94 protein-coding genes (2 of these 94 cut by a window edge) are annotated in these 115,343 nt (G+C 66.2%); 51 read left to right on the top strand and 43 right to left on the bottom strand.

Annotated features, from left to right (window positions below; translation table 11 throughout):
- Nucleotides 1–10: the 5' portion of a zinc-binding alcohol dehydrogenase family protein gene (locus K2O50_RS13245; protein ID WP_050705554.1), read on the bottom strand. It extends 998 nt beyond the left edge of the window; only the first 10 of its 1,008 coding nucleotides appear in the window; the start codon lies at nt 8–10; its stop codon lies beyond the left edge, outside the window.
- 106 nt (nt 11–116) lie between these two features.
- Between K2O50_RS13245 and K2O50_RS13240 the strand changes: the two genes are divergently transcribed.
- Nucleotides 117–1,007, top strand: a complete 891-nt coding sequence (locus K2O50_RS13240; RefSeq protein ID WP_050705553.1) for a LysR family transcriptional regulator — start codon at nt 117–119, stop codon at nt 1,005–1,007.
- Here the strand turns inward: K2O50_RS13240 and K2O50_RS13235 are convergent, their stop codons facing one another.
- From K2O50_RS13235 to K2O50_RS13220, 4 genes are all read right to left on the bottom strand, one after another.
- Nucleotides 1,008–1,625 carry a dTMP kinase gene (locus tag K2O50_RS13235; RefSeq protein WP_050705552.1) on the bottom strand — a complete coding sequence of 206 codons (618 nt, stop codon included), beginning with the start codon at nt 1,623–1,625 and terminating at the stop codon, nt 1,008–1,010.
- A gap of 42 nt (nt 1,626–1,667) precedes the next feature.
- Nucleotides 1,668–2,096, bottom strand: coding sequence for a hypothetical protein (locus K2O50_RS13230; RefSeq protein ID WP_050705551.1), 429 nt, complete (start codon nt 2,094–2,096; stop codon nt 1,668–1,670).
- Nucleotides 2,097–2,286: 190 nt separating this feature from the next.
- Nucleotides 2,287–3,186 (bottom strand): proline iminopeptidase-family hydrolase, encoded by a 900-nt coding sequence (locus tag K2O50_RS13225; RefSeq protein ID WP_050705550.1) that lies wholly within the window; start codon nt 3,184–3,186, stop codon nt 2,287–2,289.
- Between the two features lie 98 nt (nt 3,187–3,284).
- A complete protein-coding gene (locus K2O50_RS13220) occupies nt 3,285–4,046 on the bottom strand; it encodes a LuxR family transcriptional regulator (protein ID WP_050705549.1) in 762 nt (253 codons plus the stop codon).
- A 172-nt stretch (nt 4,047–4,218) separates the two neighbouring features.
- Here K2O50_RS13220 and K2O50_RS13215 point away from each other — a divergent pair, with 172 nt between their 5' ends.
- The 6 genes from K2O50_RS13215 to K2O50_RS13190 are packed head-to-tail and all read left to right on the top strand — an operon-like array spanning nt 4,219 to nt 10,435.
- Complete coding sequence (locus K2O50_RS13215) at nt 4,219–5,109, top strand: proline iminopeptidase-family hydrolase (RefSeq protein WP_050705548.1); 891 nt, start codon at nt 4,219–4,221, stop codon at nt 5,107–5,109.
- Nucleotides 5,110–5,112: 3 nt separating this feature from the next.
- Entirely contained in the window at nt 5,113–6,060 is a 948-nt protein-coding gene (locus tag K2O50_RS13210; protein ID WP_050705547.1) for an ABC transporter permease, read from the top strand.
- Complete coding sequence (locus K2O50_RS13205) at nt 6,057–6,905, top strand: ABC transporter permease (protein WP_050705546.1); 849 nt, start codon at nt 6,057–6,059, stop codon at nt 6,903–6,905. The genes K2O50_RS13210 and K2O50_RS13205 overlap by 4 nt, the downstream gene beginning before the upstream one ends.
- On the top strand, nt 6,902–7,888 hold the full coding sequence (locus K2O50_RS13200) for an ABC transporter ATP-binding protein (RefSeq protein WP_050705545.1): 987 nt from the start codon (nt 6,902–6,904) through the stop codon (nt 7,886–7,888). Before K2O50_RS13205 ends, K2O50_RS13200 begins: the two co-directional genes overlap by 4 nt.
- The gene (locus K2O50_RS13195; protein ID WP_050705544.1) at nt 7,885–8,859 is read left to right on the top strand and encodes an ABC transporter ATP-binding protein; all 975 of its coding nucleotides are present in this window, start codon (nt 7,885–7,887) and stop codon (nt 8,857–8,859) included. Before K2O50_RS13200 ends, K2O50_RS13195 begins: the two co-directional genes overlap by 4 nt.
- A gap of 34 nt (nt 8,860–8,893) precedes the next feature.
- Nucleotides 8,894–10,435 (top strand): ABC transporter substrate-binding protein, encoded by a 1,542-nt coding sequence (locus K2O50_RS13190; protein ID WP_050705543.1) that lies wholly within the window; start codon nt 8,894–8,896, stop codon nt 10,433–10,435.
- Between the two features lie 43 nt (nt 10,436–10,478).
- Here the strand turns inward: K2O50_RS13190 and K2O50_RS13185 are convergent, their stop codons facing one another.
- Nucleotides 10,479–12,626, bottom strand: a complete 2,148-nt coding sequence (locus K2O50_RS13185) for a hypothetical protein (RefSeq protein WP_050705542.1) — start codon at nt 12,624–12,626, stop codon at nt 10,479–10,481.
- Nucleotides 12,613–13,815, bottom strand: coding sequence for a DUF3142 domain-containing protein (locus K2O50_RS13180; RefSeq protein ID WP_050705541.1), 1,203 nt, complete (start codon nt 13,813–13,815; stop codon nt 12,613–12,615). Before K2O50_RS13180 ends, K2O50_RS13185 begins: the two co-directional genes overlap by 14 nt.
- 302 nt (nt 13,816–14,117) lie before the next feature.
- Between K2O50_RS13180 and K2O50_RS13175 the strand changes: the two genes are divergently transcribed.
- Genes K2O50_RS13175 through K2O50_RS13165 form a run of 3 tightly spaced genes read left to right on the top strand, consistent with a single transcriptional unit; the run spans nt 14,118 to nt 16,332 of the window.
- Nucleotides 14,118–14,636, top strand: coding sequence for a GNAT family N-acetyltransferase (locus K2O50_RS13175; protein WP_050705540.1), 519 nt, complete (start codon nt 14,118–14,120; stop codon nt 14,634–14,636).
- Nucleotides 14,637–14,639: 3 nt separating this feature from the next.
- A complete protein-coding gene (locus tag K2O50_RS13170) occupies nt 14,640–15,674 on the top strand; it encodes a GSCFA domain-containing protein (protein WP_050705539.1) in 1,035 nt (344 codons plus the stop codon).
- Nucleotides 15,643–16,332 (top strand): hypothetical protein, encoded by a 690-nt coding sequence (locus tag K2O50_RS13165; protein WP_050705538.1) that lies wholly within the window; start codon nt 15,643–15,645, stop codon nt 16,330–16,332. Before K2O50_RS13170 ends, K2O50_RS13165 begins: the two co-directional genes overlap by 32 nt.
- Here the strand turns inward: K2O50_RS13165 and K2O50_RS13160 are convergent.
- The 7 genes from K2O50_RS13160 to K2O50_RS13130 all read right to left on the bottom strand — a co-directional run bounded on the left by K2O50_RS13160 (nt 16,329) and on the right by K2O50_RS13130 (nt 42,509).
- Nucleotides 16,329–17,198: a TauD/TfdA family dioxygenase gene (locus tag K2O50_RS13160; RefSeq protein WP_050705537.1), complete on the bottom strand. Its 870-nt coding sequence runs from the start codon at nt 17,196–17,198 to the stop codon at nt 16,329–16,331. The genes K2O50_RS13165 and K2O50_RS13160 overlap by 4 nt on opposite strands.
- Nucleotides 17,180–17,863, bottom strand: coding sequence for a hypothetical protein (locus K2O50_RS13155; RefSeq protein ID WP_050705536.1), 684 nt, complete (start codon nt 17,861–17,863; stop codon nt 17,180–17,182). The genes K2O50_RS13160 and K2O50_RS13155 overlap by 19 nt, the downstream gene beginning before the upstream one ends.
- Nucleotides 17,853–26,873: a non-ribosomal peptide synthetase gene (locus K2O50_RS13150; RefSeq protein WP_050705535.1), complete on the bottom strand. Its 9,021-nt coding sequence runs from the start codon at nt 26,871–26,873 to the stop codon at nt 17,853–17,855. Before K2O50_RS13150 ends, K2O50_RS13155 begins: the two co-directional genes overlap by 11 nt.
- A complete protein-coding gene (locus K2O50_RS13145) occupies nt 26,870–30,985 on the bottom strand; it encodes a non-ribosomal peptide synthetase (RefSeq protein ID WP_050705534.1) in 4,116 nt (1,371 codons plus the stop codon). The genes K2O50_RS13150 and K2O50_RS13145 overlap by 4 nt, the downstream gene beginning before the upstream one ends.
- Nucleotides 30,982–39,963, bottom strand: coding sequence for a non-ribosomal peptide synthetase (locus K2O50_RS13140; RefSeq protein WP_050705533.1), 8,982 nt, complete (start codon nt 39,961–39,963; stop codon nt 30,982–30,984). The genes K2O50_RS13145 and K2O50_RS13140 overlap by 4 nt, the downstream gene beginning before the upstream one ends.
- A gap of 474 nt (nt 39,964–40,437) precedes the next feature.
- Nucleotides 40,438–41,304, bottom strand: a complete 867-nt coding sequence (locus K2O50_RS13135; protein ID WP_050705532.1) for a hypothetical protein — start codon at nt 41,302–41,304, stop codon at nt 40,438–40,440.
- A gap of 305 nt (nt 41,305–41,609) precedes the next feature.
- Nucleotides 41,610–42,509 (bottom strand): LysR family transcriptional regulator, encoded by a 900-nt coding sequence (locus K2O50_RS13130; protein WP_050705531.1) that lies wholly within the window; start codon nt 42,507–42,509, stop codon nt 41,610–41,612.
- 84 nt (nt 42,510–42,593) lie between these two features.
- On the opposite strand from K2O50_RS13130, the gene K2O50_RS13125 reads away from it, so the two are divergent.
- The 7 genes from K2O50_RS13125 to K2O50_RS13095 all read left to right on the top strand — a co-directional run bounded on the left by K2O50_RS13125 (nt 42,594) and on the right by K2O50_RS13095 (nt 48,681).
- Nucleotides 42,594–43,379, top strand: coding sequence for an NAD(P)H-dependent oxidoreductase (locus K2O50_RS13125; RefSeq protein WP_050705530.1), 786 nt, complete (start codon nt 42,594–42,596; stop codon nt 43,377–43,379).
- 210 nt (nt 43,380–43,589) lie between these two features.
- The gene (locus K2O50_RS13120) at nt 43,590–44,366 is read left to right on the top strand and encodes an ABC transporter substrate-binding protein (protein WP_050705528.1); all 777 of its coding nucleotides are present in this window, start codon (nt 43,590–43,592) and stop codon (nt 44,364–44,366) included.
- 24 nt (nt 44,367–44,390) lie between these two features.
- Nucleotides 44,391–45,080, top strand: coding sequence for an ABC transporter permease (locus tag K2O50_RS13115; protein WP_050705527.1), 690 nt, complete (start codon nt 44,391–44,393; stop codon nt 45,078–45,080).
- A 12-nt stretch (nt 45,081–45,092) separates the two neighbouring features.
- Entirely contained in the window at nt 45,093–45,791 is a 699-nt protein-coding gene (locus K2O50_RS13110) for an ABC transporter permease (protein WP_050705526.1), read from the top strand.
- 9 nt (nt 45,792–45,800) lie between these two features.
- Nucleotides 45,801–46,913 (top strand): succinylglutamate desuccinylase/aspartoacylase family protein, encoded by a 1,113-nt coding sequence (locus tag K2O50_RS13105; protein WP_050705525.1) that lies wholly within the window; start codon nt 45,801–45,803, stop codon nt 46,911–46,913.
- A gap of 19 nt (nt 46,914–46,932) precedes the next feature.
- A complete protein-coding gene (locus tag K2O50_RS13100; RefSeq protein WP_050705524.1) occupies nt 46,933–47,697 on the top strand; it encodes an ABC transporter ATP-binding protein in 765 nt (254 codons plus the stop codon).
- Nucleotides 47,698–47,775: 78 nt separating this feature from the next.
- Entirely contained in the window at nt 47,776–48,681 is a 906-nt protein-coding gene (locus K2O50_RS13095) for a MurR/RpiR family transcriptional regulator (protein WP_050705523.1), read from the top strand.
- Between the two features lie 33 nt (nt 48,682–48,714).
- On the opposite strand, the gene K2O50_RS13090 is transcribed toward K2O50_RS13095, so the two are convergent.
- The 4 genes from K2O50_RS13090 to K2O50_RS13075 form a co-directional block, all read right to left on the bottom strand.
- Nucleotides 48,715–49,581 carry a LysR family transcriptional regulator gene (locus tag K2O50_RS13090; RefSeq protein WP_050705522.1) on the bottom strand — a complete coding sequence of 289 codons (867 nt, stop codon included), beginning with the start codon at nt 49,579–49,581 and terminating at the stop codon, nt 48,715–48,717.
- 107 nt (nt 49,582–49,688) lie between these two features.
- Nucleotides 49,689–51,230, bottom strand: a complete 1,542-nt coding sequence (gene katB / locus K2O50_RS13085; RefSeq protein ID WP_050705521.1) for a catalase KatB — start codon at nt 51,228–51,230, stop codon at nt 49,689–49,691.
- A 168-nt stretch (nt 51,231–51,398) separates the two neighbouring features.
- Complete coding sequence (gene arfB / locus K2O50_RS13080; protein WP_050705520.1) at nt 51,399–51,812, bottom strand: alternative ribosome rescue aminoacyl-tRNA hydrolase ArfB; 414 nt, start codon at nt 51,810–51,812, stop codon at nt 51,399–51,401.
- A 56-nt stretch (nt 51,813–51,868) separates the two neighbouring features.
- A complete protein-coding gene (locus tag K2O50_RS13075; protein ID WP_050705519.1) occupies nt 51,869–53,095 on the bottom strand; it encodes an NADH:flavin oxidoreductase/NADH oxidase family protein in 1,227 nt (408 codons plus the stop codon).
- A gap of 207 nt (nt 53,096–53,302) precedes the next feature.
- Here K2O50_RS13075 and K2O50_RS13070 point away from each other — a divergent pair, with 207 nt between their 5' ends.
- Nucleotides 53,303–54,256, top strand: coding sequence for an acetoacetate decarboxylase (ADC) (locus tag K2O50_RS13070; protein WP_082337729.1), 954 nt, complete (start codon nt 53,303–53,305; stop codon nt 54,254–54,256).
- 118 nt (nt 54,257–54,374) lie between these two features.
- On the opposite strand, the gene K2O50_RS13065 is transcribed toward K2O50_RS13070, so the two are convergent.
- Complete coding sequence (locus K2O50_RS13065) at nt 54,375–54,815, bottom strand: MerR family transcriptional regulator (RefSeq protein WP_050705517.1); 441 nt, start codon at nt 54,813–54,815, stop codon at nt 54,375–54,377.
- A 117-nt stretch (nt 54,816–54,932) separates the two neighbouring features.
- Here K2O50_RS13065 and K2O50_RS13060 point away from each other — a divergent pair, with 117 nt between their 5' ends.
- The 8 genes from K2O50_RS13060 to K2O50_RS13025 all read left to right on the top strand — a co-directional run bounded on the left by K2O50_RS13060 (nt 54,933) and on the right by K2O50_RS13025 (nt 65,383).
- Nucleotides 54,933–55,763 carry an alpha/beta fold hydrolase gene (locus K2O50_RS13060; RefSeq protein ID WP_050705516.1) on the top strand — a complete coding sequence of 277 codons (831 nt, stop codon included), beginning with the start codon at nt 54,933–54,935 and terminating at the stop codon, nt 55,761–55,763.
- 108 nt (nt 55,764–55,871) lie between these two features.
- Entirely contained in the window at nt 55,872–56,885 is a 1,014-nt protein-coding gene (locus K2O50_RS13055) for a ligase-associated DNA damage response exonuclease (protein WP_050705515.1), read from the top strand.
- Nucleotides 56,882–58,528, top strand: coding sequence for an ATP-dependent DNA ligase (locus K2O50_RS13050; protein ID WP_050705514.1), 1,647 nt, complete (start codon nt 56,882–56,884; stop codon nt 58,526–58,528). Before K2O50_RS13055 ends, K2O50_RS13050 begins: the two co-directional genes overlap by 4 nt.
- A 2-nt stretch (nt 58,529–58,530) precedes the next feature.
- Nucleotides 58,531–61,125: a ligase-associated DNA damage response DEXH box helicase gene (locus K2O50_RS13045; RefSeq protein ID WP_050705573.1), complete on the top strand. Its 2,595-nt coding sequence runs from the start codon at nt 58,531–58,533 to the stop codon at nt 61,123–61,125.
- Nucleotides 61,122–61,799: a ligase-associated DNA damage response endonuclease PdeM gene (pdeM, locus tag K2O50_RS13040; RefSeq protein WP_050705513.1), complete on the top strand. Its 678-nt coding sequence runs from the start codon at nt 61,122–61,124 to the stop codon at nt 61,797–61,799. Before K2O50_RS13045 ends, pdeM begins: the two co-directional genes overlap by 4 nt.
- 350 nt (nt 61,800–62,149) lie before the next feature.
- On the top strand, nt 62,150–63,307 hold the full coding sequence (gene cprA, locus K2O50_RS13035; RefSeq protein WP_050705512.1) for a cationic peptide resistance protein CprA: 1,158 nt from the start codon (nt 62,150–62,152) through the stop codon (nt 63,305–63,307).
- A gap of 381 nt (nt 63,308–63,688) precedes the next feature.
- Nucleotides 63,689–64,987 carry an FAD-binding oxidoreductase gene (locus K2O50_RS13030; protein WP_050705572.1) on the top strand — a complete coding sequence of 433 codons (1,299 nt, stop codon included), beginning with the start codon at nt 63,689–63,691 and terminating at the stop codon, nt 64,985–64,987.
- Nucleotides 64,988–65,017: 30 nt separating this feature from the next.
- On the top strand, nt 65,018–65,383 hold the full coding sequence (locus tag K2O50_RS13025) for a cupin domain-containing protein (protein WP_050705511.1): 366 nt from the start codon (nt 65,018–65,020) through the stop codon (nt 65,381–65,383).
- A 138-nt stretch (nt 65,384–65,521) separates the two neighbouring features.
- Here K2O50_RS13025 and feaR read toward each other — a convergent pair whose 3' ends face one another.
- The 8 genes from feaR to K2O50_RS12985 form a co-directional block, all read right to left on the bottom strand.
- Nucleotides 65,522–66,487, bottom strand: coding sequence for a transcriptional regulator FeaR (feaR, locus tag K2O50_RS13020; protein WP_082337727.1), 966 nt, complete (start codon nt 66,485–66,487; stop codon nt 65,522–65,524).
- 134 nt (nt 66,488–66,621) lie between these two features.
- Nucleotides 66,622–68,106 carry an efflux transporter outer membrane subunit gene (locus tag K2O50_RS13015; RefSeq protein ID WP_050705932.1) on the bottom strand — a complete coding sequence of 495 codons (1,485 nt, stop codon included), beginning with the start codon at nt 68,104–68,106 and terminating at the stop codon, nt 66,622–66,624.
- Nucleotides 68,103–71,213: a multidrug efflux RND transporter permease subunit gene (locus K2O50_RS13010; protein ID WP_050705933.1), complete on the bottom strand. Its 3,111-nt coding sequence runs from the start codon at nt 71,211–71,213 to the stop codon at nt 68,103–68,105. The genes K2O50_RS13015 and K2O50_RS13010 overlap by 4 nt, the downstream gene beginning before the upstream one ends.
- Nucleotides 71,210–74,308 (bottom strand): MdtB/MuxB family multidrug efflux RND transporter permease subunit, encoded by a 3,099-nt coding sequence (locus K2O50_RS13005; protein WP_050705934.1) that lies wholly within the window; start codon nt 74,306–74,308, stop codon nt 71,210–71,212. Before K2O50_RS13005 ends, K2O50_RS13010 begins: the two co-directional genes overlap by 4 nt.
- The gene (locus tag K2O50_RS13000) at nt 74,305–75,591 is read right to left on the bottom strand and encodes an MdtA/MuxA family multidrug efflux RND transporter periplasmic adaptor subunit (protein ID WP_050705935.1); all 1,287 of its coding nucleotides are present in this window, start codon (nt 75,589–75,591) and stop codon (nt 74,305–74,307) included. Before K2O50_RS13000 ends, K2O50_RS13005 begins: the two co-directional genes overlap by 4 nt.
- Nucleotides 75,592–75,880: 289 nt before the next feature.
- Nucleotides 75,881–76,381 carry a thiol peroxidase gene (gene tpx / locus K2O50_RS12995; protein ID WP_050705936.1) on the bottom strand — a complete coding sequence of 167 codons (501 nt, stop codon included), beginning with the start codon at nt 76,379–76,381 and terminating at the stop codon, nt 75,881–75,883.
- Between the two features lie 164 nt (nt 76,382–76,545).
- Nucleotides 76,546–77,826, bottom strand: a complete 1,281-nt coding sequence (locus tag K2O50_RS12990) for a serine/threonine transporter (protein WP_050705937.1) — start codon at nt 77,824–77,826, stop codon at nt 76,546–76,548.
- A 296-nt stretch (nt 77,827–78,122) separates the two neighbouring features.
- A complete protein-coding gene (locus tag K2O50_RS12985; RefSeq protein ID WP_050705938.1) occupies nt 78,123–79,319 on the bottom strand; it encodes an amino acid aminotransferase in 1,197 nt (398 codons plus the stop codon).
- Nucleotides 79,320–79,918: 599 nt separating this feature from the next.
- Here K2O50_RS12985 and K2O50_RS12980 point away from each other — a divergent pair.
- Both K2O50_RS12980 and K2O50_RS12975 read left to right on the top strand, forming a co-directional pair.
- Nucleotides 79,919–80,164, top strand: a complete 246-nt coding sequence (locus K2O50_RS12980; protein ID WP_050705939.1) for a hypothetical protein — start codon at nt 79,919–79,921, stop codon at nt 80,162–80,164.
- 11 nt (nt 80,165–80,175) lie between these two features.
- Nucleotides 80,176–80,424 carry a hypothetical protein gene (locus K2O50_RS12975; protein WP_050705940.1) on the top strand — a complete coding sequence of 83 codons (249 nt, stop codon included), beginning with the start codon at nt 80,176–80,178 and terminating at the stop codon, nt 80,422–80,424.
- A gap of 36 nt (nt 80,425–80,460) precedes the next feature.
- Here K2O50_RS12975 and K2O50_RS12970 read toward each other — a convergent pair whose 3' ends face one another.
- Nucleotides 80,461–81,486, bottom strand: coding sequence for an Ldh family oxidoreductase (locus tag K2O50_RS12970; protein WP_220690026.1), 1,026 nt, complete (start codon nt 81,484–81,486; stop codon nt 80,461–80,463).
- Nucleotides 81,487–81,629: 143 nt separating this feature from the next.
- Here K2O50_RS12970 and K2O50_RS12965 point away from each other — a divergent pair, with 143 nt between their 5' ends.
- The 6 genes from K2O50_RS12965 (at nt 81,630) to K2O50_RS12940 (ending at nt 86,879) form a co-directional block, all read left to right on the top strand.
- Nucleotides 81,630–82,502 (top strand): MurR/RpiR family transcriptional regulator, encoded by an 873-nt coding sequence (locus tag K2O50_RS12965; RefSeq protein ID WP_050705677.1) that lies wholly within the window; start codon nt 81,630–81,632, stop codon nt 82,500–82,502.
- 26 nt (nt 82,503–82,528) lie between these two features.
- On the top strand, nt 82,529–83,281 hold the full coding sequence (locus K2O50_RS12960; RefSeq protein WP_050705676.1) for a transporter substrate-binding domain-containing protein: 753 nt from the start codon (nt 82,529–82,531) through the stop codon (nt 83,279–83,281).
- A gap of 104 nt (nt 83,282–83,385) precedes the next feature.
- On the top strand, nt 83,386–84,105 hold the full coding sequence (locus K2O50_RS12955; protein ID WP_050705675.1) for an ABC transporter permease: 720 nt from the start codon (nt 83,386–83,388) through the stop codon (nt 84,103–84,105).
- The gene (locus K2O50_RS12950; protein WP_050705674.1) at nt 84,102–84,812 is read left to right on the top strand and encodes an ABC transporter permease; all 711 of its coding nucleotides are present in this window, start codon (nt 84,102–84,104) and stop codon (nt 84,810–84,812) included. The genes K2O50_RS12955 and K2O50_RS12950 overlap by 4 nt, the downstream gene beginning before the upstream one ends.
- 16 nt (nt 84,813–84,828) lie before the next feature.
- A complete protein-coding gene (locus tag K2O50_RS12945; protein ID WP_050705673.1) occupies nt 84,829–86,073 on the top strand; it encodes an FAD-binding oxidoreductase in 1,245 nt (414 codons plus the stop codon).
- A 23-nt stretch (nt 86,074–86,096) separates the two neighbouring features.
- Nucleotides 86,097–86,879 (top strand): amino acid ABC transporter ATP-binding protein, encoded by a 783-nt coding sequence (locus tag K2O50_RS12940; protein ID WP_050705672.1) that lies wholly within the window; start codon nt 86,097–86,099, stop codon nt 86,877–86,879.
- 397 nt (nt 86,880–87,276) lie between these two features.
- On the opposite strand, the gene K2O50_RS12935 is transcribed toward K2O50_RS12940, so the two are convergent.
- The 3 genes from K2O50_RS12935 to K2O50_RS12925 form a co-directional block, all read right to left on the bottom strand.
- Entirely contained in the window at nt 87,277–88,410 is a 1,134-nt protein-coding gene (locus tag K2O50_RS12935) for an integrase core domain-containing protein (protein WP_220690025.1), read from the bottom strand.
- 702 nt (nt 88,411–89,112) lie between these two features.
- Entirely contained in the window at nt 89,113–89,343 is a 231-nt protein-coding gene (locus K2O50_RS12930; protein WP_082337739.1) for a metallothionein, read from the bottom strand.
- Nucleotides 89,343–89,804, bottom strand: a complete 462-nt coding sequence (locus tag K2O50_RS12925) for a hypothetical protein (protein ID WP_050705670.1) — start codon at nt 89,802–89,804, stop codon at nt 89,343–89,345. The genes K2O50_RS12930 and K2O50_RS12925 overlap by 1 nt, the downstream gene beginning before the upstream one ends.
- 155 nt (nt 89,805–89,959) lie before the next feature.
- Here K2O50_RS12925 and ligD point away from each other — a divergent pair, with 155 nt between their 5' ends.
- Genes ligD through K2O50_RS12900 form a run of 5 tightly spaced genes read left to right on the top strand, consistent with a single transcriptional unit; the run spans nt 89,960 to nt 95,472 of the window.
- Nucleotides 89,960–92,428: a DNA ligase D gene (gene ligD / locus K2O50_RS12920; protein ID WP_050705669.1), complete on the top strand. Its 2,469-nt coding sequence runs from the start codon at nt 89,960–89,962 to the stop codon at nt 92,426–92,428.
- A complete protein-coding gene (locus tag K2O50_RS12915) occupies nt 92,428–93,450 on the top strand; it encodes an acyl-CoA dehydrogenase (protein WP_050705668.1) in 1,023 nt (340 codons plus the stop codon). The genes ligD and K2O50_RS12915 overlap by 1 nt, the downstream gene beginning before the upstream one ends.
- On the top strand, nt 93,447–94,217 hold the full coding sequence (locus K2O50_RS12910) for a PIG-L deacetylase family protein (RefSeq protein WP_050705667.1): 771 nt from the start codon (nt 93,447–93,449) through the stop codon (nt 94,215–94,217). The genes K2O50_RS12915 and K2O50_RS12910 overlap by 4 nt, the downstream gene beginning before the upstream one ends.
- Nucleotides 94,214–94,813 (top strand): bifunctional 2-polyprenyl-6-hydroxyphenol methylase/3-demethylubiquinol 3-O-methyltransferase UbiG, encoded by a 600-nt coding sequence (locus K2O50_RS12905; protein WP_050705666.1) that lies wholly within the window; start codon nt 94,214–94,216, stop codon nt 94,811–94,813. Before K2O50_RS12910 ends, K2O50_RS12905 begins: the two co-directional genes overlap by 4 nt.
- Entirely contained in the window at nt 94,810–95,472 is a 663-nt protein-coding gene (locus tag K2O50_RS12900) for a glycosyltransferase (RefSeq protein WP_050705665.1), read from the top strand. Before K2O50_RS12905 ends, K2O50_RS12900 begins: the two co-directional genes overlap by 4 nt.
- Before the next feature lie 16 nt (nt 95,473–95,488).
- Here K2O50_RS12900 and K2O50_RS12895 read toward each other — a convergent pair whose 3' ends face one another.
- The 3 genes from K2O50_RS12895 to K2O50_RS12885 form a co-directional block, all read right to left on the bottom strand.
- Nucleotides 95,489–96,325 carry a Ku protein gene (locus K2O50_RS12895; RefSeq protein WP_220690024.1) on the bottom strand — a complete coding sequence of 279 codons (837 nt, stop codon included), beginning with the start codon at nt 96,323–96,325 and terminating at the stop codon, nt 95,489–95,491.
- Between the two features lie 9 nt (nt 96,326–96,334).
- Nucleotides 96,335–96,472 (bottom strand): PSPA7_2676 family Cys-rich small protein, encoded by a 138-nt coding sequence (locus K2O50_RS12890; protein ID WP_177330844.1) that lies wholly within the window; start codon nt 96,470–96,472, stop codon nt 96,335–96,337.
- Between the two features lie 160 nt (nt 96,473–96,632).
- Complete coding sequence (locus K2O50_RS12885; protein ID WP_050705663.1) at nt 96,633–96,845, bottom strand: PLDc N-terminal domain-containing protein; 213 nt, start codon at nt 96,843–96,845, stop codon at nt 96,633–96,635.
- 158 nt (nt 96,846–97,003) lie between these two features.
- On the opposite strand from K2O50_RS12885, the gene K2O50_RS12880 reads away from it, so the two are divergent.
- Entirely contained in the window at nt 97,004–97,237 is a 234-nt protein-coding gene (locus K2O50_RS12880) for a hypothetical protein (RefSeq protein WP_156329632.1), read from the top strand.
- Between the two features lie 23 nt (nt 97,238–97,260).
- Here K2O50_RS12880 and K2O50_RS12875 read toward each other — a convergent pair whose 3' ends face one another.
- The gene (locus tag K2O50_RS12875) at nt 97,261–98,418 is read right to left on the bottom strand and encodes a sensor histidine kinase KdpD (protein ID WP_050705661.1); all 1,158 of its coding nucleotides are present in this window, start codon (nt 98,416–98,418) and stop codon (nt 97,261–97,263) included.
- 149 nt (nt 98,419–98,567) lie between these two features.
- On the opposite strand from K2O50_RS12875, the gene K2O50_RS12870 reads away from it, so the two are divergent.
- Entirely contained in the window at nt 98,568–98,975 is a 408-nt protein-coding gene (locus K2O50_RS12870) for a response regulator (RefSeq protein WP_082337738.1), read from the top strand.
- Here K2O50_RS12870 and K2O50_RS12865 read toward each other — a convergent pair.
- Genes K2O50_RS12865 through K2O50_RS12845 form a run of 5 tightly spaced genes read right to left on the bottom strand, consistent with a single transcriptional unit; the run spans nt 98,923 to nt 102,761 of the window.
- Nucleotides 98,923–100,062, bottom strand: a complete 1,140-nt coding sequence (locus K2O50_RS12865; protein ID WP_050705660.1) for a carboxylate-amine ligase — start codon at nt 100,060–100,062, stop codon at nt 98,923–98,925. The two genes, K2O50_RS12870 and K2O50_RS12865, sit on opposite strands and share 53 nt — an antisense overlap.
- A gap of 7 nt (nt 100,063–100,069) precedes the next feature.
- Nucleotides 100,070–101,023 (bottom strand): class I SAM-dependent methyltransferase, encoded by a 954-nt coding sequence (locus K2O50_RS12860; protein ID WP_050705659.1) that lies wholly within the window; start codon nt 101,021–101,023, stop codon nt 100,070–100,072.
- Entirely contained in the window at nt 101,023–102,339 is a 1,317-nt protein-coding gene (locus tag K2O50_RS12855) for an iron-containing redox enzyme family protein (protein WP_050705658.1), read from the bottom strand. The genes K2O50_RS12860 and K2O50_RS12855 overlap by 1 nt, the downstream gene beginning before the upstream one ends.
- A gap of 14 nt (nt 102,340–102,353) precedes the next feature.
- A complete protein-coding gene (locus tag K2O50_RS12850; protein ID WP_050705657.1) occupies nt 102,354–102,533 on the bottom strand; it encodes a hypothetical protein in 180 nt (59 codons plus the stop codon).
- A gap of 60 nt (nt 102,534–102,593) precedes the next feature.
- Complete coding sequence (locus K2O50_RS12845; RefSeq protein WP_050705656.1) at nt 102,594–102,761, bottom strand: general stress protein; 168 nt, start codon at nt 102,759–102,761, stop codon at nt 102,594–102,596.
- 240 nt (nt 102,762–103,001) lie between these two features.
- On the opposite strand from K2O50_RS12845, the gene K2O50_RS12840 reads away from it, so the two are divergent.
- Both K2O50_RS12840 and K2O50_RS12835 read left to right on the top strand, forming a co-directional pair.
- Complete coding sequence (locus K2O50_RS12840) at nt 103,002–104,213, top strand: multidrug effflux MFS transporter (protein ID WP_050705655.1); 1,212 nt, start codon at nt 103,002–103,004, stop codon at nt 104,211–104,213.
- Nucleotides 104,214–104,218: 5 nt separating this feature from the next.
- Entirely contained in the window at nt 104,219–104,815 is a 597-nt protein-coding gene (locus K2O50_RS12835; RefSeq protein WP_050705654.1) for a TetR/AcrR family transcriptional regulator, read from the top strand.
- A 108-nt stretch (nt 104,816–104,923) separates the two neighbouring features.
- Here K2O50_RS12835 and hpaR read toward each other — a convergent pair whose 3' ends face one another.
- Both hpaR and hpaA read right to left on the bottom strand, forming a co-directional pair.
- The gene (gene hpaR, locus K2O50_RS12830) at nt 104,924–105,346 is read right to left on the bottom strand and encodes a homoprotocatechuate degradation operon regulator HpaR (RefSeq protein ID WP_050705653.1); all 423 of its coding nucleotides are present in this window, start codon (nt 105,344–105,346) and stop codon (nt 104,924–104,926) included.
- A gap of 171 nt (nt 105,347–105,517) precedes the next feature.
- Nucleotides 105,518–106,420 (bottom strand): 4-hydroxyphenylacetate catabolism regulatory protein HpaA, encoded by a 903-nt coding sequence (gene hpaA / locus K2O50_RS12825; protein WP_028688922.1) that lies wholly within the window; start codon nt 106,418–106,420, stop codon nt 105,518–105,520.
- Nucleotides 106,421–106,582: 162 nt separating this feature from the next.
- Between hpaA and K2O50_RS12820 the strand changes: the two genes are divergently transcribed.
- From K2O50_RS12820 to K2O50_RS12785, 8 genes are all read left to right on the top strand, one after another.
- Complete coding sequence (locus K2O50_RS12820; RefSeq protein WP_050705652.1) at nt 106,583–107,257, top strand: fumarylacetoacetate hydrolase family protein; 675 nt, start codon at nt 106,583–106,585, stop codon at nt 107,255–107,257.
- Nucleotides 107,254–108,033, top strand: a complete 780-nt coding sequence (locus K2O50_RS12815; RefSeq protein ID WP_050705651.1) for a fumarylacetoacetate hydrolase family protein — start codon at nt 107,254–107,256, stop codon at nt 108,031–108,033. Before K2O50_RS12820 ends, K2O50_RS12815 begins: the two co-directional genes overlap by 4 nt.
- Nucleotides 108,030–109,490, top strand: a complete 1,461-nt coding sequence (gene hpaE, locus K2O50_RS12810; protein WP_050705650.1) for a 5-carboxymethyl-2-hydroxymuconate semialdehyde dehydrogenase — start codon at nt 108,030–108,032, stop codon at nt 109,488–109,490. Before K2O50_RS12815 ends, hpaE begins: the two co-directional genes overlap by 4 nt.
- Before the next feature lie 91 nt (nt 109,491–109,581).
- Nucleotides 109,582–110,505 (top strand): 3,4-dihydroxyphenylacetate 2,3-dioxygenase, encoded by a 924-nt coding sequence (hpaD, locus tag K2O50_RS12805; RefSeq protein WP_050705649.1) that lies wholly within the window; start codon nt 109,582–109,584, stop codon nt 110,503–110,505.
- An 11-nt stretch (nt 110,506–110,516) separates the two neighbouring features.
- Nucleotides 110,517–110,927 (top strand): 5-carboxymethyl-2-hydroxymuconate Delta-isomerase, encoded by a 411-nt coding sequence (locus K2O50_RS12800; RefSeq protein ID WP_050705648.1) that lies wholly within the window; start codon nt 110,517–110,519, stop codon nt 110,925–110,927.
- A 7-nt stretch (nt 110,928–110,934) separates the two neighbouring features.
- On the top strand, nt 110,935–111,738 hold the full coding sequence (gene hpaH / locus K2O50_RS12795; protein WP_050705647.1) for a 2-oxo-hept-4-ene-1,7-dioate hydratase: 804 nt from the start codon (nt 110,935–110,937) through the stop codon (nt 111,736–111,738).
- 135 nt (nt 111,739–111,873) lie between these two features.
- Complete coding sequence (hpaI, locus tag K2O50_RS12790; protein ID WP_050705646.1) at nt 111,874–112,674, top strand: 4-hydroxy-2-oxoheptanedioate aldolase; 801 nt, start codon at nt 111,874–111,876, stop codon at nt 112,672–112,674.
- A 122-nt stretch (nt 112,675–112,796) separates the two neighbouring features.
- Nucleotides 112,797–113,756, top strand: coding sequence for a ribonuclease Z (locus tag K2O50_RS12785; RefSeq protein WP_050705645.1), 960 nt, complete (start codon nt 112,797–112,799; stop codon nt 113,754–113,756).
- Nucleotides 113,757–113,910: 154 nt separating this feature from the next.
- Here the strand turns inward: K2O50_RS12785 and K2O50_RS12780 are convergent, their stop codons facing one another.
- Nucleotides 113,911–115,343, bottom strand: partial view of a sensor domain-containing diguanylate cyclase gene (locus K2O50_RS12780; protein WP_050705644.1) — the 3' portion only. It continues 136 nt past the right edge of the window; 1,433 of the gene's 1,569 nt are visible here — the last part of the coding sequence; the start codon falls outside the window, past its right edge; it ends in the stop codon at nt 113,911–113,913.

Raw genomic sequence — 115,343 nt, 5'->3', positions numbered from 1 at the left:
TCGCTTTCATAGGCACTCGCTGCTGGATATGGTTTGATTCGTGAATCCAGTCTGGCGTGTCCGGTCCTTGGGAAAAACGGGCTGTGCCCGTCAATACTTTCATTGCAGGAGTGAAAATGATCCGTCTCGACGACCTGGGCATCTTTGTGCGCAGCGCCGCGCTGGGCAGCTTTACCGCCGCCGCCCACGAAGCCGACCTGCTGCCCGGCCAGGCGGCCGAGGCGGTCAAGCGCCTGGAGCGTGAGCTGGATGTGCGGCTGTTTGCCCGCACCACGCGCAGCCTGCGCCTGACGGCCGAAGGCGAGCAGTACCTGCCCTCGGCCCTGGCCGCCCTGGAAGCCCTCCGGCAAGGGCGGGACAACCTGCAGCGGGAAAGCGCCCAGCTAAGCGGAACATTGCAGGTGGCCGCGCCGTCCGACCTGGGGCGCAACGTGCTGCTGCCCTGGTTGACGGCGTTTCGCCGCGAGCATCCGCAATTGAACCTGCGCCTGTTTCTCTCCGATCAGGTCGCCGACTTGTTCCGCGACCCGGTGGATATCGCCATCCGCTACGGCCTGAACGCCGACGCCAACTACATCGCCCTGCCACTGGCACCGTGGAACCGCAAGGTGCTGGTGGCCTCGCCCGAGTACCTGGCGCGGCAAGGCACGCTGCGCACTCCCGAGGCGCTGCGCGAGCACCAGTGCCTGCTGTACATGCAGCAGGGCCGGGTCTACGACAAGTGGCAACTGGGGGCACAGACCGTGCAGGTGCGTGGCGCCCTGTTCTGTGACGATGCCGATATCGCCCGGCGCTGGGCCGTGGCGGGCGAAGGGATCACCTACAAGTCCTGGCTGGATGTGAGTGACGACGTATTGGCGGGACGGCTCGTCGTGCTGTTGCAGGATCACCCAGGGCCGAGCATGCCGCTGAGCCTGGTGTGCCCGCACCGCAAGCAGTTGTCGCCCGCGGTGAGACAGCTGCACGCCTGGTTGTCGAGTCGCTTCGCCGCGCTCGAACGCTACTGATCAGCCTGCCGGCAGTACGCGTTGGATAGCCGATACCACCTGCTCTGTCGCCTCTTCCAGGGTGCTTTCATTACGGCACAAGACCCAACCATGATCGGTAACGGCTTGCTCGAAAGCTTGCGTGCAGGCCACGTGCTCCTGCAGTTCATGCATCACGGTACTGCCCAAGCCACGCGTGCGCGCCGCTGCCCTGTCCCAGGAAATTTCTGCGTCGGTGACAACGCCCACATGAAGGTCCGGCACCCGCACACCACGTTCGATGTTCAGCCGCAGGATCTCGGCAAACGGCACCAGACGGCGAAACGCGGCATCGGACGGGTACCAGCGATCGATCAGGATGATGCTGTCCTTGGGCTGCATGGCCAGCACATGCTGGGTAATCCAGGCGCGGCTGTGCGCAAGGCGCTCGCAGACTTTCATCTCCAGATCCCGGCAGGGGTTTCTGACGAACTGGTTGACCAGGGCCATGGTTTCGCGCCGGTAGGGATCACTTTTCTTCTCGCTGATACGGATCACCTTCCTGTTGTCCGCCCTCAGCGCCTGGGTGACGGACTCCAGCAGCGTGGTCTTGCCGGTGCCTTTTGGTCCATCCAGGGAAATAAACAGTGGGCGATTCATGCTTCACACAACGATTGGATTCCTTCATCGACAGGCATTGGCTTACATCAGGCAGTAGAACGCGCTGACCTCTGCGACGATCTCCCGGGCGGCATTGTACAGCCTTGCCTCAGGTGTGAGGGCCATGGAGCGGGCTTCGAGCACATAGCGCTGGCCGGCCTGGAAATGGGCGTAGCCGAGGGTCAGATAGCATTGGCGCACGGTGGTGCCGCCCATCATGCTCAGCCCGCCTCCGCCACTCGTTTCGTAGTCGAACCTGACGACCAGCTCATGGCTGCCGGGAGTGACCTGGAAGAAGCGGCCTTCCTCCAGGCGTTGGTTGTCCAGGCGTTCAGCCAGCAGCACGCGGTCGTTGGGGAATGGCAGCGAAAGATCGACCCAGGCCATCTCGGGGTTGGCGGCTGGCATGGGGGCCTGGCAGCCGGGGATGGCGGTGATCAGCAACAGCAGTAGCAGTAGCAGCCGGCGCATGGTGAGTGATCCTTGGGGCATGATTCAAGGATAGCGCCGAGGCATCGGGCTGTTAATCGCCAGGTTCGGGATCAGGGACTAGCGGTAACTGCGTGGAAGCGGACTTGCAACCAGGCAGGGAATAAAACTCAGGCCCGCCGGGCAACGCCCGCACAGGCCTGAGGAAGGGAAAACTGTCGGATGTTAAGGGCTACAGGCTCTCGTCAAGGAACTTCACCACCGTCCCCATGCACGCCACCCGCTCCTCCACATGAGGCATGTGGCTGGAGTTCTCGAACAGCGCCCAGCGGATCCCGGGGATCAGGTCCAGGTACGGCTTGACCACCAACGGCGTCGCCTCGTCATAGCGCCCGGAGATCAGCAGGCTCGGCACGTTGATCTGTGGCAGGCGGTCGACGATGGTCCAGTCCTTGGTGCTGCCGATGATATGGAACTCGTTCGGACCGGTCATGGCGTGGTACACGGTCGGGTCGGCATCTACCTGGGCGAAGGTGCGCGCCACCTCTTCCGGCCAGGGCTTGAGCCGGCACACGTGGCGGTCGTAGAACACCCGGGTGGCGGCGATGTAGTCGGCCGCGGTGTAGTCGCCCACGGCCTCGTGGCGCAACAGGGTGTCCTGGACCTCCTTGGGCAGCTCTTCACGCAAGCGGTTGGCCTCGCGCACCCAGGTGCGCATGTCGGCCGGCGAGTTGGCGATCACCAGGCAGCGCAGGCCCCGTGGCTGGCGTACCGCGTGCTCGCTGGCCAGCATGCCGCCCCAGGATTGGCCCAGCAGCGCGTAGCGCTCGCTGATGCCCAGGTGCTCCAGCAGGTTGTCGAGCTCCTCGAGGAACAGCTTGACCGTCCAGAACGATGCCGGCATCTGCGGCAGGTGGGTCGAGCGGCCGTTGCCCAGTTGGTCGTAGTGGATGACCGGGTAGCCACCGGCGGCGACGTCCTTGTAGGCATCGACATAATCAAAGGTGCAACCCGGGCCACCGTGCAGGATGACCAGCGGGGTGCGGCCGCAATCCAGGTCACCGGTGACGCGGTACCAGGTCTTGTAGTTGCCGAAGGGGGCAAAACCTTCACGCGATTGGGTGAGTTCCATGTCATCCGGCTCCGTGCGAATCATGGAGCACACAATAACCCTACGCGTGGCGCGGCATAACTAGAGAGTTCTCTAGGTTTTCGACCTTTTTTGTTGCTTCATTGGTCCAGCAGGCGGTAATGCACCGCCCGGGCGACCGCCTGGACGCGGTTTTTCGCCCCCAGCTTGTGCATGGCCGAGGTCAGGTGCAGGGAAATCGTCGCCAGCGAGCGGTTGAGCTTCTCGGCAATCTCCCCTGCCGTCAGGCCTTCGGCGGCCCAGCGCAGGCATTCGACCTCGCGGCGGGTCAGGCGGATGACGCGGGTGGCGGACTCCTTGGCCAGCAAGGGATAGGCCGCCTCCTGCAGGGCATGGGCGATGAGGCTGAAATCGCCCAGGTGCTCGCGGGCGTCGTCCAGATCGCGCTGGCTGGTCTGGGGGCGTAGGCCGGTCAGGGTCGCCAGCCCGCCGCGTGGCAGGTGGATGGGCACGGTGACGCCACAGGTCAGCTGCGCGTCATGCAGGTAGCCGACCACCGGGGCGTGGCGCTGGTCGATGTGGCGCTGCAGGACGGTCTCGCCCTTGGGCAGGTACGACCAGACGAAGGGCGCAATGGAGGACACCGCCACCTGCTGCACCGGGTCGATCTGGTAGAAGCCCTCGGAGCACCACAGGTCCTGCCAGTCCTTCGGGGTCTGGCGCAGCCGGACCACGCTCGGGGTGATCAGCTCGCCGACATGATCCAGCGGCACCGGGCTGTAGTCGTACACCAGGGCATCGAAGCCCAGTTGCGCCGCCAGCTCGGCGACGCTGTCCATCTGCTCGTCGAGGCTGTCGTCCGACGCCAGACGCGCATTGAGTTCAGCCACCTTGGCCTGCATACCTGACACTCCCTGTGATTCCTTTTGCATTTCCATCTCTAAGTCCGGCACGTAGAATGCCACGGCTTGGCGCGGGACTGCCATACGAAACCTATAGGAAACACTAGCTTGTAGGCGACGAAAACTCCTGCGTTAGTTATAGCTGCAAGCCATGGCCAACAGGAGAGTAGCGATGTGGCGTGAGATGCAACCTGACCAGCAGTTCAACGTATCGGTCGATGGCCACAATCTCGTGGTGTACAGCTTTGGTGAAGGGGACGAGGTGCTGCTGTGCCTCAATGGCGGGCCGGGGCTGCCCTGCGACTACCTGCGCGACGCCCATGCCTGGCTCAAGGACAAGGGCATCCGCGTGGTCGCCTTCGACCAACTGGGCACCGGCGCCTCCGATCGTCCGGATGACGACAGCCTGTGGAACATCAGCCGCTACGTGGCCGAGGTCGAGCAGGTGCGCCAGGCCCTGGACCTGGGCCGTGTGCACATGCTCGGGCATTCCTGGGGCGGTTGGCTGGCGATCGAGTACGCCATTCATCACCCGCAGTCGCTGAAAAGTCTGATTCTCGAGAACACCGTCGGCGATATTCCACACCTGATCACCGAGCTGGAGCGCCTGCGCGGCGCCCTGGGCAGCGAAACGGTGGCGATGATGCAGCGCCACGAGGCCATGGGTACCCTCGACCACCCGCAGTACCAGGCCGCCATCACCCTGCTCAACTACCGCCACGTCTGCCGGCTCGATGAATGGCCGGCGCCGATCCAGCGCTCGCTGGGCGACTGGAACATGGGCCCCTACACCACCATGCAGGGCCCCAACGAGTTCCTTTATATAGGCAACCTCAAGGACTGGAACCGCCTCGAGCAGATGGGCGCGTTCCGCATGCCGGTGCTGATCACCACCGGCCAGCACGATGAACTGACCCCGGCCTGCGCCATGCGCATGAAAATGGCGCTGCACGGGCGCGCCGAGCTGCATGTGTTCCCCAACAGCAGCCATATGCCGTTCTACGAAGAGCCCCAGGCCTATTTCCCGGTGTTGCTGGATTTCCTGCAACGCAACCGGGGCTGATCGATGAGCTTGGCGCGTTACCGCTTCGTCCTCATCCGTCCGTTGCAATTGCTGCCGGTGCTGCTGGGCATCAGCATCATCACCTTCGTGCTGGTACGCTCGATCCCGGGCGATCCGGCGCGGGTGCTGCTGGGCGCGCGCAGCACCCCGGACGCGATCCAGAAGATCCGCGCCCAGTTCGGCCTCGACGAGCCGATCTGGGTGCAGTACCTGTACTTCCTGAAGAACCTGCTCAATGGTGACCTGGGCAAGTCGCTGCTGTACAAGGTCGACGCCCTGCCGCTGATCGCCAGCCGCATCGAGCCGACCCTGATGCTGGTGTTGGGCAGCGTGGCCCTGGCGCTGCTGATCGCCGTGCCGCTGGCCATTCTCGCTGCCCGCAGCAAGGGCGGCTGGGCCGACAACCTGATCCGCCTGTTCACCACTGCCGGCCTCGGCTTGCCGGCCTTCTGGCTGGGGCTGATGCTGATCCTGCTGTTCAGCGTGCACTGGGGGCTGTTCCCGGTGTCCGGCTATGGCCGCACCTGGGCCGACAAGCTGCACCACCTGGTGCTGCCCTGCCTGACCATCGCCCTGGCGCTGTCGGCGGTGCTGGTGCGCAACCTGCGTGCCAGCATCCTGCTGGAGATGCAGGCCGACCATGTCACCGCCGCCCGTGCCCGGGGCCTGGGCGAAGGGGCGATCCTGCGCCGGCATGTCCTGCCCAACTCCATGGTGCCGACCATCAACCTGCTGGCGGTCAACATCGGCTGGCTGATCAGTGGCACGGTGGTGATCGAGAGCCTGTTCTCCCTGCCGGGCGTCGGCCAATTGCTGGTGCGCGGCATCTTCACCCGTGACTACATGGTGGTCCAGGGCGTAGCCATGGCGCTGGCCTGCGCCACGGTGGCAGTGAACTTCCTCGCCGATGTGGCGACCACCGTCCTCGATCCGCGGGTGAAGATCCAATGAGCGCCACCTTCGCCCTGCGCGCACGCCTGGCCTGGAACCTCGGCGATGGCCGCCTGACCCTGTACTGCGGCCTGGCCATCGTCCTCGGCTGGTGCCTGCTGGCGCTGTGCGCGCCGTGGGTCGCGCCATTCGACCCGCTGCTGCAGAACGGCGACCTGCGCCTGGCCGCGCCGAGCCTGGCGCACCCCTTCGGCACCGACAACTTCGGCCGCGACGTGCTGTCGCGGGTGATCTGGGGCGCCCGGGTCGACCTGCAGATGGCCTTGATCGGGGTGATCTTCCCGTTCCTGCTCGGCACCTGCATCGGCGCGGTATCCGGTTACGTCGGCGGCTGGCTGGACAACGCCTGCATGCGCCTGATCGACATCGTCCTGGCCTTCCCGTTCCTGGTGCTGATGCTGGCGATCATGGCCATTCTCGGCCCGGGCCTGGGCAGCTTCTATATCGCCATGGCGCTGGTCGGCTGGGTGTCCTATGCGCGGCTGATCCGCTCGCAGATCCTCGTGCTCAAGCAGAGCGACTTCGCCCTGGCCGCCAGGAGCCTGGGCTTCAGCCACCGGCGCACGCTGTTCGGCCACCTGCTGCCCAACGCGCTGTTCGGCTCGGTGGTGTTCTGCATGTCGGACGCCGTGCTGGTGCTGCTCAACGGCGCCGCCGTCAGCTACCTGGGCCTGGGCGTGCAGCCGCCGACCCCGGAATGGGGCACCATGGTCGCCGAGGGGCAGAGCTTCATCACCAGCGCCTGGTGGATCTGCACCTTCCCGGGCCTGGCGGTGGTGACCCTGGCCATGGGCTTCAGCCTGCTGGCCGACGGCGTCGCCGAACGCCTGGGAGACCGCTCATGACCCCGCCGCTGCTCCAGGTCCGCGGCCTGAGCGTCATCGCCCGCGCCGGCCAACGGGATATCACCCTGGTCGACCGACTGTCCTTCGACCTTGGCGAAGGCGAGATCCTCGGCCTGGTGGGCGAAAGCGGCTCGGGCAAGACCCTGGCCTGCCGGGGCCTGATGCGCCTGCTGCCAGCGCCGAACCTGCGGGTCGAGGGCCAGGCCGTGCGCCTGGCGGGCCATGACCTGCTGCAGCTGGACGAAGCCGGCATGCGCCGCCTGCGCGGCCGTGAGCTGGGGATGATCTTCCAGAACCCCAGCAGCCACCTGGACCCGCTGATGCGCATCGGTGAGCAGATCGCCGAAGGCATCCGCCTGCACCAAGGCGCTTCGCGTCGCGAGGCCCGGGCCGAAGCCATCGAGGTACTGCGCCAGGTCGGTATCCCCGACCCGAAATCCCGGGTCGACAACTATCCCCATGAATTTTCCGGCGGCATGCGCCAACGGGCGATGATCGCCGTGGCCCTGGGTTGCAACCCCAAGGTGCTGATCGCCGACGAGCCGACCACGGCCCTGGATGTCACCGTGCAGGCGCAGATCCTGCGCCTGCTGCTGGAGCTGCGCGACCGCCGGGGCCTGTCGATGATCCTGATCAGCCACGACCTGGGCGTGGTGGCGCAGACCTGCGACAGCATTGCCGTGATGTACGCCGGGCGCCTCTGCGAACACGGCGCCAAGCACCAGATGCTGGCCCGGCCCCAGCATCCCTACAGCGCCGGTCTGCTGGCCTGCCATCCAGCGGCGCAGCCCGAGGCACAGCGCATGACCACCATCGCCGGGCAGCCACCGCTGCTCGATGACCTGCCGGCGGGCTGCAGATTCGAATCACGTTGCCCACAGGCCATGCCGCTCTGCCGGCAACAGTTGCCTGAACTGCTGGAAGCAAGCCCCGGCCACCGCCTGGCCTGCCATACCCCGCTGCTGGCCGGAGACCTGTCATGACCACGTTGTTGCAGGTCAAGGACCTGCAGGTGCAGTTCCCCGCCGCCGGCAGCGGCCTATTCAACCTGCGCCCGCGCAAGGTCAGCGCGGTCAACGGTGCCTCGCTGAATCTCGCCGCCGGCGAGACCCTGGGCCTGGTGGGCGAGTCGGGCTGCGGCAAGAGCACCCTGGCCCGGGCCATCCTCCAGCTCACCCCGAGCTGCGGCGGCCAGGTGCTGTTCGACGGCACCGACATGAACCTGGGCGGCCCGGCGGATATCGCCCGCCTGCGCCGCGAGACCGCGATGATCTTCCAGGACCCGTACAGCGCGCTCAACCCACGCCAGCGCATCGGCCAGATCCTCGCCGAGGTGCTGCAGGTGCAGCGCAAGGTGCCCGCCGCGCAGATTCCGGCCCGGGTCGGCGAACTGCTTGAACTGGTCGGTCTGCGCGCCGAGCTGGCCGAGCGCCGGCCCGCTTCGCTGAGCGGTGGCCAGTGCCAGCGGGTCGGCATCGCCCGGGCCCTGGCCGTCGAGCCCCGGCTGATCGTCGCCGACGAATGCGTCGCCGCGCTGGACGTGTCGATCCAGGGGCAGATCATCAACCTGCTGCTGGAGTTGCGCGAGCGCATGGGCCTGGCGCTGCTGTTCATCACCCACGACCTGGGCGTGGTGCGCCGCCTGTGCGACCGGGTGGCGGTGATGTACCTGGGGCAGATCGTCGAGGAGGGCCCGGTGCATGAGGTCTTTACCGCCCCACGCCACCCCTACACCGCCGCGCTGATCCAGTCCATCGCCGACATCGACCCGGCCCGGCGCCTGCCGCAGGACCCGCTGGCCGGCGAGCCTCCAAGCCCGCTGAACCTGCCCTCCGGCTGCGCCTTCCATCCGCGTTGCCGGCATGCGCTGTCCGGCTGCAGCGAAACCGCGCCACCCGAGCAGATCCAGGGCGCCCGGCGCCACGCCTGCGTGCATACGCAACTGCCCTGCTGACTTCACCACCATGACCATCAAACGGAGCTTGAGCATGAAACCCGCCGCATTGAAACTTCTCACCGCCGCCATACTGGCCGCCAGCACCCTGGCCAGCGGCATGGCCCAGGCCGCCGGCGTGCTGACCATCGGCTGCCGTGAGGAAAGCACCACCTTCGACCCGATCAAGAGCGCGCAGAACCGCGACAGCTGGGTGTTCGCCAACGTCTACGACGTGCTGATCCGCGTCGACAACAGCGGTACCCAACTGGTGCCGGGCCTGGCCGAAAGCTGGAAGGTTTCCGACGACGGCCTGACCTACACCTTCAAGATGCGCGAGGCCAAGTTCTCCGACGGCTCGCCGATCACCGCCGAGGACGCCGCCTTCTCCCTGCTGCGCATCCGCGACAACCCGGGTTCGCTCTGGGCCGACTCGTACAAGATCATCGACACCGCCAAGGCCGCCGACCCGCATACCCTGGTGGTGACCCTGCACAGCAAGTCGGTGCCGTTCCTGGCCCAGCTCGCCACCGCCAACATCTCGATCCTGTCGAAAAAGGCCATGGACAAGCTCGGCGAGGAGGAATACGCACAGAACCCGGTGGTGTCCGGGGCCTTCAAACTCAAGGAATGGCTGCGGGGCGACCGGGTGATCCTGGAGAAGAACCCGGAATTCTGGCAGGCCGACAAGGTCAGCCTGGATGGCGTGGAGTGGATCTCCATCCCGGATGACCGCACGCGCATGATGAAGGTCCAGGCCGGCGAACTGGACTCGGCGATCTTTGTGCCATTCACCCAGGTGGACGAGCTGCAGAAGGACAAGAAGATCACCATCCATATCGACCCCTCGACCCGTGAAGATCACCTGCTGATCAACCACTCCAAGGGCCTGCTGGGCAAACAGGAAGTGCGCGAGGCGATCGACCTGGCAATCGACAAGAAGGCGCTGGTGGAAACGGTGACCTTCGGTCACGGTGAAATGGCCTACTCGTACATTCCCAAGGGTGCGCTCTACCACAACGCCGACAACCCGCAGCGTCCGTTCGACCCGGCCAAGGCCCGCGAGCTGTTGAAAAAAGCCGGCGCCGAGGGGCTGAAGGTCAACTACGTGGTCAACGCCGGCAACGAGGCCGACGAGCAGATCGCCGTGCTGGTGCAGAAGCAGCTGGCCGATGTCGGCATCACCGCCAACCTGCAGAAGGTCGACCCGACCCAGAGCTGGCAGATGCTGGTCGATGGCGACTACGACCTGTCGGTGATGTACTGGACCAACGACGTGCTCGACCCGGACCAGAAGACCACCTTCGTGCTGGGCCACGACACCAACATGAACTACATGACCCGCTACCACAACGACAAGGTCAAGGACCTGGTGGCCGCGGCCCGGGTGGAAACCGATCCGGTCAAGCGCAAGCAGATGTACCAGGACCTGCAGAAGCTGGCCAAGCAGGACGTGCACTGGATCGACCTGTACTACAGCCCGTACATCAACATCTCGCGCAGCAATATCCAGAACTTCCTGCAGAACCCGCTGGGGCGTTTCACCCTGGAGGAGACAGTGAAGCTGGAGCCCGGCCAGAAGACCGCGCAGAACTGACGGCGGTTTATCGAGCGCCGCCCTCGCGGCGCTCGATCTCATTTCAAGCCTTTGCCTTGCGCCGCCGCATCCATGCCCAGGCAACCCCCGCCAGCACCACCAACCCCACCGGCAGCACCTGCGCCTTGTACGGCCGCAACGCCGTGCGCACGCGGTCCAGCTTCTCGGTCAGGTAGCGTTTGTTGGCCTGGTCGAACCGGGGCTCTTCGCATTGCTTGCCGAAATCCTCCGCCCACTGCACGAACGGCCCCTGCTGCACGTAGCGCCTGTACAGCGCGCTTTCCTGTTCGCTGCCGGGCACCCATCCAGCCGCGATGCACAGCACCGCGGCGAAAGCCTGGCTGCTGTGCGGCAGTTGGTCAGCGGCCTGGTTGGCCAGGTCGGCGGCGACATAGCGGTAGTGGTATCGCTGATCGGGCTTGGCCTCGGTCGCCCGTTGGCGCTGCACCTCGCCAGCAGCCAGGAAAGGCCCTGGCTGCACTTCGGCATTGCCGAGGCTGTAGCCACCGCCCAGCCAGGCATAGTCGGGCGCCATTTCATAACCGAGGATCTCCATGCCCGCGCTGCGCGCCAAGGTCGCTGCGGCGTACAGTGCTTCAGCCCGGCCGGTAGGCGTCCAGCGCGAGACGGCATCCTGGCGGTGCTGGCCGTAGGCCTTGGCGTCGGCCTGCAACTGCGGCGTGGCAAAGTAGCCGGGCGCTTCGTCGTAGCGTCCTTCGCGCAGCAAGCGTCGCCCCAGCAGCTCGCGTAACTGTGTCGCTACCGGGCGCGGCACATAGCCGCCCTCTTCCACCTTGGGCGCTGGCGGCGCCGGCACATGGGCATCGACATAGCCCTTGAGCTCATCCAGGGTCAGCACCCGGTCGGCCACGCTGGCCGTGTCCTGCCAGTAGATTTCCTGGCTGCGATACAGCAGGTCGAAGGCCTGCAGGTAGTCGCCCCGCTCCAGCGCCAGGATCGCCCCCTCGCCCTCTACCCGGCAGCCGGGCTTCACGCTTTCGTAGTCCCAATCGGGTGTCTGTCGCGAACCCCATGACTCTTCGCGGGGGAACGCGGCGGCCGCCTTGGCGTAGGCAGCCGCTGCCTGGTTTTTGTCGCCATCGCGCAAGGCCAGCTTGGCGCGCAGCCACCAGGCAAGGCCCGTGTCACCCGCCTGCTGCAGATAGCTTCTGGTCGCGGCATAGTTGCCTTGCTGGTAGGTCAACGCGGCCAGGCGGTCGGCGTCTTCGAGCTTGTCGCCGACACTGGCCTGCAGCAACGCGGGCAGGCGTCGGGCCTGGGTCGGCGGCTGGCCGTCGTAGTCCCAGCCGACATGGCTGAGCAGGTAGGCGGTAAGCAGCTTGCGCGGCATCGGCTGTGCCAGCAGCGCCTTCAGCTGCTCATCCGGCAGGCTTACCAGTTCGTCGGCAAGCTGCCTGAGCGAGCTGTAGCCGCTGCCCGAACCCAGGCGGCTCTGGCTGGCATACAACTGAATCGCGCTGTTCCAGTCGCCGGCGAGCTTGGCCAGGCGGGCCTCCTCACCAAGGCTGGCCACCCCGAGCTCCAACGGGTCGCTGAAACCTTCGGCGGCGAGTGTACGGGCCTGGTGGAAGGCCTCGCGTGCCTGGGCTTGCAGTGCCAGCGGCGTCTGTTGCGGATCATCGCCGGCCTCGAAGCTGCGGGCCATCAGCGCCCGCCCCAGCGAGTAGGCCGCCCAGGTGCTGCGCAACTTGCGTTGTTCGGCAGGCAGGGCCAGCACCTTGGCGAAGTAATCCGCCGCAAGGGCGTGTTCGTCGGTGTCGAAGGCCACTGCGCCGGCAATGTACAGGCGCAGTTCATCCGGCAGTTCGGCGCCTTGCTCCAGCACCTGTTGCGGATCCTGCAGGGCACGCAGTTGCGCGACCTTTTCGCGCAGCGATTCCGGCAACTCGTCGGCCTCGATCCGGCGGCGCTGCTCACGGTAAGGTCGGTCGTTGTCGTCACCGTCCCAGTAAGGGGTCAGGGTCATCTCGGTGGTGGGCTTGAGGCCTGCCAGCTGCTCACCGAGGCGATTCACCTCGAAGCCGAAGTTGCCTTCCGGCAGCTCGGACAGGGTCTGCGCCCGGTCATCCAGCAGGCGCATCGGGAAGTCCGGGCCACAGGCCAGCGCCGTGCCTACCGGCACGCTCAGGGACAGGCACAGCAGGCGCCGGGGCCAGTCAGGGGTAGACATTCCATGCTCCTTGTTCGATTCCATGGCAGCGCGCCCAACCGAGGACGCGCCGGCCGCCAGCGGCCACACGCACGCTGGACTGGCGGATGAAGATGAGGTGTTGCGGGAATTGCTGCAGGCGGTAGCCATTGAGCCCATCTGCGGCATCGCACGATTCGACGTTCAGTTCCACGCGCGCGGGCACCGCCAAGTCGAGGTTGCCGACATTGACCAGGCTGATGTCGAAGAGCCCGCCTTGCCCAGCCAGTTCGACCCGCCACTGACTGGCGAGCGTGTCGCCGCGCGCCACCGCCTTCAGGGTGGCCAGGCTCCAGGCCCGGCGGTCGCCGGGCAATGGCAGGCGGAACCAGATCAGCCCGGCCAGGTGCGCGGGCGGCTTGTCGCGCAGTTGCCTGCCCAGGTCCGCCAGTTGCTGCGGATCGGCCAGCAGCTCGCGGCGCTCGCCGGGTCGGTTCAATGGGGTTTCGCTTTCCACCACCGGCGCACCACCGGTATCCGGCAGCAGCGCGATGCCATAGGCGGGCAAGGCCAGGTAGAACGGTCGGTCACTGACGCGACTCCAGCGCTCGGCCCAGCTCTTCGCCTGCAGCGGATCGAACAGGCCCCTCCGCGGATCGCTCACCGCGTGCACCTGCAGCACGCTGCTGTCCACCGCCTGCAACAGCGCCGGCAGGTGCGGGCTGTCGAGCCAGGCGGGCAGCGCGGTGATGCTCAGTTTCAGGCCTGGCGGCAGTTGCTCGCGCAGTTTCAAGAGGAATTCGGTATATCTCGGCAGGCGGGCGCTGCCGCTGTCGTGGTCGATTTCGAGCCCGCTTGGGGCCAAGCCGGCAGCCTGCCAGTCGGCCAGCAATTGGGCGATCTGGGTGCCGGCCAGCTGCAGGTCGAGCGCGGGCAATTGACCGTCAATACGCACCACGGCGATCAGCGGGCGGCCATCGGCCTTGAGCCGAGGCAGGTTGACCAGCGCCCTGCTCCAGCCTGCCTTGGGCTGGGCCTGCAAGGCCAGCACACGCAGGGTCGAGAAGTCGGCGCGGCTTTCGGCCAGGGCTTGTTCGTGGGCCGGCCGCCACTGGCGCTGCCAGATGTAGAGTTGCTGGTCGAGCGGCGGTGCAAGGTCAGGCTGGCAGCCGGTGAGCACTGCGAGGGCGAAACCTGCGAAAACACGGCGCAGTAGCGGGATGGCGGGCATACAGTCCTTTGTCTGACGAATCTGGGCGCCGGGGTGAAGTACAGATTTTACTCCAGTGCGCCAACGGATGGACACGGTACTGTTTATTTAAATCAGCGCGTTCGGCCGGTTGTCTGGCGGCAACAGTGACATCAACACGCTCCCGGGAAGTAATGAGCCCACATGTACTCTGCAAATCTACCAGGTACCTGCGGACCTTGGCTCTGTGTGGGCACATCGCGCAAACAGTCGCCAAGACTTGAACCTCAAGGCAACCCGGCGTACAAATCCTCCAGCCCTCCCAATCCCGCAAGGAGCACCGGATGCTGGAGCTGTACACCGATCGCTTGTACCTGCGCCCCCTGACCGAAGCCGACTGGCCGCTGTTCCTCAGGCTCCACCGCGAGCCCGAGACCATGCGCCATGTGTTCGACGAGCTGCCGGAAAGCGAAGTGCGCCGGGGGTTCGAGCATCGTCTGCCGGACTGGTCGCCCGGCGCCGAACACTGGCTGTGCCTGGTGATGACCGACAAGGCCAGTGGTCGGGACGTCGGGGTCACCGGCATCCGCATGCTGCGCCAAGACCATGCCGAGAGTGGCTACCTGCTGCTGCCGGAGTGGCACGGCCAGGGCCTGGGCAGCGAATCGCTGCGAGCGATTGTGGATTTCGCCATCGCCACCGGTCTCACCTCGCTGGAGGCCACTGTCACCGACGGCAACTTGGCCTCCTGCCGGGTCCTGGAGAAGTGCGGTTTCACCCTCGCCCGCCGTGTGCCGGAAGCCTACCGGCTCGGTGGCCGCTGGCACGACGACCTCATCTACAGCCTCGAGCTGCACGGATAGCCCATGAACCCCTACCAATGCCTGCCACCCCGCGCCTTCTGGCGCACGGCGATCGCCGAGCGGCCCGTCGGACAGATCGGCGAGCTGTGGTCGCCCGCCTTCGAGATCGACGCCAAGGACGCCATCGTCACCGCAGGTTCCTGCTTCGCCCAGCATATCGGCCAGGCCCTGGTGGCGCGCGGGATGAACTGGCTCGACGCGGAGCCGGCGCCGGCCGCGATGACCGAGCAGGAACGCAAGGCGCAACAGTATGGCGTTTTTTCGTTCCGCACCGGCAACCTCTATACCCCGGCGATGCTGCGCCAGTGGCTGGAGTGGGCGCTGGGCAGGCAGCCACAGTCGAGCGAAACCTGGCAGCACGACGGGCGCTTCTTCGATCCGTTCCGCCCGGCGCTGGATGCGGCCGGCTTTGCCAGCGAGCAGGCACTGTTCAACTCCCGGAAGCAGACCCTGACGGCGATTCGCCTGGCGCTGCGCCGAGCCAAGGTGTTCGTCTTCACCCTGGGCCTGACCGAAGCCTGGGCCAACCGCGACACGGGCGTGCTGTACCCGGTATGCCCAGGCACCGTGCGCGGCGAATTCGACCCAAGGGTGCACGAGTTCCGCAACTTCGGCTTCAACGACACCTGCCAGGCCATGACCGACGCCATCGCGCTGATGCGGTCGGTGAACCCGGACCTGAAGTTGTTGCTCACCGTCTCGCCGGTGCCGCTGACCGCCAGCGCCACTGGCGAACATGTGCTCAGTGCCACCACCTATTCCAAGTCAGTGCTGCGCGCCGTCGCTGGTCAGCTGTGCCATGAGCAGCCTGGAGTGGACTACTTCCCCTCCTACGAGATCATCACCGGCACACCGTTCAAGGGCGCGTTCTACCGGCCCAACCAGCGCGAGGTGACGCCCGAGGGCGTGGCCTTCGTGATGCGCCAGTTCTTTGCCGGCCTGGATGGCGAAACCGTGCCGGCAGCCCCCACCGCCACTCCATCCCTGGCCAGCGAGGACCTTGTCTGTGAAGACGCCAGACTCGACTACTACGCCTAGTTTCCTGCTGCTGGGCGACTCCCATGTCGGTGTCGTCGGCCTGGCCGCCAGGGCGCGAGGACTGGCGTTCGGTGGTGGGCCGCTGGGTGCCGGGCGCGATTTCGGCGTCGACTTCTTCCGCCTGACGGCGGACGACGTGGCAATGCGCGACGCCGAGCTCGAGCATCTGTACCGCCAGGCCCTCGCCCAGCTCGACGCCCCCAATCTCGGACGGATTCCCGGGCCGCTGGTGTCCAGCATCGGCCTGAGCGTGCATTACCTGGCCACCACCCAGAACTGGCTGTGCTACCAGGGCGCGGACGGCGAGTTCGACCCTGGTTTTCTCGAAGGGCCGTTGTTCGCCACGATCATCGACACCCTGTCGCGCCCTGCCCTGGCGTTCTACGAGCAGGCACTGGCCCTGGACCTGAAGGTATACGCCGTGCTGCCGCCGCAAAGGGTGCCGCCGATGTCCGACGCGCGGGTGTTCATGGCCGCCCAGGCCCGGCTGGTCGAGCGCCTGCGCGGCCTGGGCGTCGAGCTGGTCGATGTGCGGGAGGCCGCCAATGACGACCGGGGGCTGCAGCGGGTCGAGTTCTGTGAAGTCGATGATCCGCTGCATGGCAACCTGGCCTTTGGCGAGCTGGTGCTCGGGCAGTTGTTGCGGCAGATGGCCTAGGCCTGGGGCCGCCCCCCAAGAATCGTCACCCGCTCGCCATACCGCGAATGCGGAAAGTAGTCCCACACCGCATGGTGCTGGGTACAGCGGTTGTCCCAGAACACCAGGGTCCCCGGCGCCCAGCGTACCCGGCAACTGAGCACCGGCTCGCGGGCCACCAGGTCGAACAACATCCCCAGCAGCACCTGGCTCTCGCCGGCGGACAACTGCACGATGTGTGAGGTGAAACCCGAGTTGACGAACAGAGAAGGTCGTCCGGTTTCGGGGTGGCGCACCACCACCGGGTGTTCGGTCTTGGGCAGGCCTGGCGGCGGCGTGTAGCCCTTCCACGGGATCTCGCCGTCATGAATGGCCGTCAAGGTGCCGAGAAACCCCTGCATCGCCGGCGACAGCATCTCCAGCGCCAGGTGCATGTTGGCGAACAGGGTGTCGCCGCCCGTGCCGATGGCCGGCGTTTCCTTCACATACAGCATCGAGCCCATGGACGGCTCCGGGTCGGCGGTGCCGTCGGTGTGCCAGGTTTCGCCGGCAACGAAACGCGACTGGGCGTTGGCGCGGATCACCACCAGTTCCGGGTCGTCGCCGTCGATGTCCTCCAGCGGCAAGGCGCGCAGCTGGCCAAACAGCCGACCGAAGGCCTTGTGCTGCTCGACGCTCAGCTGCTGGTCGCGGAATACCAGCACGTGGTTTTCCAGGAACGCCCGGCGGATCTCCACCAATTGCTCCGGCGGCAAACTGCGCGACAGGTCGACCCCGCCGATCTCGGCGCCGATGACCGGTGTCAGCCGTTCCACGCTAATGCTGCGGTACGGCATGCGTTGAGCGCCGGCAATCCGCTCGATGGCGTTCAATCCCTGTTGATCCATGCTTCCCTCCCTGATGTGTGTTGATTGAATTGGCTCGCCAGGCGCTGGAGCCCTGCCGCCATTTGCGTGGTCAGCGCCATGCGTTGCTCGATCGAGGTCGCGCAGGCCCAACTGCAGACCCGCGCCAAGGCGCCGACGACACTGGCGCACGCCTGTTCGTCAGCGTGGGCATAGGCGCGGGCGGCGACCTCACTGCTGGCTGCCGCGTTGGCCGTGGCGAATGCCTGGGCGTTGGCCTCGGTACTCAACTGCGCATAGTGCCGGGCGAAGGCCTCGGCGTCGCCGAACTGCCCGGCGATCATGGCCTGGTTGGACGGCGCCCGGCCGTAGGCCAGGGCGCTGTCATAGGCCTGGGCATGGGCGCTCTCGAAGTCGTAGGCCCGGCGAAACGTCGGCAACAGCACCGGCCTGAGCGCAGCGCGCCATTCACCGGTGCGCCCACACAGGCCCAGGCTGGCACGTTGGTGCAGGCGTTGCAGCGTGACCACGGCCGGAGCGTGTTCGGCGAGCGCCTCGGTGAGCAGCGGCAGCACCACCTCGGCCTGCCACAGGTGCAGCAGGCGCCAGTACGCCTCACGGTCCAGCGGCTGCGCCAAGGGCCCGCCCCCCAAAACCCGCAGCAGCGGGCTCAGCCACGCCGGTGGCGTGGCGTGTTCAGGCACCATGGACACGCTCCTCCTGCCTGAGCAGGTCGGCATTGATCGCCTCGGCAATCTGCCGGGCCCAGGGGCCGGTGACGATGCCATAGTGGTCGGTATCCAGCGCCGCCCAGCTGTCCAGGTCCGGCAGCAAGGCCTGCCAGGCCTGGCGCAGGTCCTGGGTCTGCCAGCCACTGCCGATGCCATAGGGATTGGGGTGCGTGGCGATGAACAGGCGCCCGGTCGGGCCCGCCAGCGTTGCCGGTACATGCCCCAGCATGCTTGCCAGGTTGTTGCGACAGCAGGTCACCAGACGCTCCAGGTAGCGCGCCCTGTCCGACTCACCGTTGCGCAGGGCGAATTCCCGTTCGAACACCTGCTGGATCTGCCCCTCGTCGATCTGCCGCAACTCTGTCCCGGCGTCCGGCGCGGGTGGATCGACCAGGTACAGCGTCGGTGGCTTGTGCCCGGCCTCATGGGCCAAGGCGCACAGAGCGTGGGCCACCCAGGCGCCGAAGGACCAGCCGAGCAGCCCCCAGCTTGCGCCATCGGGCAGGTCGGCCTGTATCGCCTCCAGGTACAGCTGCGCCCGCGCTGCCAGTGAAAGGTTGGCCAGTTCTGGCTGGCGCAGCACCGGGTCGGCGATCACCCGCACGCCGAGGTTCGGGTGCAGCGTAGCGGCCAGCTCGCGGTAGGCCTGGACATCGCCACCGACCGGGTGGATCAGGTAAAGGCAGTGGCGGCCATCGCCCTGCTGCCACGGATCGATGCGCAGCGCCTCGCGCCACGGGTCGCTGCCGCACTCGGCCTGGCCTGGGTCGGCGTCAACCAGGGCCAGCACCTCGCGCAGGCTGGCATGGGGGCTGAACTGCGACAGCTGCACGACCACGCCGGTGGCGCGCTGCAGTTCGTCGATCAAGTCCAGCAGGGTCAGGGAATCGGCGCCGAGGTCATACAACGAGTCATCGTCCTCCAGCGAGTCCACCCCCAGCCACTGGCACAGGCAGTCGCGCAGGCGTGTCGGCAGATCGTCCTGGCGCGGCCGCTCGTCGACCGGTGCGGCCACGGCACCATGACGGCGCGGATAGAAACGCCGGGCGCTGTGCAGTGCCGTGGTCGAGACCAGCACCTGGGGCAATTGCGCCGCCATGGCGCGCTCGAACACCTCGCAGCCCTCCTGCGCCGACAGGCCGACCTTCAGGTGCTGCTGGTGCGCCGCATCGTTGCCGTTGCCACGCGTGGCCATCCCGGTATCTCGCCAGATATCCCAGTTGATGCCCAGGCGCAGACAGCCTTCGTCGCCCGCTGCGCGGTAATGGCTGAAGCCGTCGAGCACGGCGTTGGCGGCGGCGTAGTCGAGGTGACCGGCACCGCCGAACAGCGCCGACATGGACGAGCAGTACAGCACGAAATCCGGGGCCATCCGTGCGATCAGCGCCTCCACGGCAAGCAAGCCGTGGGTCTTGGCGGCCATGGCGATCGCCATCTGCCGGGCATCGCGCTGGCGAATCAGGCTGCCGGCGCCGATGCCGGCGGCATGGATCACCCCGTCGAAACGCCCGTAGCGTCGGGCCAGCGCCTCGAGGACCTGGGGCCAGCGCTGCAGGTCGGCAAGATCGGCCTGCACCCAATCGACCCGCTCGTGGTCCAGGTCCGCTACCGGCGAACGCGACAGCAGCACCACGCGCCGGTCCGCTGCGCGCAGCAGGTGCTGGCACAGGGTGCGGCCGATGCCGCCAGCCCCCAGGATCAGGTATGTGCCGCGCTCGGCCAGGCCTGGCGCCGCGGGCGACGGCAGCGGGCTTGGCACCAGGCGCGGCTGCCACAGGTAGCCTTCGCGCAGCGCCATGCGCCGGGGCAATGCCTCGGGTTCGGCCAGCAACGTGGCCAGGGTGTTGGCATGCTCGCCCAGCGATGGGCTCGGGCAATCCAGCCAGTGGCAGCGCAGCGGGTATTCCTGGGGTGCCACTTCGGTCACCCCGGCCAGGGCCGAAAGCTCCGGACGCGCCACCGCTCCCTGCACCGGGCACGCTTGCCAGGACAGCAGCCACAGGCGCAGGTCGGCGTCTCGCGGTGCCTGGCCCCAGGCCTGCAACAGGCTGCTGGGCGTGTCGAGGCAGGCCCACTGGGCCGCTGCCAGGCTTTGTTCGTCGACTGCGCCGGTCACCGACAAGGGCAAGGCGTGCAGCCAATCCAGTTCACCCGGCAGCGCCTCGAGCAACCGTCCCAGCGCCTGGGTGTCGAGCACATCGAGCTCGAAGCGATCCGTGGCGAGCTGGCGGTAGCCCTGGCCTGCCTGCACTTGCACGACCCGCCGGTAGGCACGACCCAGGGTTGCGAGCACGGCGTCGTCGACGGCCTCGTGGACGCACGCCACCAGCGTCTGCCGGACACCCTGCGCCATGGATTTACGCAGGCGTCGCACCCGCTGCCATTGCCGTTGATGGAACCAGTCGGCCAGTGGCTGGCGCAGCGCTGCAGTTTGACCTTGGAAACGGAAGGCCTGCAGATCGAATGACGCAGGCGGCAGGTTCCAGGGCGGCGGCGCCGAACGGCCCGGCCATTCGATATGCGCGCCCTCGTACCACGCCGTCAGCAGGTCATCAGGTGCGTATTCGCAGGCCTTCAGCCGCACCTGCGTTGGCGTGACCTCGCGGATGGCCGACAACGGCAAGGCGTCGCCCGCCCGGTACGGCGCCGCAAAGCGCCAACGCCCCTGCCGGCGACCGGCCTGCAGGTGACGCAACACCGCGTGTGCCTGCCCGGGGTTGGCGCGCAGCCAGGCATCGGTGGCGGCGATGTCGCGCTCCAGTGCCTCACGGCTATGGGCGGACAGCAGCAACAACGGTGTTGCCTCTTCAGGGACCTGTGGCTCCTCCTGCACGGCACCGACGATCACATGGGCGTTGGTGCCGCCGATGCCGAAGCTGCTGACCCCGGCCATGCGCCGCCGCCCCGTCGGCCAGGGACGTGCCGTGGTCGGGATATGGAACGGCGAGCGCGCCAGGTCGATCTGCGGATTGATCCGGGAAAAGCCCAGGTTCGGCGGGATCACCCCGTGGTACACCGCCAGCGTGGCGCGGATCAGCCCGACCACGCCGGCCGCCGCGCCCAGGTGGCCGATCTGGCTTTTCACCGAGGCCAAAGCGCAACTGCCCGCCGGCGCCTCGCCGAACGCCTGGGTCAACGCGGCGACCTCGACCGGATCGCCGAGCAAGGTGCCGGTGCCGTGGGCCTCGACATAGCCGATGTCGGCACCTGCGACCCCGGCCCTTTCCAGGGCCTGGGCAATCACCGCGCCCTGCCCGGCCACCGACGGCGCGGTGTAGCTCATCTTGCCGCGACCATCGTTGTTCAGCGCCGAGCCCTCCACCAGCGCGTAGATGCGGTCGCCGTCGGCACGGGCGCGGGCCAGGGGCTTGAGCACCACCACCCCGTAGCCACTGGCGCCGAGGGTACCGCTGGCATCCTCGCTGAACGGCCGGCACAGCCCGTCGCGGGAGAAGATGTGCTGCGAACGGTGGCGGTAGCCGTCGCTGAGGGTCGGGTCGATCAGCACGCCGGCCGCCAGCATCACGTCGCTGTCGCCCTGGCGCAGCAGGTTGCAGGCCAGGTGCACGCCAATCAGCGAACTGCCGCAGGCGGCCTGCACGCTCAGCGCCGGCCCGGTGAGGTCCAGGTGGTAGGCGGCCTTGGTGGCGAGGAAGTCCTTGTCGTGGTGCAGGGCCAGCTGGAAGCCGTCCGGCAGGTCGCCTTCAGCGTTTTCGCGCAGCAGCTGCTGGAAGTAGGTGGTCTCGCCGCAACTGGCCACCAGGCCGATGCGCGGGCCGCCCGCTGCCGGCACGATGGCGGCATGCTGCAGGGCCTGCACGCAGGCCATCAGCAGGTGCCGTTGCTGCGGATCCATCAGCCTCGCTTCCTGGCGGCTGATGCCGAAGTACTCGGGGTCGAAGTCGAGCATGCCCTGCAGTTGGCTGCGTGCGCCGACCAGGCCTTCGCCGGCCTGGAAGTGCTCGATGCCCAGCGCGTTGCCCTGGACCATCGTCCAGAACTCGCCCAGGTTGCGGGCACCGGCCACGCTGACCGCCATGCCGATGATCGCCATCGGCTGTTCGCCAGCGGTGACCGTGCGCTCCAGGCGTTGCGGCGCGGCCTCGGCACGGGCCAGGTGCGCAGCCAGGCGACGGATCGTCACGTGCTCGAACAGCTCGGCCATGCTGGGCGCGCCGGGCAAGTCCTGGGCGTAGCGCGCCTGCAGGCGCATAAGGCCCAGGCTGGTGGCGCCGGCCTCGAAGAAGGTCTGCGCCGGCTCGATGTCGTGGCCGATCACCTCGCGGAACAGCGCGGCCAGCTGGCTTTCCAGCGGGGTCAAGGTGGCCGCCTGCACGCGCCGCCGCTCCAGGGCCTCGCCCTGCCCGACCAGCGCCTTGCGGTCGACCTTGCCGCTGGGCGTGCGCGGCCAGCTATCGAGGCGTCGGTACTGGTCGATGCGCACATGGGCCGGCAGGTGCCGCGCCACCTGGCGATCGAGGTCCTGCGCCGAGGGCGGCATGCCGGTCAGTTGCAGATAGGCGGTGAGGCGCGCTGGCTCGCCCTGCACCGTCACCACCGCATTGGCCACCCCGGCCACCGCCATCAGTGCCGCCTCGACCTGCCCCAGTTCCAGGCGATGGCCACTGAGCTTGACCTGCTGGTCGTCGCGACCCACGTAGTGCAGGCAACCCTGGGCATCGACCCAGGCCAGGTCGCCGGTGCGGTAATACAGGCAGCGATTGCCGTCAGCCTGGGGCAGTTCGACGAAACGCTCGGCGTTGAGCGCCGCATCCGCCAGGTAGCAGCGGGCGACCATCGCCCCCGCCACCAGCAGGTAGCCCTGGTTGCGAGGAGGCACTGGACGGTCCCGGCCGTCGACCAGCAGCAGCCGGGCATTGTCGACCGCCTGCCCGATGGGCGCGCGCAGCGGCCAGTCGCTCACCTGCGCCGGCAGGCGGTAGGCGCTGACCACATGGGTTTCGGTGGGGCCATAGTGATTGAACAGGCGGGCCTTGGGCATGCCGCCAAACCAGCTGCGCAACGCTTCGCTGCACAGCAACTGCTCACCGGCCGTCACCACCTCGCGCAGGGTCGCAGGATAAATGCCCTGGGCGACGGCGGCTTGCGCCAGATACTGCAAGGCCACGCAGGGCAGGAACAGCCGCTCGATACGCGCCTGCTGCAGGTACGCCAGTAGCGCCTGGGCGTCCTGGCGCCAGTGGGGCTCGATCAGATGGTAGCAACCGCCGCCGCACAGGGTGCCGAACAGCTCCTGGAACGCCACGTCGAACGACAGCATGGAGAACTGCATGGTCACCGAACGGGCCGGCAACTGGCCGGCGTGGCGCTGCCAGTGCAACAGGTTGCACAGGGTACGGTCGGCCACCTGCACCCCCTTCGGCGTACCGGTCGAGCCCGAGGTGAACAAGGTGTACAGCGGCCGCTCGCCGTTGTGGCGCAGGCGTTCCAGGGACCGTGCCGGCGCCTCGAGGTCCACCCGGTGACGGCTGAGGCGCTCGACGTCCAGCGCCGCCAGGGCCGTTTCGGTGGCGCTGCTGAACAGCACGCAGTCCGGACGCGCCTGGGCCAGCACCTGGCGCTGCACCGCAACGGGGTAGTTCGGGTCCAGCGGCACGGCGGTGATATTGAGCTTGGCCAGGGCCAGCAAGGCCACCACATGCTCCACCGACGGCGCCAGGAACAGCACCATGGTCGCCGACTCGTCGAGTACGTGCTGGCTGGACAAAGTCGCCGCCAGGGTGTCGGCCAGCGCATTCAGTTGCGCGTAGCTCAACTGCCGCTGCCCGGCGACCAGCGCGGTGGCCTCGGGAGTCTGCTGCGCCTGATGCTCGAACCAGTCGGCCAGCGTGGCGAACGGCAGCGTGGCGGCCAGGCCTTCGCTGGCCGGCGGCAGGCTTTGCCGATAAGGCATTACCAGGCTGTCGAGGGTCGCCCGAGGGTCGTCGAGCAGCAAATCCAACCCCCGCTGCAGCAGTTGGTCCAGCGCGGCCACCTCATGAGCGTCGAAATGGCTGCACTGGTATTCCCACCAGCACTCCAGCGGCCCCTCGCCGCCCACCACCAGCAAGGTCAGCGGACACTTGGCCTGGGGTGTCGGGTACGGCTCCAGGCTGGCCCGCAAGGGTGCGGCGGCGAGCTTGGCGTAGTCGGTGTTCTCCAGTACGAACAGGTAGTCGAACAGGGCCTGGTCGGAGGACAGCCGCAGGTCCTCGACCAGATCAGCCAGGGCCACGTCCTGCAAGGCCAGCACGTCACGCACGGTGGCGGTCTGTCGGCGCAGCTGCTCGCCCAGCGCTGGCGTGCCCTGCAGATCGGTCGGGATCAGCACCGTGTTGGCGAACATGCCCACGCTGGCCTCGAACTCGGCCAGCGGGCGGTTGGCCACCGGGCTGGCGATCCGTGGGCGCTCGCAGCCGACCAGGGCGTGCAGGCTCCAGGCAAAGACGCTGAACAGCACGTCGAAGCGGGTCAGGCGCTGCTCGGTGCAAAAGCGTTCGAGCGCGGCGCTGCGCCGTTCACCCAGGGGCTGGCGATACAGCCGCCCTCCTGTTTCCCCGGGATACCTGGGTGGCCGCGGCGGGGTCGCCTCACCGTGATGGGCGTGCAGGGTTGCCAAGGCGCGGCGCTGCTCCCGGTAGTGTGGGCTGACGCTCCACTGCCGCTGCCACAAGGCGAAGTCCAGGGTGTCCAGTGCCGGCGTGGCTGCTGTGCTGTCCTGCCCTTGCAGGACGTCCTGGTACAGGCTGGCCAGGTCGTCGAACAGCAGGTTCATTGACCAGCCGTCGGTGACGATATGGTGCAGGTTCAGCAGCAGGCGGCAGCTGCCGTCAGCGTGGGGCGCCACCCAGGCGCGCAGCAGCGTGGGGCTTGCCAGCTCGAACGGGGTGTCGAACACCAGGCTGGCGAAGGCTGGCCAGGTGCTGTCGTCCAGCGCGCCCGCTGCCAGCACCCGGCACACCGCCGCCTGCTCGCCGACGACCTGCTCCGGACCGTCGGCGCCCGCCACGAAAGCCGTGCGCAACGCGGGGTGCCTGGCCACCAGTCGCCTTACCGCCTCGGCCAGGGCCTGCGGATCGGCGCCTGCGGCCAGGTGCAGGACCATGGGCACGTTGTACGCGGTCGAGTCGGGCACGCGCTGCTGCTCCAGCCATAGCCGGCGCTGCTCGGCGCTGGCCGGACCGCGACGGGCGCCTTGCGCGGCCGGTGCGGGGGGATAGGCCGGCGCCATGCCCTGCCCGCTTTGCAGACGCTCGGCCAAGGCCGCGAACGGCTCGCCGAGCAACGTCGCCATGCTGATTTCCTGCTGCCAGCGGTCACGGATCGCCGACCTCAGGCGCATGGCCCTGAGCGAATCACCGCCACTGCCGAGCCAGTCGTCCTGGCCCCCCAGGGCGGGTTGCCCAAGCAGCGTGCGCGCCTGCTGCAACAGCCAGTCCAGGGCCTGCGAGTGCTCGCCGGCCTCGACAGGCGGTCGCCAGGGCGTGTCGGCCTGGGCAAGCAGGCGCTCCTGGTCGATCTTGCCGTTGGCCGTCAGCGGCAGGCCTGGCACCCGGAACAACTGGTGCGGGCGCATCCAGGGCGCCAGTTGGGCACGCAGGTAGGCGTCGAACGCGCGATAGTCCAGTTCCCCGCACGGCACCAGGAAGGCCAGCAGTTGATGGTCCTCGGCAGCCTGCCGGCGGCTGCAGACATAGGCCTGGGCGACCTGGGGGTGTTCGAGCAGGCGCTGCTCCACCTCGCCCGGCTCGATGCGAAAACCGCGAACCTTGATCTGCCGGTCGACCCGCCCCAGGCACTCGACCTGCCCCTGGGCATTGACCCGCACCAGGTCGCCGGTGCGGTAGTGCACCTGCCGCCCGCCATCCAGCGCCGGCAGGCGCACGAAAGCGCGTGCGGTCTCTTCGGGGCGGTTGCGGTAGCCACGGGCCACACCGCTGCCGCTGAGGTACAGCTCGCCGACTTCTCCCGGCGCCACCGGCTGCTGGCGTGGGTCGAGCACCTGCATGCCGGTGTCCGCCAGCGGCAGGCCGATGGGCACGCTGTCGCCGCTGAAGTCACGTGGGATGGGGTGGCACAGGGCGAAGGTGGTGCACTCGGTGGGGCCGTAGACGTTGAACAGACGGCAGGCGCTGTCCGGGTTGGCATGGTACCAGGCACGCACCGCCACCGGACTGACCTGCTCGCCACCGGTCAGCACCTGGCGCAAGCTGGCAAAGCACGCCGGGTACTGCGCGTTCAGGGTGTTGAACAGCGACACCGTGATGAACAGGGTGTCGACCTGCTGTACCTGTAGCAGCCGGGCCAGCCGGCGGGCGTCGAACACCTCCTCGTCGGCGACCATCACCACGCAGCCACCATTGAGCAACGGCGCCCACAGCTCGAAGCTGCAGGCATCGAACGCCGGGTTGGACAGGCAGGCGAAGCGCTGGCCCGGATGGATGTCGATATAGCTGCCGGCCTGCGCCAGGCGCAGCAGCCCGCGCTCGCCAACCTCCACGCCCTTGGGCACCCCGGTGGTGCCGGAGGTGTAGAACAGGCACATGACCTCGGCAAAGGTTTCCGGCAACGGCTGGGCCGGTTGGTCCGGGTGGTCCAGCAACGCCTCGACACTGGCCTCCCATGGCCCCGGCAGCCCCTGGGGCGCATCGGCGAGGCTGAGCACGCCCACGCAGGCGGCATCGGCCAGCATCAGCCCGCGGCGCTCGGCCGGGCTGGCCCGGTCCAGCGGCATCACCACGGCCCCGGCCTTGAGCGCGCCAAGCAGTGTCGCCAGCCATTGCCAGCCGCGCGGCAGGTACAGCGCCAGGGCCTGGCCCGGCGATACGCCCCGCGCCTGCAGCCCCCGGGCGATGCGCTCACTGGCGCTGGCCAGCTCGGCGTAAGTCATGTGCAACTGTCGGTCGATCACCGCCAGGGCCTGCGGATCTCGTTGAACCTGGGCGGCAAAACGCGCAAGCACGGTGTCCTGGAGCACGCTCATCATTTCCCCTCCTGGGCATCGAAACGTTGCAGTTCGCGCTGGATCGTCCGTGAGACCCGATGAATCTCGGCGCTTTCGAGCATGTCCCAATGACCGCCCTGCACCAGGGTGGCCAGGTAGCCGTCGGCAGCGCGACGCCGCCAGAACCCGCGCAAGGCGCGCAGCTGGCCACGCGGCAGGTCTTCGCGGGCCTGCACCAGCACCACCCGCCCGGCCTGCGGCGGACAGGTGTAGGCGGCCATGGCCAGGCGATTGTGGTTGTACAGGTGGAAGTAGCGCTCGACCTGGGCGTCCTCGATACCGGGGTACATGCCGTTGAAGCGCACCAGCTTGTCGCGGAACTCAGCCATGTCGACGGTGCCGATCTGCCCGCGAAAGGCCGGATCGTCCGAGCCCTGGGTATCGAGCAGCACCACGCTGACCGACGCCCGCCCGGCCTCGCGCAGGCGCCGGGCCATCTCGTAGGCCACCAGGCCGCCGAACGACAGCCCGGTGAGCACCAGCGGCCGCTCCAGCAAGGGCTCGATCTGACGCAGGTAGGCCTCGGCCATCGCCTCGACCGTGGGCTCGGTGGCCTCCCCGGGGTTGAGCCCCGGCGACTGCACGCCGTACACGCCAACCGCCTCGGGCAGCACCTTGGCCAGGGACAGGTAGCAGAACGCGGTGCCGCCGGCCGGGTGGATGCACACCACGTTGCGCTGCCCGTCACCGCTGCGGAAGGTGATCAGGTTGCCATTGTCCACCTGGATACTGGACCCGGCCCGCAGCCAACCACCCTGAGCTTCGATGGTCGGATGGCCGAGCACCACCCGGGCCGGTACCTCCACATTGAATACCTGGCCGATCTGGTAGGCCATCTTGATCGCCGCGATGGAGGTGCCACCGACGGCGAAGAAGTTGTCGCGGATGCCGATCTGCGGCGCCAGCAGCAGGCTTTTCCAGATCTGGTAGAGGGCCAGCTCGATAGGGTCGCGGGGACTGCTCAGGTTGACCTGGCGCGCCGCCAGGTCAAGGTCCGCGCGCTCGGCCAGGGCCTGACGGTCGACCTTGCCGTTGGCGGTTAGCGGCATGCCGTCGAGCCACAGGTACGCACTGGGCAGCACGGCACTGGGCAAGGTTTCGGCCAGGTGCGCGCGCACGGCCTGCTCGTCCGGCGTGGCAGTCGTCACGCAGCAGGCTACCAGGCGCTGGTGCTGGGCCTGCTCGCCGAGCATCAGCACCACACAGGAGGCGATGCCTGGGAAGGCCTGCAGTCGCGCCTCGATTTCCCCCAGTTCCAGACGCACGCCACGCAGCTTGACCTGGAAGTCGTCGCGCCCGAGGAACTCCAGTTGCCCGTCGGCGCGGTAGCGCGCCAGGTCGCCGCTGCGGTACAGGCGTTCGCCCGCCACGAACGGGTTGTCGATGAAGCGTTCGGCGGTCAGCGCCGGCAGCCCCAGGTAGCCACGAGCCACGCCCACGCCGCCGATATGCAGGTGACCGGTGACACCGGGCGGCACCGGCGCATCGAAGGCGTCGAGCACATGGAAGCGGTTGTTGGCGATGGGCCGGCCGATCGGCAGGCGCAGCGCCGGGATTTCATCGCCCGGCGCCAGGGTCCAGATGCTGTTGATCACCGTAGTCTCGGTGGGGCCATAGACATTGTGCAGCCGCGCCTGCGGCAGTCGAGCGCGGAACTGCCGCGCCAGGGCCGGCGTCAGCTCGCCGCCGCCGCAGAACACGTCGGTGAGGCTGTGGCACTGGCTGGCCTCCTCCACCTCCAGGAACAGCTGCAGCATCGCCGGCACGAAGACCAACGCCGTGACCTGTTGCTCGCGTACCAGTCGCGCCAGGTAACCCGGCTCGAAATGCCCGCCGGGCCGGGCGATCACCAGCCGCCCACCAGTGGCCAGCGGCCAGAAGGTCTCCCAAGCCGAGGCGTCGAAGCCGAACGGGATCTTGTGCAGCATCGTCCCGGCCTCACCGCAGACGCCCAGGCACCAGACCAGCAGGTTGGCCAGCCCACGGTGCGCGACCATCACGCCCTTGGGCAGGCCGGTAGTACCTGAGGTGTAGATCACATAGGCCAGGTGCTCGGGCGTCACGCCCACCTCGTGGGGCGCCAGGTTGTCGCCGGGCAGTTCAGCCCAGCCGGGCGCGTCGGCCTGCAGGTCGATCAGCGGCGCCTCCCAGCCACAGGCCTGCATGGCCTGGTGCAGGGTCGCCCGGGCCGAACCCAGGGTCAGCAGCGCCACGGGGGTGCTGTCGCCAAGCATGTGGCCCAGGCGCCCGACCGGATAGTCCGGATCCAGCGGCACATAGGCGCCACCGGCCTTGAGCACCGCCAGCAGCGCCACCGGCAGTTCCAGCGAGCGCTCCATGCACACGGCCACACGCACATCCGGGCCAACGCCCAGGGTGCGCAGGTAACGGGCCAGGCGGTTGGCTTGGGCATTGAGCTCGGCATAGCTTAGGGTCTGCCCCTCGAACACCACCGCGCAGGCTTGCGGATACCGCGCCGCCTGTGTCTCGACCAGGCGATGCACGCAGTCGATCGGTGCCTGCAGGGCGGGCGACTGGTTCCAGGCATGCAGCACCCTTTCGCGTTCGCCGGCATCCATCAACGACAGCGCGTGCAGCGGCTGCTTGGGTTCGGCGGCCCCCTGGGCGAGCAACTGGCGGTAGTGGCGGCTGAGACGCTCGATGGTGGTACGGTCGAACAGGTCGGTGTTGTACTCGACCAGCAGATGCAACGCGCCGTCGCGCACCACCCACTCGAAGGCCAGGTCGAACTTGGCCGTGGCGCTGCCGGTGCCATGTGGTGACAAGGCGAGGCCGGGCATGGCCAGTGTGGAGCCGGGGGTGTTCTGCAACACCATCATCACCTGGAACAGCGGCGAATGACCCGGGTCACGGGGCGGGTTGAGCGCCTCGACCACCCGGTCGAACGGCGCATCGTGGTGCCCATGGACCTCCAGCATGTTCGCCCGCACCTCGCGCAGCAGCTCGGCGAAGGTCTGTTGCGGATCGAGCCGCTGGCGGATCACCAGGGTGTTGACGAAGTGTCCGATCAGCGGTTCCAGTTCCACCCTGCCCCGGTTGGCGAACGGCGTGCCCACGCACAGGTCGTGCTGGCCGCTGTAGCGCCACAGCAGCACGTCCAGGGCGGCGAGCAACACATTGAACAGCGTACCCTGGGTATGCCGGGCCAGCGCCTCAAGTTCGGCCAGGGTGTCGCCGTCCACCGTCGAACTGAAAGTGGCACCGACAAAACGTTGTACCCGCGGACGCGGACGATCGCTGGGCAGATCCAGCAGCGTCGGCGCGTCGGCCAGGGCACGGCGCCAGTAGTCGAGCTGGCCCTGCAGTGCCTCGCCATCCAGGCGTCGTCGCTGCCAGCAGGCATAGTCGGCGTACTGCACAGACAGCGGTACCAGGCTCGGCGGCTGGCCGCGCAGGAAGTCACTGTACAGGGTGGCGACCTCCTGCTGGATCACGCCCATCGACCAGCCGTCAGCGACGATATGGTGCACGCTGTACAGCCACACATGATCCTCGTCGGCCAGCCGCACCAGCCGTGCCCGCAGCAGCGGGCCGCTTGCCAGGTCGAAGGGGGCGCGGGCCTCGGCCTCGACCGCCTCAGTCAGGCAGGCCTGGCGCTCGGGCTCGGGCAAGTGGCGCAGGTCGAGCACGGCCAGGCTCAGCGGCCTGCTGGCGTGCACCACCTGCTGCGGTTCGCCATCGACGCTGACGAAGGTGGTACGCAGCATGGCGTGGCGCTCGATCAGCGCGTTCAAGGCCCGTTCCAGCGCGGCCACGTCCAGTCGTCCCTTGAGTCGCACCGCCGAGGGCACGTTATAGAACGGGTTGCCCGGTTCCAGTCGGTCGAGGAACCACAGTTGTCGTTGCGAGAACGACAACGGGAAACGGGCCTGACCGTCCGGCCGACGCGGGATCGGCGCGTTGTCGTCAGGCCGGGCCAGCAAGGCGATCAGCGTTTGCTTGTGGGTCTTCAGCGCCTGCATCAGGGCCTCGTCGAGAAACCCCTTGGGCGCCTTGCAGCGCAGCTTGTCGCCGTCCACCTCGAGGGCCACGCCATGGCGGTCGAAAAACGCCAGCAGTTGATGGGCGTTCATACTTCGAATTCCTCCATGTCGTTGTCGTCCTGCGCCGTGATGGCGAGTGCTTCCGGTGCTGTGCGTTGGGGCGTGTGAGGCGCACGTACGCCGCCTAGCATCGAGTAGATCAGTGAATGGCTGCTGCCCAGGTCGAACAGCGTTGCCAGCTGCCGCGTCTCCACCGAGCCGACGCCGCACAGGCCAAGCCCCAGGTCAGCGGCGGCCATGGTCAGCAATTGCGCCATGGCGCCGGTCTCGATCAGGCAGAAGTCATGGCTGCCCTCGCCGTACAGCGGACGGATCGCCGCCAGGTCGGCGACGAAGAACAGCGCGAACGCCGCGCCCTCGTAGACCGGGCGGTTGACGAAGTAGTCGTAGATGTCCGGGTCGAGCTCGCCGGCGCCCATGGCCACCAGGCGGTGCCCGAGCGGATCGTGGTAGTAGGCACCGCCCGGTACGCCCAGCACCCGACCGGGCTTGATGTAGAGGTAGGTCTGGATCGGGTACGCGCCGCCTGCCGACGGGAACAGGTACTTCGCCTCGCCGTCCAGCTGCCCCTGGGCCAGCACCGCCAGCAGTTCGGCGAACGCCTGCTCGGCAATGGGCTGTTCCAGGTACTGACGCACCGAGCGATAGTCGCGGTAGCGCCGGGCGAAAGCAGGATCGGCCGGCAGCGCCAGGGCCACCTGCGGCGTGTCGCTGGCAAAGCGCCGCCGTGCGCGCTGCTCGGCCTTGAACGCCGCCCGCTGCTGCGGATCGTCCAGCACTGCTTCGACACTGGTACTCGGTGACGCGCCCTGCTCCTGGCGCTGGCGGTACAGCGCGAGCAGGTTGAGCAGGGTCGGCTGCGCCAGCAGGTTCGCCACATGGGGGCGGAAGCGCAGCTCGCTCGACAGCGCGTTGCTGATGCGCACGATGTCGATGGAGGTGGCGCCCAGGCTCAACAGGTTGGCGTCAGCGGCAATATCCGCCCTGCCCAGCACCTGCTCGACGATGGCCACCAGGCGCTGCTCCTGCGGCCCTTCGAGTTCCAGCGCCAGGCCACCGGCCTGGACCTGCTCGGGCTCGGGCAGGCGGCCCTTGTCGACCTTGCCATTGGCCGACAGTGGCCAGGCCTCCACGAAAGTGAAGGACGCCGGCACCATGTACGCCGGCAGCTTGTCGGCCAGGTAACTGGCGAAATCGCCGGCCTGCAGCGCCGGGTCGGCCTTGAGCACATAGCCGGCCAGACGCTTGTGCGCCTGGGCCTCGCCGAGGATGCGCACCACCGCGCTGTGCACGCCGGGGTGACGGTTGAGCACCGCCTCGATCTCGCCCAGCTCGATCCGATAACCCTGGACCTTGACCTGGTTGTCATCGCGACCGAGAAACTCGATGTTGCCATCCGGCAGCAGGCGCCCCAGGTCTCCGGTGCGGTACAGGCGCTCGCCGGTCAGCGGATGGTCGAAGAAGCTTTTGGCGCTCAGCGCCTCGTCGCGCCAGTAGCCCTTGGCCAGGCCGATGCCACCGATGTAGAGGTGACCGGTGACCCAGGTCGGGCGTACTTGCAGCGCCTCGTCCAGCACATGGAAACGCTGGTGATCCAGCGCCTGGCCATAGGGAATGCTGCGCCAGTCCGGATCGACCTGGTCGATCGGGTAGCCGATCGACCAGATCGATGCTTCGGTAGCCCCACCCAGGCTCATCATTTGCAAGCCCGGACGCAACACCCGGGCGCGCTCGGGCAGTGCCAGCGGGATCCAGTCGCCGGAGAGCATGGCCAGGCGCAGGCTCGCAGGCAGCACCCTGCCCTCGCCCTCCAGGTATTCCACCAGCATGCCCAGCAGCGCCGGCACCGAGTTCCACAGGCTGACCCGGTGCCGTTCGATCAATGCGGTCCAGTGCGCAGGATCCAGGCTCAGCTGCGGTTCGAGCATAACCACCGCCGCGCCCGCCGCCAGGGTGCCGAAGAAGTCGTACACCGACAGGTCGAAGCTCAACGACGAGATGGCCAGCACCCGGTCCTGCGGGCCCACGGCGAAGCGGCGGTTGATGTCGAGCAAGGTGTTCACCGCGCCCTGGTGGTCGATCACCACGCCCTTGGGCGTGCCGGTGGAGCCGGAGGTGTAGATCACGTAGGCCAGGTCGCCGGGCCGCACCTGCGCGTCGCGCAGTGGTTCGACCGGACTGTCCGGCTGGTCGCTGACCGGCAGCACGGTGACCTGCGTTGGCCACGCCACCCGCTCCAGCAGGCACGGCTGAGTCAGCGCCAGGCTGGCCTCGGCGCGTTCGAGGATATGGCGCAGGCGCGCGCCGGGCAGGTTCGGGTCGATGGGCAGGTAGGCGCCACCGGCATAGAGGATCGCCAGCGTCGCCACCACCTGCTCCCAGCCGCGCTCCATCACCACGGCGACCAGCCGGTTGGGCTGCACGCCACGGGATTGCAACTGCGCGGCCAGCTGACGGGCCTCCTGGCGCAATTGGCCGTAGCTGAGCTCACGGGCACCCAGCACCGCGATGGCCTGTGGCGTGGCCAGGGCCTGGCGCTCGAACAGCGCGTGCAGCAACGGCAGATCCCGTGGCGCTGGTGGCGCCTGCGGCAGGCGCGCCTGGGGCAGCAACTGCGGCGTGCTGGCGGCCCAGGCATCAGGGGCGAGCAAACGGTCGAGCAGCGCATTGTAGGCGACGAACATCTGCCCGATCATGCCCTCGGGGAACAGCGCATCGATACTGTCCCAGTTGAACAGCAGACGGCCTTCGAGTTCGAGCAGGGTGTGGTCGAGCCATACGTGCGGGGTCTGGGTGATGCTGTGTTCCAGCGTCGCGCCCAAGGCGTCGCCCAGGTTGAACTCGGCCAGCTCCGGCGCCGCTTCCGACAGGGTGCTGTTGAACACGATCGGCATCGCCGTCTGTTGTACGCCGCGGACCTGGGACAGCTCGCGCAGCACGCGCACGCCACTGACCACCGAGTGGTCGATGTCCTGCCACAGGCGCGCCTGCACGGCGCGGGCCTTGTCGGTGAAACTGGCGTTGCCGTCGATGGCCACTTCCAGCAGCACCAGGGAGGTGAAGTCGCCGATGATCGCATCCACCTGCGGGTGCAGCGGCAGCCGGTTGAACAGCGGCAGGCTGAGGGTGAAGCGCGGCTGGCGGCTCCACAGCGCCAGCACTTCGCTGAACGCGGTCAGCAGCATCACCGACGGGGTGACGCCGAACTGCCGGGCCATGGCCTTGAGCCGGCTCCACTGCTCTGCCGGCATGTCGCGGTCGCGGCGGGTGAAGTGCGGGTTGGCGATGCTTTCCGGCTGGCATACCCGTGGCAGGTCCGGGGCGGGAGCCAGGGTCTCGATCCGCCCGCGCCAGTAGTCCAGGGCGCGTTCATAGGACGAGTCGGCACGCAAGCGGCGCTCGGCCAGCACATAGTCGCGGAAGGTCACGCCCGGATCGGGCAGTTCCAACTCGGGCTCGTGGTAGTACCCCATCAGCTCACGGGCCAGGATCTGCGTGCTGGCGGCATCGACCACCAGGGCGTCGAGGCTGATGTGCAGGTGACTGATACTATCGTCGAGCAGCGATACGCTGAAGTCGAACAGCGGCCAGCGGCTGGCGTCGAGCACCTGGTGCGACTGGCGCTCGCGGACAGCCATCAGGGCATTCCGGGCTTCCTCGCCGCTCATGCCGCGCAGGTCGCAACGGGCCAGCCGGTAAACCGGCACCTGTTCCAGCACCTGCTGGGTACCGTCGCCGAGGAACACCACGCGCAGCATGTCGTGGCGCTGGATCATGCGGTTCAGCGCCGTCTCGAAGCGCGGCACATCGAAATCGGGGATGCGCCACTCCTCGTAACCATGGGCGCTGACCCCGCCGAGGCTGACGCTGGCCTCACGGCCGAACCAGTAGGCCTGCTGGATGTCGGTGAGCGGGAACGGCGCATGGCGTCCGGTCGGGTCTGTCTGCAAGGCCTGCGCCTGGGGTTCGCCATGGGCCTCTTGCGTCACCCCGACCTGCGCGGCCAGGTCCATCAGCACCGGTGCCTGGAACAGACTGCTCAGCGACAGCTGCGCGCCCAGGCGCTGGTTGATCGCGTAGACCAGGCGCGTGGCCAGCAGCGAGTGGCCGCCCAGGTCGAAGAAGTTGTCATGGATACCGATCCGCTCGCACTTGAGCACCTCGGCCCAGACCTGGGCCATGCGCCGTTCGGTCTCGTTGCGTGGTGGCTCGAAATGCGCCGCACCGCCACGCTCGGGCGCAGGCAGCGCCTGGCGGTCGAGCTTGCCGTTGCGGGTCAGCGGCAGCTGCGCGAGGCTGACCCAGGCGCTGGGCAGCATGTGCTCAGGCAGTTGCCGTTGCAAGGCGGCGCGCAGGGTCTGCGGATCGCCGCTGCCCACCACGTAGGCGACCAGTCGCGGATCACCGGGAATGTCTTCGCGCAGCAACACGGCGGTGTCCTGCACGCCCGGCTGCTGACGCAACAGGCTGTCGATCTCGCCCAGCTCGATACGGAAACCGCGCAGCTTGACCTGCTGGTCCGCACGCCCCAGGTACTGCACGTTGCCATCGGCCTGCAGCCGGGCCAGGTCGCCGCTGCGATACATGCGTGCGCCGGGCTGCGGGTTGAACGGGTCGGGCAGGAAGCGCTCGGCGCTCAGGAGTGGGCGGTTGAGGTAGCCACGCGCCAGGCAGTCGCCTGCAATATACAGCTCGCCCGGGACACCCACCGGCAATGGATTCAGGTCGCCGTCCAGCACGTAGAGCCGGGCATTGGCAATCGGCTTGCCGATGGCGGGCAACTCCGGCCAGTGCTCGGCATCGGCGCAATCAAGGCTGAACTGGCTGACCACATGGGTCTCGGTCGGCCCGTACTGGTTGCGCAGGCGCGTGCCGCCCAGGCCACGGACGAAGGCGCGCAGCGCGTCATTGACCTGCAGCGCCTCGCCGGCGGTGACGATCTCGCAGCCGCCGGGCGGCATCGGCGCGTCGGCCTCGGTCACGGCGGCCAGTTGTTGCAACACGGCGAACGGCAGGAACGCACGCCCCACGTTCTGGGCCACCAGGGTCGGACGCAAGGTGGCCAGGTCCTTGCGCTCGGCCTCGCTGATCAACTGCAAGGTGCCGCCCTGGCACAGGGTGCTGCAGATCTCCTGGAACGACACGTCGAAATTCAGCGAGGCGAACTGCAGGACGCGACAAGGCGTTGATGCGTCCTCCAGTTGCCAGGCAATCAGATTGTCCAGGGCCCGACGGCTGTGGGCCACGCCCTTGGGGCGGCCAGTCGAGCCGGAGGTGTAGAGCACATAGCCGAGGTGCTCGGGATGGACAGTCACCTGCGGCTCGCTGTCCGGGCAGTCGGCCCAGCGCGCGGCGTCGGCGTCGGCGTCCAGGCACAGCATCTCGACCGCCTGCGGCAGGCCCGGGCGCAGCGAGGCCTGGGTCAGCACCAGGCGCGGCGCGGCGTCGACGAGCATGAAGGCCAGGCGCTCGGCCGGGTACGCCGGGTCGAACGGCACATAGGCGGCGCCGGCCTTGAGGATCGCCAGCAGGCCGACGACCATCTGCGCCGAGCGTTCCAGGCACAGTCCCACCCGCTGCTCAGGGCCGATGCCCAGGGCGACCAAGTGCTGGGCCAGGCGGTTGGCTGCACGGTCCAGTTCGGCATAGCTCAGCGACTGCCCGTCGGCCACCAGCGCCACGGCATCCGGTGTCTGGCGGGCGATGGCCGCCAGGCGCGCCATGCAATTCGGCTGGCCGGCTGTGTCGCGGGCCGTGCGGTTGAAGCGGTCCAACACTTGCTCGCGCTGCGCGGCATCAAGCAGCTCGAGGGTGGCAATGGACTGCCCGGGGTTGTCGACCATGCCTTCCAGCAAGCGGCGCAGGTACTCGCCGATACGCTCCACGGTGGCGCGTTCGAACAACCCGCTGGCGTACTCCAGCCCACCGATGATCTGGCCATCACGTTCGCTCAGGGCCAGTTGCAGGTCGAATTTCGCCACCGGCTGGCTGCACGGCACGGGGCTGATGTCCAGCCCGGGCAAGGCCAGGGTCTGGCCCTGGTCCTGCTCCCAGGCGAACAGCACCTGGAACACCGGGCTGTAGGCCAGGCTGCGCGGCGGGTTGAGCAACTCCACCAGTTGCTCGAACGGCAGGTCCTGGTGAGCCTGGGCCTGCACGGTTACCTGGCGGGCCTGGCGCAGCCACTGCTCCAGCGTCGGTGCACCGCTGCGGGTCATGCGCAGCGCCAGGGTGTTGACGAAGAAACCGATCAGCCCGTCCAGCGCCGGGTCCGGACGGTTGGCCGTGGGCACGCCGACCACCACGTCGTCCTGCCCGGACAGGCGCATCAGCAGCAGCGACCAGGCGCTCAGCAAGCCCATGAACAGCGTGCCGCCATGGGCGCCGCACAACGCCTTCAGGCGCGTGGTCAGATCGCGATCCAGCATCAGCGGCACGAATCCACCCCGGTAATCCTGCACCGTCGGGCGCGGGTGGTCGGTCGCCAGGGTCAGCAGCGGCGGCGCGCCTTCCAGCGCCTGCTGCCAGTACCGGCGCTGGCCCTCAAGCCGCTCGCCAGCCAGCCAGCGCGGGTGCCAGGCGGCATAGTCCACGTACTGCACCGGCAATGCCGGCAGTGTCGCGTCGATGCCTTGCACGGCGGCGCCATACAGGGCCTCCAGGTCTCGGGTGAGCACGCCCACCGACCAGCCGTCGGAGATGATGTGGTGCTGGGTCAGCAGCAGCACGTGCTCGTCCGGTGCCAGGCGCACCAGGCAGGCACGCATCAGCGGTCCCTTGGCCAGGTCGAACGGTCTTGCGCCCTCCTCTTCGATCAGCGCGTCCAGGCGTGCGGTGGCATCGGGCAGGCCCTGCAGGTTGACCTGGACCAGGGCCATGCCCTGGTCTGCGGCGCCGACGCATTGCCGCCCCTCGCCCTCGACGCTGACGAAGGTAGTGCGCAGCGCCTCATGGCGCGCTACCAGCTTGTCCAGGCTGTCCGTCAACGCCTGCACCTGCAAGGCACCTTTGAGACGCAGGTTCAGCGGCATGTGGTAAGCGGCGTTGCCGCCCTCCATCTGTGCCAGGAACCACAGCCGGCGCTGGGCGGACGACAACGTTTGCGCGCCCGTGCGTTCGACTGCCTTGATCGGCAGCCGCGCTTCGTCCTGGCTGGCCTGCAGCCGTTGAGCAAAGTCCAAGAGCCGCGGGTTTTCGAACAGCGCCACCGGCGCGGCTTCGCGCCCCAGGTCCTGGCGCACGCGGGCCAGCACGCGCATGACCAGCAGCGAATGGCCGCCCAGGGCGAAGAAGTGATCGTCGCGGCCGATACGCGCAAGACCCAGTACCTCGCCCCAGATCGCCGCCAGGCTGGTTTCCAGCGCCCCCTGCGGCGCCTGGTAGTCACGTTGCTCGAAAGCAGCGGCGTCCGGCGCGGGCAGGCCGACGCGGTCGAACTTGCCGTTGGCGGTCAGCGGCAAGGCAGGCAACTCCACATAGGCGCTCGGCAGCATGTAGTCAGGCAGGTGTTCGCTCAATTGCTCGCGCAGGGCCGCCGGGACCAGCCCGGCGCCCGGCTGCTGAGCGAAATAGGCCACCAGGCGGGGCTCGCCGGGCGTATCCTCGCGCAGCAGCACCAGGCTTTGCCGCACGCCGGGCACCTGCGCCAGGCGCGCTTCGATCTCGCCCAGTTCCAGGCGCAGGCCGCGCAGCTTGGCCTGTTGATCGCCGCGACCAAGGAATTCGAGCTGGCCATCGCCGCGCAGGCGCGCCAGGTCGCCGGTGCGATACAGGCGCTCGCCGGCTACGAAGGGGTTGTCGATGAAACGCTCGGCGGTCAGTTGCGGCAGGTTCAGGTAGCCGCGCGCGACCCCGACACCGCCGAGGTACAACTCACCCTCCTCGCTCGCTTGCCCTTGCGCATCGAGCAGATAGACGCGGCAGTTCGCCAGTGGTCGACCGATAGGCAGCACAGCATCAGCCACCTCATGTGCCGGCAGTTCGTGGCAGGTGCTGTCGATACTCGCCTCGGTGACGCCGTACGCCTGCACCAGCTGCACCCGTTCGCCACACAGACGGCGCAGCCGGCGAGCGCTATGAGCACTCCAGACATCCGAGCCGCACACCACCGTGCGCAGGAAGGCCAGGTCGCGGCCGTTCGCCTCGACCCAGTCCAGCAGCGGGTCGAGCACCGCTGGCACGAAGTCGCCAAAGCCCACCTGTGCTTCGCACAACAGCCGGAACAGTGCGGGCGGGTCCATCAGCGTCTCGCGTGGGCACAGCACCAGGGTGCCGCCGAAGCCCAAGGCGCGGATCAGGTCGGCGCTGAACACATCGAAGGAGAAACCAGCCATCTGCAGGTGATTGAGCGGTGCCTGCAGCGGATACAACTGCGCCCAGGCCGCGCCCAGGGCGACCAGGCCACGGTGCTCGACCATCACCCCCTTGGGCGTGCCGGTGGAACCGGAGGTGTAGATCACATAGGCCAGGTGGCTGGGGGTCAGCCCGATCGCTCGCGGGTCCGGGTCATGGGACGCAAGCTCGGCCCAGGCCGCGTTGTCATCGAGATCAAGCAGCGTCGAGGCCGCTGCCAGGCCCTCGAGTGCCGCCCGGGCCGGGCCATGGCTGAGCAACACCGCCGGGGCACTGTCGGCCAGCATGTGCGCCAGGCGCGCCCGTGGATAGCCAGGGTCCAGCGGCACGTAGGCGCCACCGGCCTTGAGCACGGCGAGCACGGCCACCAGCATGGCCGGCGAACGCGTCAGGCACAGGCCAACCCGCACATCCGGCCCGACCCCCAGGGTCCGCAGGTGGTGGGCCAGGCGGTTGGCCTGGACGTTGAGCACGGAATAAGTCAGTGCCTGCTCGCCAAAGCGCACGGCAATGGCCTGCGGCGCGCGCCGCACCTGGGCCTCGAACAGGCCGTGGACGCACTGGTCGGCGTCGAACGGGGCATCGTGGTGCCAGTTCTCGGGTAAAACGTCGGGCTGCGCGCCGGCCGTGCCGCGCGAGGGGGTGGTGTCGAACATCGAGGATGCCATCCATGAGTATTGTTCTTATGGGACGTGCAGGACGACGGGCGTCCTGCCTGTCGGGCCCGGCCATCGGGCCGGGGCGGTCATGCGTCGGCGATCAGGGGCCGAGCGCTACACCGTTGCGTGCGGGAGTGGTGGGCGGGACGCCGTGCGGCCGGGCGGCAGCGCACGTGATGGGAAGAGCAGCGACTACGGGCGCACGGCCCGTCATATCGACGATTCCAGACTGCGTGACCAATTGAAACCTCACCATCCTTATGGGGGGGCGTTGAAGGGCCACGAGCGTTGAGCCTGGGTGGTCCCTTCGGCTGCGGTGCCGGCGACCTGTGGGTCAGCGGCAATCCATTGACGCCGGGCTCCTGGCCTCGGGCGCTGGCGGATGATAACCATGAGGATTGGCGCCAAGGCAACAAAAAGAAATGTTTTCTTGTCGCTCAAGGTGTTCGGCAAAAGCATCGCCGCCTCACCTCAGGATTGGCGGCGACGTTTCGATTTCAGGTCCAGCACGTTCTTACCGACAACTGCCGTGGCGTCGGTCATGCGCGAGTCATACACCGTCAGGCTTGCCCGGTCGAGCAGCGCCTGCATGAACAGGTCGAGAGATTCCGCGGAGCATCTTTGATAACGGACCTCGAGAAAACGCTTGAGAATCGCGCAAACCCAAGTCACCAGCAGCGCACCGATGAGCAGGGCAAAAAACAGGAAGAACAAGGCAAAGCCCATTTTCGGCAGGAAAGCAGGCATGACATTCACCAGCTTGTCCTTCATCAGAGGAACATAATCGACAATCTTCAGTGCCAATGCCGCAAACCCCACGGTGAAGATGCTTCTGGCAAACTTCAACGCCAACAGGTAGTCAATGAACCGTTCAGCCCTTGATCGAGTCGACTGCCGCGAGCTTCCACTCAACGCCCTTACCTTTTGAAGGTTCTCGGCAATTTCCAGGTAGGAACCCGAGTCGACCGGGATATTTGCAGCAAGCCAGGTGGACTTGTAGTCGCCCATCCTGCTCTGCTCGAACGCATCGGAGAACCTGAGCACACCCTCTTTGCGCAGCACATGCTCTCTGAATTGCGGCTCGTACGTACGCACCCATAGCAAGAGCGCCCAACCCTCAAGGCACAGCGCCGCTAGCCCGGGGATCAGCGTGTACTCCGGCCACAGCGCAGTGACGAAAACACCGATCACGGCACAGATGGCAAGGCAGCCGAAAAGAAACATGGCTCGCCAGTACTCTCGGGTCTTTGGCCCTCCCGATACCGTTGGCCCGTGAAACAGTCGGGCGTAGCGAATGGCCAGTTTCTCCACTTCCGTTTTGGTCAGGCGTTTTTTCATGCGCTGCTCACTGTTTGAATAGACGGTAGGCAGCGTACGCCTGTCTGATACTGCGATGCCAACCAAGACAGTGGACTTACTGATAGGGCGATGGCGTCGATCGGCACCGACCCTGCCGCTTGTCACTCGCCCGCCAGTTCAGCACAGCTATCGGACCCACGCACTCGAATCGTACTGTTTTTCTAGCTAATCGTACTTAGGCCTTTCTACAAAGGCTATTTTATTGAGAGTGTCACCCTATTACGTAATACGTACCATGTTTCAGGCATTGCCTGACTTGTCGCCTGACGCCGCACTGCAGCCAGTCAGGCGACGGCCCCCGCCAACTGTTCGCGCAACCACTGATGCGCAGGATCCCGGTGCACGCGCTCCGGCCACAGCATCAGCATCTCGAAGCCCGGCACCGCCAGAGGTGCCTCCACTACCGCGAGCGCCGGATTCCCGATCACCAGGCGCTGCGGCAGCATGGCCACCAGGTCGCTATCGAGCAGCATTGGCGCAACGCCCGAGAAGCGCGGTACCGACAGCACCACGTTGCGCGCAAGGCCCTGCTCGGCCAGGGCGTCGTCAGTGGGGCCGCTGAAGCCGCCGCCGTCGGGCGACACGATGACATGCTCCAGCGCACAGAACTGCTTGAGCGTCGGCCGGCGCCTGAGACGTGGATGATCGACACGCCCGGCCAGCACGTAGCGGTCAGTGAACAGCGGACGCTGGCGCAAACCGGGCGGCGCATCGATGGCGATGTGGAAAGCCAGGTCCAGCTCGCCCTGCTCCGCCTTGCGCACCAGCGTCGGCGGGTTCATGTCGACGATGGCCAGGCGCGTGCCGGGGGCGGCCGCACGCAGTGCGCCCAGCGCAGGAAGCAGGATGGTCGCTTCGGTGTAGTCGGTCGCGGCCACCCGCCAGGTCAGCTGTGCCCGGGCCGGGTCGAACGGTCGCTCGGCGGCGATGGCCAGGCGCAACGCTTCCAGGGCCTGGCTCAAGGGCTCGCGCAGTGCCAGGGCACGGGCGGTCGGGCGCATGCCGCGAGCCCCCGGCAACAGCAACGGATCGCCCAGTGCATCGCGCAGCCGCGCCAGCTGCACGCTGACCGTCGGCTGGGCGAGGTGCAGGCGCTCGGCGGCGCGGGTGACGTTGAGCTCGGCAAGCAGCGCGTCGAGGGTGACCAGCAGGTTCAGGTCCAGACTTCGCAAGGAATCATGCATGGCAATACCTGCAATTTCATCTATTCATTTCAACAATATTCAGGGTATCCGCATGCTTTGGCTATCCCCTACCGGAGCCCGACCATGAATATCCTGATCGTCTACGCCCATCCCGAACCCCGCTCGCTCAATGCCGCCCTCAAGGACTTCGCCGTCCGCCACCTGGAAAGCCAGGGCCACCATGTCCAGGTCTCGGACCTCTATGCGATGAAGTTCAAGGCCGTGCTGGACGCCGACGACAGCGTCGAACACCCCGCCGATGAGCGCTTCAGCCCCTCCGACGCTTCGCGCCGCGCGTTCGCCGAGGGCACCCAGGCGCCCGACATCATCGCCGAACAGGCCAAGCTGCAGTGGGCCGACGCGGTGATCCTGCAGTTTCCGCTGTGGTGGTTCGGCCTGCCGGCGATCCTCAAGGGCTGGGTCGAGCGCGTATACGCCTATGGTTTCGCCTACGGTGTCGGCGAGCACTCCGACCGGCACTGGGGTGATCGCTACGGCGAAGGTCGGCTGGCGGGCAAGCGCGCCATGCTGATGGTCAGCATGGGTGGCTGGGCCTCGCACTACAGCGAGCGCGGCATCAATGGCCCACTCAACGACATCCTGTTTCCGATCCAGCACGGCATCCTGTTCTACCCGGGGTTCGAGGTGCTGCCGCCATTCGCGGTGTACCGCACCAGTCGGGTCGATGATGCGGGCTTTGCGGCGGCGTGCAAGGCGCTGGGCCAGCGGCTCGATGGATTGTGGAGTGATGCGCCCATTCCGTTCCGGCGGCAGAACGGTGGGGATTATGTGATCCCGGCGTTGACCCTGCGGCCAGAGCTTGCGCCTGGCCGGGATGGATTGGGTGTGCATGTTGCCGACGATGTCTAGCGAGGGACACCAGTTGTCCGCCGCAACCCCTGCAGCGCTCGATCTCATAGGTGCCACAACCCTGTCGGCGGACACCATCGATCACTGCTCTGACACATTTATTTTCATCATATTGATAAATGAAATATTTCATGTCATTTTCTTCTCCGTGCCCAGGCCCCTCCCAAACAGGGCCCTGGACGGTACGCCCCACCCAACGGAGTCAAGAACATGAACAAGACAGGACTTCTCGGCGCGCTGGCACTCTTTGCCTGCAGCGCCTTCGCCCAGGCCGATGACGCCAGCCTGCGCCTCGGCATCGAGGCCGCCTACCCGCCCTTCTCCTATCGCACCCCAGAAGGCGAACTCGCCGGCTTCGACTACGACATCGGCAATGCCCTGTGCGCACAGATGCAGGTCAAGTGCCAGTGGGTGATCCAGGAGTTCGACGGCATGATCCCGTCGTTGAAAGTGCGCAAGATCGACGCGGTGCTGTCGTCGATGTCGATCACCGAGGATCGCTTGAAGTCGGTCGACTTCACCGACAAGTACTACCAGACCCCCGGCAAGTTCGCGATGAAGGCCGGCAGCCGGCTCGACACCCCGGCGGTGGACCTCAAGGGCCGCAAGGTCGGGGTTCAAAGGTCGTCCACCTATGACCGCTTCGCCACCGAACAGCTGGAGCCGGCGGGGGTCGAGATCGTCCGCTACGCCTCGCAGAACGAAGCCTTCCTCGACCTGGTATCCGGGCGCCTGGATGCCACTCTCGCCGATAGCGTCAACACCGAAGAGAGCTTCATCAAGACCCCGTCAGGCCAGGGCTTCGCCCTGGTCGGCCCGGACATCGCCGACCCGCACTACTTCGGCCGCGGCGCCGGCATCGCCGTGCGCAAGGGCGACAGCGCCAACCTGGCGCGGCTCAACGCCGCCATCGCCGCGATCCGCGCCAATGGCACCTACCAGCAGGTGCAGCGCAAGTACTTCCCGTTCGACATCTACGGCCAATAGCGCAGGCTGACGAGGGTTTTCATCATGCTTCACGGCTACGGATCGAGCATTCTCGATGGCGCCTGGCTGAGCATCCACCTGGCCCTGCTGGCGATGGCCCTGGCCATCGGCCTGGGCCTGTTCGGTGCGGCCTGTCGCCTGTCCCCCCTGAAATGGCTGGCGGTACCGGGCGAGGTCTACACCACGGTGGTGCGCGGCATTCCCGACCTGGTCCTGATCCTGCTGGTGTTCTATGGCGGCCAGGACCTGGTCAACCGCCTGGCGCTGGCACTGGGCTACGAGCAGTACATCGACATCAACCCCTTCGTCGCCGGCGTCTGCACGTTGGGCTTCATCTTCGGCGCCTACCTCTCGGAGACCTTTCGCGGCGCCTTCCTGGCCATTCCCAAAGGCCAGGCCGAGGCCGGCATGGCCTACGGCATGAGCGCCCTGCAGGTGTTTGTGCGGATCAGCCTGCCACAGATGGTGCGCCTGGCGCTGCCGGGCTTCACCAACAACTGGCTGGTGCTGACCAAGTCCACCGCGCTGATCTCGGTGATCGGCCTGCAGGACATGATGTTCAAGGCCAAGAACGCCGCCGACGCCACTCACCAGCCGTTCACCTTCTTCCTCTCCGTGGCGGCGTTGTACCTGCTGCTGACCAGTGCCTCGCTGTTGCTGTTGCGCGGCGTGGAGAAACGTTACTCGGTCGGTTTCAAAGCCGCCGAGCTCTAGGGGAGCTGCCCGATGACACTCGACTATCCGCTGATCTGGCAGAACCTGCCGCTGTACCTCAACGGCATCGCCCTGACCCTCAAGGTGCTGCTGATCTCGCTGGCCTGCGGCCTGGCCCTGGCGATCCCGCTGGGATTGATGCGGGTCTCGCGCACGTGCCTGCTGCGCTATCCCGCCTGGCTCTACACCTATGTGATCCGCGGCACGCCGATGCTGGTGCAGTTGTTCCTGATCTACTACGGGTTGGCCCAGTTCGAGGCGGTGCGCCAGAGCCCATTGTGGCCCTACCTGTCCAGCGCCACGTTCTGCACCTGCCTGGCGTTCGCCATCAACACCAGCGCCTACAGCGCCGAGTTGCTGGCCGGAAGCCTGCGCGCCACGCCGCGCGGCGAGGTGGAAGCGGCCCGCGCCATGGGCATGTCGAGAATGACGCTGTATAGGCGCATCCTGCTGCCCTCGGCCTTGCGCCGCACCTTGCCGCAGTACGGCAACGAAGTGCTGATGATGCTGCAGACCACCAGCCTGGCCTCGATCGTCACCCTGGTCGACATCACCGGCGCGGCGAAGACCTTCAATGCCCGCTACTACCTGCCGTTCGAGGCCTTCATCACCGCGGGGCTGATCTACCTGGTCCTGACCTTCCTGCTGGTACGCCTGTTCAAACTGGCCGAGCGCCACTGGCTGGCCTACCTCGCCCCCCGCAAGCACTAAGGAGCTTCCATGCAGCACATCGACCATATCCTGCCCTGGAGCGCCTGCGGGACCCAGCGCTCCCTGCGCGTGCTGCGCTTTGGCAGCGGCCCGCGCAAGGCCTACATCCAGGCCTCTCTGCACGCCGACGAGCTGCCGGGGATGCGCGTGGCCATCGAGCTCAAGCGCCGCCTGCTCGAACTCGAGGCGCAAGGTCGGCTGACAGCAGTGATCGAACTGGTGCCGCTGGCCAACCCGATCGGCATCGGCCAGATGTTCCAGGCCACCCACCAGGGCCGCTTCGAGTTCAACAGTGGCAAGAACTTCAATCGCGATTTCCCGGCGCTGACCGAAGCGCTGGCCGCTCACCTGGAAGGCCGCCTGGGCAGCGATGGCCAGGCCAACGTGACGACCATCCGCCGGGCCATGCTCGAACTCCTTGACGAACTGCCCGCGCCCGGCTCGGAGCTCGACGGCCTGCGCCGCCTGCTGCTGCGCCACGCCTGCGACGCCGACCTGGTGCTGGACCTGCACTGCGATTTCGAATCGGTGATGCTGCTGTACGCCATGCCGCAGCACTGGACCCAGCTGCGCCCGCTGGCCGCCCGCCTCGGTGCGCAAGCGGCGCTGCTGGCCGAGGGCGCCGGCGGCGATGCCTTCGATGAAGCCTGCGCGGCGCCTTGGCTGCACCTGCGCGAGTACTTCCCCGAGGCCGAGATTCCCCTGGCCTGCGTGGCGACCACCATCGAGTTGCGCGGCATGGCCGACACCGAGCGCGAACAGTGCCAGGCCAGCGCCGAGCAGATCCTCGGCTACCTCGCCGACCAGGGCCTGATCAGCGGCCCGTGGCCGGCCGCGCCGGAACACTGCTGCCAACCCACGCCCTTCGCCGGCGCGCAGTATGCCTACGCCGAACACCCGGGCGTGGTCAGCTACCTGCAGCCGCTGGGCGCGCAGGTGCGGGTCGGTGATCCGCTGTTCGAAGTGCTCGATCCGCTCAGCGACCGCCACAGCGTGGTCAGGGCCACCACCGACGGCATCCTCTACGCCCGTGAACGCCTGCGCTTCGCCCAGCCCGGCCTGTGGCTGGCCAAGGTCGCCGGCAGCACCTCCATCCGCCAAGGTCGCTTGCTCAGCGACTGACCCCTGCGAGTACCGACTGATGAACAAACTGCAAATCCACGACCTGCACAAAAGCTACGGCAACCACCAGGTGCTCAAGGGCGTTTCGCTGCAGGCCGACGCCGGTGATGTGATCAGCATCATCGGCTCCAGCGGCTCGGGCAAGAGCACCTTCCTGCGCTGCATCAACCTGCTCGAGCAACCCAATGCCGGGCAGATCCTGGTCAACGGCGAACAGCTCAAGCTGCGCGAGTGCGCCCGCGGCGGGCTGCGCGCGGCGGACCCGCGCCAGCTGCAGCGCCTGCGCGCGCGGTTGAGCATGGTCTTCCAGCACTTCAACCTGTGGTCGCACATGAGCGCCCTGGACAACGTCATGGAAGCCCCGGTGCACGTGCTCGGCATGAACCGCAAGGAGGCCCGGGACAAGGCCGAGCACTACCTGGCCAAGGTCGGCGTCGGCCATCGCCGCGACGCCTATCCGGCGCACATGTCCGGTGGCGAACAGCAACGGGTGGCGATTGCCCGGGCCCTGGCCATGGAGCCCGAGGTGATGCTGTTCGACGAGCCGACCTCGGCGCTCGACCCGGAGCTGGTCGGCGAGGTGCTCAAGGTCATGCAGGACCTGGCCCAGGAGGGCCGCACCATGGTCGTGGTCACCCACGAGATGGGCTTCGCCCGCGAGGTGTCCAACCAGCTGCTGTTCCTCCACCAGGGCCAGGTCGAGGAGCGCGGCGACCCACGCGAACTGCTGGCCCGGCCGCAGTCCGAACGCCTGTGCCAGTTCCTCGCCGGAAGCCTGAAGTAAGCGCAGGGGCGCTCCGCGGCTCCGCCGCCGGGCGCCTTGGGATACACTACCGGCAACTTTCAGGGAGCGTCGCGCCGGATGTCGAGCCATACCAAGAACACCACCGTCTACGCCTCCGCGGTCATGCGCAAGCTGTCGCAGAGCCTGGGCGAACTGCCGCCGTCCCTGCGCAAGGTCGCCGACTACATCCTGCGCCATCCGCTGAAGGCCGCGACCCTGACCATCGAGGAGATGGCCCAGGCCACCGCCACCTCACCGGCCGCGGTCAACCGCCTGGCCAAGGCCCTGGACCTTGGCGGCTACAGCGGCATGAAGGCCGAGCTGGTGGCGACCCTGCAACAGATGGTCTCGCCGGTGGACAAGCTGCGCAACGAACTGGCCCAGCGCCCAGGTGGCGAGTTCGGCCTGCATGAGCAGATCCAGAGCGCCAGCAGCAACCTGGCGACCACCGCCAGCAACAACCAGGCCGACGCCTTCGAGGCGTTCGTCGGCTGCCTGCTCGAGGCGCGCAAGGTCTATGTGCTGGGGTTCGGCAACAGCGTCTACCTGGCGGGCCTGGCCGCCTCGACCCTGGTGCCGTTCTGCAAGGACACCTGCGCCATCAGCATGGAAGGCGGCAACGAGAACGCCGCCTACCGCCTGGCCGCGATCACCGAGCAGGATGTGCTGCTGGCCATCGCCCTGCCACGCTACTCCCAGGACACCCTGCAACTGTCACGCTTCGCCCATGAGCGCAAGGCGACCGTGCTGGCCATCACCGACTCCCCGGCCTCGCCGCTGGCGCCGCTGGCCCGTCACGTGTTGTATGCCCCTGCTGATCATCCGGTGCTGACCAGCTCCAACATCGCCGTGCTGGCATTGATCGAAGGCCTGGTGGCCGGGGTCATGGCGCGCAACAAGGAGGCGGTGAAACTGGCCACCGAACTCACCGAAAGCGTGATGTCGTATCTGCATGTGCCAGGTGACAAGTTCAGCAGAAAGTAGGTGCGCCAGACAGCTGGGTAGATCCCCATGAATTTACTCCGCTTCCCCTGAGCAGCCTTCGGCACTCAACCGGGGCAACAGGTAATCGAGCAACGCCCGCACCTTGGGCAATCCCTCCCGCCTTTTCAGCCAGACCAGGTTCATCGGCAATCCCTGCGAGGTGAGCTGCGGCAACACCTCGACCAGCGTGCCGCGCTCGATATGCGTTCGGGTCAGCCAGGTCGGCAACTGGCCGATGCCCAGGCCCGCCAGGACCGCGTCGAGTATGCCTTCGCCATCGCCGATGGCCAGGTGTGGCTGGACGATCCGCTGCCTGATCTCGCCCGGCAACCCACCGCCCAGGTACCACGGCGTGACCAGACCTGTGGCCTCGCCATAGCCGATGCACAAGTGGCGCTCCAGGGCCTGCTCGTCCTGTGGCGTGCCGTGTCGCGCCAGATAGTCGGGCGAGGCGCAGAACGCCAGGCGCTGGGCACCGAAATACCGGTGCCCCAAGGCCGCAGGCCAGGCTTGCGCGCCGCCGATGCGCACCAGGATGTCCACGCCCTCCTGCACCGGGTCGATGTAGCGGTCGGAAAACGACACATGCGGTTGCAACCGCGGATGCGCCCGGGTGAACGCCACGATCAGCGGCAGTACATGCAGTCGGCCAAAGGCGGCCGGCAGATCGATGCGTACCTTGCCGTGGGGGGTGTCGCTTTCGGCGAAGATGGCCTGTTCGGCCTCTTCCAGATCGGCCAGCACGCTGGTGCAGGTCTTGTAGAACAGCGCGCCCGCCTCGGTCAGCGACAGCCTGCGGGTAGTGCGGTTGAGCAATCGTGCCCCCAGGCGCGCCACCCCCTTGCTTACCGCCGAGCCACTGAGACTCAGGCGCTCGGCGGCCGCGCTGAAGCTGCCCATCTCGACCACCGCGACGAAGACGTCGATTCCGAGAATCGGATTTACCCTTGACGCGCCCAGCTTCGTGGGTGATCGCGGATAAACCCGCTTCTACGGATCCGCGCCGCTCAGTCCTTGAGCTTCGCCGCCAACTCACGGACCCGCTCGAGGTCGGCCTTGGCCACCTTGGCCAGGCCGGTGCCGTAGTCCGCATCCGCCTTGTAGAAGAACGACAGCATGATGTAGCGGCTCTGCTCGTCCGCCGTCGCCAGGGCCTGGCCGAGGCTGTTGATCAGGTCGGTCTGATCCTTCTTGCCGTAGGAACGGAACAGCTCGCCCGCCTGTTTGAAGTTCTGCTCGCGCTGGATCTTCGCCTGCTGGGTGCTACCGCTCAGCGAGGTCTGCACGTAACGCGCGTCGGCCTGCTCGTCACGCGGTTGGCGGCGGCTCGGCTGGTAGTTCACGCCGCTGTCGGTGTGCCCGGCGTTCATCGCGCCATCCTGGTTGACGGTGTTGACCTCGGCCCGCGGGCGGTTCACCGGCAGGCTCAGGCCATTGGCGCCGACCCGGTACATCTGGGTATCGGCATAGGCGAACAGGCGCCCCTGGAGCAGGCGGTCCTCGGACGGCTCGATGCCCGGTACCAGGTTCGACGGCGCCATGGCCACCTGCTCGGTTTCCTGGAAGAAGTTGTCGACGTTGCGGTCGAGCACCATCTGGCCGATCTTGCGCTCCGGCACGTCGGGCCAGATCTTGGTCGCGTCCAGCGGGTCGAAGTCGAACCTGGCCAGCTCCTCGGGCTTGAGCACCTGGATGTACAGGTCCCACTTCGGCAGCTTGCCCTGGTTGATCGCGCTGACCAGGTCGTGGGTCATGTGGCTATAGTCGCGGCCCTGGACTTGGGCGACCTGTTTCGGGTCGAGGTTCTTCTGCCCCTGCAGGCTCTTCCAGTGGAACTTGACGTAGTGCACCTGGCCCTTGGCGTTGACCAGCTTGTAGGCGTGCACGCTGTTGCCGTCCATCTCGCGGTAGCTGGCCGGCGTGCCTTCGTTGGAGTACAGCAGGGTCAGGGTGCGGGTGGCTTCCGGTACATGGGAGAAGAAATCGAAGCGGCGCGAATCGTCATCGAGGTTGCTGCGCGGGTCCGGCTTGAAGGCGTGGACCATGTCCGGGAACTTGATGGCGTCGCGGATGAAGAAGGTCGGGAAGTTGTTGCCGACCAAGTCCCAGTTGCCGTCGGCGGTGTAGAACTTGGTGGCGAAGCCGCGTGGGTCACGCAGGGTTTCCGGCGAGTGGTTGCCGTGCACCACCGAGGAAAAGCGCACGAACACCGGGGTCTTCTCGCCGGGGCGGAACACCTTGGCCATGCTCAGGTCGCTGATGTCGGCGCTGGCGGTGAACTGGCCATGGGCGCCGGTGCCGCGGGCGTGCACCACGCGCTCGGGGATGCGTTCACGGTCGAAACGCTGCAGCTTCTGCAGCAGTTGCACGTCCTGCAGCAGCACCGAGCCGTTGGGGCCGGCGGTCTGCGAGTTCTGGTTGTCGCCGACCGGCGCGCCGTTGTCACGGGTCAGGGTGGCGGCCTGCACGGACAGCGACAGCAGACTGGCGGCGAGGCTGCCCGCCACCAGCAGGCGACCGGGTTGGAACAGCTTGAGCAAAGGGACCATGGGGTACTCCTAAAGGTTCTTTTCAGGCGTCTTGATGCGCCTCGAAAAGGGTAAGGAGCCCGTGACCGATCACTAAATTGATCCTGCTGATCAGTGCAATTGGGAATTTCAATCCTGTTTTTTATTCATGAATGCTATAGGCAGGCAAAGGTGGCCTGGCCAAGTCCACTAGAAATCCACCTTGCCGCGCCCTGCCTTGATCGTCCCACGCCTGGACTTCGAATCGAGGCGGCGGGTCTTTGAACCGAGGGTCGGCTTGGTCGGCCGGCGCTTCTTCTCGACCTTGCCGGCGCCGATGATCAGCTCGGCCAGACGCTCCAGCGCATCGATGCGGTTCTGTTCCTGGGTACGGTACTGCTGGGCCTTGATGATCAACACGCCGTCACCGGTAATGCGGCTGTCGCGCAGCGCCAGCAGCCGCTCCTTGTAGAACGCGGGCAGCGACGAGGCCGGGATGTCGAAGCGCAGGTGCACGGCGCTGGAGACCTTGTTGACGTTCTGCCCGCCGGCGCCCTGGGCACGGATGTAGGTCAGTTCGATCTCGGCATCCGGCAGATGCACGTTGTTGGAGATGGTCAGCATGGTGCGCCTCTTGTGATAGCGCGGCCATTATCGCATCTCCTTGGCGCCCTGGGGTGTCAGGCCTGCGCCATGCGCCGCCGGTACTGCCTGGCGCGCACGGCGTCGGTCCATTGCTGGCGCAGCAGCGCCCACAATGGAGATACCCTGGGCTCGGGCGCCTTGGCCTCGCTCAGCCTGCGCAGCTGGAACTTGACCATGGCCATGTTGCCCAGCGAAGCCAACGCCTTGTTCTTCCAGGTGATCGGGCGCAGTTCCGGCACCACCGTCTCCCCCGCCCGCCACGCACGGGGCAAGGCCGGCGCGATGGCCAGGGCGGTGCCGATGCCGACCATCTCGACGCCGCTCTGCACCACCTGCTCGGCGACCGGTCGACGGCGGATACCGCCGGTGACCATCACCGGCATCTTCGCCACCGTGCGGATGTCCCGGGCAAATTCCAGGAAGTACGCTTCACGCGCAAGCGTGCGGCCATCCCGGGCCTGGCCCTGCATCGCCGGCGCCTCATAGCTGCCACCGGACAGCTCCACAAGATCGACTGCCAGCTCATTGAGCAGCCGCACCACTTGCCGGGCATCGTCGGCACTGAAGCCGCCACGCTGGAAGTCCGCCGAGTTGAGCTTGACCGCCACGGCGAAACCGGGCGACACCACCGCGCGCACCGCCTTGACGATCTCCAGCAGCAGCCGCGCGCGGTTGTCCAGGGAGCCGCCCCACTGGTCGGTGCGCTGGTTGCTCAGCGGCGAAAGGAACTGGCTGAGTAGGTAGCCATGGGCTGCGTGGATCTGCACGCCGCTGAAGCCGGCCTGCTCGGCAAGCCGCGCGGAGTTGGCGAAGCGCCGGATCACCTCGTCGATCACCTCGGCAGGCATCGCCCGCGGGGTGGAGAAATGCCTGGACATGTTGCCCAGGTCCAGCGCCACGGCCGAGGGCGCCCAGGTCTGCTGCCCGAGGCTCGCCGGCATCTGCCGTCCGGGGTGGTTGATCTGCAACCAGAACTGCGCCCCCTTCGAGCGACCGATGGCGGCCCACTGGCGAAAACGCTCCAGGTGCCGGTCATCCTCCAGCACCACGCCGCCGGGGCCGGTCATGGCGCGCTGGTCGACCATGACGTTGCCGCTGATGAGCAGACCGACGCCGCCCTGCGCCCAGGCCTGGTACAGGCGCATCAGCCGGTCCGAAGGCGCATGGTCGGCATCGGCCATGTTTTCTTCCATGGCGGCCTTGGCGATGCGGTTGGGGACGACCGCGCCATTGGGCAGGGTCAGGGAGGAGAACACGTCCATCGGCAATACCTCGAGAAAGTGGCGTTGCGCAGACGTTAGCCTTGAAGTCAACTTTAAGGTCAAGCCCTGGACTGTCGAAAATTTGATCATTGACTCTCAAGTTGGCTTGAACGTTAGGGTGATTGCGCAGTGACTGCCCTTACCCACTCCTGGAGATACCGCACCGTGAAACTCGCAAGCGCAACCGCCTTGGCCGGCGCCCTGCTGATGCCCGTCACCCACGCCGCCAATGGCCTCCCTGAATACGCCGAAACCACGCAGATCGACATCGCGGGGCTCTCGGTGCCGGTGCTCAAGGGCGGGCTGTACGACCGTTACCGTTCCAACCCGCCGCTGGCCGTGATCGAGGCAGAGGCGCCGGGTATCGACCTGAGCTGGTTCAAGGGCCTGGAGAAGACCCGGGTCGACATGGGTTTCACCTCCTACTCGCCGAACTTCTACTACAGGAACAGCCGCGTCACCGCCGTCTATACCGCCGACCTGGACCGCCTGCGCGCCCTGATGCCCGCCGAAGTGCTGGAACAGGTGCAACCGTTGCAGGTGTGGCCGGGGCGCGGGCTGGTGGCGTTTACCGCCTACACCTACGACTACTGCGACAACGACAGCTACAACGAGATCGCCCTGTCGATCATCACCAGCAAACCCGGCAAGGCTAATCTCGGGCCCTTCTCCGTGGTCGGGCAGTCGATGTCCAAGGATTTCTGGGGTTATGTGCTCAAGCTGCCGGTCAATACCGAGCTGGCGCGGGTGCGCGGCGTGGTGGGCTACAACCTGCCCAAGTGGCTGACCTCGATCGACCGCCGCGAGGATGCGCGGGCGGTGACCTACGACATCGGCGATGCGCGCAGTGGCAAGGTGGATGTGATCTTCAGGGCGAAGAAACTCGAGGGGCTGTCCGCTGAACCGGGCCTGGTGACCAACAGTTTCACCAACCTCGACCACAAGGGACAACTGGCCTACGGCTACGCCACCTCGCGCCAGACCCTGCATGCCTCGAGCATGAGCGGGGATTCGGCGCAGCTGGTGCTGGGGGATGGCGAGCTGTCGCGCTATATCCGCGATCTGCAGCTGGGGCGGATGGTCAAGTACGAGTATGTGCCTGAGTTCCAGAGCGCGTTGTATGCGCCCAGACCGCTGGCGGCGCTGGCCTCGGGCGACTGAGACGGAACTGACGGTGCTCGATTCCTGTAGGAGCGGGCTTGCCCCGCGATGAGGCCGGCCATGAATATGCAGTGGCATGGCACCGGCCGAGGCCGGTGTTCGCGGGGCAAGCCCGCTCCTACATGTCAGTAGCTCGCCGCGCCTTGTCCTGGGCAAGCTCCTCGCGCAACCGCCCCAGCACCCGCTGCGAGTTGTCCGCGCAAGGCATGCCCTCGGGCTTGCTCTCGATCCCTTCGATCACCAGCAGCAACTGCGCCTTGTTGCGCGCCAGACGCTCCTGCAGCCGCTCGATTTCCTCGACCTTGCGCTTGAGCCCGCCGAGCAGTTCGTCATGCTGCCAGCCCTTGGCCTTGGCCGGCAGCAACTGGCGGATCTCCTCCAACGAGAACCCGGCAGCCTGTGCGTTGGTGATCATTTCCAGCACCCACACCGCGTCGGCGTCGTAGTCACGATAACCATTGGCCTTGCGTTCGACCGAGCTGATCAGCCCGCTGGCCTCGTAGAAGCGAATGCGCGACGCAGCCAGCCCGGTAAGTTTGGCCAACTCTCCTATTCTCATCCGGCACCTTTGTAATTGCATTGACCTTCAAGCGCACTTTAATCCTAGAGTTGTCCGGTGGCCAGGTGAACCGTCACCGGCCTGAGCGCTCCACACCCTAGAGACAGGAGAAGCGAAATGGGATACGTCACAAGCAAAGACGGTGTCGAAATCTTCTACAAGGACTGGGGCCCCCGTAACGCCCAGGTGATCTTCTTCCACCACGGCTGGCCGCTGAGCGCCGACGACTGGGATGCCCAGCTGCTGTTCTTCGTCGCCGAAGGTTATCGCGTGGTCGCCCATGACCGCCGTGGCCACGGTCGTTCGAGCCAGGTCTGGGATGGCCACGACATGGACCACTACGCCGACGATGTGGCCGCCGTGGTCAAGCACCTTGGCGTCGAGGGAGCGTTTCATGTCGGCCACTCCACCGGCGGCGGCGAAGTGATCCACTACATGGCCCGCCACCCCGAAGACAAGGTGCCCAAGGCCGCGATCATCGCCGCGGTTCCGCCGCTGATGGTCAAGACCGACGGCAACCCCGGCGGGCTGCCCAAGTCGGTGTTCGATGATCTGCAGGCCCAGCTGAAAGCCAACCGGGCGCAGTTCTACCACGATATCCCGGCGGGGCCGTTCTATGGTTACAACCGCCCCGGGGCCAAGGCGGACCAGGGGGTGATCCTCAACTGGTGGCGCCAGGGCATGATGGGCGGCGCCCAGGCGCACTACGACGGCATCGTCGCGTTCTCCCAGACCGACTTCACCGCGTCGCTGAAGAAAGTGACCGTCCCGGTGCTGGTGATGCATGGCGACGACGACCAGATCGTGCCCTACGAGAACTCGGGACCGCTGTCGGCCAAGCTGCTGCCCCAGGGCATCCTGAAGACCTACAAGGGCTACCCCCACGGCATGCCGACCACCCACGCGCAAGTCATCAACCAGGACCTGCTGGCGTTCTTCCGCGCCTAGCCGGCAGGCCAACGTCCGACGTCGATCCTGACGCCGGACGTCTGGCCCGAATGAACCTGTCTCGCCTCCCGACGCTCTGAGCTTTTAATCCCGAGGCCAAGGTGCGCCATGGAGCTGATCGTCGCCCGCCCCGAGGGCCTGTACTGCCCTCCCGGTGATTTCTACATCGACCCGTGGCGCCCGGTGGACCGGGCGGTCATCACCCATGCCCACGGCGACCATGCCCACCGGGGCAACCGCCACTACCTGACGGCGGCGCCCGGCGCGGGCATACTGCGCGCCCGGTTGGGCGAGGACATCGACCTGCAGACCCTGCCTTACGGCGCCCGCCTGGAGCATCACGGCGTCACCCTGAGCCTGCACCCGGCCGGCCATGTGCTCGGCTCGGCCCAGGTCCGCCTGGAATACCACGGCGAAGTGTGGGTCGCCTCGGGCGACTACAAGATCGAGGCGGACGGCACCTGCGAGCCCTTCGAGCCGGTGCGCTGCCACACCTTCATCAGCGAATCGACCTTCGGCCTGCCGATCTACCGCTGGCAGGCCCAGGCCCGCCTGTTCGCCGACATCGATGCCTGGTGGCGCGCCAATGCCGCCGCCGGACGCGCCAGCGTGCTGTTCGCCTATGCCTTCGGCAAGGCCCAGCGAATTCTGCATGGCATCGACGCCAGCATCGGCCCGCTGCTGGTGCACGGCGCCGTCGAACCGCTTAACCGCGTCTACCGTGATGCCGGCATACACCTGCCCGGTACCCTGTCCGCCACCGCGACCGCTCGCGGTGATCCGCTGCTGCGCCAGGCATTGGTGCTCGCCCCGCCGTCGGCCGCCGGCAGCACCTGGCTACGACGGTTCGGCGATTACAGCGATGGCTTCGCCAGTGGCTGGATGCTGCTGCGCGGCGCCCGACGGCGGCGCGGCGTGGACCGCGGCTTCGTGCTCTCCGACCATGCCGACTGGCCCGGCCTGCTCTGGGCCATCGAGCAGAGCGCAGCCGAGCGGGTGATGGTCACCCACGGCCAGGTCAACGTGCTGGTCCGTTACCTCGGTGAACGGGGATTGGATGCCCGTGCCTTCCAGACCGAGTACGGCGAGGAAGACGACACCCTGGAGGCACCCGCGTCATGAAAGCCTTCGCCGACCTCTACGCCCGACTCGACGCCACGACTTCGAGCAATGCCAAGCTCGCCGCGCTGCAACAATATTTTGCCAGCGCCCCCCCAGCCGACGCTGCCTGGGCGGTTTATTTCCTGGCCGGCGGACGCCCACGGCAAGTGGTGCCGACCCGCCTGCTGCGCGCGCTGGCCATTCAACGCTGCCAGTTGCCCGAGTGGCTGTTCGAAGAAAGCTACCAAGCCGTGGGCGACCTTGCCGAAACGATCTCGCTGCTGTTACCCGAATCCACCCAGGCTTCGGACCACAGCCTGCAATGGTGGCTGGAGCAGTTGCTGCCGCTGCGCGGACTTCCCCCCGAAACGCTCGGCGAACGCCTGCAGCAGCTGTGGGCGCTGCTCGACCGCCAGAGCCTGATGGTCAGCCTGAAGCTGTTGACCGGCGCCTTTCGCGTCGGCGTCTCGAAACTGCTGGTGACCCGGGCGCTGGCCAGCCTGGCCGGGGTCGACGCCAAGCGCGTGGCGCAGCGTATGGTGGGCTATACCGACCTGTCGCACCGGCCGACGCCGCAGCGCTACCTGACCCTGATTGCCCCGGAGTCCCACCAAGAGCACGCCCAGCGTGGCGGCCAGCCCTACCCGTTCTTCCTGGCTCACCCGTTGCAGGAGCCGGTGGAGCGGTTCGACGCCTTGCTCGGACCCGCCCAGGACTGGCTGGTGGAATGGAAATGGGATGGCATCCGCGCCCAACTGGTCAAGCGCGATGGGCATGGCTGGCTCTGGTCGCGCGGCGAGGAGCTGATCACCGAGCGTTTTCCTGAGCTTGCCACCCTGGCCGCCGCGCTGCCCGACGGCACGGTGCTCGATGGCGAACTGGTGATCTGCAAGGACGCCGCCGGCGACGGGTTCGGCGTGCAGCCGTTCGCCTTGCTGCAGCAACGCATCGGCCGCAAGACGCTCGGCAGGAAGCTCCTGGAGGAGTTGCCGGCAGCCCTGTTGGCCTATGACCTGCTGGAATGGCAGGGCCAGGATTGGCGCAACCGCAGCCAGGATCAACGTCGGGCACAGCTGGAGCAACTCGTCGACGAAGTCGGTGACACGCATTTGCGTCTGTCGCCCCGGCTGGGCGGTGAAGACTGGCTGGCGCTGGCGCGCCAGCGCGAGTCCTCTCGCCAGCTCGGCGTCGAAGGCATGATGCTCAAGCGCCGCGATTCGCTGTACGGCGTCGGGCGCACCCGCGACCTCGGCATGTGGTGGAAATGGAAGATCGACCCGTTCAGCGTCGATGCGGTGCTGATCTACGCCCAGCGGGGCCATGGTCGCCGCGCCAGCCTGTACAGCGACTACACCTTCGCGGTGTGGGACGACAGCGCTCCCGGCGAGCGGGTACTGGTGCCGTTCGCCAAGGCCTATTCCGGCCTCACCGACGATGAGATGCGCAAGGTCGATGCGATCATTCGCAAGACCACGGTGGAGAAGTTCGGGCCGGTGCGCAGTGTCACGCCGACCCTGGTGTTCGAACTGGGCTTCGAAGGCATCTCCCTGTCCAGGCGCCACAAGAGCGGCATTGCGGTGCGCTTCCCGCGCATGCTGCGCTGGCGCACCGACAAGACCATCGAGCAGGCCGACACCCTGGCCACGCTGCAGGGGCTGCTCTGATGATGACCGCGAAGCGGCGGCGGCCTTCGTCGACCTGGTTCGCCGAGCGAGGCTGGAAACCCTTCGCGTTCCAGAAGGAAGTCTGGCGGGCCGTCGGTCAGGGCGAGTCGGGGCTGCTGCATGCCGCCACCGGTGCCGGCAAGACCTATGCGGTATGGTTCGCCGCACTGGATCGCTTCGTCCAGCCAGCGCCGCTGCCAACGCGTGGTTCCAGGAAACCGGCCATGGCCCCGCTGACCGTACTGTGGATCACCCCTATGCGCGCACTGGCTGCCGATACGGCAAAAGCCCTGCAGTCACCCCTTGATGCGCTCGGGATAGACTGGCGCGTCGGCTTGCGTACCGGCGATACCGGTAGCGCCGAACGTGCGCGTCAGGGGCGGCGGCTGCCCAGCGCCCTGGTCACCACGCCGGAAAGCCTGACCCTGCTGCTGACCCAGGCCAGCGCCCGCGAGACCTTTGCCAGCCTGCGCATGGTGGTGGTGGATGAATGGCATGAGCTGCTGGGCAACAAGCGCGGCGTGCAACTGCAGTTGGCCCTCGCCCGTCTACGCCGCTGGCAGCCTGACCTGCTGGTCTGGGGCTTGTCCGCCACGCTCGGCAACCTGCAGCACGCCCGCCAGGTGCTGATGCCCGCCGGCCGGCTGGTTCAAGGTCGCACCGCCAAGGACCTGCGCATCGACACACTGCTGCCTGCTGTGTTCGAGCGCTTTCCCTGGGCCGGCCACCTGGGCCTGCGCATGCTCGGACAGGTCGTCGCCGAGCTGGAAAACAGCGCCACCACACTCGTATTCACCAACACGCGCTCGCAGGCGGAAAGCTGGTACCAGGCCCTGCTCGAAGCCCGCCCCGACTGGGCCGGGTTACTGGCGCTACACCATGGCTCGCTGTCGCGCGAGGTACGCGACTGGGTCGAGCAGGCGCTCAAGCTCGGCCAGCTGAAAGCGGTGGTCTGTACCTCCAGCCTGGACCTTGGGGTGGATTTCCTGCCGGTCGAACGGGTGCTGCAGATCGGTTCGGCCAAGGGTGTAGCGCGCCTGATGCAGCGCGCCGGGCGATCCGGTCACGCACCGGGGCGACCCTCTCGGGCGACCCTGGTACCGACCCATGCCCTGGAGTTGCTGGAGGCCGCTGCCGCCCGCACCGCCGTGGCCGAAGGCAAGGTCGAGGCGCGCCAGGCGCCTGAGCATCCGTTGGACGTGCTGGTCCAGCACCTGGTGAGCATGGCGCTTGGCGATGGTTTTCGTGCCGAAGAGCTGCTCGCCGAGGTGCGCGAAGCCTGGTCGTACCGGGCATTGACCGACGCCCAGTGGCAGTGGGCGCTGGCCTTCATTCGCCACGGCGGCCATTCGCTCACCGCCTACCCTGACTTTCGTCGCGCCGAGCCGGACTCCAGCGGCGTCTGGCGGGTAAGCGACGCGCGGCTGGCGCGCCGTCACCGCATGAGCGTCGGTACCATCGTCAGCGACGCCAGTCTCACGGTGAAGTTCTGGGGTCGGGGCGGTAGCGGTTCGCTGGGCACCATCGAGGAAGGCTTCATTGCCCGCCTGCGTCCCGCAGACACGTTCCTGTTCGCCGGTCGCCCCCTGGAACTGGTGGAGGTGCGCGAAATGACGGTCTACGTGCGCCGCTCAACCAGCCGCAAGGCCGCCATTCCCCGCTGGAACGGCGGTCGCATGCCGCTTTCCGGCGAGCTGGCCGATGCCATGCTGGCCAAGCTGGATGCAGCGGACCAGGGCGTGTACGACGGCCCTGAAATGCAGCTGCTGCGTCCGCTGCTCGAGGTGCAGCAAGCCTGGTCGGCGTTACCCGGCAAGGACACATTGCTGGCGGAAACCCTGAAGTCCCGCGAGGGCTGGCACCTGTTCCTCTACCCCTTCGCCGGACGCTCGGTCCATCTGGGGCTCGCCAGCCTGCTGGCCTGGCGGCTGGCGCGAAATGTGCCCCTGAGTTTCTCGATCGCGGTCAACGACTATGGCCTGGAGCTGCTCTGTGCCAGCGCCATTGATTACGCCGACGCCCTGACCCCGGCCTTGTTCGCCAGCGACGACCTGCTGCACGAGGTGCTTGCCAGCCTTAATGCCGGCGAGCTGGCGCGGCGACGCTTTCGCGAGATTGCCCGGGTCGCCGGGCTGGTGTTCACCGGTTATCCCGGTGCGCCCAAAAGCGCCCGCCAATTGCAGGCCTCGAGCGGGTTGTATTTCGATGTGTTCAGGCAGCACGATCCGGACAACCTGTTGCTCACCCAGGCGCGCCAGGAAGTGCTGAGCCAGGAGCTTGACGTAAAGCGCCTCGATCAGACGTTGCAGCGCCTGCGCGGATTGCGCCTGTTGGTGAGGCCGCTGATGCGTGCGACACCGTTCGCGTTCCCGCTGCTGGTGGAGCGCTTTCGCGAAGGCCTCAGTTCGGAAAAGCTGGCAGACCGTATCCGGCGCATGGTTGCCGAGCTGGAAGAGGCCGCCGGAGGCGCTGTCTGCACGAGCACGACCCTGGCGCCGCCACGGGTGGAGTGCGAACAGCCTCGGCCCGGTGCCCAAAGGCGACGCAAGGATGGCCGGCCTCGACCGACACGCCATGCACGGAACAAAGAGTCATGACCCACCCTGTTCACCAGGTCGTACAGGTGGCCGGCACCGAACTTTGGCTGCTCGCAGACAAGGCAGTGTGGTGGCCTGGCCAACGCATCTTGCTGGTCGCCGACCTTCATCTGGGCAAGGCCGCCGGTTACCGGGCGCTGGGCCAACCGGTGCCCAGCGGCACCACCGCTGAAAACCTGCAGCGTCTCGACACCCTGCTGCGCAACTTCGCCTGTCAACGGCTGGTGTTGCTCGGTGACTTCCTGCACAGCGCCGCAGGCAGGACACCAGGTACGCTGGCGGCGTTGGTCGAGTGGCGCGGCCGCCATCCTGCATTGCCGCTCCTGCTGGTGCGTGGCAACCATGACCGGCATGCCGGCGATCCACCCGCGGAGCTGGGCATCGAGGTCGTTCCCGAACCCTTGCTGCTCGGTCCGTTTGCCCTGCAGCACGAGCCGACCCCGTTTCCAGGCCGTCACGTGCTGGCGGGCCATGTACATCCTGCCTATCGCTTGCGTGGGCGAGGCCGCCAACAGCTGCGCCTGCCCTGCTTCAGGGTAGACGAGCACCTGACCCTTATGCCTGCATTCGGCAGTTTCACTGGCGGCTTCACCGTGCACGCCGCTGTCGGGCAACGGGTTTTCGTCATCGGGGATGGCGGAATCTGGGAAGCGCCCTTTATTGCCTCTTCGTGAGCGCTGCCAATAGCCAAGTTTGAATATATTTACCTATTGAACACACATATTCACAGTTATGTATCACCCATTAAAATTCTTTCACCAAAAACATTACAACGCTTGAAACAGTTAATTGAATTCATGTTTCAAGGGACCGACAATCCATTGCCAGCCTTTGCTGCCACTGGCCTGGCCATGGAGTGCTCATCCTGTTCCGAGCATTTCTTGCCCCCTTAACACTGCCTACGCCTTTTAATTAAAAGGGGACATGCACACGCCCGTGCGACAGGTGGCAGCCGACCCGTACGCTAAACGGTTACATCCCCTCCATGGCCTGTGGTACGGACAACTCATCTACCGAGGAAACTATGAACATCCCAGCCACTGATGCGCCTGACACTTCAAACCCAGCGCAGGAACGTATCCTGCTGACCGGCGCCACAGGTTTTCTCGGGGGCGCCGTCGCCGCCCGGATGATCGCCGAAGGCCATGCCGGTGCTCTGTGCTTCCTGGTCCGCGCCGACAACCCGGCCCAGGGCCTGCAGCGCCTGCGCGACAACCTGCGCCAGCATGGCGTCGATGACCGTCAGGGCCTGGCGCTGAGCGAGGCGCAGATCATCTGCGGCGACTTCCTCGACACCGCCTGGCTGGCCCGCGAGACCCCGCGGCTGATGCAGATCGACCGGGTGATCAACTGCGCCGCCGTGGCGTCGTTCTCGAAGAACCCCAACATCTGGCCGGTGAACGTCGAGGGCACCTTCGCCTTCGCCCAGGTGCTGAGCCGCTCCGCGCGCCTGAAGCGCTTCCTGCACGTGGGCACCGCCATGTGCTGCGGCACGCAGCGGGAGTCGCCGATCAGCGAGTCCTGGGAATTCCCCGAGGCGGCCCAGCAACTGGTGGACTACACCGCCTCGAAAGCGGAGATTGAGCGACGCCTGCGTGAGGAGCTGCCCGCCCTGCCCCTGGTAGTGGCGCGGCCGTCCATCGTGGTCGGTCACCGCAGCCTGGGTTGCCAGGCGTCGGGCAGCATCTTCTGGGTGTTCCGCATGGGCTTCGCCCTGGAAAGCTTCACCTGCGGCCTGGACGAGCAGATCGACGTGATCCCGGTGGACTATTGCGCCGAGGCGCTGATCGGCCTGACGCTCAAGCCGCGCCTGGGCCATGACCTGTACCACATCTCCGCCGGCCATCACTCGGCCTGCACCTTCGCCGAGATCGACGAAGCCTTCGCCCTGGCCAATGGCGCGCAACCGGTGGGCGAGCGCTACCGCAAGGTCGATGTCGACGATCTGAAGTCGCTGGCCAGCCGCTTCGAAACCCGCATCGGCCCCGCCAACCCGCGCCTTGTGCTGCGCGCACTGCGCCTGTACAGCGGCTTCGCCGACCTCAACTACCTGTTCGACAACAGTCGGCTGCTGGAAGAAGGCATCGCCGTGCCGCCACGCTTCACCGACTACCTGGACGTGTGCGTCAGGTCGTCCAGCGGCGTGAGCATCGCCACGCAGATGCAGTGGGATTTCAAGTAAAAGTCCAAGCCATTCGCCATCCCTGTAGGGGCGGCCTCGTGCCGCGAAAGGGCTGCGCAGCAGCCCCGGGATTTCAGCGTTGTTGCAAAGATCGCCGGGGCCGCTTTGCGGCCCTTTCGCGGCACAAGGCCGCTCCTACAGGGAAAGCCGCCGCTGGTGGCGATTTACTTAACATATTCATGAGGCGCATGATCACCACACCTCCCGTGGAGGTCATGCTGCCGCCGCATGCCTTTCGAGATGGAATCCCTGGCAGCCTGAAGCAAAACCCTGGCAGCCCCGGGCAAGACACCTACCTGCCGTTAGGTGCTCAATGCCTGCAACCGCCAGCGCTTTGTGCAAGCCCTGCTGTCCAACAATTCCAACTGTCCAGGCTGCGCCATGATCAACATCGAAACGCCTACCTACTACACCGCCACCAAGAAGTACAACCTGAGCTTCCCCACCCTGGAAAGCGACATCGACGCCGATGTCGTGGTGATCGGCGGCGGCTTCTCGGGCATCAACACCGCCCTGGAACTGGCCGAGAAAGGCATCACCAATGTCGTCGTGCTCGAAGCCCGCTACCTGGGCTTCGGCGGCACCGGCCGCAATGGCGGGCAGATCATGGCCGGCATCGGCCACGACCTGGAGAAGATCAAGGGCAGCGTCGGCGAGAAAGGCCTGCGCGAAATCTTCGAGATCAGCGAACTGGGCGCCGGCATCATCAAGGAACGCATCGCCCGCTACCAGATCGACGCCGACTTCTGCCACGGCTACGGCTACATGGGTTTCAACGCCCGCCAGGAAAAGACCCTGCGCGCCTGGGAAAAGGACTTCAAGGCGATCAACGGCAAGGACGAGATTCGCTTCCTCGGCGGCTCGGAGGTCAAGCAGATCATCGGCTCCGACGCCTACAGCAGCGCCCTGCTGCACATGGGCGGCGGTCACGTGCATTCGCTGAACCTGCTGCTCGGCGAAGCCCAGGCCCTGGTCGGCCACGGCGCGCGGATCTTCGAGCACAGTCCGGCCCTGGAGGTGCACTACGGCGAGCGGATCACCGTGCGCACCGGGCGCGGCTCGGTCAAGGCCAGCAAACTGCTGTGGGCCTGTGACAGCTTCCTCAACAAACTCGAGCCCGAGCTGCATGCGCGCACCGTCAACACCTACGCCTTCCAGCTGATGACCGAACCGCTGTCAGACGAGCAGATCCTGCGCATCAGCCCGATCCGCGGTGCCTACAGCGACATCCGCCCGGTGATCGACTACTACCGCGTCACCCGCGAGAACCGCCTGCTGTTCGGCGCCGCCACCCCGTTCGTGGAGCACATCCCGAAGGACCTGAAGGCCTGGAACCGCAACCTGATGCTGAAGATCTTCCCCTACCTCAAGGACGTGCGCATCGACCTGGCCTGGGGCGGGCCGATGGCCACCAGCGCCAACCTGTTCCCGCAGATCGGCACCCTGAGCAACCGTCCCAACGCCTTCTACGTGCAGGGCTATTCGGGCTTCGGCGTCACCCCCAGCCACATCATTTGCAAGATCCTCGCCGAAGGCATGAGCGAAGGCTCCAGCCGCTATGACCTGATCAGCTCGGTCAAGCATGCGCGCATCCTCGGCAAGGACCATATCCGCCCGCTGCTGCTGACCGCCGGCAAGACCGTGCATCAGCTGTCGGGCTTCTTCAACGGCCGCCGTTGATTCCTTTTGAACAAGACCAGGAGAACCACCATGACCCTTACCGCCGTCCGCCAGGGTGTGCAACTGTCCGAACTCGACGCCTGGGGCACCGTTGCCGACCTGGGCTCGACCATCCTCGAAGGCGAGGTCAAGTGCTACGGCAAGATGACCCACGGCGCCCCCACCGACCCGGTCAGCAGCGCCTACTTCGGCACCACCCAGGGCAAGTTCCGCATGGTCTATCCGTTCAGCGAGCAGGCGGTGATCGTGACCGGCGAGATCCAGCTGACCGATGAATCCACCGGTCAGGTGACGCGCTACAAGGCAGGCGATGCCTGGTTCGTGACCAAGGGCACGCCAGTGCTGTGGGAGGTGCTGAGCGAGACCTTCGTCAAGCATTACCTGGCGATAGCCTGACAAAACGCCTCCGTGGGAGCGGGCTTGCCCCGCGATAGCGTGCGCCGGCACTTCCTCGCCAGGCAAGCGGACGCTATCGCGGGGCAAGTCGCATCGGCGCACCGCCGCTCCCACGCCTATGACTCTTCAGGCACGGAATCATCGCCCAGCCACCAGGGCCATTGCCCGGAAGTCCTTCGGCGACTGCTCAAAGTGCTTCTTGAATGCCCGACTGAAATGCGCCGAGTCGGTGAACCCCCACTTGTAGGCGATCGAGGTGATCGACTCGCGCTTGAGGAACGGGTTGGACAGGTCGTCCGCGCTGCGCTTGAGGCGTGAGCGCTGGATGTAACGGCAGACGCTATCGCCCTCCTCTTCGAACAGGCGGTACAGGTGGCGCACCGAGATACTCAGGCGCTCGGCCAGGTTGGCCGGAGTCAGGCCAGGCTGGCCCAGGGATTCGTCGATGACCTTCTGCACATAGCCGCGCAGGCTCGCGCCGCTGAGCCCGGCGAGTGACCCGGGACTGTCGTCGCCGCGCTCGAAGCCCGGTTCCAGCAAAGCAATGAACGCCGCCTGCAATGCCTCACCCTGGGTCTCTCCGGCCTCGTCGCCCTCGCGGCACAACTGGTCCATCAGCAGGTGCAGCATGCGCCCGCAGGCATTGGTCGAAGAAATCTTGCCGAAGGTCGCGCCCTGCCCGCTCACGTGCTTGCGCACCTGTTCACGGGACAGCGACAGCGAAACATGCTCGATCAAACCGAACGGGGTGATCTCACACGGCCCCACCGAATCCATCAGCAGCAGTTCGCCCGGCGACAGCTGGATGCTCACGCCATCCTGGGTGATCCGCGAGTGGCCCATGCGCTGGCTGACCAAAAAGCAATGCTGGTCGTCGTCGCGGTCGGGGTTGTCGCCAAGCCGGCGGATATTGCCGGCGTTGGTGCGCAGGTTGGCCAGGGCCAGCCCGGCACGGTTGAAGGTCGATATCTCGCCGATAAACAGCGAGCGGTTGAAGGCAAGCTCGGTCTGGAACCGGCCGCAGACCTTCTGCATGGCCGTGGTCCAGCGCTCCAGGCCGTCAAGGTCAGGCTTGCCGCTTAAGGGGGGGACGGGCTGGGGCATGACGACCTCCACACGCAGATTGTTGTTCTGATGCAATAGTTAACATGTTATCTATATACGCACAACAACGATCTTCGTCACAGGTCTTCAGGGGGCGGGTTTGACGGTCCAACCGATTACCCCGCCCCACTGGCTCACTCCGCCGGCAACTCCCGCTGCAAATCCCATCCGCCCCCAAGCGCCGCGATCAACTGCACACTCGTCACCAACCGCCCCTGCAGCAATGTCAGCACACTTCGTTCGCTGCTGAGCGCCGTGGTCTGCACGTTGACCACGTCCAGGTAGCCGATCAAGCCTGCCTTGTACTGGTTCTCGGTCAACCGCAACGATTCCCGCGCCGCGTCCAGCGCTTCCTGCCGCACCACTGCCTCGTCCCCGTACACCTTTAGCTGCACCAGATAGTTCTCGACCTCCTTGAACCCGTCGAGCACCGTCTGCCGATACTGCGCCACGGTCTGGTCGTACACCGCCACCGTCCGGTCAACCTCGGCGCTACGCTTGCCGGCGTCGAACAGCGTCAGCGCCAGTTGCGGCCCTACCGACCAGTAGCGGTTGGGCAACTCGATCCAGTTATTGAAACTGCTGCTGGAGTACCCTCCGTTCATGCTCAGCGACAGATCCGGGAAATACGCCGCCCGCGATACGCCGATGTTCGAGTTGGCCGCCATGACCTTGCGCTCGGCCGAAGCGATGTCGGGACGCCGCTCGAGCAACTGCGATGGCAGCGACAGCGGAACCTGCGGCAACGCCGGAATGTCGTTGCTCGCCGCCAGGGCAAAATCGGCTGGCGCCTTGCCCATCAGCACGGCGATGGCGTTCTCGTACTGCGCGCGCTGCCAGGCCAGGTCGATCAGGTCGGCCTGGGTGCTCTTGAGCTGGGTACGCGCCTGGGCCACGGCATCCGGCCCGGCAACCCCGGCGCGGTACTGGTTTTCGTTCATCTTCAACGACCGCTCATAGGTCGCGACCGTGGCTTCGAGCAGGCGCTTCTGCGCGTCGATCACCCGCAGTTGCAGGTAGTTCTGCACCAGCTCCGACTGCTGGCTCAGGCGGATGGCCGCCATGTCGGCCAGGCTGGCCTCGGCGCTGGATTCGTTGGCGTTCATGGTTTCACGCAACTTGCCCCACAGGTCGATCTCCCAGCTCACCCCGAGCTGCGCGTTGTAGGTGTCGCGGATGCCGCTGCTGTTGTTCGACAGGCTGGAGCTGGAACTGCCGGTGCCCTGGGCCGAACGGTTCTTGCTGGTGGTCAGGTTCAGCGAAGGGAACAGCGAGGCACGGCTGCTGCGCACCAGCGCCTGGGCCTGACGGTACTGCGCCTCGTACTGTGCCACGGTCTGGTTGCTGCGGTTGAGCTCCTCCACCAGGGCGTCGAGCTGCTTGTCGCCATAGATCTCCCACCACGCCCCGCGGGCGATGGCGTCGGACGGGTTGGCCTGGGTCCAGCCTTCGGCCTGCTTGAACTGCGCCGGGGTGCTGACCTCGGGGCGGTGGTAGTCCGGGCTCAGGGTACAGGCGCTGAGCATGGCCACGCACAACCCGGCGCTGACCAGACGCGAACCGCGTCCCTGGGTCAGCCGCTTGAGGGCACGGTGGATTCGGGTGTGGGCAAAGTTCATAGCGGGGTATCCAGGGCAGCGTCGGTGCGCACGCCGCGCCAGCGGTTGAACCGGTGGCGCAGGCGATCGAGGTACAGGTAGACCACGGGCGTGGTGTAGAGGGTGAGGATCTGGCTGAACACCAGGCCGCCGATGATGGTCAGGCCCAGCGGCTGGCGCATCTCCGCGCCCTCGGCGCGGCTGAGCAGCAGCGGCAGCGCGCCGAGGATCGCCGCCAGGGTGGTCATCAGGATCGGCCGCAGGCGCAGCAGGCAGGCGCGGCGGATCGACTCCTCCGGCGACAGGCCGTCGTGGCGCTCCAGCTGCAGCGCCAGGTCGATCATCAAGATGGCGTTCTTCTTCACCACGCCGATCAGCAGGAACAGACCCAGCAGCGAGATCAGGCTGAACTCGCCACCGGTCAGGTACAGCGCCAGCAAGGCGCCGACCCCGGCCGAAGGCAGCGTGGAGAGGATCGTCAGCGGGTGGATGTAGCTCTCGTAGAGGATGCCCAGCACCAGGTACACCAGCACCAGGGCGCCGAGGATCATCAGCGGTTGGCCTTCGGTGGTCTTGGTAAAGGCGTCGGCGTCGCCGCCGAGCTTGGCGATCACCGACTCTGGCAGGCCCAGTTTGGCTACCGCGCGCTCCAGCGCGGCCATGGCCTGGTCGGGGCTGTAGCCTTCGGCGACGTCGAACGAAATGTCCTCGGAGGCGAACTGCCCTTCGTGGCTGACGCGGTCGTTGGCCAGGCTGTTCTCGTAGCGGGCGAAGGTGGACAACGGCACCCGGGCGCCGTCGGCGGTAATCACCTGCACCTGCTCCAGGGTACTTGGGTCCCAGGCGTATTTCGGGTTGATCTCCAGCACCACCTGGTACTGGTTGAGGCTGTCGTAGATGGTCGAGATCTGCCGCTGGCTGTAGGCGTTGTTCAGCACCGCGGTGACCATGTCCATGTCGATACCCAGGCGCTTGGCCTGGTCACGGTCGACCACCAGGGTCACCTGCTGGGTGCCGGCGCCGTCGCGGGCGTCGATGGCGGTCAGCTCGGGCAGCTTGCGCAGCTCGGCGGCCACCTTCGGGAACCACTCGCGCAGGGCCGCCAGGTCGCCGCTCTGCAGGGTGTAGAGGTACTGCGAGGTGCTCTGGTCGCGGCCGCCGCCGCCCAGTTGCAGGTCCTGGTCGGCCATCAGGTACAGGCGCCCGCCGGGGATCTTCGGCAGGTCCTTGCGCAGGCGGTCGATCACCTTCTGTGCGTTCTCCTTGCGCTCGGCGATCGGCTTCAGGCGCACCAGCACGAAGGCGTTGTTGGTGCCGCTGTTGCCGCCGATGAAACCGGCGACGCTCTCCACCGCCGGGTCCTTGAGCAGGGCGCGGCGGTAGATCTCCATCTTCGGCTGCATCACGGTGAACGACAGGCCGTCATCGCCACGGATGAAGCCTTGCAACTGGCCGGTGTCCTGCTGCGGCATCAAGGTCTTGGGCACTACCACGTACAGGGCGATATTCAGCCCGATGGTGGCCAGCAGGCTGAGCAGGGTCAGGCGCTTGTGCCGCAGCGCCCAGCCCAGGCTCTTGTCGTAGCCGGCGACCATGCGCTGGTGGATGCGGTCGCTCCAGCGTTGCAGGCGGGTCTGCTGCTGCGGGCCGTGGACCTTGAGCCAGCGCGAGCAGAGCATCGGCGTCAGCGTCAACGACACCACCAGCGAGACGATGATCGCCGCCGCCAGGGTGATCGAGAACTCCTTGAACAGCCCACGGACGATACCGCCCATGAACAGGATCGAGACGAACACCGCCACCAGCGAGACGTTCATCGACAGCAGGGTGAAACCCACCTCCTGCGCGCCCTTGTAGGCGGCACGCATGGGGTTTTCGCCGTTCTCGATATGCCGCGAGATGTTCTCCAGCACCACGATGGCGTCGTCCACCACCAGGCCGGTGGCGAGGATCAGCGCCATCAGCGACAGGTTGTTCAGGGAGAACCCGCACAGGTACATGACCGCGAAGGTGCCCACCAGCGACACCGGCACCGCCAGGCTCGGGATCAGCGAGGCGCGCAGGTTGCCAAGGAACAGGTAGACCACCAGGATCACCAGCACCACGGCGATCAGCAGGGTGTGCTCGGCTTCCTTCAAGGTGGCCTTGATCACCGGCGAGCGGTCCATGGCCACGTTGAGCTTGACGCTGGCCGGCAGCAGCGACTGCAACGCCGGCAGCTCGGCCTTGATCTGCTCGACGGTCTGGATGATGTTGGCGTTGGTCTGGCGGTTGACCACCAGCAGCACCGCGCTCTCGTCGTTGAAGAAGCCGCTGTTGTAGCGGTTCTCCACGCCATCGCTGACCTTGGCCACGTCGGACAGGCGCAGGATCGCGCCGTTCTGCTGGCGGATCACCAGCGGCTTGTAGTCCTCGGCGGTTTCCAGCTGGTCGTTGGCCCGCACCTGCCAGTTGCGCTCATGGTCTTCGACGAAGCCCATGGGCCGGCGCTGGTTGGCGTTGGCCACGGCGTTACGCACGTCGTCCAGGGACAGGCCGTACTGGTTGAGCAACTGTGGTTCAAGCTCGATGCGCACCGCCGGCAGCGAGCTACCGCCGATCTGTACCTCCCCTACGCCGCTGACCTGCGCCAGGCTTTGGGACAGGATGGTGTCAGCCAGGTCGTAGAGCTTGCCCTTGGACAGCACGTCCGAGGTCAGCGACAGCACCATGATCGGCGCCTGGGACGGGTTGATCTTCTTGTAGGTGGGCATGCTGCGCATGCCGCTGGGCAGCAGGTTGCGGGTGGCGTTGATCGCCGCCTGCACCTCGCGCGCCGCGCCGTCGATGTCGCGGCCCAGCTCGAAGCCGATGATCACCCGGGTCGAGCCCTGGTTGGAACTGCTGGTCAGCGTGGTGACACCGGCGATGGCGCCGAGCTTGCGCTCCAGCGGCGTGGCCACGGTGGAGGCCATGACCTCCGGGCTGGCGCCGGGCAGGCTGGCCTGCACCACGATCACCGGGAAGTCCATCTGCGGCAGCGGCGACACCGGCAGCAGGCCGAAGCTCACCCCGCCCAGCAGCATGATCGCCAGGCTCAGCAGCATGGTGGCTACCGGCCGGCGGATGAAAGGTCCGGACAGGTTCATGCTTCGGCCTGCCGCGCATCGTCAGCCGGGCGCCAGCGGCGCGCCAGGCGGTCGAAGTACAGGTAGATGACCGGCGTGGTGAACAAGGTCAGCACCTGGCTCACCAGCAGGCCGCCGACCATCACCAGGCCCAGCGGCTGGCGCAACTCGGCGCCGGAACCGGTGGCGAGCATCAGCGGCACGGCGCCGAACAGCGCGGCCAGGGTGGTCATCAGGATCGGCCGGAAGCGCAGCAGCGCCGCCTGGTAGATCGCGTCGCGCGGGCTCATGCCCTGGTGGCGCTCGGCCTCCAGGGCGAAGTCGATCATCATGATCGCGTTCTTCTTGACGATGCCGATCAGCAGGATGATGCCGATGATGGCGATCATGCCCAGGTCGTTGCCGCTCAGCAGCAGCGCCAGCAAGGCCCCCACCGCCGCCGAGGGCAGCGTGGAGAGGATGGTCACCGGGTGGATGTAGCTCTCGTAGAGCACGCCCAGCACGATGTACATGGTCACCACCGCGGCCAGGATCAGCAACAGGGTGCTCGACAGCGAGGCCTGGAACGCCTCGGCGGCGCCCTGGAAGCGGGTCTGCACGCCGATCGGCATGCCGATGTCCTGCTGCACCTGCTCGATCACCTTGACCGCCTCGCCCAGGGACGCGCCGTGGGCCAGGTTGAACGACATCATCACCGCCGGGAACTGGCCGATGTGCGAGATCGCCAGCTGGGCCTGGCGCTGCTCGATGCGCGCCAGGGCCGACAGGCGCACCTGGCCGCCGTCGGTGGCCTTGACGTGGATCGACTCCAGGGCCTGCGGGCCGAGGCTGGCGGCAGTCTGCGACTGCAGCACCACGCGGTACTGGCTGGCCTGGGTGTAGATGGTCGAGATCTGCCGCTGGCCGAAGGCGTCATACAGCGCGTTGGTGATCTGCGCCACGGTGATCCCCAGGCGACTGGCCATGTCGCGGTCGATCACCAGGAATACCTGCAGGCCCTGGTCCTGCAGGTCGCTGGCCACGTCCTGCAGCTCGGGGCGGCCCTTGAGTGCCTGCACCAGCTTGCCGCTCCACTCGGCGAGCATGTCGGCATCCGGCGAGCTGAGGCTGAACTGGTACTGGGTGCGGCTGACCCGGTCCTCGATGCTCAGGTCCTGCACCGGCTGCATGAACAGGCGGATGCCGACCAGCTTGTCGAGTTGCGGCTGCAGGCGGTTGATCACCTCGGAGGCAGTGACGTCGCGCTCGCCGTGGGGCTTGAGGTTGATCAGCAGGCGGCCGCTGTTGAGGGTGGCGTTGTCGCCGTCCACGCCGATGTAGGAAGACAGGCTCTGCACCGCCGGGTCCTGCAGGATCACCTTGGCCAGGGATTGCTGGCGCTCGCTCATGGCGGCGAACGAGGTCGACTGCGGCGCCTCGGAGATACCCTGGATGACCCCGGTGTCCTGGGCCGGGAAGAAGCCCTTGGGCACCATCAGGTACAGCACCACGGTCAATGCCAGGGTGGCCACGGCCACCAGCAGGGTCAGCGGCTGGCGCTCGAGCACCCAGGTCAGGGTGGTGCCGTAGTGCTTGATCAGCCAGTCGATCCAGGCGCCGCTGGCGCGGTAGAAGCGACCCTGTTCCTCTTCCTTGGGTTCGCGCTTGAGCAGGCGCGCGCACATCATCGGCGTCAGGGTCAGCGACACCACCAGGGAAATCAGGATGGCCACCGCCAGGGTGATGGCGAACTCGCGGAACAGCCGCCCGACCACATCGGCCATGAACAGCAGCGGAATCAGCACGGCGATCAGCGAGAAGGTCAGCGAGATCAGGGTGAAACCGATCTGCTTGGCGCCCTTGAGCGCGGCCTGCATAGGTGTCTCGCCCTCCTCGATGTGCCGGGAGATGTTCTCCAGCATGACGATGGCATCGTCCACCACGAAACCGGTGGCGATGGTCAGGGCCATCAAGGTGAGGTTGTTGACCGAGAAGCCGGCCAGGTACATCACCCCGAAGGTGCCGATCAGCGACAGCGGCACGGCGATGGAGGGAATGATGGTGGCGCTGAAGCGGCGCAGGAAGACGAAGGTAACCATCACCACCAGGGCGATGGCGAACAGCAGCTCGTGCTGCACGTCGCGCACGGCGGCGCGGATAGTCTGGGTGCGGTCGGTGAGCACGCTGACATCCAGGCCCGCCGGCAGGTTGTCGGTGATCGACGGCAGCAGTTCCTTGATCCGGTCGACCACCTCGATGACGTTGGCGCCGGGCTGGCGCTGGATATTTAGCAGCACAGCCTCGTTCTGGTTGGCCCAGGCGGCCAGGCGTTCGTTTTCGGCGCCGTCGACGATCTCGGCGACATCCTTCAGGCGCAGCGGCGCACCGTTGCTGTACTTGAGGATGAGGTTGGCATATTCCTCGGGCGAGCGCAGCTGGTCATTGGCATCGAGCATCGACACCCGGGTCGGGCCGTCGAAGTTGCCCTTGGGCTGGTTGACGTTGGAGGCGCCGATCAGGGTACGCACGTCGTCCAGGTTGAGGCCGTTGGCGGCCAGGGCGTCGACGTTGACCTTGATCCGCACGGCCTGGCGCTGGCCACCGGCGATGCTGACCATGCCGACGCCGCTGATCTGGGCGATCTTCTGCGCCACGCGGGTATCGACCAGGTCGTTGAGCTTGGGCAGCGGCATGGTCTTCGAGGAAATCGCCAGGGTCAGCACCGGGGTGTCGGCCGGGTTGACCTTGTTGTACACCGGCGGCGCCGGCAGGTCGCTGGGCAGCAGGTTGCTGGCGGCGTTGATCGCGGCCTGCACCTGCTGCTCGGCGACATCCATGTTCATGTCGAGGTTGAAGCGCAGGGTCAGCACCGAGGCGCCGCCGGAGCTGGTCGAGGCCATCTGCTCCAGGCCCGGCATCTGCCCGAACTGGCGTTCCAGCGGTGCGGTGACGGCGCTGGTCATCACCTGCGGGCTGGCGCCGGGGTACAGGGTCATGACGCGGATGGTCGGGTAGTCGACCTGGGGCAAGGCCGCCACCGGCAGCAGCTTGTAGGCGATCAGGCCGGCCAGGACGATGGCCAGCATGCTCAGCGTGGTGGCGACCGGCCGCAGGATGAACAGGCGCGAGAGGTTCATGCGCCCGCCTTGGTGCCTGGTTCAGCGGTCTGGGCCGAGTCCTTGGCGCCCTGCCCCTGCAGGTGCTGGCCGGGGGTGGTGGGGACCTGGGAGCTGTCCTCGACCACATCGACCTTGGTGCCTTCGCGCAGGCGGTCGGTGCCTTCCAGCACCAGACGCTCGCCGGCGGCCAGGCCCTCGACGATCACCGTGTTCTCGCCATCGCTGGCGCCGACCTTGAGCTTGCGCACGTTGATGGTGTTCTCGGCGTTGACCACATAGGCGAAGGTGCCGTCGTTGCCGAACTGGATCGCCGCGGCCGGTGCCAGCACCACCTGCTTGAGGGTGTCGGCCAGCAGGCGCACGTTGACGAACTGGTTGGGGAACAGCGCGTGGTCGCTGTTCTGGAAGGTGCCCTTGAACTTCAGGGTGCCGGTGGCGACGTCGATCTGGTTGTCGAGGCTGCCCAGCACGCCGGTGGACTGCAGCTTCTGATCGCCCCGGTCCCAGGCCTCGACCGGCAGGCTGGCGCCGCTGCGGTAGCGGGCCAGCACGGTGTCGAGCTGGGTTTCCGGCAGAGTGAAGGCAACGCTGATCGGCTGGGTCTGGGTGATGACCACCAGCGCCGTGGTGTCGTTGGCCGCCACCAGGTTGCCCAGGTCCAGCTGGCGCAGGCCCACGCGGCCGCTGATCGGTGCGCGGATCTGGGTGAATTCGAGGTTCAGGCGGGCGTCGTTGACCTGGGCCTGGTTGGTCTTGACCAGCCCCTGGAACTGACCGACCTGGGCTTCGGCGGTGTCGAGGGTCTGCTTGGCGATGCTGTCCTCGGCGTACAGGCCTTTGTAACGGGCCAGGTCGACCTGGGCGTTCTTCAGTTGCGCCTGGTTCTGCGCCAGGGTGCCTTCGGCCTGCTGCAGGGCGATGCGATAGGAACGTGGGTCGATCTCGGCGAGCAGATCGCCGGCCTTGACCTGCTGGCCTTCCTTGAAGTGGACCTTGACCAGCTCGCCGGCGACCCGGCTGCGCACGTTGACCGTGTTGGTCGCGGTCACGGTGCCGAGGGCCTTGTAATAAAGCGGGAAGTCTCCGACCCGCACCGGCTCGACCCGCACCGGGACCGCCTCGGTGGAGGCACCGAAGCCCGGCCGCCCGCCCATGCCCAGGCCCTTGCCCGGACGGTGCCCGCCGCCTTCCTTATGGACGGTCGCCGCGGGCCACAGCCACCAGGCCAGCAGGGCCACCAGCAGCAGGATCAGCAGGCCGAACAGCCAGCGACGAGGGGAACGGGAATTGGAGGCTTGCATGGGTCGAACGAACCTTGTTCAGAGAAAGACGGCGTGGAGAGCGTGAACGATAAGCACTGGCTTCGCTTTAGCAAAGTGGCTTTACCAGTGCTTTACCTTCGGCTGACGTTGGCAAAGGGGTGAACTTTAAATGAAAACGGCCTGGAACAGGGTCCAGGCCGTTACAGGGTGTAACCCCTGGGGGTGCTTCGCCCCCTTTCGCGGCACAAGGCCGCTCCTACAGCAGTCAGCGCTTTCTGTAGGAGCGGCCTTGTGCCGCGAAAGGGCCGCAAGGCGGCCCCAGCATCACTTACTTCAGGACAGCCAGCGCCGCCTCGTAGTTCGGCTCGTCAGCGATTTCGCCCACCAGCTCGCTGTGCAGCACCTTGTCGTTTTCGTCCAGCACCACCACGGCGCGGGCGGCCAGGCCGGCCAGCGGGCCGTCGGCGATGGCCACGCCGTAGTTTTCCAGGAACTCGCGGCCACGCAGGGTCGACAGGTTCTTCACGTTCTCCAGGCCTTCGGCGCCGCAGAAGCGCGCCTGGGCGAAAGGCAGGTCGGCGGAGATGCACAGCACCACGGTGTTGGCCACGTCATTGGCCTGGGCGTTGAACTTGCGCACCGAGGTGGCGCAGGTCGGGGTGTCGACGCTCGGGAAGATGTTCAGCACCTTGCGCTTGCCGGCGAAGTCCTTCAGCGAGGTGTCGGCCAAGTTGCCGGCGACCAGGGAGAAGGCAGGCGCCTGAGCACCAGCCTGTGGCAGGTTGCCTTTGACCTGAACCGGGTTGCCTTTGAGAGTCACTTGAGCCATGGCAAAAATCCTTATACGGGGTTGGAAAAGGCTTCAGAGTTAACCACGAAGGGACGCAAGTGCCTATGGGCAAAGATGAAATTGTCCTACGTTCGGGCAATTCCTGTAGACAAACGCCCGGGTGACTGGCGTCGACCCGGGCGTTTTTCCTACATAACGGGGGCTCAGGCCAGCAGGCCGTACACCACCGAGGTCAGGGCCACCAGGCCGACGACCACCACGAACAGGTTGGACAGCGCGCCGCTGTACTTGCGCATCGATGGCACGCGACGGATGGCGTACATCGGCATCAGGAACAGCAGCACGGCGATGATCGGGCCGCCGAGGGATTCGATCATGCCGAGGATGCTCGGGTTGAGGGTGGCGACGATCCAGCACACCACCAGCATCAGCGCGGCGACGATGCGGTCCAGGGCCTTGGCGCCCGGGCGCATGCCGGACTTGACGATCATGCCCTTGAGGCCCTCGCTGGCACCGATGTAGTGGCCCAGGAACGACTTGGCAATGGCGATGAAGGCGATCAGGGGCGCGGCGAAGGCGATGGCCGGCTGCTCGAAGTGGTTGGCCAGGTACGACAGGATCGACAGATTCTGCGCCTTGGCCTCGGCCAGCTGGGCGCTGCTCAGGGTCAGCACGCAACTGAACACGAAGAACAGCACCATCAGCACCATCAGCAGGTGCGCGCGACGCAGGATCTGGCCGCTGCGCTCATCGGCGTGCTCGCCGTAGCGGCGCTTCTGGTCGACGGCGAAGGCCGAGATGATCGGCGAATGGTTGAACGAGAACACCATCACCGGGATCGCCAGCCACACGGTGTGCAGGAAGGCCGAGCCGGACGGCACCTGGGTGGCGGTGTCGAGGATGCCGCCGGTCCAGTGCGGCACCAGGTACAGGGCCAGCAGCGCCAGGGCGACGATGAACGGGTAGACCAGCAGGCTCATGACCTTGACCGTGGCCTGCTCGCCGCAGCGCACGATGGCCAAGAGGCCAAGGATCAGCACGAACGACAGAATCGCCCGCGGTGGCGGCGCGATGTGCAGCTGGTGCTCCATGAAGCTGCTGACGGTGTTGGTCAGCGCCACGCTGTAGATCAGCAGGATCGGGAAGATGGCGAAGAAGTACAGGACGGTGATCAGCGCGCCGGCGGTGATGCCGAAATGCTCTTCGACCACTTCGGTGATGTCGCCGCCCTTGCTGCCGGAGAGCACGAAGCGGGTCAGCCCGCGGTGGGCGAAGTAAGTCATGGGGAAGGCCAGCAAGGCCAGGACCAGCAGCGGCCAGAAACCGCCAAGGCCGGCGTTGATGGGCAGGAACAGGGTTCCGGCGCCGATGGCCGTGCCGAACAGGCCCAGCATCCAGGTGGTGTCTTGACGCGACCAGCTGCCGAGGGTGGCGGGGGTCGATTCTACAAAGCGTTGTTCAACGCTTGGGGCCTGCTCATTCATTCCGGGTGACGCTCCACTCGCAAGACTGCAACAGGCTGAGAATGGCGAAATAGACGATTCGCCCAACTCAACCGGGGAAGAGGGGCGCGATTGTGCATGTAAAGGTTGCACTTGGGGAAGCCCCGCCCGAGGGACGGTTGCACTTGTCTTTACAAGCAGGTTGTGCTGGAGGGGGCTGCTTTGCAACCCTTTCGCGGCACAAGGCCGCTCCTACAGAGAAACGCAAGTCCCTGTAGGAGCGGCCTTGCCGGGGCGCCGGACCGGCCGGAAAGGGCCGCAGAGCGGCCCCAGGCCGGTTACCGCTGAACGGCGGCAAACGCCTCGGCCACCTGGCGCAGGTTGGCCGGACGCAGCCCGGACATGCACACCCGGCCGCTGTCGATCAGGTACACGCCGAACTCGTCACGCAGCCGACGCACCTGCTCCACGCTGAAGCCGGTGTAGCTGAACATGCCGCGCTGGCGCAGGAAGAACTGGAAGTCCTGGCCCGGCAGCAGCTCGCCGAGCAGGTCGACCAGGCCCTGGCGCATGTCGAGGATACGCTTGCGCATCACCTCCACTTCCGCCGCCCACTGGGCGTTGAGCGCGGCGTCGCCGAGCACGCAGGCCACCAGCTGGGCGCCGAACGCGGGCGGGCTGGAGTAGTTGCGGCGCACGGTGGCCTTGAGCTGGCCGAGCACGCTGGAGGCGGTGGCGGCATCGTCGCAGACCACCGACAGGCCCCCTACCCGCTCGCCGTACAGCGAGAAGATTTTCGAGAACGAGTTGCTGACCAGGCATGGCACGCCGGCACGGGCCATCTCGCGAATGGCGTAGGCGTCTTCCACCAGGCCTTCACCGAAGCCCTGGTAGGCGATATCGAGGAACGGAATCAGCTGGCGCGCCTTGACCACCTCGACCACCTGCTGCCACTGGTTCTGCTCCAGGTCGACGCCGGTGGGGTTGTGGCAGCACGGGTGCAGCAGGACGATGCTGTTGGCCGGCAGGGTCTGCAGGGTCGCCAGCATGCCGGCGAAATCGACGCCACGGCTGGCGGTGTCGAAGTACGGGTAACTGTGCACCTTGAAGCCCGCGCCTTCGAAGATTGCCCGGTGATTGTCCCAGGTGGGGTTGCTCACCCACACCTCGGAGCCCGGGAAGTAGCGCTTGAGGAAGTCGGCGCCGACTTTCAGCGCGCCGGAGCCGCCGACGGTCTGCACGGTGGCCACGCGGCCATCGGCCACAGCCGGGTGATCTGCGCCGAACAGCAGCGCCTGGATCGCCTGGCGGTAGGCGGCCAGGCCTTCCATCGGCAGGTACAGCGAGGCTTCATGGGGCTGGCCGGCCAGGCGCTTCTCCACCTCGCCCACCGCCGCCAGCTGCGGCACCACGCCAGCTTCGTCGTAGTACAGGCCGATACTCAGGTTGACCTTGTCGGCGCGCGGGTCGGCCTTGAAGGTTTCCATCAACGAGAGGATCGGGTCGCCGGCATAGGCATCGACATGTTTGAACACAGCGTGCAGCTCCTTGGAAATCAGGACAGTTCAGGGAAGGCTCCAGCGAGGATACCCGCAGTGGGGCGTCAGGAACATCACCGATGTGCAAGGAGTCGATGCAGGGGCGCAAGAGCGGGGGTCACGACGCAAAGACATTTCCCACATCAATTACGGAAACGGATGAATAGGCGCTCGATGTAACTGCCTGTCATTGTCCCTGTTGATTCTCTAGTACGACTGGAGAGTAGCAGCGATCTTGAGATCGAGCGCCGCCCGCGCGGCGCATCGCGGGACAAGCCCGCCCCCACATTTGTTGCAACGTGCCAACCCTGCCAGGCCATGGTTGTCCGCCTTGGTGCATGTCTTGAGTCATGTGGAGCGGCGGTAGCGACCACGCAAAAACCGCGTCGTACAAACAAGGCGGACCAGGTAATGGCACAGGATTGACTGGCCCGAAACAGATGTGGGAGCGGGCTTGTCCGCGATGCGCCGCGCGGGCGGCGCTCGATCTCGAGAGCGGTGCAAGACCATCGCCAAACACTTGGCCGCCATCACGCGATCAATTGCCTTCTCGCCAAAGGCCTGTGAAGGGCGCGTCCAAAGACAAGGACCATACGATGCCTTACATCTACCTGGCTGTATGTACTGCACTGACAGGCTGGTTCCTCGACTGGATCTGCAAGCCGATTCTGGTGCGCAGATGGCTCTACCTGGTTTTCCAGATCACAGGCATCACCGCTTGCACCCAACTCGGTGCCCAGGAGGTTCTTTACTGGGATGGAGGGGCATGGGGCCTGTTCTTTTCACTCGCCGGATTTCCTCTGCTGTTCGAACGCTCGAGTTGGTATGAGCGAAACCGATAGAGGAGGCATTCATGACCATGCTTTACCTGCTGATCTATCTGCCGGTCGCAGTCCTTCTGTTCGACTGGCTTTGCAGGTCAGTACTGCTTCGCAGAATCCTGTACATCGTCTTCATGGTGGCGGGCATCAGCACTTGTTCACAGCTGGGGCAACGCGAGTTCATGAATCTCGATGGTGGGCAATGGGCTCTATTCTTCGTCGTGCTCGGCACGACCCTGCTGTTTGACCGCTCGCACTTTTTTGATCGTGATCGGGATTGAGGACCTGCGCCCCATCCCGATCCAGATGAGGCCAATTCAGCCCGCCAACCCCCGCAACTCCCCCCACTCCCGCTCACTCAACGCCACCCCTTCTCGCCCAGCCACTTCACGCTCGCGATAACGCCGCTCGCCCGGCATCCGTGTCAACCCGGCTGCCTGCATCTGTTCCACCAGTTCACGGCTGCGCAGCGCAAAGCGCTCGCCCTCGGCCTTGCTCGGGTCGATCACGATGATCAACTGCCCGGTCCAGGGGGTCTTGGCTCCCGGATGCCCGGACCAGTCGAACTCCCAGGAGAAATTGCCGCCCGTCAGCGCCGCCGCCAGCAGTTCGACCATCATCGACAGCGCCGAGCCCTTGTGCCCGCCGAACGGCAGCAAGGCGCCGCCCTCGAGAATCGCCTTGGGGTCGCTGGTCGGCCGGCCCTCGGCATCCACGCCCATGCCCGGCGGCAGTTGCTCGCCCGCCCGCGCGGCGATCTGCACATCGCCATGGGCCATGGCACTGGTGGCCATGTCGAAGACGATCGGATCATGCCCGGCGCAAGGCGCGGCAAAAGCAATGGGGTTGGTGCCGAACAGCGGCTTGCGCGCACCGTGTGGCACCACGCAGGTCATGCTGTTGACCACGCTCAGGGCGACCAGGCCCTCGTCGGCGAACGGTTCGACATCCGGCCACAGCGCGGCGAAATGGTGCGAGTTGTGGATCGCCAGCACCGCGATGCCGGCCCTGCGCGCCTTCTCCACCAGCAGCGGGCGGGCTGCGGCCAATGCCGGCTGGGCAAAGCCGCCCTTGGCATCGACTCGCACATAGGCCGGCGCAAGATCACTCACCTGTGGCTCGGCGCGACCATCGACCCAACCACTGGCCAGGGTCGAGACATAACCGGGAATACGGAACACCCCATGGCTGTGGGCACCGTCGCGCTGGGCACTGGCGCAATTGTGGGCGAGCACGGCGGCCACCGCCGCGCTGCAGCCATGACGCTCGAAGATCGACTGCAGCAACGCCTGCAGTTCGTTAAAAGGCACGCGCACGACAGGGCCGGTGGAAGGTGAAGACATCTGGAGCTCCTTTCTTGGAATTGGATTCGCTACAGCGCAACTGCACAGACTTTCCCGCCAATGACAGCTATCTGTCAAATATTGACTTGATGACAGAAAACAGCCATTTTGGCTTCCACGCCAGAAATCAACCGGAACCGACCATGAGCCGATCGATCAAGCAACGCCTGGAAAGCAGCCTGCACACCGCAGCCGCCTCGGGCCGCCAGATCGCCAGCTACATGCTCGCCAACCTCCACGAACTGCCGTTCCAGACCTCGGCCAGCATCGCCGCCAAGCTGGGCGTCAGTGAATCCAGCGTCGGCCGCTTCTGTCGCTCGCTGGGCTACGCGCACCTCAAGGCGCTCAAGCAGGACCTGCAGAACGACCTGGGCGACGGTCCCTGGCTGGTGGGCGACCGCCTGCAGGAGTTCCGCCAGCAACCCGAGGATGACCAGCGCTCGGGCAGCCTGGAGCTGGAAATGGCCGCGCTGGTACGCGTGCACGAATACAGCCGCGGCGAAGCCTGGCAGCAGGTGGCCCGGCGCCTGGCGGAAAAACCGCGGGTGTTCGTCGCCGGCTTTCAGACCGAACGTGGCGTGGCCATGTGCATGAGCCACCTGCTGCAATACCTGCGCGACGGCGTGCAACTGGTCGACGGCAGCGCCGGGCACTTCGCCGAGGTGCTGCTGGGGCGCCCCCAGGACTGCGCGCTGGTGGTGTTCGAAGCGCGCCGCTATTCCCGTCATGCCCTGCAGCTGTGCCACAAGGCCCGCGTGCTGGGCATCCCGGTGACCCTGGTCACCGACACCTTCTGTGACTGGGCCGATGCCAACGCCGACGAGGTGTTCCGCATCCCCACCGAATTCAACCTGTTCTGGGAATCCACCGCGACCATGCTGTCGTGGGTGCACCTGATGGTCAACGAGGTCTGCAAGAAGCTCGGACCGGATGTTGAAAGACGCTTGGAAGCAACTGCCGCTCTACATAACGAGTTCGTCGGCTACACCTCGTGGCCGGCGGGCAAACAACAATAGCAAGAGTGCAACTACCGAGGTGCGAGATGAAAGGAACCATGGCTGTGGTGGGTGCGTGCGCCCTGCTGCTGGCGGCCGGCGCCAGTGCCGAGACTCTGCGTTTTGCCACTGAAGGCGCTTACCCGCCGTTCAACTACGTCGATGCGAACAACCAGCTGCACGGCTTCGACATCGACATCACCCATGCCCTGTGCGAGCAGATGAAAGTCGAGTGCACCCTGGTGGCCCAGGACTGGGAAGGCATCATCCCGGCGCTGATGGCGCGCAAGTACGACGCGGTGGTGGCCTCGATGATCGACACCGAGGAGCGGCGCCGCAAGATCGCCTTCACCGACCGCTACTACCGCACCCCGCTGACCGTGGCAGTCGCCAAGGACAGCACGATCAGCGACGCACAGACCGATTTCAAGGGCTACACGGTCGGTGCCCAGTCCGCCTCGACCCAGGCGATCTACGCCGAGGACGTGTATGGCAAGGCCGGCGCGGACGTGAAGCTGTACCCGACCCTGGACGAGGCCAATGCCGACCTTGCCGCCGGGCGCCTGGACGGGGTGATCGCCGACAAGTTCCCGCTGCACGAATGGCTGAACAAGAATGGCAAGGACTGCTGCAAGATCCTCGGCGACGTCGACGGTACCAAGGCCGACGCGGCGATTGCCGTGCGCAAGGATGACGAGGTCCTGCGCACGCGGTTGAACGAGGCCCTGGCGGCAATCGTGGCCAATGGCACGTACCAGAAGATCGCGAGCAAGTACTTCGCCTTCGATATCTACCAGTAATCTCGTGGGAGCGGGCTTGCCCCGCGATGGTGTCCTTCGTCAATCAGGTGCTATCGCGGGGCAAGCCCGCTCCCACGGGGTCGCCTGTATCCTGGGGGTTACACATGCTCGATCAACTCTCCCTGCTCTCCTTCGCCAGCGGCGGCTGGGGCCAGGCGCTCTTGGCCGGCGCCCTGGTGACCGTGTCGCTGGCCCTGGCCTGCCTGCCCATCGGCCTGCCGCTGGGCCTGCTGGTGGCGCTGGCCGCGCGCTCGCGCAAACGCCTGCCGCGGGCCTGGGCCACCACCTTTTCCACGGTGTTTCGCGGCCTGCCCGAACTGCTCACCCTGCTGATCATCTACTACGGCTGCCAGATCGCCGCGCAGAAGGTCCTCGCCGCGCTGGGCTACGAGGGCGAGGTGCTGATCAACACCTTCCTTGCCGCAATGGCCGCCTTCAGCCTGGTGTTCGCCGCATTTTCCAGCGAAATCTGGCTGATGGCCTTCAAGACCCTGCCCAAGGGCCAGCTGGAGGCCTGCGCGGCCCTGGGCCTGGGCAAGCGCACAGGGTTCTTCAGGGTGGTGCTGCCGCAACTGACGCGCATCGCCCTGCCGGGCCTGTCGAACAACTGGCTGAGCCTGCTCAAGGACACCTCGCTGGTCTCGACCATCTCGCTGATCGACCTGATGCGCCAGACCAACCTGGCGGTCAGCGTGACCAAGGAACCGATGCTGTTCTACGGCGTCGCCTGCCTGGTCTACCTGCTGTTCTCGGCGCTGTCGGGCAGGGTCTTCGCCCTGCTGGAGCGGCGCAGCAACCGCCATCTGCAAGGAGCCCGCCCATGAGCCCGGAGCAACTGCTGGCCTACGTGCTTGACCCCGACCTGCTGGAGCGCTACGGCGCGCGCTTCGTCGATGGCCTGCTGGTCACCGCCAAGCTGGTGGCGATCTCCTTCACCCTCGGCGCGCTGCTGGGCATGCTCCTGGCCCTGGCGCGGATGTCGCGGAGCCTCGTGCTGCGACGCCTGGCCGCCGGCTACGTGTACTTCTTCCGCGGCTCGCCGCTGCTGGCGCAGTTGTTTTTGCTGTACTACGGGCTTGGTTCGTTCAAGGGCTTCTGGCAGGACCTGGGGCTGTGGTGGTTCTTCCGCGAGGCCTGGTACTGCGCCCTGCTCGCCTTCACCCTCAACACCGCCGCGTACCAGGCCGAGATCTTCCGCGCCAGCCTGATGGCCGTCGCGCCGGGCCAGTACGAGGCCGCCAAGGCCCTCAACCTCAAGCGCTCGACCACCTTCTTCAAGGTGGTGCTGCCGCAGTCGCTGCTGGTGGCCATCGGCCCGCTGGGCAACGAACTGATCATGATGATCAAGGCCAGCGCCATCGCCTCGCTGGTGACCCTCTACGACCTGATGGGGGTGACCAAGCTGGCCTTCTCGCGCAGCTTCGACTTCCAGATCTACCTGTGGGCGGCGGTGCTCTACCTGCTGATCGTCGAGGTGGTCCGGCGCACCCTGAAACACCTGGAGGCCCGCCTGGGCCGCCACCTGAACTGATTGAAGGAATCCTTCCATGCATTGCCAGATCATCGTCCTGGGCGCCGGCATCGTCGGCGTCAGCACCGCCCTGCACCTGCAGGCCCGCGGACGCCAGGTGATCCTCGTCGACCGCGACGAACCGGGCAGCGGCACCAGCCATGGCAACGCCGGGCTTATCGAGCGCTCCAGCGTGATCCCCTACGCCTTCCCGCGCCAGTGGAGTGCCTTGCTGCGCTATGGCCTGAACCGCCAGCCCGACGTGCGCTACAGCCTGACCCACCTGCCCAAGGCCGCGCCCTGGCTGCTCAGCTACTGGCGCCAGTCCGCCCCCGGGCAACTGGCCCAGGCCGCCGCCGACATGCTGCCGCTGGTGCAGCGCAGCGTCGAGGAACACGATGCGCTGATCGAGGCCGCCGGCCTGCAGGGGCTGGTACAGGCCAAAGGCTGGATCGAGGTGTACCGTGATGCCGCGCTGTTCGAACAGGCCAAGCGCGACCTTAAGGGCCTGACCCGCTACGGCCTGCAGTACGAGATCCTCGAACGCGAACAGTTGCAGGCCCGCGAACAGCAACTGGACGGTGGCGTGATCGGCGGCATCCACTGGCTCGACCCGAAGACAGTGAGCAACCCCGGCGGCCTGACCCGTGGCTATGCGGCGCTGTTCGTGCAGCGCGGGGGGCAGTTCCTCCACGGCGACGCCCGTAGCCTGCGCCAGGTCGAGGATGGCTGGCAGTTGGACACGCGTCGCGGCAGCGTGATCGCCGACGAAGTGGTGGCCTGCCTCGGCCCGCAGTCGGCCGACCTCTACGAGCGGCTGGGCTACCGCTTTCCACTTGGCATCAAACGCGGCTACCACATGCACTACGCCACCCGCTACGGCGCCGAGCTAGGGCACTCGATCTGCGACACCCAGGGCGGCTACGTCCTGGCGCCGATGGCCCGTGGCGTGCGCCTGACCACCGGCATCGAGTTCGCGGCGAGCGACGCCGCCGCCAACGAGATCCAGCTACGCCGCTGCGAGGCCCTGGCACGCCGGCTGTTCCCGGCCCTGGGCGAGCGCCTGGACGACAAGCCCTGGCTGGGCCGCCGCCCCTGCCTGCCGGACATGCGCCCGGTGATCGGCCCGGCGCCCCTGCACAAACACCTGTGGTTCAACTTCGGCCATGCCCACCACGGCTTGACCCTGGGCCCGGTCAGTGGCCGCCTGCTGGCGGAGTTGATGACCGGCGAGCGCCCCTTCACCGACCCTGCGCCCTACAGCGCCGCACGTTTCGACTGAACCTTGAGCGGGAGAACAACAAGATGACCGCCCCCCTGAGCCTTGCCAGCCTGCACCCTGCCCCCGATCAGCGCCCGGAGCTGATCCGCATCGAGGGCCTGAACAAGCACTACGGCGCCTTCCATGTGCTGCACGACATCGACCTGTCGGTACGCGAGGGCGAGCGTATCGTGCTCTGCGGCCCGTCGGGCTCGGGCAAGTCGACGCTGATCCGCTGCATCAACCGCCTGGAGATCGCCCAGCAGGGCAGCATCCATGTCGCCGGCATCGACCTGGCCAGCAAAGGCCGCCAGGCCGACCAGGTGCGCAGCGAGATCGGCATGGTGTTCCAGCACTTCAACCTGTTCCCGCACATGAGCGTGCTCGACAACTGCCTGCTGGCGCCGATGAGCGTGCGCGGCCTGTCGCGCCGGGAGGCCGAGGAACGGGCGCGATTCTACTTGAGCAAGGTCGGCATCGAGAGCCAGGCGCACAAGTACCCCAGCCAGCTGTCCGGCGGCCAGCAGCAGCGGGTGGCGATCGCCCGGGCGCTGTGCATGAAACCGAGGATCATGCTGTTCGACGAACCGACCTCGGCGCTCGACCCGGAGATGGTGGCCGAGGTGCTGGATGTGCTGGTGCAGTTGGCTGGCACCGGCATGACCATGCTTTGCGTCACCCACGAGATGGGCTTCGCCCGGCAGGTGGCCGAGCGGGTGCTGTTTCTCGAGGGCGGGCGGATCATCGAGGACAGTTCGCCGGAGGTATTCTTCGGGCAGCCCAGGACCGCGCGGGCACAGGCGTTTCTGAAGCAGATCCTGCATTAGCGATTAGCGGTTCTGGGCGCATGAGCGCCACCCTGACCGCACCCTCTTGCAAGATTGCGTCGCCATTCATACTGATGCAGATCTTGATCTTGATCTTGATCTTGATCTTGATCTTGATCTTGATCTTGACATCCGTATGTCCAACTTCACCGTCGACTAGCGACAGCTGCGTCAGTCCAGGCGCCGCCCGTACTTTCGCGACTTCAGGAGGCCGAACGCAGGCCTTGCGGAGGGAGGTGACGGGCATGGATGCCCGTCAAGCGCTGGGGCCCAGGATGGGCCCTGCAGCGCGGTCCTCCCGGGAGCAAGGCCGGAGTGAGGGGACCCGGAGCGAAGCGGAGGGCCGGATGAATGGAGCGATGTACGGGTCACCCACATGGGTTACACAAAAGTTCACTCACATAGGTGACAACACCTTGAGTGTTACATAACCATCAGTGGCATCCCGTACATCGACCCTGCCAAGGATGATGGGACCGAAAATAACATCCCAGACGCCATCCCCAACCTGCTCCAGGCCAATGGTCTGGTGCTTGAGCACATAACCTACGTAGATCCTCAAGCCGCGGCGGTTGATGATGCCGCAGCTATCCGCTGGCAAGCTCTCAATATGGCTGGGATAGGTCATCTCGGGGAGTTTTTCAGGGAATGGGCGCGGCGAGGGTTGGTAGCAAGACGCCGGTGTTTTCTGCTTCAACGCTTCATGCAAGCGCTCGTGATTGTAGTGCTGCCGGAAGCGATCAAAGTGCCGTTGTTGAGCCTCCCAGGCCACTGCCGGCGGCGATGGTAGCGTGCTTTTGAGCGTCCGATGCATGCGTTCGTGACGGCCATTTTGTTCAGGCCGACCAGGCGCAATGCGCTCGGGAATGATGCCTAGACGCAGCCACCAGATCGACAGCTGGGAAAGTCCCGCACGCCCCTTACTGGCAAACGGTACACCGTTATCGGTACGGATCCGCTCAGGCAGGCCATTCTCGCGGAACACTTGGGTGAAAACGGCCTGCGTTTCCAGGAGATTGGTGTTGGGCATGCTGTGGCAGGCGAGCAGGAAGCGACTGGCGTGATCCATGATCGTCAGCGGATAGCACCAGACGCCTGCACCTGTCAGAAATTGGCCTTTGTAGTCCGCACTGAACAGCTGGTTAGGCGACTCTGCCTTCTCCAGTGGCTTGGGATAGACCGCTACCCGCTGACGTAAGCGGCGTGGTTTGATCAATTCGGCTTTCTTGAGGATGTTGTAGATCGCTGTCTTCGAGGGCGGCGCCTCATCAGGGAAACGCTCCTGCAGCGCAGCCTGGATCTTTTTCGGACCCGGTTCCGTTTCGCCTCGACTGCGCAGTTCGATGATGGCTTCGCGAACTGCGACGGGGACGACCCAATCCTGGGTCAGCCGGCGGCGGCTGCGCTTGTAGCCGGTCTTTCGGCTGATCTCGTAGGCCTGGCACAAGGCGCTGAAGCTGGGCGCCCCCTGTAGGTAATCCGCGATGAAAAGCATTTTCAGGTCCATAGGTTTCAGCTCTCGCCAAGGCATGGTCAGATCCTCGAAAACCGACCCTGCCAGTTAAAGACTGTTACCTATGTGCGTGAACTGATTTGTAACCCATGTGGGTGAGTCATACCGCGAGGATTTTTTGGTTCCTTTTTGATCCTTCAAAAAGGAACTCGCCGTAAGGGCGAAAAGGTGACTATGCGTCGACATCGCGAATGAATGCACTTACAACTGTTAATACCAGCACCGACCAACTTTGACTTTGACTTTGACTTTGACTTTGACTTTGACTTTTAAAGCATGTGTTTTGACAATTATATGCGCATTCATTTGCGATGGTGACGCAAAGTCACCTTTCCGCCCTTACGGCGGGTAACTTTTTGAAGGATCAAAAAGTCACCAAAAAATCCTCGCTCCATTCATCCGGCCCCTACGCTTCGCTCCGGGGTTCCCTCGCTCCGTTCTTGCTCCCGGGAGGACCGCGCTGAACGCCCCATCCTGGGGCGCAGCGCTTGACGGGCATCCATGCCCGTCACCTCCCTCCGCAAGAACTCCGCTCGGCCTCCTGAAGTCGCAATTGGCGTCGCCTGAACTATCGCGCACTTAGAAGCAAGATCAAGATCAAGATCAAGATCAAGATCAAGATCAAGATCAACAGAGTTGCTATTGATCGGCGGCATGTTGATGTAATAACTTTCCTTCGCCGGAGATTCCAACGAAAGGGCCGTCGAGAGTGAAAGAACCTTATGGCGATATGGGATCACTCGCCGGGAATGTTTCATCCAGCGCGTTATCGACATTACTCTCCTTCGGTTGGGTCATCTCTCCACATTTGCAGTCCGCCATACGACACGGCTCCCCATTGCGATGCCCCGTCGCGCAGGCTTCGCAGCAATAGGCCTTGCCATCCTGGACCACGGCATTGGCATCCACGGTGCAAGAACAGTGGTTGCAAGAACAGCGTTGCTCATTCATCACGGCTCTCTCCTATCGTCATCAGGCTCCACGTCGTCGGTCCACGGCTCACCGTCCAACGGCGCCGAGCGGGCGAGTTCTGCCTCATCCAGGCCGATGCCGCCACCGATCTCGTGGGCGTCCACCTGGCGCAGGGTCTGGTCGGCAGGTCCGCCACCCATGCCTGGCTCATGCGGATCGCGAGCACCGGTTTCATCAAACAGTGTGTCCGGGCTCAGGTCGTCAAGGGTGACATTGTCCTCGTGCAGGCTGTCGCTCAGGGTCTCGCCACCGGTCAGGCCGCTTTCAGCGACACGCCGGGGCGGGTAGTCCTCGGCGATCTCGCGCGCCGGACGCTCGTCGCCGACACGCCCGTGGCGTTCATCGCGGCGCTCGCTGAAATCCAGCTCGTGGACACTGCCCATGCGGTCCTCGGTGGCGTCGATCTCCACCTGCGGTCTTGGGTCATCGGGTCTAGGCATTAACGTTCTCCATCAGTGGGCTTCACACGGTCGACTGCCCCTAGGAAGCAATGATTCAGAGTTTCTTCACAAAGCACCGCCGCGCGCGTTTTTTTGAACTCAACGCCGCGCCGCCGCCTCCCAATCTTGAGACCCGAACCCTCCCGGAGCCCGCCATGGCCAAGCCCCTGCAGGAGTACCAGCGCAAGCGCGATTTCAACGCCACGCCCGAGCCGGCTGGCAAGCGCGCCAGGCCACGCTCGGCCCACGCGCTGCAGTACTGCATCCAGAAACACGATGCCAGCCACCTGCACTACGACTTCCGCCTGGAACTCGACGGCACCCTCAAGAGCTGGGCGATCCCCAAGGGCCCCTCGCTCGATCCCAAAGTCCGGCGCCTGGCGGTGCACGTGGAGGATCACCCATTGGACTACGCCGATTTCGAAGGACGCATACCCGAAGGCCATTACGGCGCCGGTGATGTGATCGTCTGGGACCGGGGTATCTGGGAGCCCGAAGGCGATCCGCGTGAAGCCTATGCCAAAGGCAAACTGCGCTTTCGCCTGCAAGGCGAGAAGCTGTCGGGCGTCTGGAACCTGTTCCGCACCCACCTGGCCGGCAAGAAAGAGCAGTGGATGCTGGTCAAGTCCCATGACGGACAGGCGCGCAGCGAAACCGACTACCGCATCGTCGAGGCCCTGCCGGACAGCGTGCTGAGCGAGCGCACCCTGCCACCGCGGCACCCGACCAAGACAACCGCTTCCAAGCGCAAACGCAAGGCCGGCCGCAAAGCACTGCCGGCGTTGCTCCAGCCACAACTGGCCACGTTGGTCGACTCCCCGCCCAGCGGCGACTGGCGTTACGAAGTCAAGTTCGATGGCTACCGGATCCTGGCCCGCATCGACGGTGACGACATACGCCTGTTCACCCGCAATGGCCACGACTGGAGCGCGAAAATGCCCCGCCAGGTCGAGGCGCTCAAGGCACTGGGGCTCGACGCGGCATGGCTGGACGGCGAAATGGTGGTGGTCGGCGACAACGGTGCAGCCGATTTCCAGGCCCTGCAAAATGCCTTCGACACCAAGCACGACGAACGTATCACCTATTACCTGTTCGACCTCCCCTGGCTGGGCGGTGAGGATCTGCGCGAACTGCCGCTAAAGGCGCGTCGCGACACCCTGGCCAAACTGCTGGAAGATAACGCTTCGCCACTGCTCAGGTATTCAGCCGACTTCAAGGAGCCGGTCGACTCGCTGCTCGACAGCGCCTGTCGGCTGGAACTCGAGGGGCTGATCGGCAAACGTGCCGACAGCCCCTACGTCGGCCGACGCAGCAGCGACTGGATCAAGCTCAAGTGCAAGCAGCGCCAGGAATTCGTGATTGTCGGCTACACCGACCCCAAGGGCAGTCGCAACGGCTTCGGCGCCCTGCTGCTGGCGCTGCACGACCACGACAGCGGTCAGCTGCGCTACGCCGGCAAGGTCGGCACCGGCTTCAGCGCCGCCACCCTGGACAGCATCCTCGCCCGCTTGAAACCGCTGCAGACCGCCAAGCCGCCCTTGGCTCGCCCCCCCAGCGGGGCCGAAGCCCGCGGCGTGCACTGGCTCAAACCGCAACTGCTGGCGGAAGTCGCCTACGCCCAGATGACTCGCGAAGGCATCGTGCGCCATTCGGTGTTCCACGGTCTGCGCGACGACAAACCCGCCACCGCCATCGACCTGGAGCGAGCGATGCCCGCCAAGCGTGCAGCACAGACACGACCCGAGGGCCTGGGCAACCTGCGCCTGACCCACCCCGAGCGCGTGGTCGACGCGACCACCGGGGCCACCAAGCGCCAGGTCGCACAGTACTACGCCCAGGTCGCCGACCGGCTGCTGCCGCAGCTCAAGGATCGGCCTGTCGCCCTGGTCCGAGCACCAGATGGCCTGGGCGGCGAGCTGTTCTTCCAGAAGAACGCCGGCCAGCTGCATATTCCCCACGTGCTCAGCTACAGCAAGGCCCAGGCCGGCCAGGCGGCCATGGTGCTCAACCGCGCCGACAGCCTGCTGGGCGCGGTGCAGATGAACACACTGGAATTGCATACCTGGAATGCCACCACCAAGGACTTCGACAAGCCCGACCGCTTCGTGCTCGACCTCGACCCTGATCCCGCACTGCCCTGGAAGGCCATGCTCGAGGCCACCCAGCTGACCCTCACCTTGCTCGACGAACTGGGCCTGAAGGTGTTTCTCAAGACCAGCGGCAGCAAGGGCATGCACCTCGTCGTGCCGTTGACCCGGCGCGCCGGCTGGGACGAAGTGAAGGACTTCAGCCATGCCTTGGTCCAGCACATGGCCGGCCTGTTCCCCGATCGCCTCAGCGCCGTGTCCGGGCCAAAGAACCGGGTCGGGCGGATCTTCATCGACTACCTGCGCAACGGCAAGGGCGCCACCACCGTCGCCGCCTACTCGCTGCGCGCCCGCGAGGGCCTGCCGGTGTCGGTGCCGATCTGGCGTGAGGAACTGACTCAGCTCAAAGGCGCCAACCAATGGAACATCGGCAACCTGCAGGCCCGGCTTGCCGAGGTGGACGATCCGTGGGCCGAAATGGCCAGCACCCGTCAGTCGATCACCGTGCGCATGCGCAAGCAACTGGGGATTGCCTGATGGAATCGACTCACTTCGATCAACTGCTACACCGGCTTGCTGCCCGTTCGCAGCCTCTCGAACTCGAACCCTTGCTGCCGGAACTGCTGCAGGCTCTGCAGCGCGAACACCTCGACCTGCTCCCCTTGCCGGGCCAGGGGCGGACCCTGGAGCGCTGGCGGGCCCTGGCGCGGGTCGCTGCTTGCGATCTCAGCCTGGCCAAGCTCTACGAAGGCCATACCGACGCCTTGGCGATCCTCGCCGAATGCGGCGCCGCCCATCATGCATACGACGGAATCTGGGGCGTGTGGGCTGCCGAGCCGCCGGATGCCCGCACCCTCATCGTCGAACGGAACGGCGAGCAGGTTCGCCTGCAAGGCCGCAAGTTTTGGTGTTCGGGGGCATTGCAGATCGACCGTGCGCTGCTGACCGCCTGGCAGGACGACCAGCCTCAACTGGTGGCCATCGAGCTGGGCCATCCCAGCCAGCGTATCCAGGCCGACCACTGGCAGGCCGTTGGCATGGCCGCCACCGCCAGTGTCGCCATCACGTTCGACGACTCGCCAGGGCTGGCCATCGGCGAGCCCGGACAGTACCTGTCCCGCCCAGGCTTCTGGCACGGGGGCGCGGGCATCGCCGCCTGCTGGTACGGCGCGGCCGCAGCCTTGGCGGACTACCTGCGCGAACACTGCCGCAAACCCCGGCCCGACCCACACGCCGACGCCCACCTGGGCGCCGTCGATGCGGCCTTGTTCGGAGCCCGCGCCGCCCTGCGCGAATGCGCCGCCTGGATCGACCGGCACCCAGGCGACGATGCCAGTTTCAAGGTACGCCACACCCGCGCTCAGGTCGAGCAGGCGGTCGAGTTGGTCATCCAGCACGTCGGCCGGGCGCTGGGCGCCACGCCGTTCTGTTGCAGCAGCCACTTCGCCCGCCTCAGCGCCGACCTGCCGGTATACCTGCGGCAAAGCCACGCTGAACGCGACCTGGCCGAACTGGGGCGGCAACTGACCGACATGCCTGCAGGAACATGGCAACTATGAGCCAGAATCTGATTGAGGCCGCTGACGGCACGCCCTGGAGCGCCTGGCAGCAATCCGCGCACTTGGCACGCGCCACCTGGCTTACGCCGGACCGACTGTGCCCGCCCGGCAGACGGCTGGTGCTGCTGGCGCCGCATCCGGACGACGAGATCCTCATGGCCGGCGGCCTGTTGGCCAGCTTCCACGGCCGGGAACAGGACCTGGTGCTGATTTCCGCCACCAACGGCGAGGCCAGCCATCCGCATTCCAGCCAATGGACCGAGCACCGCCTGCGCCATCAGCGCCCCCTTGAGAGCCGCCATGCCCTGCAAAAGCTGGAGCTGGACCTCAACCGCGTCGATTGGCGACGACTCAATCTCAAGGACGGCTCCCTGCCCCGCGATGAAGCTTTCCTGGTCACGCACCTGGAACAGTTGCTCCAGCCCGACGACTTGCTGCTGACCACCTGGCGTGGCGATGGGCACTGCGATCATGAAGCGGCCGGCCGTGCCTGCGCCAGGGCGGCCCAGTCACGCCGCGCGCAGTTGGCCGAGGTACCGGTGTGGGCCTGGCATTGGGCCACTCCGGACGATCCACGCCTACCCTGGCCCCAGGCACATCGTCTCCAGCTCGACGAAACGCGCCTGGCGCGCAAGCGCGAGGCCCTCGCCGCCCATGCCAGCCAGTTGCAGCCCGATGGCGATCATCCGCCGGTACTGCCCGAACAGCTGCAGACCTGCCTGCTGCAACCCTTCGAACTGGTCTTCCTGTCAATGGAGTCGCCATGAGCCTCGACGCGCAGTACTTCGCCAACCTGTATGCCGCCAGCGATGACCCGTGGGCGTTTCGGACCCGCTGGTACGAACGACGCAAGCGCGACCTGGCCCTGGCCAGCCTGCCGCGCCAGTGCTACGCGCGCGTGTTCGAGCCGGCCTGCGCCAACGGCGAACTGAGCGTCCTGCTGGCCGAGCGCTGCGCCGACCTGCTGTGCCAGGACATCGACGCCACCGCCGTGGCCCTGGCCCGCCAACGGCTGGCAGGCGTGAGCCATGCCCGCGTCGAACAGGGACATCTGCCGGGCGACTGGCCGGGCGGGCAGTTCGACCTGATCGTGCTCAGCGAGATCGGCTACTACCTGGACCCCACCGACTGGCTACAGGTGATCGAGCAATCGGCGGCCAGCCTGAGCCATGACGGCGGCCTGCTGGCCTGCCATTGGCGCCATCCCATCGCCGGTTGCCCGCAGGATGGCCGTGAGGTCCATGCCCTGCTGGCCCGACACCTGCCGCTGTACCCGTTGCTGCGCCACGAGGAGGCGGATTTCCTGCTCGAGTACTGGTCGTGCCAACCCAGCGTCGTGGACCTGGACGAGACCTGCCCATGATCGCCGTCATCATTCCGGCCCACAACGAGGCCCGCCGCCTCGGGCACTGCCTGGCCGCCGTCAAGCTGGCGGTGGCGCGGGCCGAGGCGGCGGGCCTGGTGGTCGAGGTGCTGGTGGTCCTCGATCGCTGCGTCGATGCCAGCGCGCGCATCGCTCGCCGTCATGGCGTGCACACCCTGGAGCTGGAGGCTGGCAACGTCGGCATTGCCCGACGCTTGGGCGCGGCGTGGATGATCGAGCGCGGGGCGCAGTGGCTGGCTTTTACCGATGCCGACAGTCGCGTGCCCCAGCACTGGCTGGTGTCGCAACTGCAATGGCATGCCGACGCAGTCTGCGGCACGGTGCACATCGAGCGCTGGCAACCCTGGCACGGCGCCGCCCTGCGCCAGTTGTACCGCAGCCGTTACCAGGCCCGGGACGGCCATCGGCATATTCACGGCGCCAACCTGGGTGTCTGCGCCAAGGCCTATGAGCGCGTCGGCGGATTCCAGCCATTGCCGGCCCACGAAGATGTGCAACTGGTGCTGGCCCTCGAGGCCAGTGGCGCGCAGATCGTCTGGACGGCGGCGCACAGCGTGGCCACCAGCAGTCGCCGGGACAGCCGCGCCCGCCAGGGCTTCGGCGACTACCTGAATGGACTGGAGGGGCAACTGCCGTAACCTCTGCGCAACCGCGCTATGACGCTTTGCGCGGTCGCTTGGCCGCCGGCTTCTTCGCCTTGGTCTTGCCACCCAGGCTGCGCTTGAGCAGCTCGGTGAGGTCGATGATGTCGGCGCCCTTCTCCGCCGGCGCGCCCTCGCCTTTGTCCACGGTCTCGATCTTGCCCTTGCTGGCCTTCTCTTCCACCAGGTCGAGGATAGTCTGGCGAAAGGCATCATGGTACTCGTCGGGTGTCCATGGCCCGCTCATGTCTTGCACCAGCTTCCTGGCCATGTCCAGTTCGCGCTTGTCCAGCTTGCTGTCGGTCACGCTCTTGTCCAGTTCCAGAGACGCGAGGTCACGCACCTCCTCGGGCCAGCGCAGGGTAATCATCACCAGCGCGTCCTCCAGCGGGCGCAGCAGCGCCAGGTGCTGGCGGGTATGCAGCACCACGGTGGCCAGGGCCACCTTGCCGGTACTTTCCAGGGTCTCGCGCAGCAAGGCATAGACCTTGCCGCCACGACGGTCAGGGCTCAGGTAATAAGGCGTGTCGAACTGTTGCAGCGGGATCTCCCTGGCATCGACGAACGAGAAGATATCGATGGTCTGGGTCGCCTCGGGCCGGGCCTTGCGAATCTCCTCCTCGCTGATCACCACATAACGGCCCTTCTCGTACTCCACGCCCTTGACGATGTGCTCCTTGTCGATCTCCTTGCCGGTCACCTTGTTCACCCGCTTGTAGCCCACCGGCTCCATGCTGCGCTTGTCGAGCCAGTCGAAATCGACGCGCTCGGTGCGCACGGCGGTATTGAGGGAGACGGGGATATGCACGAGGCCGAAGCTGATCGCACCTTTCCAGATTGCCCGGGCCATGGTCGGCTCCTACGCGTCGAGGGGTTGGCCGGGCTGGCTGTAGAGCAGCGCACCGCAGCGTTCGCAGCACTGGCAGTCAAGCCCGGCGATTTCACGGACCGACAGGCTGCGCCACTGGCAGCCACGCAGCAGACAGACGAGTTTCATCAGCCACCTCCTTGGCCCGCACGATTTGGGGCTCTTACAACAGCTGACTGCGCGTCGCGGCCAAGGTTTATTCGACTTTGCCCTACGGCAGTGGACTACCCCCGGCGACACCGAGCTGTTCGTGGGCCTGGTCCACGCGCTCTTGAGGGCCCAGCTCAGTTCACTTCTCCTGCAGCACCGCCCGCCCCTTCACCGCCCTGGGGCCCAACCAGGCCCAAACCAGCAAGCCGGGCAATGGGGCATAGACGACGAAGATCACCCAGAGCATCTTGCGCTCAGCGCGCCGGTCACTGCCGATGATGTGCCAGATGGCGTAAATCTCAAGGGCGATGACCATCAGGGCGACAAAGAACCAGATCGTTGCGATTTCCATGAGCACTCTCCCATTGGCATGTTCTGCTTTGGGTGACCCGGCTGGCTCATGGTTCATTCAAATTTGGCAGCTCGATTGAGTGCCAGCCAGCTTTTGCGTCCCGGGGCTCATCTGGTTGAACAAAGCGGCTCGCCTGTGCCTCTACCGAGAAACCTCTGGTGGAAAAGCTCATGATTAGAGATGAGAAGAAGGAAGCGCTGACGGCCTGGCGTGAGGTGTTTGACAGGCCGGAGATTCGGATGGCTGCGCCAGATCAGTATGAGGAGCTGGTTCGGCTGGCCGACAACTACCAACACGACGGCCTGATAAGTAAAGAGGAGAAGAACGCCTTGATCTTCGAAGCCACCAACCGCTACGCGAGACTCGTTGCAGGTAACGGCTCGCAAGACTGAGGACAGTGGCCGTGAGGGGCAGCTCAAGGGGATTCAAGGGCTGCATCCGAGCTCGTGAAGGATAAAGGCAATACCACTTCAAACGTCGTCCCCGCTTCAGCCGTCGATTCGACCTCAATTCGTCCACCGTGACCAGCGACGATTTCCGATGCGATGAATAGCCCAAGCCCTAGCCCTGCCGCCGAACCCTTTTCGCTTGAGGCATAGCCTGAGTACCGTCCCTCTGGACTGAAGAGATAGGGCATGGCTTCGGCCGGAATGGGCTCGCCCGAATTGTGAACGTTAATACATGGCCCGGCAGCCTTATGCGTCAAGGTGACCGTGATGGCAGACGCTTTATCTCCATGGTGTATGGCGTTGCCAATCAGGTTGGAGAAAACCTGAGCCATACGGGCTGAGTCGAATTGTCCCGTCACCTGCCCTCTTTCCTTGAAGAGAATGGTTGCCTCGGGAAACGCCATTTGCAATTCCTCGATCACCGCACGACAGATGGGATTGAGCTCGACATTTTCAGGGTACACGGGAATACCTGTCCCTAGGTTGCAACGCGCCAGGTCGAGCAGATCGTTGACGATGCCAGTGGCGCGGCGTGCGCTCGTGCAAACCTGGGTTGCCAATATTCTGCCTTTTCCTTCCACTCCCTCCTGGCGCAGTAACAGATCGCCGGCCATCAGCACTGCTCCCAAGGGTGAACGTAGATCATGGCCAAGCACCGCGAGAATCATTTTGCGTGTGGAGTCCACCGCTGCCCCGTAGGCGGCAATCGACTCGACCAGAGCCTGGTCAATGGCCTCATTGAACCGAATCATGTCCTGGACGTGATCCTTCGTGGTGGATCCTTCCTGAGCAAGCCACAGCGACAGCACACTGGAACGCAGTGCGCGATATTCGGAAACCATCTGATCCATCGAGAAGCCTGCTATCAGACGGGTCATTGCGTGGGTCTGCGCGGCAGTCTCGCTGGACGTTTGTGGGCCTCGGCCCTTCGCTTTTTCGGACTGTTGCTGTGCGGTTTTAGCCGTACGCATATCTGCGGCAGCGGTACGTAAAATCCTTTCACCGTGGTTCCTCAAACCCGCGGCGTCCTGTTTCGGCTGTGCTGTTCTGACTGAGCGAGCGAAGTTCTCCCAAGCCTGGAGAATCTCCTCCATGCTGCTCTCGATGAAATCGTACAGTCTCATGACGTTCCTCAATATGCTTCCAGGCAAGCGCTCAACCAGCCTAGTCCATCAAGCCAACACTGTATAACAACGGGTACCCTGCCTCTGGTCAGCCTTTGGAAACGACTGGTTCTAAGCACTGACTAACGAGGAAATACGGGGTAATCGGTATGCGACGCAGGGTACTGGTGGTCGAGGATGACGACATCCTTAGATGGCTGATGACAGAAGCGGTGACTCACTTGGGGCATGACGTCATTGAGTGCGCCAATGCGGATGACGCCTTGGAGAAGTTTTCAGGCGACCAGCGGCTTGCCTTGGTGATCACAGATGTGCGAATGCCCGGCCACATGGATGGTATCGACTTGGCCAAAGCCATCTGGGCAGCCTGCCCACAGCTTCCGGTGATCATCGTATCCGGCCATATGGCGCCGGCGCCTGGTTTTCTGCCGGCGAATGCCCGCTTCATCAGTAAACCCTGCACGCTGGATGAACTCAGTCGCACAATGAATGAGCTGCTTTGCGTTAAGCGATCTGGACAGAATGGCCCACGGACACCAACAGGTGGTCGTCCATGACCTGTTCGACCACCTTGCGCATCGCCTGTCGATCATCCAGGCCTTGTTCGCGGGCCAGCGCATAGGTTTCGCGCTGGTGATCGGCACTGGTACCGTCGCGCAAGATACGCCGGGCCTGGATGAAGGCGCGTTCGGCATCGGCGGTGTCGGCCGGGCATTGCCTCTGCAGTTGCGTCAGCCAGCCTTCGGCGCTCACCGGCTGTTGCTCGTGCACGCCGATGAAGGTGCCCAGGCGGCCCTGACGCAGGGCACGCCAGTAGTTTTCCTGGGTGACCCAGCGCATCTCACGGCTCGAGACGGCGTCACTGCGCCCCAGCGCATGCTCGACAAGGTGGCGAAACAGCCCGGCGATGGCCAAGGCATCGTCCAACCGGGGGCAGCCATCGCAGATACGCAGTTCGACGGTCGGAAACCGCCGCGAGGGTCGGATCGCCCACCAGAAGTCGCCGTCCTCGGCCAGGCTGCCGGTGCGTTGCAGCAGCGCCCGGTAGCGCTCGTAGGCGCTCCAGTCCGGCAGCGGCTCGGGCAGCCCCATGTGCGGCCACTCCCCGCACACCACCCGTCGGTAGCTCATGTAGCCCGTATCCTGGCCGCTCCAGTACGCAGACGAGGTGCTGAGCGCCAACAGCAGGGGCAGCCAGTACGACACCCGATTGATCACCTGCATGCGATCGACGCCGGCCGGCACGCCGACGTGTACGTGCAAGCCGTTCAACAGGCTGCGCCGGGCCACCAACCGGTAGTCGTCGAACAGCTGACGGTAATGCGGGGTATCCCGTGGACGCTGGCGCAGCCATTGGGCACTCGGGTGGCTCCCCGCGCCGTAGAGGCCGGCCCCCTCACCCGCCAGTGCCTGGCTCAGGCGTTGGCGCTGCTCGGTGAAAAAGCCACGGGCCTGATGCAGCGTATCGAACACCGGCGAGGCGACCTCCACCTGGCTGCGGAACATTTCCTCGGCGAACCAGGGCCCCAGCGCATCGCGGCAACAACGGGCCACGGCCGGGGATGGCGCGGCCAAGACACGCCCCGTGGCCAGGTCCACCAGCAGGTATTCTTCCTCGATGCCGAACGTGCAAGACCGCGCCATGGCTGCATCAGCCCCGGCGGGTGACAGTCAGGGCGACGGCGGCGATGCGCTCGACCTGCTCGTAGCCAGGCTCGAGCAACTGTTCGCCGAACACATCCGGGTCCAGCTCCCTATAGGACCAGCCGAACGCAGGTCCGGCCAGGCGCAGGCGTACGGCCTCGAGCAGCGCGTCGCGCCCCTCGACGATCGCGACACCGGTGTACAGCAGCAACCTGCCGCCGATCGACAGTCGCTCACGGGCCTGCTCGACGATGCGCAATGACAGTTCGGCACCCAGCGCGCCACCACCATGGCGGTAGGCGCGCTGGGCGAAGTCGAGCATATAGGGCGGGTTGGCGACGATCAGGTCGAATGTGCCGACGATACCGTCGAGCAGGTCACTGGGCTCCACCGAGACGTTGGCCACGCCGGCCAGTGCTGCATTGATGGCGGTATGGCGCAGGGCCATGGGGTTGATGTCCACCGCGCTGACCTGCGCATGCTGCGCGGCGCGGGCGATCAGCAACGCGCCGACGCCACTGCCACAGCCGATGTCGACGGTATGCTGCACGCGCTGGGGACTGTGCCGCAGGTGATCCTGGATCACCTGGGCAAACCGGTAACTGTCGGGGCCGAAGAACACCGCGTCGCGGCTGTCGGTCGGCCAGGCGGAATGCACCAGCAGCAGGTCGTCCAGGCTCGACCAGCGCACCCTGCTGCGCCACAATGTGCCTTGTGGTTCGAGCACGCCGGCAGTATGCAGGTGTTGCAGTTCGTCAGCGCTGAGCAGCGACGCGGCGAACGGTCGGCTCCAGCCAAACACATCGCGCAGAGTGCGAGCCTGGCGCGCTTCGGCGCGGGCATTGACCCTGGCCTGGGTCGCCGGGGTCACGCAAGTAAAACGATAACCGTCGGCACGCAGGCGCCGCCCCAGCTGCAGCAAGGCCTCGTCGGCACGGGTCTGGTCCTGGTCGAGCAGCATCAGTTCGGCCCTCCCTGCATCAAACCGGTGGCCTGGATGAACGCACGGGTAGCGCGCAGGCCCTGGGGCGTGGAATGGCGATTGCCGGCCATCGCTTCGATCAGCGCGGCCATATCGGCCGCCTGCGTTACGCCGGGCGCCTCCTCCAGTTGCAAGGCCTGCTCCCACTGCCCCGGCGACACCCGACGCACATTGGCGCCCTGCCAGGTGCCGGCGATCCAGTCGTGCCAGAGCTGCTTTTCATAGGCATCGAACACGCCGAACATGGCCGCCACCGGACCATCGATCAACGACCAGAATCGACTCTGCCGAGGATCGCTATTGCGCTTGATCCACCCCTGGGCTTGCAGTGCATCCAGGAACCCGGGCATCGCACCGGGCTCGGCCAGCCACTGGTTGATGGTGCGCCCCTGCAGGCGACAGCGGTCCGAATGCATGCACTGTCCATAGACGCGCTTGCGTTCCAGCGTGCTGAGCAACTCTGCCTGCAGGTCGAACGACGCGATCAATGACGGCGTGTCGACGCCCAGGTCATTGAGCCTGTAGCCGTGCCTGACGCGCTCATAGAACGCCGGCCCCTGGTCACGGGACAGGTCGATGAAGCTCTCCAGTGAGCGCCGCGCATGACCGCTGGCGGCATTGTCGATGGTCACATGCAGCTGGAAATAATGGGCGTCGATGCCCAGCTCTGCCAGCTCATGGATGGTGATCAGCAGGTGCAACGGTGGCTGCTCGTACCCCAGGTTGTAACCGATCACTTCCGCTAGAAATCGATCGCAGTGCTGCCCCAAGGCCAGTTGCAGCGCGCCTTGCAGGTAACGTGCTGAAGGTAGCGGTGCCCCTTGCAGGCAGCCGAGACGACTGAGCAACCGCTGATAGATCAACACGTGGTTGCAACGCGGATCGCCATCTCCCAGTTCTTCCAGAAAGGTGCGGATCAACCCGTGAAAACGCGGGTCCCGCCAATGGCACAGGGCGCCGTGCAACCATGCGCCGTCGACCGCCTTGGTTGGCGCGACCTGTTGCAGGAACCACAAGGCATGGGCCCGGTTGTCGAAGTAGCGCCGCGCAGCCCCCTGGCGCCGTTGTTCAAGATAAGCCCTGTGTTCACTGGCGACCCGCTGGGCATGGGCTTCTGCCCATTCCGGCAAGCGCCCGGGATCATCCGGCAGGTCGTCCGCAAGCGTGCGCACATGGCGCAGCTGCTGCTGCAGCCAGGCCTCGCCTGCCGGATCAGGGCCCTTGAGCAGGACCCGATAGCGATGCTCAAGTCCATCGGTCGCCTTGTCGGTCACACCCTCAGTCATCGCCAGCATGCCCGGTTCCTCGCTCATTGATTCTGCGGTCTGGTCTCTGGGGATGGGTTGGTCGTGGGTGTATCGGGCTGCTGCATCTGCAGCGAGGGCTTGCTCGGGTCGGCGTCCTTGGCTGGATGGTCGTTATCACGGTCGAAACAACCGCCCAGCAGGCTCAGGCTGCCCAGCAGGCAGATCAAAGGGGTGATACGCATGGAATGCCTCCTTGGTGGGTATGCGCGGTGCCAGGCAACCCCGGCACCGCGTGCCCTCACTTACGAGCGGCCACCCTTGCGGCCGGACTCGGTCTGGCGGTTGTCGCCACCACTGCTCTGACCGCCCTTGCGGCCGGCTTCGGATGCCTTCTCGCGGTCATTGGCGAAGTTGCCCGGGTTCTTCGATCCACCCTGGCTGCCGGTCTTGTTGCTGTCTTTGTTGGCCATGGTTGCAAAACCTCGTGTGGCTAAGGGATGCACGGCTGCATGCCGTACAGAGTTGGGAGTACGGCGATAAGGAGGGATTCGGATTATTCCGGGGTGATCGGACCGGTGGCGCTAAACATGCCAATGCCCTGTATCTGGGACGCAAGCGGACGCAGGCATGGTTGACCCTTTCACGCACTCTGGCATAATCCGCACAACCTACCGGTCGGTAGGTTTATTTTTCTAACGGCTTTCCCAGTCATGCCTGCCTCCAACCTGCGTTTCGCCGCATCCCTCGCCCTGATCGGCGCCCTCGGCCCTTCAGCCATCGACATGTACTTGGCCAGCCTGCCGGAAATGGCTCGCGACTTCGCCACCGGCTATACCCAGGTGCAGTTGACCCTGACCGTGTTCCTGCTGGCGATGGGCGCCGGCCAGTTGCTGTTCGGCCCCGTGGTCGATGCCCTGGGCCGCCGTCGTCCGCTGCTCGCGGGACTGATGGTGTTCAGCCTGGCCTCCCTCGGCGCGGCCGCCGCGCCTTCGTTGGACCTGCTGCTGATCGCACGCCTGGTCCAGGGCCTGGCCAGCGCGCTGACGCTGGTGGTGATCATGAGCATGGTGCGCGACAGCGCCGACGGCGCGCGGGCGGCGCAGATCTTTGCCCTGCTGATGACCATCGAAGGCCTGGCGCCGATCCTCGCCCCGGCACTGGGCGGGGTGATCGACGCGGCCTATGGCTGGCGGGCGATCATGCTGGTGCTGGCCGGGCTGGGGCTGCTGACCCTGCTCAATTCGATGCTGACGCTCGGCGAGACCTTGCCTGCAGGGCAGCGGGTACGCCTGGCGCCGACCCGCGCATGGCGCACCTATGCGCGCATCGCCGCCGACGGCACGTTCCTGCGTCCGGCCCTGGCCTTGTCGGCGGTGTTCTTCTTCCTGTTTGCCTACATCGCCGGCTCCGCCTACGTGTACCAGCAGCACTTCGGCCTTTCCAGCGCCCACTTCGGCCTGCTGTTCGGGGGCTGTGGCGTGGCCATCCTGCTCGGCGCGGCGCTGTCCGGTTACTGGGTGACGCGCCACGGCGTGGCTCGCGTGGCCTGGTGGGGCGCGCTGTGCATGGGCGGCGGCGCGTTGCTGACGGTGTCCGCCGGGCTGACCGGCGCGGGCCTGCCGCTGCTGCTGGCGGGCGTGGTACTGGCGCTGTTCGGCCTGGGCATTTGCGAGGCCACCTTGATGGCCCTGGCCATGTCGTCGCAACAACGTGACGTCGGCTCTACCGCAGCCCTGCTCGGCGCCCTGCAACTGGTGATCTCGTCCAGTGCCACACCGTTGGCCGGGCACCTGGCCACACTGGGGCCGCTGGCCTGGGCCTGGCTGCTGGCGGCCGCTGCCCTGGTCATCGTCGGTTTGACCCGCGCCGCCGTGGCAAAGACAATCAGCGCCTCGCCCCATCCCAGCGTCAACCCGGAGTGACCGCCTTGAAAGCCCTGACCCCTTCCGCCGCGCGCATCTGCGACCATGCCGTCGAGCACTTTGCCGAACACGGCTACGACGGCTCGTCGCTGAACGAGATCGCCGCCCTGGCGGGCATGCGCAAGGCTTCGCTGTATGCCCATTTCGCCAACAAGGATGCGTTGTTCGTGCGCGCCTTCGAACGGGCGCTGGCGGACGAGACCGCCTACGTCGAGGCAGGGTTCGGCCATGAAGCGGCGGGCCGCGAGGCGCCGGGGCACTGGCACCCGCTGCACCTGGCCGAGCGCTACGCCGCCTCGGCCAACCTGCGCTTCGTGCTGCGCACGGCGTTCCTGCCGCCTGCGCCGATCCGCTCGATCGTCACCAGCGGCTTCGAGGCCTACCTGGAGCAGATTCGCCTGGGCTTCTGCCAGGCGCTGCGCGAGCGCCACGTCTGGGCCCGCAGCGATGGCAACAAGCTGGAACTGTATGGCGATGCGTACCTGGGGATCATCGACAGCCTGCATGTGGAGCTGCTGTATGCGAACCCGGCGGTGTATGCGCGGCGGGCGGCTTCGTTGCTGAAGATTCTCGATGATTCGCTGTATCTTGCCGGTCTGTAGGGTGACCCTGTACAGGATTCAAGGGCCCTATCGCGGGGCAAGCCCGCTCCCACGTTTACCCGTGGGAGCGGGCTTGCCCCGCGATGGCGGTGGTCAGTGCTCGCGCCATCAGGGCCTGACCTTCTTGAGCTCGTTCAACAATTCCATCAACTTCTCCAACTTGTCCTCGCCGAACTGGCGCTGGATCTCCTGGTAGTTGCGCTCCATCTCCTCGCTCATGGCCAGGAACGCCTGCTGGCCGCGCACGGTCAGGCTGATGAAGATCCGTCGCTGGTCCTCCGGCGACTTGCGCCGGCCCACCAGGCCGTCGCGCTCCAGGCGCTTGAGCACGCCGCTCATGCTCGGTTTGAGAATGCAGGCCAGGTCCGCCAGCTGGTGGCTTTCCAACTCACCCTGCTGGCGCAGGATGCGGATCACCCGCCACTGCTGCTCGGTCAGGTCATGGGCATTGAGGGCCGGACGGAAGAACGCCATGGTCGCTTCGCGGGCCTGCAACAGGGTCAACGTCAGGGAAGGTCTAGGATTGGTCATCAGGATAAACGGCTGGTTTTATTAAGATATTAATAAAGTGAAAACCATTTTCACCCGTGCTGTCCAGCCCCTGTGAAAAGTACCAGCGCTCCCGGCAAACGCCCATTCTCCAGGCGCCACCTTCGTTGCACGATCAGTTGAAGCCCGCAGCCCGGAAGTGGTCGCCTCATGTCAACGCAATCCCGCCTGACGCTGGCGGTACTCCCCCGGCGTCATCTGCGCATGGCGCTGGAAGAAGCGGCTGAAATACGCCGGATCCTTGAACCCCAGCCGGTAGCAGATCTCGTTGGCCGAACCGCCGGTGTACAGCAGCAATCGCCGCGCCTCCTGCATCAGCCGTTCGAACACCAGGCGCTTGGACGGCAGGTCGGCCATGCGCCGGCACACATCGTTCAGCCGCGCCTCGGTCACCCCCAGCGCCGCCGCATAGGCCGGCAGCGTCCAGTGGTCGAGGTAATGACGCTCGATCAGCTCGTTGAAACGATGGAACAGTTGCAGGTCCTCGTGCCGCGCGGGCGTGGCCTCCAGGGAATTGGCGCCCAGGCGCAGCAGGCTGATCATCACCAGGCGTGCCAGGTCCTGCACGGCGGTGCCCTGCCCGGCCTGGCCATGGCCGATTTCGTCACCGAGCAGGTCGAACAGCTGCTCCAGGCGCCGCACTTCCCCGGCCGCCGCGCCCTGCAGGTGACCGAGGGCGACGCAGGCCGGTTGCAGTCGCGGGCCCAACGCCAGCCCAGGCTCGGCCTGCAGCAGTTGCCAGACCAGTTGCTGACGCACGGTCAGCACATGGCCGTCGGCGTCGGCTTCTGTGACGAAGGCATGGGGAATGGTCGGCGGGGTGAGGAAGAACATCGGCCCGGACTCGTGGTAGCGCTGCTCATCCAGATACACCCGTACGCTGCCGGTCTTGACGTAGTGCACCTGGAAGAAGCGGTCGTGGCGGTGCACCGGCATGTTGCGACCGAAGAAACCGGCCAGGTTGCCCAGGCGGTCGTAGTGCACCTCGCTGTCGCTGTAGCGCTGGTCGTAGACCTGACCGATGTTGATGTTGGGGATCGGCTGTCGTTCTTTCATTGTTGTTCTCGCAGCGGTGAAACGCGCCGGGGAAACCATCGTAGCACCACCGGCCAGCGGTGGACGCCTTGACGATCGTTAACATATTAAATATAACGTTAACACATTAACAAAAACACCACGAGGCGCCCCTGGTCGCCTCAATCACCGCAGGAGAAAAGCATGAGCCGTGCCTTGCACGAGGTCGCCAACGGCAGCTTGTTCGGCGTCGCCCTGAACTACCAGGGCCTGCTGCAGCAGCATCTGGCATCCTTCCATGAAGCGCCGTACCGGCAGCCGCCGGTCAAGCCGGTGCTGTTCATCAAGACCCCGAACACCCGCAACGAGCATGCCCGACCGGTAACCTACCCTTCGGCAGTCGATCGCCTGCAACCCGGCCCCGCGCTGGGCGTGGTGATAGGCAAGGACGCCAGCCGCGTCAGCGTCGAAAACGCCCTCGCGCATGTGGCCGGCTACACCATCGTCAACGAGTTCAGCCTGCCCGAGGACAGCTACTACCGCCCGGCGGTCAAGGCAAAGTGCCGCGACGGCTTCTGCGCCATCGGCCCGCAACTGGTGCCCGCCGCGCAGGTCGGCAACCCCGACGCGCTGGGCATCCGCCTGTGGGTCAACGGCGAGCTGCGCCAGCAGAACACCACCGCCAACTGCGTGCGCGGCGTGGCCCGGCTGATCGCCGAGATCAGCGAGTTCATGACCCTGCATGCCGGCGACGTGCTGATCACCGGCACCCCCGAAGGCCGCGTCGATGTGCTGCCCGGGGACCGCGTGACGGTCGAGATCGACGGCCTTGGCCAACTGACCAACCCCATCGTCGCCGAACAAGGACTCGCCCCATGAAGCACGCCCGTATCCAGTTCGACGGCCAGGTCCATCAGGTCACCGTCGAGGACGACCAGCACCTGCGCCTGGCCGATGGCCGCCTGGTCCATGCCGACCAGGTCACCTGGTTGCCGCCGGCCACCGGCAACATGTTCGCCCTGGGCCTGAACTACGCCGACCACGCCGCCGAGCTGGCCTTCACCCCGCCCACCGAACCGCTGGCCTTCATCAAGTCGCCGGGTACCTACACCGGGCACGAGCAGGTCACCTGGCGCCCGGACAACGTCAAGTACATGCACTACGAGTGCGAGCTGGTGGCGGTGATCGGCAAGCCGGCGCGCAACGTCAAGCGCGAGGACGCCCTCGACTACCTGGCCGGCTACACCGTGTGCAACGACTACGCCATCCGCGACTACCTGGAGAACTACTACCGCCCCAACCTGCGGGTGAAGAACCGCGACGCCACCACCCCAGTGGGTCCGTGGATCGTCGACGTCGCCGACGTGCCGGATCCGTCGAAGCTGACGCTGCGCACCTGGATCAACGGCGAGCTGAAACAGCAAGGCAGCACCGCCGACATGATCTTCGACATCCCCTACCTGATCGAATACTTCTCCAGCTTCATGACCCTGCAGCCCGGCGACATGATCGCCACCGGCACCCCGGAAGGCCTGGCCGACGTGGTGCCGGGCGACGAAGTGGTGGTGGAAGTGCAAGGCGTCGGCCGCCTGGTCAACCGAATCGTCAGCGAAGCCGAGTTCTTCGCCCGCAAAGCACACGAGGCAACAGCATGATCAAGCACTGGATCAACGGCCGCGAAGTCGAGAGCCGCGACACTTTCATCAACTACAACCCGGCCACCGGCGAAGCCATCGGCGAAGTCGCCAGCGGCGGCGCCGAGGAAGTCGCCCTGGCCGTGGCCGCGGCCAAGCAAGCCTTCCCGAAATGGGCCAACACCCCGGCCAAAGAGCGCGCCCGGCTGATGCGCCGCCTGGGCGAGCTGATCGAACAGAATGTGCCGCAGCTGGCCGAACTGGAAACCCTGGACACCGGCCTGCCGATCCACCAGACGCGCAACGTGCTGATCCCCCGCGCCTCGCACAATTTCGACTTCTTCGCCGAGGTGTGCACGCGCATGGACGGCCACACCTACCCGGTGGACGACCAGATGCTCAACTACACCCTGTACCAGCCGGTGGGCGTGTGCGGGCTGGTGTCGCCCTGGAACGTGCCGTTCATGACCGCCACCTGGAAGACCGCGCCGTGCCTGGCCCTGGGCAACACCGCGGTGCTGAAGATGAGCGAGCTGTCGCCGCTGACCGCCAATGAGCTGGGGCGCCTGGCGGTCGAGGCCGGTATCCCCAATGGCGTGCTCAACGTCATCCAGGGCTACGGCGCCACCGCCGGCGATGCCCTGGTGCGCCACCCGGACGTGCGCGCCATCTCCTTCACCGGCGGCACCGCCACCGGCCGCAAGATCATGCAGACGGCGGGCCTTAAGAAGTACTCCATGGAGCTGGGCGGCAAATCGCCAGTACTGGTCTTCGAGGACGCCGACCTGGACCGTGCCCTGGACGCCGCGCTGTTCACGATCTTCTCGCTCAACGGCGAGCGCTGCACCGCCGGCAGCCGGATCTTCATCCAGGAAAGCGTGTACCCGCAGTTCGTCGCCGAGTTCGCCGCCCGCGCCAGGCACCTGATCGTCGGTGACCCGACCGACCCGAAGACCCAGGTCGGCTCGATGATCACCCAGCAGCACTACGACAAGGTCACCGGCTACATCCGCATCGGCCTCGAGGAAGGCGCACGCCTGGTGGCCGGTGGCCTGGAGCGTCCGGCCGGGCTGCCGGCGCACCTGGCCAAGGGGCAGTTCATCCAGCCGACGGTGTTCGCCGACGTGAACAACTCGATGCGCATCGCCCAGGAAGAGATCTTCGGCCCGGTGGTCTGCCTGATCCCGTTCAAGGACGAGGCCGAGGCGCTGCGGCTGGCCAACGACACCGAATACGGCCTGGCCTCATACATCTGGACCCAGGACATTGGCAAGGCCCACCGCCTGGCCCGCGGCATCGAGGCGGGCATGGTGTTCATCAACAGCCAGAACGTGCGCGACCTGCGCCAGCCGTTCGGCGGGGTGAAAGGCTCGGGCACCGGGCGCGAAGGTGGGCAATACAGCTTCGAGGTCTTCGCCGAGATCAAGAACGTGTGTATATCCATGGGTAACCATCACATTCCGCGCTGGGGCATCTGACGTCATCGCGGGGCAAGCCCGTTCCTACAAGCCAATGTGGGAGCGGGCTTGCCCCGCGATGCGGCCACAACAACAATCACAGGAGATTCCCATGGGCAAACTCGCTCTCGCCGCCAAGATCACCCATGTACCCTCGATGTACCTGTCCGAACTGCCCGGCCCGCGCCAGGGCTTTCGCCAGGCGGCCATCGACGGCCACCACGAGATCGGCCGGCGCTGCCGCGAATTGGACGTGGACACCATCGTCGTGTTCGACACCCACTGGCTGGTCAACGCCAACTACCACATCAACTGCGCCGCGCATTTCGAGGGCCTGTACACCAGCAACGAACTGCCGCACTTCATCGCCAACATGGACTACGGCTTCCCCGGCAACCCCGAACTGGGGCGGATCCTCGCCGAGGAATGCAACCGCCTGGGCGTGGAGACCATGGCCCACGACGCCACCACCCTGGCCCCGGAATACGGCACCCTGGTGCCGATGCGCTACATGAACGCCGACCGTCACTTCAAGGTGATCTCGGTCTCGGCGCTGTGCACCTCGCACTACCTCAACGACAGCGCGCGCCTGGGCTGGGCCATGCGCAAAGCAGTCGAGAACCACTACGACGGCAGCGTGGCCTTCCTCGCCAGCGGCTCGCTGTCGCACCGCTTCGCCCAGAACGGCCAGGCCCCGGACTTTGCCACCAAGGTATGGAGCCCCTTCCTGGAGACCCTCGACCACCGCGTGGTGCGCATGTGGCAGGACGGCGACTGGGCCGACTTCTGCGCGATGCTGCCCGAGTACGCGGTCAAGGGTCACGGCGAAGGTTTCATGCACGACACCGCCATGCTGCTCGGCGCCCTGGGCTGGTCGCAGTACGACGGCAAGGCCGAGGTGGTGACGCCGTACTTCGGCTCCTCCGGCACCGGCCAGATCAACGCGATCTTCCCGGTCACCCCTCAGGACGGCAGCACGATCCCCGCCGCCCAGGCCTCGAACCCGGCCGGTGTCACCGCCACCAGCCGCCTGTAAGGAGCACCGTCATGCCCCATCTGGTCCTGCTCTACAGCCCGGACATCGAAGCCGACGCCGATATGCCCGGCCTGTGCCGCGCCCTGGCCGAGTGCATGCTCGCCCAGCGCGATGAAGATGATCGACAGGTGTTCCCCACCGGCGGCACCCGCGTGCTGGCCTACCCGGCCGCCCATGCGGCGATCGCCGATGGCCGCGGCGACTACGGCTTCGTCTACGCCAACCTGCGCATGGGCAGCGGTCGCAGCGCTGCGGTGCACCGGCAGGTCGGCGATGCGCTGCTGGCGGTGCTGCGTCGGCAGCTGGACGCGCTGCTGGAACGTCGCCCGGTCGGCGTGACCCTGCAGATCGATGAAAGCCAGGCGCAGGTGTACGACGCCAAGCACAGCAGCCTGCATCCCCTGTTCACCCGTCAGCCCTGAGGTCTCCATGCTCGACGCCCGCATCATCCAGCAAGCCGCCGCCCGCCTCGACCAGGCCGAACGCATCCGCGAACAGGTCGGCCAGTTCTCCCTGGAATACCCCTCGATCAGCATCGAGGACGCCTACGCCATCCAGCGCGCCTGGGTGGCGCAGAAGATCAAGGACGGCCGCAAGCTGGTCGGCCACAAGATCGGCCTGACTTCCCGGGCCATGCAGGTCTCCTCGAACATCACCGAGCCGGACTACGGCGCGCTGCTCGACGACATGCTGTTCGACGAAGGCAGCGACATTCCCTTCGAGCGCTTCATCGTGCCCCGGGTCGAGGTGGAGCTGGCGTTCATCCTCGGCAAGCCGCTCAAGGGGCCGAACGTAACCCTGTTCGACGTGCTCGACGCCACCGAGTGGGTGATTCCGGCCCTGGAGATCATCGACGCGCGCATCCAGCAGGTCGACCCGCTCAGCGGCGCCACCCGCAAGGTGTTCGACACCATCTCCGACAACGCCGCCAACGCCGGCGTGGTCATGGGCGGTCGCGCCGTGCGCCCAGGCGACGTCGACCTGCGCAAGGTGCCGGCGGTGCTGTACCGCAACGGCGTGATCGAGGAGTCCGGCGTATCGGCGGCGGTGCTCAACCACCCGGCCAAGGGCGTGGCCTGGCTGGCCAACAAGCTGGCGCCATACGACGTGGGCCTCGAAGCCGGCCAGATCATTCTCGGCGGCTCGTTCACCCGCCCAGTGGCCGCCCGCCCCGGCGATACCTTCCACGTCGACTACGATCAACTCGGTTCGATCGCCTGCCGATTCGTCTGACGCCTGCCCAGACAGCAGAGATTCCTGTGGGAGCGGGTTTACCCGCGAAAGCATCATCAGCATCGCCATCGCATTCGCGGGTGAACCCGCTCCCACAGAGCACCTGCGAATCCACACGTTCACCGAGGACCGCCCATGGACATGCCCATCAACACCTTCAAACAACGCCTGCGCGCTGGCCAGGCGCAGATCGGCCTGTGGCTGGGCCTGGCCGACCCGTACTGCGCGGAGCTGGCGGCCAATGCCGGTTTCGACTGGCTGCTGCTCGACGGCGAGCACGCGCCCAACGACCTGCGCAGCCTGCTCGGCCAGTTGCAGGCGGTGGCGCCCTACCCGGCCCAACCCATCGTGCGCCCGGTGATCGGCGATACCGCGCTGATCAAGCAGTTGCTGGATATCGGCGCGCAGACCCTGCTGGTGCCCATGGTCGAAAGCGCCGAGCAGGCACGCCAGCTGGTGCGGGCGATGCACTACCCGCCCCACGGCGTGCGCGGTGTCGGCAGCGCGTTGGCACGAGCATCGCGCTGGAACAGCCTGCCCGACTACCTGGACCAGGCCGACGAACAGATGTGCCTGCTGGTGCAGGTGGAGAACCGCGAAGGCCTGGCCAACCTCGATGCGATCTGCGCTGTCGAAGGCGTCGATGGCGTGTTCATCGGCCCCGCCGACCTCAGCGCGGCCATGGGACACCGGGGTAATCCGGGGCATCCCGAAGTGCAGGCCGCCATCGACGACGCCATCGTGCGCATCGGTCGCGCCGGCAAGGCGGCGGGAATCCTCAGTGCCGACGAGACGCTGGCGCGACATTACATCGAACTGGGCGCGGCGTTCGTCGCGGTCGGGGTGGACACCACGGTGCTGATGCGCGGCTTGCAGAGGTTGGCGGGCAAGTTCAAGGAAGGGGCCGCTACCATCGCCCAGGGCGGTGTCTACTAGTCCGGCCTGGTAGCGCGTAAGCTCGATGTTGGGAGCGCACTGGCCCCTGCGACAGTGCCATGCTAGCCTCCGCGCGCCCCGCCCTGCGGGGTCGCAACAACATCGAATCAAGGAGTCAGGCAATGGACCTGCAGTTTCTGGGCACCTCTTCGGGTGTGCCCACCAAGGCCCGCAACGTCAGTGCGACCGCGGTCATCGAATCCTCAGGCACCGGCTGGTACCTGGTCGATTGCGGCGAAGGTACCCAACACCAGTTGCTGCACAGCCCGCTGTCGGTGCGCGACCTGCGCGCCATCCTCATCACCCATGTGCACGGCGACCACTGCTTCGGCTTGCCGGGGCTGCTGGCCAGTGCCGGCATGTCGGGGCGCAAGGAACCCTTGCAGCTGGTGCTGCCGGCCGAGCTTCAGGCCTGGGTGCGCCAGAGCCTGGCGGTCAGCGATACCTACCTGCCCTTCGAGCTGCAGATGCAGCCGGTCGAGACCTTCACCGGGCTGGAACATGGCAATGTGCAGATCGGTGTGGTCGAGCTGTCGCACCGGGTGCCGTCCTACGGTTTCGTGTTCGAGGAGCGTGACCCAGAGCCACGGCTGGACACCCAGCGCCTGCAGGCCGACGGCATCCCCGCCGGGCCGTTGTGGGGGCAACTGGCCCGTGGCAGGACTGTCGAGCACGAGGGACGCCAGCTCGATCCGCAGGCCTACCTGCAACCGACGCGCCCGGCGCAGCGGATCATCGTCTGCGGCGACAACGACCGCCCGGAGCTGTTGAGCACGCTGGCGGCGAACGTGGATGTGCTGGTCCATGAGGCGACCTTCACCCAGCCGGTGGTCGAGCGTGCCCAGGCCACCTTCGGCCACAGCACCGCTGCAGCGGTGGCGCGCTTTGCCGAAACGGCGGGCGTGAAGAATTTGGTGCTGACGCATTTCAGTGCCCGCTACCAGTCGGGCGGCGGGCGTGGTGGCTCCATCGAGGAGGTGCGTGAAGAGGCTCAGGCGCACTACAACGGGCACCTGACCCTGGCCCGCGACCTGCAGCGTTATCGGCTTGGCCGTGATGGGGTGTTGGTCGAGGTGGAGTAACGCCCCGGACGGGGACCTATCGTGGGAGCGGGCTTGCCCCGCGATGAGGCCTGTCCAGGCACCTTCATTGCCTGATCGGACGCTATCGCGGGGCAAGCCCGCTCCCACGACAGACCGCACAATGCTACTGATTCCTGGGCGATCTCCTGCCGCGTCAATGCGCCGGATGTTTCTCCACGCTGGCCGCCAGGCAGTAGCGATCCCGCCCCTGACGCTTGGCTTCATAAAGCGCCGCATCCGCCGCCGCCATCAGGTTCTCCGGGGTCACCGTCTCCAGCGTCGGTGCGCCCACCGCAATACCGGCACTGGCCGTGACATGCCCCAACGGGCTGCCGGCATGCTCGATGCCCAGCCGGCGCAACAGTTGCAGGATCTCCTGGACGATCTGGCTGGCCCCCTGGACATCGGTATCAGGCAACAACAGGGTGAACTCCTCGCCACCATAACGCACCGCCAGGTCCCCCGGGCGCTTGAGCGCCTGTCGCAACAGCTCGGCGAAACGCCGCAGGCACTGGTCGCCCGCCGGGTGGCCGTAGCGGTCGTTGTAGGCCTTGAAGTAATCCAGGTCGAGCATCACCAGTGCCAGCGGCCGGCCCTGGCGCCGTGCCCGGCGGATCTCCGGCTCGAACACCGCGTCCAGCCGCCGGCGGTTGCCCAGCCCGGTCAGGCTGTCGCTCAGGGCCAGCGCCTTGAGGGTCTGGTGGGCCTGGTGCAGCGCACGCTCGATGGCGATGCGCTCGCGCAACTGGCGCAGGACGATCCAACCGAAGCCGGCCAGGCCGACCAGCAGCAGGACCAGCAGCGCCACCGACTTGAGCATATCGTGCCGCCAGGGCCCGACGATCGACTCGCGGGACAGGCCCGCCTGCACCACCAACGGGTAGCTGGACAGCGCGCGGAACGCGTACAACCGGGTTGTGCCGTCGACCACCGCCACCGCCTCGGCCACCCCTTCGCTAGCATAGGGCAGGTGGCGTCGGAAGATCTCGCTGCCAGCCAGACTGCGACCGATGACCTGCTCGACGAACGGCCGGCGCACGAGGATGGTGCCGTCGCGCTTGGCCAGCACCAGGGCGCCACGTTCATCGATCTTGAAATCACCGTAGTAACGCACGAACCAGTCGACCTTGATGGTGCCCAGCAGCACCCCGGCGAAGCGCCCATCGGGCAGGTCCAGGCGCCGCGAGATGGGGATGATCAGGTCGCCCGTGGAACGGCTGCGCACCACGGAGCCGATACGCACCTGGCGATCGGCGTGGGTCTGGTGGTAGATGAAATAGTCGCGGTCGGCGTTATTGGCCCCCGGCGGTACGGCATCCTTGTCGGTGACGATCCAGCTGCCATCGGCGCCATAGACGAACAGGCCGTGCAACTGCGGCATGATCTGCACCTGTTGCTTTAACAGGGCGTGCATCCGCGGTCGATCGACATGGGCAATGCCATCGCCTTCGAGGCGCTCGGCCAGGACCGCGGTGATCGCGTCCACCTGGCGGATGGCGTCCTCGGCGTGCTGGGCCGTGGCCCGGGCCAGGTTGGTGACCGCATTCTCGGCATCGCCGAACGCCTGCCGGTACTCGCGCCAGATCC

Origin of the sequence: Pseudomonas sp. 2hn (assembly GCF_019646095.1) — a bacterium.
In the GTDB taxonomy this organism is placed as follows: domain Bacteria; phylum Pseudomonadota; class Gammaproteobacteria; order Pseudomonadales; family Pseudomonadaceae; genus Aquipseudomonas; species Aquipseudomonas peradeniyensis.
Note: the sequence above shows the minus strand (reverse complement) of the source record. Positions and strands in the feature narration are given on the sequence as shown.

Excerpts from the sequence above, each read along its gene's own strand:
- K2O50_RS13240 (WP_050705553.1), top strand. The coding sequence starts at position 117 with ATGATCCGTCTCGACGACCTGGGCATCTTTGTGCGCAGCGCCGCGCTG.
- K2O50_RS13235 (WP_050705552.1), bottom strand. The coding sequence starts at position 1,625 with ATGAATCGCCCACTGTTTATTTCCCTGGATGGACCAAAAGGCACCGGC.
- K2O50_RS13230 (WP_050705551.1), bottom strand. The coding sequence starts at position 2,096 with ATGCGCCGGCTGCTACTGCTACTGCTGTTGCTGATCACCGCCATCCCC.
- K2O50_RS13225 (WP_050705550.1), bottom strand. The coding sequence starts at position 3,186 with ATGGAACTCACCCAATCGCGTGAAGGTTTTGCCCCCTTCGGCAACTAC.
- K2O50_RS13220 (WP_050705549.1), bottom strand. The coding sequence starts at position 4,046 with ATGCAGGCCAAGGTGGCTGAACTCAATGCGCGTCTGGCGTCGGACGAC.
- K2O50_RS13215 (WP_050705548.1), top strand. The coding sequence starts at position 4,219 with ATGTGGCGTGAGATGCAACCTGACCAGCAGTTCAACGTATCGGTCGAT.
- K2O50_RS13210 (WP_050705547.1), top strand. The coding sequence starts at position 5,113 with ATGAGCTTGGCGCGTTACCGCTTCGTCCTCATCCGTCCGTTGCAATTG.
- K2O50_RS13205 (WP_050705546.1), top strand. The coding sequence starts at position 6,057 with ATGAGCGCCACCTTCGCCCTGCGCGCACGCCTGGCCTGGAACCTCGGC.
- K2O50_RS13200 (WP_050705545.1), top strand. The coding sequence starts at position 6,902 with ATGACCCCGCCGCTGCTCCAGGTCCGCGGCCTGAGCGTCATCGCCCGC.
- K2O50_RS13195 (WP_050705544.1), top strand. The coding sequence starts at position 7,885 with ATGACCACGTTGTTGCAGGTCAAGGACCTGCAGGTGCAGTTCCCCGCC.
- K2O50_RS13190 (WP_050705543.1), top strand. The coding sequence starts at position 8,894 with ATGAAACCCGCCGCATTGAAACTTCTCACCGCCGCCATACTGGCCGCC.
- K2O50_RS13185 (WP_050705542.1), bottom strand. The coding sequence starts at position 12,626 with ATGTCTACCCCTGACTGGCCCCGGCGCCTGCTGTGCCTGTCCCTGAGC.
- K2O50_RS13180 (WP_050705541.1), bottom strand. The coding sequence starts at position 13,815 with ATGCCCGCCATCCCGCTACTGCGCCGTGTTTTCGCAGGTTTCGCCCTC.
- K2O50_RS13175 (WP_050705540.1), top strand. The coding sequence starts at position 14,118 with ATGCTGGAGCTGTACACCGATCGCTTGTACCTGCGCCCCCTGACCGAA.
- K2O50_RS13170 (WP_050705539.1), top strand. The coding sequence starts at position 14,640 with ATGAACCCCTACCAATGCCTGCCACCCCGCGCCTTCTGGCGCACGGCG.
- K2O50_RS13160 (WP_050705537.1), bottom strand. The coding sequence starts at position 17,198 with ATGGATCAACAGGGATTGAACGCCATCGAGCGGATTGCCGGCGCTCAA.
- K2O50_RS13155 (WP_050705536.1), bottom strand. The coding sequence starts at position 17,863 with ATGGTGCCTGAACACGCCACGCCACCGGCGTGGCTGAGCCCGCTGCTG.
- K2O50_RS13150 (WP_050705535.1), bottom strand. The coding sequence starts at position 26,873 with ATGATGAGCGTGCTCCAGGACACCGTGCTTGCGCGTTTTGCCGCCCAG.
- K2O50_RS13145 (WP_050705534.1), bottom strand. The coding sequence starts at position 30,985 with ATGAACGCCCATCAACTGCTGGCGTTTTTCGACCGCCATGGCGTGGCC.
- K2O50_RS13140 (WP_050705533.1), bottom strand. The coding sequence starts at position 39,963 with ATGTTCGACACCACCCCCTCGCGCGGCACGGCCGGCGCGCAGCCCGAC.
- K2O50_RS13135 (WP_050705532.1), bottom strand. The coding sequence starts at position 41,304 with ATGAAAAAACGCCTGACCAAAACGGAAGTGGAGAAACTGGCCATTCGC.
- K2O50_RS13130 (WP_050705531.1), bottom strand. The coding sequence starts at position 42,509 with ATGCATGATTCCTTGCGAAGTCTGGACCTGAACCTGCTGGTCACCCTC.
- K2O50_RS13125 (WP_050705530.1), top strand. The coding sequence starts at position 42,594 with ATGAATATCCTGATCGTCTACGCCCATCCCGAACCCCGCTCGCTCAAT.
- K2O50_RS13120 (WP_050705528.1), top strand. The coding sequence starts at position 43,590 with ATGAACAAGACAGGACTTCTCGGCGCGCTGGCACTCTTTGCCTGCAGC.
- K2O50_RS13115 (WP_050705527.1), top strand. The coding sequence starts at position 44,391 with ATGCTTCACGGCTACGGATCGAGCATTCTCGATGGCGCCTGGCTGAGC.
- K2O50_RS13110 (WP_050705526.1), top strand. The coding sequence starts at position 45,093 with ATGACACTCGACTATCCGCTGATCTGGCAGAACCTGCCGCTGTACCTC.
- K2O50_RS13105 (WP_050705525.1), top strand. The coding sequence starts at position 45,801 with ATGCAGCACATCGACCATATCCTGCCCTGGAGCGCCTGCGGGACCCAG.
- K2O50_RS13100 (WP_050705524.1), top strand. The coding sequence starts at position 46,933 with ATGAACAAACTGCAAATCCACGACCTGCACAAAAGCTACGGCAACCAC.
- K2O50_RS13095 (WP_050705523.1), top strand. The coding sequence starts at position 47,776 with ATGTCGAGCCATACCAAGAACACCACCGTCTACGCCTCCGCGGTCATG.
- K2O50_RS13090 (WP_050705522.1), bottom strand. The coding sequence starts at position 49,581 with ATGGGCAGCTTCAGCGCGGCCGCCGAGCGCCTGAGTCTCAGTGGCTCG.
- katB (WP_050705521.1), bottom strand. The coding sequence starts at position 51,230 with ATGGTCCCTTTGCTCAAGCTGTTCCAACCCGGTCGCCTGCTGGTGGCG.
- arfB (WP_050705520.1), bottom strand. The coding sequence starts at position 51,812 with ATGCTGACCATCTCCAACAACGTGCATCTGCCGGATGCCGAGATCGAA.
- K2O50_RS13075 (WP_050705519.1), bottom strand. The coding sequence starts at position 53,095 with ATGGACGTGTTCTCCTCCCTGACCCTGCCCAATGGCGCGGTCGTCCCC.
- K2O50_RS13070 (WP_082337729.1), top strand. The coding sequence starts at position 53,303 with ATGCCCGTCACCCACGCCGCCAATGGCCTCCCTGAATACGCCGAAACC.
- K2O50_RS13065 (WP_050705517.1), bottom strand. The coding sequence starts at position 54,815 with ATGAGAATAGGAGAGTTGGCCAAACTTACCGGGCTGGCTGCGTCGCGC.
- K2O50_RS13060 (WP_050705516.1), top strand. The coding sequence starts at position 54,933 with ATGGGATACGTCACAAGCAAAGACGGTGTCGAAATCTTCTACAAGGAC.
- K2O50_RS13055 (WP_050705515.1), top strand. The coding sequence starts at position 55,872 with ATGGAGCTGATCGTCGCCCGCCCCGAGGGCCTGTACTGCCCTCCCGGT.
- K2O50_RS13050 (WP_050705514.1), top strand. The coding sequence starts at position 56,882 with ATGAAAGCCTTCGCCGACCTCTACGCCCGACTCGACGCCACGACTTCG.
- K2O50_RS13045 (WP_050705573.1), top strand. The coding sequence starts at position 58,531 with ATGACCGCGAAGCGGCGGCGGCCTTCGTCGACCTGGTTCGCCGAGCGA.
- pdeM (WP_050705513.1), top strand. The coding sequence starts at position 61,122 with ATGACCCACCCTGTTCACCAGGTCGTACAGGTGGCCGGCACCGAACTT.
- cprA (WP_050705512.1), top strand. The coding sequence starts at position 62,150 with ATGAACATCCCAGCCACTGATGCGCCTGACACTTCAAACCCAGCGCAG.
- K2O50_RS13030 (WP_050705572.1), top strand. The coding sequence starts at position 63,689 with ATGATCAACATCGAAACGCCTACCTACTACACCGCCACCAAGAAGTAC.
- K2O50_RS13025 (WP_050705511.1), top strand. The coding sequence starts at position 65,018 with ATGACCCTTACCGCCGTCCGCCAGGGTGTGCAACTGTCCGAACTCGAC.
- feaR (WP_082337727.1), bottom strand. The coding sequence starts at position 66,487 with ATGCCCCAGCCCGTCCCCCCCTTAAGCGGCAAGCCTGACCTTGACGGC.
- K2O50_RS13015 (WP_050705932.1), bottom strand. The coding sequence starts at position 68,106 with ATGAACTTTGCCCACACCCGAATCCACCGTGCCCTCAAGCGGCTGACC.
- K2O50_RS13010 (WP_050705933.1), bottom strand. The coding sequence starts at position 71,213 with ATGAACCTGTCCGGACCTTTCATCCGCCGGCCGGTAGCCACCATGCTG.
- K2O50_RS13005 (WP_050705934.1), bottom strand. The coding sequence starts at position 74,308 with ATGAACCTCTCGCGCCTGTTCATCCTGCGGCCGGTCGCCACCACGCTG.
- K2O50_RS13000 (WP_050705935.1), bottom strand. The coding sequence starts at position 75,591 with ATGCAAGCCTCCAATTCCCGTTCCCCTCGTCGCTGGCTGTTCGGCCTG.
- tpx (WP_050705936.1), bottom strand. The coding sequence starts at position 76,381 with ATGGCTCAAGTGACTCTCAAAGGCAACCCGGTTCAGGTCAAAGGCAAC.
- K2O50_RS12990 (WP_050705937.1), bottom strand. The coding sequence starts at position 77,826 with ATGAATGAGCAGGCCCCAAGCGTTGAACAACGCTTTGTAGAATCGACC.
- K2O50_RS12980 (WP_050705939.1), top strand. The coding sequence starts at position 79,919 with ATGCCTTACATCTACCTGGCTGTATGTACTGCACTGACAGGCTGGTTC.
- K2O50_RS12975 (WP_050705940.1), top strand. The coding sequence starts at position 80,176 with ATGACCATGCTTTACCTGCTGATCTATCTGCCGGTCGCAGTCCTTCTG.
- K2O50_RS12970 (WP_220690026.1), bottom strand. The coding sequence starts at position 81,486 with ATGTCTTCACCTTCCACCGGCCCTGTCGTGCGCGTGCCTTTTAACGAA.
- K2O50_RS12965 (WP_050705677.1), top strand. The coding sequence starts at position 81,630 with ATGAGCCGATCGATCAAGCAACGCCTGGAAAGCAGCCTGCACACCGCA.
- K2O50_RS12960 (WP_050705676.1), top strand. The coding sequence starts at position 82,529 with ATGAAAGGAACCATGGCTGTGGTGGGTGCGTGCGCCCTGCTGCTGGCG.
- K2O50_RS12955 (WP_050705675.1), top strand. The coding sequence starts at position 83,386 with ATGCTCGATCAACTCTCCCTGCTCTCCTTCGCCAGCGGCGGCTGGGGC.
- K2O50_RS12950 (WP_050705674.1), top strand. The coding sequence starts at position 84,102 with ATGAGCCCGGAGCAACTGCTGGCCTACGTGCTTGACCCCGACCTGCTG.
- K2O50_RS12945 (WP_050705673.1), top strand. The coding sequence starts at position 84,829 with ATGCATTGCCAGATCATCGTCCTGGGCGCCGGCATCGTCGGCGTCAGC.
- K2O50_RS12940 (WP_050705672.1), top strand. The coding sequence starts at position 86,097 with ATGACCGCCCCCCTGAGCCTTGCCAGCCTGCACCCTGCCCCCGATCAG.
- K2O50_RS12935 (WP_220690025.1), bottom strand. The coding sequence starts at position 88,410 with ATGCCTTGGCGAGAGCTGAAACCTATGGACCTGAAAATGCTTTTCATC.
- K2O50_RS12930 (WP_082337739.1), bottom strand. The coding sequence starts at position 89,343 with ATGAATGAGCAACGCTGTTCTTGCAACCACTGTTCTTGCACCGTGGAT.
- K2O50_RS12925 (WP_050705670.1), bottom strand. The coding sequence starts at position 89,804 with ATGCCTAGACCCGATGACCCAAGACCGCAGGTGGAGATCGACGCCACC.
- ligD (WP_050705669.1), top strand. The coding sequence starts at position 89,960 with ATGGCCAAGCCCCTGCAGGAGTACCAGCGCAAGCGCGATTTCAACGCC.
- K2O50_RS12915 (WP_050705668.1), top strand. The coding sequence starts at position 92,428 with ATGGAATCGACTCACTTCGATCAACTGCTACACCGGCTTGCTGCCCGT.
- K2O50_RS12910 (WP_050705667.1), top strand. The coding sequence starts at position 93,447 with ATGAGCCAGAATCTGATTGAGGCCGCTGACGGCACGCCCTGGAGCGCC.
- K2O50_RS12905 (WP_050705666.1), top strand. The coding sequence starts at position 94,214 with ATGAGCCTCGACGCGCAGTACTTCGCCAACCTGTATGCCGCCAGCGAT.
- K2O50_RS12900 (WP_050705665.1), top strand. The coding sequence starts at position 94,810 with ATGATCGCCGTCATCATTCCGGCCCACAACGAGGCCCGCCGCCTCGGG.
- K2O50_RS12895 (WP_220690024.1), bottom strand. The coding sequence starts at position 96,325 with ATGGCCCGGGCAATCTGGAAAGGTGCGATCAGCTTCGGCCTCGTGCAT.
- K2O50_RS12890 (WP_177330844.1), bottom strand. The coding sequence starts at position 96,472 with ATGAAACTCGTCTGTCTGCTGCGTGGCTGCCAGTGGCGCAGCCTGTCG.
- K2O50_RS12885 (WP_050705663.1), bottom strand. The coding sequence starts at position 96,845 with ATGGAAATCGCAACGATCTGGTTCTTTGTCGCCCTGATGGTCATCGCC.
- K2O50_RS12875 (WP_050705661.1), bottom strand. The coding sequence starts at position 98,418 with ATGAGACTGTACGATTTCATCGAGAGCAGCATGGAGGAGATTCTCCAG.
- K2O50_RS12870 (WP_082337738.1), top strand. The coding sequence starts at position 98,568 with ATGCGACGCAGGGTACTGGTGGTCGAGGATGACGACATCCTTAGATGG.
- K2O50_RS12865 (WP_050705660.1), bottom strand. The coding sequence starts at position 100,062 with ATGGCGCGGTCTTGCACGTTCGGCATCGAGGAAGAATACCTGCTGGTG.
- K2O50_RS12860 (WP_050705659.1), bottom strand. The coding sequence starts at position 101,023 with ATGCTGCTCGACCAGGACCAGACCCGTGCCGACGAGGCCTTGCTGCAG.
- K2O50_RS12855 (WP_050705658.1), bottom strand. The coding sequence starts at position 102,339 with ATGCTGGCGATGACTGAGGGTGTGACCGACAAGGCGACCGATGGACTT.
- K2O50_RS12850 (WP_050705657.1), bottom strand. The coding sequence starts at position 102,533 with ATGCGTATCACCCCTTTGATCTGCCTGCTGGGCAGCCTGAGCCTGCTG.
- K2O50_RS12845 (WP_050705656.1), bottom strand. The coding sequence starts at position 102,761 with ATGGCCAACAAAGACAGCAACAAGACCGGCAGCCAGGGTGGATCGAAG.
- K2O50_RS12840 (WP_050705655.1), top strand. The coding sequence starts at position 103,002 with ATGCCTGCCTCCAACCTGCGTTTCGCCGCATCCCTCGCCCTGATCGGC.
- hpaR (WP_050705653.1), bottom strand. The coding sequence starts at position 105,346 with ATGACCAATCCTAGACCTTCCCTGACGTTGACCCTGTTGCAGGCCCGC.
- hpaA (WP_028688922.1), bottom strand. The coding sequence starts at position 106,420 with ATGAAAGAACGACAGCCGATCCCCAACATCAACATCGGTCAGGTCTAC.
- K2O50_RS12820 (WP_050705652.1), top strand. The coding sequence starts at position 106,583 with ATGAGCCGTGCCTTGCACGAGGTCGCCAACGGCAGCTTGTTCGGCGTC.
- K2O50_RS12815 (WP_050705651.1), top strand. The coding sequence starts at position 107,254 with ATGAAGCACGCCCGTATCCAGTTCGACGGCCAGGTCCATCAGGTCACC.
- hpaE (WP_050705650.1), top strand. The coding sequence starts at position 108,030 with ATGATCAAGCACTGGATCAACGGCCGCGAAGTCGAGAGCCGCGACACT.
- hpaD (WP_050705649.1), top strand. The coding sequence starts at position 109,582 with ATGGGCAAACTCGCTCTCGCCGCCAAGATCACCCATGTACCCTCGATG.
- K2O50_RS12800 (WP_050705648.1), top strand. The coding sequence starts at position 110,517 with ATGCCCCATCTGGTCCTGCTCTACAGCCCGGACATCGAAGCCGACGCC.
- hpaH (WP_050705647.1), top strand. The coding sequence starts at position 110,935 with ATGCTCGACGCCCGCATCATCCAGCAAGCCGCCGCCCGCCTCGACCAG.
- hpaI (WP_050705646.1), top strand. The coding sequence starts at position 111,874 with ATGGACATGCCCATCAACACCTTCAAACAACGCCTGCGCGCTGGCCAG.
- K2O50_RS12785 (WP_050705645.1), top strand. The coding sequence starts at position 112,797 with ATGGACCTGCAGTTTCTGGGCACCTCTTCGGGTGTGCCCACCAAGGCC.